Below are 111,978 nucleotides of genomic sequence, written 5' to 3'. Positions count from 1 at the left end.
CGATGCTGGGCCGGCAGGCCGCCGCGATCGCACTGCTGGTGCTGGCCGCGGCCCTGTGGCCCTGGCTGACCGCCGGCGTCGTACGGCACTGGAAGCGGCAGATGGCCGGCGGGGTGTTCCTGGTCTGCGTCGCTACCCAGGGGCTCGCGGTCCTGGCCGCCACCCTGGCGCTCGCCCTGCCCAGCGGCTGGCTCGCCCGGGCGGCGCTGGCCGCCTTCTGCCTCGGCCTGGTCTTCTACGGGGACGCGCTCGCCCGGTTCGACCTGCGCGAGGTGGTGCGCGGGGCGGGCGACCACTGGGTGGCGGGCGGCGCCCTGGCCATCTCGGCGCTCGCCGCGTCGAAGCTCACGGCGGTGCCCTGGACCGGCCCGCTGCGCACCGCGCTGCGCTGGGCCACGCTGGTCACCCTCGCCCTGGCCCTCGCCTGGTACGTGCTGCTGCTGGCCGCCGAGCTGCGCAGCTGGCGGCCGCACTACGACATCCGGCGCTGGGCGACCGTGTTCCCGCTGGGCATGACGGCCACCGCCTGCTTGTCGGCGGCCGGGCCGACGGGCCTCGGCGTACTGTTCGGGCTGGGCGAGGCGCTGCTGTGGATCGCCGTGGGCGCCTGGCTGCTGACCTTCGTCGCCTTCGCCTTCGCCTTCGCCGTCAGCCGCCGCCGCGCCCGGTGACCGGACCGCCGGCCGGCCGCGCCGCGGCCCGGCCCGCCGCCGCGATCCACGCGAGCAGACCGGCCGTCAGGGCCAGCGCGGCCCCATGGCCGTGGTGCAGCGTCAGCACGGCACCGGCCAGCGCCCCGCAGAACAGCGCCGCGACCGACACCAGCCGCCGCACCGCGGCCGGCCCCCGCCGGTCCGCGGCCAGCCCCGTCAGCGTCCGGGTGACGACGGTGGTCGTCAGGTCGGGTACCGCCAGCCGGTGCACGACGGCGTTCTGGATGCCCATGCTGAACGCGAGCAGCCCCACCGCGGGAAGCCGACCCGCGCCGGCCGCGGACACCGCGAGCGCACCCGCCACCAGCACGGCCTGCGCCGCCACCAGTGGCCCGAACAGCCGTCCGGCCGGGGGGTCGCGGCGGGTCCGGCCGGCCGCCGCCGCCCCGGCGGTGAAGGCGGCGAGTGCCAGCAGGGACGCGGCGGCCGAGAACTCCCGGTCGCCCGCCAGTGCGAAGCCGAGCAGGACCACGTTGCCGGTCATGTTCGCCACGAACACCTGGTCGAGGCCGATGAAGCTCACCGCGTCGACCAGCCCGCTCACGAACGTCAGCCCGATCAGCAGCGGCGGCAGCACCCCGTGCGCCCCGCCCCCGCCGCCCTCCCGCGGCGGGAACAGCCACCCGCCCAGCGCCCGCAGCATCCGTTCCACGCGTTGTCAGTGCCCCTCGGTAGGGTCGGATCCATGGCCTACACGTTCCAGGTGACCATCGACAGCGCCGACCCGCACTCCCTCGCGGACTGGTGGGCGGAATCCCTCGGCTGGCAAGTCGAGCCGACGGACGAGGAATTCATCCGCCGGACCGTCGCGGCGGGGCACGCTTCCGAGGACGACACCACCACCCACCGCGGCAGGCTCGTCTGGAAGGCGGGCACCGCCATCCGCCACCCCGAGGGCACCGACCGAGCGCCCCGGGTCCTCTTCCAGTACGTCCCCGAGCCCAAGACCGTGAAGAACCGCGTCCACCTCGACGTCCGCACCGGAAACGACGACCCCAAGGCGGTCGTCGAGCGCCTGATCGACCGCGGCGCCACCTTCCTGCACGACGCCCGCCAGGGCCCGTTCGCCTGGACCACCCTGGCCGACCCGGAGGGCAACGAACTCTGCGTGTCCGCATGACCCCGCCATGGCCGGGTCGGCCGCACCCCTGCGACCAGCGGTAATTCGGTACCGGGCACTCCCTCCCGCAGTCGAGAATGAGACATCTCGAAAACGGGAGGGACCCCATGGGCCACAGCCAGGCCTACCTGACTCTGGACGACCTGATGCCGCGGCAGGAGCTGGCGGCAGCCATCGACGCCGGACACGTCAGTCGCAAGCCGCACCCCGAACTGCCGCTGTCCATCTACACGTACACCAGGACGGCGCAGTACGAGCGGGTCTGGAACCAGGTGACCGTCCGCTGCCGCGGACTCGTCGCCGACGACACCACCGGTGCCGTCGTCGCCCTGCCGCTGCCGAAGTTCTTCAACGTCGGCGAGCACGAGTCCGGACAGCCCTACGCCCCGGCCCTGCCCGACGAGCCGTTCGAGGTGTACGAGAAGGTCGACGGCAGCCTCGCGGTGGTCTTCCACTACGCGGGCGCCTGGCGGGTCGCGTCCAAGGGGTCGTTCATCAGCACGCAGGCGGTCTGGGCGCAGCGCCGCCTCGACGGCCGGGACACCTCGGCCCTCGTGCCCGGCACGACCTACCTCGCCGAGATCCTGTACCCGCAGAACCGTATCGTCGTCGACTACGGCGACCGCCGCGACCTGGTGCTCCTCGCCGCCTTCGGCCCCGACGGCGCCGAGGTGCCGCTCGCCGAGGCAGCCGGCCACTGGGAGGGCATCGGATCGGTCGTCACCCTGTGGCCCGCCATGCCGATCGACGAGCTCGTCGCGCTGACCGGGGCGAGCACCCTGCCCGGGGGCCGCGCCGCCACCGGCACCGACGCCGAGGGGTTCGTGCTGCGCTTCGCCTCCGGCGTGCGCGCGAAGGCCAAGCTGGCCGAATACGTTCGCCTCCACAAGGTGCTGACCGGTGTCACGGAGCGGGACATCTGGCGCAGCCACGGCGTCCAGCGGTTCGCCGGGCTGCCCGCCAAGCAGGTCGCGCAGGGGCTGGGCTGCACCCTCGCCGAGGTGGACGCCCGGGGCGGCAAGCCGCTGGACGCGCTGCTGGAGCAGGTGCCGGACGAGTTCGACACGTGGGTGCGCGGGGTCATCGCCCGCCTGGAGGACGAGGCCGCGCGGCGCGAGCGGGCCATCGACGAGGCCTTCGCGCAGCTGGCGCACCTCGCCTCCGACCGGGGCGCGTTCGCGCGCGCCGCGAAGGCGCTGCCCGACAGCGGGATCCGCGCAGCGCTGTTCCTGCGTCTGGACAACCGTCCGACCGAGCTCGTCGTGTGGCGCCATGTGCGGCCGCAGGCGTCCGACCCGTTCACGACCGATGAGGAGAACTGACCAGTGTCCGCACGACCCGAAGAGCCCGTACGGCCCGTCGTCCACGTCATGACGGGGCTGCCGGCCTCGGGGAAGACCACCGCCGCGCGCGCCCTGCAGGCCGAGGCTGCCGGCCGGATGCGCCGCGTCAACCTCGACGACCTGCGCACCATGCTCGACGTGCCCGCACCCGAGCGGGGCCGCTCCTACCGGCACGAGCAGACCGTCCTTGCCGTCCAGGACGCGGCGGTCAGCGCCGCCGTCGAGGACGGCTTCGACGTCGTCGTCGACAACACGCACCTGACCTCGCACATCCCCAAGCGGCTCAAGGCCGCGGTCGCCGGCCGGGCCTCGTTCGTGGTGCACGACTTCACCCACGTCCCGGTGGAGGAGTGCCTGCGCCGGGACGCCGGGCGCGAGCGGCCGGTCGGCGAGGAGGTCATCCGGATCCTCGCCGACAAGCACGCCAAGGCGCGCAGGGGCGGGTGGCGGCTCACCGCGGACTGGCTGAACGACGAGCCGGTCGTGCAGCCGTACGTGGCCGACCCGGCGCTGCCCGCGGCGGTGATGTGCGACATCGACGGCACCCTCGCGCTGACCGGGGCCCGCAACCCGTACGACTTCTCGCGCTGCGGGATCGACGCGCTGAACGAGCCGGTCCGCCACGCGCTGCACGCCTTCCGGCACACCTCGGGAGACACCGTCGTGCTGCTGTCCGGGCGCGGTGAGGAGCACCGCCCGCAGACCGAGGAGTGGCTCGCCCGCCACGGGGTGCCGTACGACGAGCTGTGGATGCGCCCGGCCGGGGACACCCGCCGCGACGACATCGTGAAGGCCGAGCTGTTCGACGCGCACGTGCGGCACCGGTACGCGGTGCGGGTGTCGCTCGACGACCGGGACCGGGTGGTGGCGGTCTGGCGCCGGATGGGCCTGCCCACCTGGCAGGTCAACTACGGCGACTTCTAGAGCCGGGGCCGGCCACCCATACTGGGACCGTGAGCGTGCTGATCGTGGACGGGGCCAACGTCGTCGGATCCGTCCCGGACGGCTGGTGGCGGGACCGGCGCGGCGCGGCCGAGCGGCTGCGCGACCGGCTGGCGCGGCGGGACCGGGTGGCCGGTGAGGAGGTGGTCCTCGTCGTGGAGGGCGCCGCCCGGGGCGTCGAGTCCGTGCCCGGAGTACGGGTGGACCCGGCGCCGGGCAGCGGCGACGACCGGATCGTGGAGCTGGTGGCGTCCTTCGCGGACAGCGGGCGCGACTGCACCGTGGTCACGGCGGACCGGGAACTGCGGGCCCGGGTCCGGGCGTACGGAGCGCAGTGCGTGGGGCCGCGTGCCGTACGCCCGGAGCACTGACCGGGCGGTCCCGGGTCAGTCGCAGGAGCCGACGCGGTCCAGGTTCTTCACGTAGCGGGCGGAGACCCAGGCCTTCTTGCTGCTGTCCTTGCTGCTGCTCGCCCGCTTGGCGGACAGGCCGGCCTCTTCGTCGGAGTCCTCGGCGAGCTCGTCCTCGACGTCGCCCTCGGCCTCCTCGTCGGTCTGCTCGTCGGCGTCCTCGGCGGCGTCCTCCTCGCGCTGGTCCTGCTCCTCCTGCGCATCCTGCTCGTCGCGCTGGTCCTCGCGCTCTTCCTGCCGCTCCTCGTCCTCGCCGCCGTTCTCCTTCTCGTCCTCCTTCTTGTCGTCCTTCTCGTCCTTGTGGGAGTCCTCGTGCTCCTTCACCAGGAGGCGGTACCAGATGTCGTTGCCGTCGACCTTCTGGCCCTTCACCTTGCACAGGATCGCGACCCTCTGGCCCGACTTGACCTTGCCGACGGAGCGCGAGTCGGTCGTCGGCAGGCTCCTGACCGTCAGGGAGCCGCGGGAGACGACCTTGCCGACGGTGTAGTGCCGGCCCTCGTACTTCCCCGACGACCCGTGGTCCGGTTCGACGAAGAGGTCGCGGGACGACCCGTTCCCGCCGTCCGCTGCGGCGGCCGCGCCGCCCAGGCCGCCCAGGCCGAGCACCAGGCTTCCGGCGGCGAGAGCGAGGACGGCCCTGGTGGGCTTCAGCATGTGCAGGCTCCTCTGCGAAGGCATCCGCCCGGCCGCGATGCGCCGCGGTCCGGTGCGGCGACCGGGCGGTCGCCAGGGACGACTATGACGAGGGCGCATCGCGCCGCCCCGATGACGCACCGTCATCTCGCCCGAAATGCCCAACGGGTGTCGCTCAGGTGTACGTGGGGCCGTGCCCGCCCCCGTACGGGCACGGCCTCGCCGCGCGGCGCCGGAGACCGGGGCCGGTACCGGACAGCGCCACCACGGCGAATGTACGCGGACGGAGCCGTCCCGCTCACCCGTCCGCAGGGTGAATCCCGCCTACACCCGAGGGCGGCCCCCGCGTACAACCGGGGGCGTAGTCACGCGGGCGGGCTGCGGGACAGGCCGTACCGGCAGCCGCGTCTCGGTCACCGTTGCGGGACCGGCCGGCCGAGGGCGAACCAGTTCCTGATCGGGTCCGGGCCTGCCGCCCGGCTGACCTGGCCCCGCGCCGCCCCGGCCCGCCGCCCCGCCCGCCACCCGGCCCGCCCGATCCGCCACCCGACGGGCGGCGCTGCGGATGCGCGGCCGCGGGCCCGCCGCCACAGTGGGTGCCATGGGTATCGACGACTACACCGGCGGCCCCGAGGCCCAGCAGACCGGAGTCCTGGTCGTGACGACCAACGACGTCCCCGGGTACCGGGTGGAGCAGGTGGTCGGGGAGGTCTTCGGCCTCACCGTCCGCTCCCGCCACCTGGGCAGCCAGATCGGCGCCGGCCTGAAGTCGATGATCGGCGGCGAGCTGAAGGGCCTGACCAAGACCCTGGTGGAGACCCGCAACCAGGCCATGGAACGGCTCATCGAGGCAGCCAAGGCCCGCGGCGCGAACGCCGTGCTCATGATGCGCTTCGACGTGACCGAGGCCGCCGACGTGGGCACCGAGGTGTGTGCCTACGGCACCGCCGTCGTCCTCGTCCCCGCCGGCTCCTGACCCCTGCCCCGCCGCCGCGGCCCGGTCCCGGCTGCGGGAGCGGTGCCCCGCGAACCCTATGCTCAGGGCATGTACCACCAGTTCGTGCCCGACGTTTCCGTGATCATCGCCGTCTACAACGCGATGCCCTACCTGACCGAATGCCTCGAATCGGTCATGGCGCAGGGTTTCGGGCCCGACCGCCTGGAGGTCATCGCGGTCGACGACGGCTCGACGGACGGCAGCGGCGCCGAACTCGACCACTTCGCGGCACGCCACCCGCAGATCCGCGTGCTGCACCAGCCGAACTCCGGCGGCCCCGGCGCACCGCGCAACCGGGCCCTGGACCTGGCCCGCGGGCGGTACGTCTTCTTCGTCGACGCCGACGACATGCTGGGCCCCGAGGCCCTCCAGCGGCTGCTCGCCATGGCCGACGCCCAGGGCAGCGACGTCGTCCTCGCCAAGCAGGTCGGCCTCGGCCGGTCCGTCTCCGAGAAGGCCCACAAGCACGCCCCGGAGGCCGACCTCTACACCTCGGAGGTCTACCGCTCGCTGCACTCGGCCAAGCTGATGCGCCGTACGACCATCGAGGACGCACGGCTGCGCTACCCGGAGGACCTCTGGTACGGCGAGGACCAGATCTTCGTCACCTCCGTCTTCCTGGCCGCCGGGAAGATATCCGTGGTCGGCGACTACGACTGCTACTACCTGCGCCGCCGCGACGACGGCGGCAACCTCACCTCGCGCCCCCGCACCGCCCACGACACCGTCGCCCACATCGAACGCGTCATGGCGCTGGTCGCCGACCGCGTCCAGGACCCGGTGGGACGGCGCCGGATGCTCGGCCGCCACTTCCGCAGCCTGCTGCGCACGGCCCTGCGGCCGGCCGTCACCGCCCGCCACGGCGACCCCGCGTACACGGCCGAGGTCTACGGGCGGGCGCGGACGCTGGTCGAGACGTACTGGACCCCCGACATGGGCGGGGAGCTCGCCCGGATCGACTGGATCCGGTTGTACGCCTTCGCCTGCGGCCCCCTCACCGCCTTCGAGCAGTTGATGGAGTACGACCCGGCGAAGGAGCCGGCGCCCCGGGAGGTCGTCGAGAACGGTCGCGTGTACCGCTGCTACCCCCTCTTCCGTGATCCGGTCGCGGGCCTGCCCGACGTGCTCTTCGACGTGACCGGGCAGCTCAAGACGCAGCACCAGCTGGCCTCGATGACCTGGCAGGGCCGCCGGGTCCGGCTGACCGGGCACGGCTGGATCCAGAGCCTCGGCACGGACCGCATGGACAGCGAACTCGTCCTGCGCGAGCGGGACACGGGACACGAGTACGCGGTGCCCGCCGCCCCGTGTCCGGCCCCCGAACTCGCCGAGCGCGAGCCGGGGCTGGACATGGCGGGGTTCCTGGCGGAGTTCGACCTGGCGACGGTGGCCGGGGGAGCGCCGCTGCCGCCGGGCCTGTGGGACTGCTTCCTGAAGGTGCGCGCGGACGGGGTGGCGCGCACGGTCCGGCTGGGCCGCCGGCACGCGCCCGACCTGGACCGGACGGCCCGCCGGGCCAAGGTCCTGGCCCGCGAGGCGGGCGGGGCCACCGAACTCGCGGCCGCGCCCTTCTTCACCGCGTACGGAAACCTCAGCTTCGAGGTCGTCCGCCGGATGATCCCGCAGTCGGCGGGATGACGGCGGGCGCGTCCCGACCCCCCCGCGGCCACCCGACCCCGCGCGGCCAACCGGTCCGACGCAGCCAACCGGTCAGATATTCGCAGAAACTTTTCTGCGCACGGCGGCAACCTCCCCGGGGGTCGCGCGTCGTGCGGGGGTGAAGGGCGTCATCCCGCGTCCCCGACCCGACCGTGGAGAACCACCGTGACCAACCCCAAGCGCGTTCCCGTGCCCGCCCGCCCGTCGCTGCGCCGGGCGGCCGCCGCCGCCCTCGTGGCCGCCGGGGCGGCGGCCGCCCTCGCCGGGACGGCATCCACCGTGCACGCGGCATCGGCCACGCCGTCGCCCGCGCCCACCGCGACGCGGAGCGTGCCGCCGAGCGCCACGCCCAGTGCGGCCCCGAGCGCCGTGCCGAGCGCGCCGCCGACCACCACCCCGGGCGGCCGGCCGACCCCGTCGGTCAGCGTCCCCCCGACGGCCGTGCCCAGTGCCGCCCCGAGCGCAGCGCCGAGCCAGCCCGGCCGGACGCCGTCCGCGTCGCCCTCGCCCGCCGACGGCGAACTCGCGCAGACCGGATCCTCCTCGACCAACGTCGCCCTGGGAGCCGGGGCCGCCGTGCTCCTGGCCGCGGGCGGCGGGACCCTGTACGCCGTCCGGCGCCGCACCGACGGCTGAGGAACTCCGTGCTCCACCTCGCACCACCGGTCCCCCTCGCACGGCCCCTCGCGCCCGGCCTCGGCCGGGCGTGGCGGGGCCTGCGGGCGTGGGCGCTGCGCCGCGAGCGGCCCGCCCCGTCCGCTCCGGTCCCGGCCGTCCCGCCGCAGGCCGCCGCACGCCCCTACGGAGCCGGGCCCGCGGCCGGGGCCTCGTACGCGTACGGCGGGTCCGCGTACGACGGCATCCGCAGCGGCGACGGCGATCCGCCGCGGCCGACGGTCTCCGAGCTGTACCACGCCCACCGGCTGCCGATGGTCCGCCTGGCCGTCCTGCTCGTCGACGACCTGGCCACCGCCGAGGACGTGGTGCAGGACGCCTTCACGGCCCTTTACCGCCGCCACGGAGAGCGGATCGCCGAGGTCGACAACGCCCTGGGCTACCTGCGCACGGCCGTGGTCAACACCGCCCGGTCCGTCCTGCGCCGCCGGCGCACGGCCCGCGCCTGGACCCCGCCCGCGGCGCAGGACCTGCCGTCCGCGGAGGAGCACGTGGTCCTCGACGAGGCCCACCGCGAGGTCCTCGCCGCGCTCGCCCGGCTGACCCCGCGCCGCCGGCAGGTGCTGGTGCTGCGCTACTGGGCCGAACTGAGCGAGGCGGAGATCGCCGCCACCCTCGGGATCAGCCGGGGTGCGGTGAAGTCGAACGCGAGCCGCGCCCTGGACGCGCTGGAACGGATTCTGGAGGGACGCATATGACGTACGGCGAGCGCCCCGGCGGGGGCGCGGGCAGACCCCCGGGCAGGCACTCGGGCGCGCCCCCCGTCGAGCGCCCGGTCGAGCGCAGGCTGCGGGCCGCCCTCGACGCCCGGGCGACCTCGGTCACCGTCCGCGAGCTGCGCCCCGCCGCCCCGCCGGGGCCGCACTCCCGCCGGCCGGCCGCCGTGGTGTGGCTGCGGTCGCGGCGCTGGGCGGCGCCGCTGGCAGGACTGGCCGCGGCGGCCGCGGCCGTGGTCGGGTACGCCGTCCTGGCCCCCGATGCGCCGCCCGCCCGCCCGCTGCCGCCGGCCTCGCCGCCCGACCCGGGTTCCCCGGCCCCGGGGCCGGGCCCGTCGTCCGGAAGCCCCGGACCGTCGGCGGTGCCGTCGTCCCCGCCCACGGGGGCCGGGCCCCGGTCGACGCCGTCGCCCGGCATGTCGCCGGGCCCGACGGGGACGCGGTCGACGTCGCCGACCCCGAACCCGTCGCGGTCGGCGGGCGCGCCGCCCACGGGGACCCCGGTGCAGTCCTCGCCGCAGCGCAGCCCGTCCCCGAGCGCGAGCAGACCGCTCTAGTCGGCGGTTTCGGCCGGGCCGGAGGCGGTGGCGCAGGCGAGGTGCCCCCAGCGGGCGCCGACCTTGGCGATGGTCTCGCCGGAGGCGTAGGGCTTCCCGCAGGGGCAGCTGCCGGGGAACTTCGCCTTGACGGAGGCCCGGCTGCGGCCCGCGGCCGCCTTCTTCGCCGGGCTGCCGGAGGGCCGCCGGACGGGGGTGGCGCGGCCGGGGTCGGGCACGGGCAGGTCGGTGCTGCCGAGCGCGGTGCCGGCGGCCTCCTGGGAGACGGCGGCGTCGCTGGCGGCCTGGTCGGCGATGGCGTTCAGCCGGTCGCCGTCGGTGCGGTGCGCGGGGACGTAGCGGAACTGCACGTCCCGCTCCGCGAGGAGCTGGTCGATGCGTTCGACGAGCTCCCGGTTGGCCACCGGCTTGCCCGCAGCGGTCTTCCACCCGTTGCGCTTCCAGGCGGGGAGCCACTGGGTGACGGCCTTCATCGCGTACTGCGAGTCCATCCGCACCTCCACGGCCGTCCCCGGTTCGAGGGCCTCCAACAGCCTCTGCAGGGCGGTCAGCTCGCCCACGTTGTTGGTGGCCCGGCCCAGCGGGCCGGCCTCCCAGCGTTCCGGGCGGCCTTCGGCGTCGGCGATGACCCACGCCCATCCGGCCGGCCCGGGATTGCCCTTCGCCGCCCCGTCGCAGGCGGCAATGATCCGTTCAGACATCCCTCGATCATGCCCCAACCGCGGGGGTGCCCGTGCCGGGCCGGATGTTCTCCACGGCGTCGACCAGCGGGGCGAGCTCGGGCTTGAGCCTGGCCGCGGCCAGGGCCTCGCGCAGCGCGGCGTCGTTGGTCGGCCGGGCCGCGGCCAGCAGGGCCAGGCCGGCCCCGCTCACATCGGTGTAGATGCCGCGCCGGTCGGTGTCGCAGAGGTAGCGGTTCAGCAGCCCGCGGTCCTCCAGTCGGCTCACCAGCCGGGTGGTGGCGCTCTGGCTGAGGACCACCGCGTCGGCCACCTGGTTCATGCGCAGGTGGCCGCCCGGGCCGTTGTGCTGGCGGCTGAGGACGTCGAGCAGCGAGTACTCGCGGACGCTCAGCCCGTGCTGCGCCTGTAGGGCCCGCTCGATGTGCGCCTCGATCCGCCCGTGCAGCAGGGAGAGGGCGCACCAGCCCTGGGCGAGGGCGGTCAGCGCGCTGTCCGTGGCCGTCATGGGCTCCTCCTTGCAGGTCCCCGGGCCGGACCGTTCCCCGTCCCGAGTGCCTCCAGGATAGGCGACTGATGCAATAGCCCGCGTTTGCAAATATCCCGCGTCTGCAATTAATGTGGACGCAGGCAATCGGCGGTCGCATTGTTTCGGTGCTTCGTGCTTCGTGCTTCGTGCTTCGTGCTTCGTCTCGTGCCTTCCGTGATGCCACCGCGCCTGTCCACCCCCCACCCCTGAAGGGCACCTCCCTCATGCCTCTCGCCCTGCTCGCCCTGGCCATCGGTGCCTTCGGGATCGGCACCACCGAGTTCGTGATCATGGGCCTGCTCCCCGAGGTCGCCGCCGACTACGGCGTCTCCATCCCCACCGCGGGCTTCCTCGTCACCGGATACGCCCTCGGCGTCGTCCTCGGGGCCCCGCTGATGACCGTCCTGGGCACGCGCATCCCCCGCAAGCGCATGCTGATGCTGCTCATGGTCCTGTTCGTGGCCGGCAACGTGCTCTCCGCCCTCGCCCCGGTCTTCGGCGCCATGCTGGCCGGGCGCGTCGTCGCCTCCCTCGCCCACGGGGCCTTCTTCGGCATCGGCTCGGTCGTCGCCGCGGAGCTCGTCGCACCCGAGAAGAAGGCCGGCGCCATCGCCATGATGTTCACGGGCCTGACCGTGGCCAACGTCGTCGGCGTCCCCCTCGGCACCCTCGTCGGCCAGACCTTGGGCTGGCGGACCACTTTCCTGATCGTCGCCGCCCTCGGCGTGCTCGGCCTCCTCGGCATCGCCCGGCTCGTCCCGGAGCTGCCCCGGCCCGAGGGCGTCCGGATCCGGCACGAGCTGGCCGCCTTCCGGAACGTCCAGGTGCTGCTCGCGATGGCCATGACCGTCCTCGGCTTCGGCGGCGTCTTCGCCGCCATCACCTACATCACGCCGATGATGACCGAGGTCGCCGGCTTCGCCGACGCCTCCGTCACCTGGCTCCTCGTCCTCTTCGGCCTCGGCATGGTCGGCGGCAACCTCCTCGGCGGCCGGCTCGCCGACCGCGCCCTGATGCCGATGCTGTACGCCTCCCTGGGCGCCCTCGCCCTCGTGCTCGCCCTGTTCACGCTCACCGCCCACTCCAGGGCCGGCGCTGCCGTCACCGTCGTCCTCATCGGGGCCCTCGGCTTCGCCACCGTGCCGCCCCTGCAGAAGCGGGTCCTCGACCAGGCCGCCGGCGCGCCCACCCTGGCCTCCGCCGTCAACATCGGCGCCTTCAACCTCGGCAACGCGCTCGCCGCCTGGCTGGGCGGGCTCGTCATCGCCGCCGGGTTCGGCTGGACCGCCCCGAACTGGGTCGGCGCCGCGCTGGCCGGCTCCGCCCTGGTCCTCGCCCTCGTCTCCGGTGCGCTGGAGCGGCGTACGGCCCCCCGCCCGGGCCGCATCGCCGCGGCCTCCGCGGCCGGGCCGGCCGCGGAGCCGGCCGCGGCCGCAGCCCGCCGCTGATCCACGGGCCCACGGGCCCACGGGTCCACGGCGCCCCGGTCCACCGGTCCGCCGGTCCGCCGGTCCGCCGGGCCCCCGGGCCGGCGATCCACTGCCCCACTGCCCCACTGGCCCACCGGGCCCCGCTTCACCGATCCGCGGCACGCCGCCGCACCCCTCACCGTCACCCGACCACCGCACCACCCCGGGAGAACCCGCCATGTCCACCGCCACCCGCCCCCGCACCGCCGTCGCCCCGCTGACCACCGACGACGCCGAACTCCTCGTCGCGGCAGCCCGGGCCGCCGCCGAGGCCGCGGGCGCCGCCGTCAGCGTCACCGTCCTCGACGCGGGCGGCCACCTGCTCGCCTTCCGCCGCGACGACCGCGCCGTGCTGATCTCCGGCGAGACCAGCACCCGCAAGGCGTACACCGCCCTCCAACTGGACGCCCCCACCGCCGACCTGGTCGACGCCGTCCGCCCCGACGGGCCGTTCCACACCCTGCCCACCGCCCTCGACCGGCCGCTGCTGTTCATCGCCGGCGGGCTGCCCGTCCACCGCGCGGGCCGGATCATCGGCGCCGTCGGGGTGGGCGGCGCGGCCCCCGCGGAGGACCACGGCTTCGCCGTCGCCGCCCTCGCCGAGCTCGCCGCCCGCGACGAGGCCGGGGCACCGGACGCCTGAGCCCGGCCGACTCGCGCACCCGTGTCCCCCGTGCCACGTTGGTACGGGGGACACGGGTGCACCATGAGAAGAGCCATGCGACACAGGACAGCCCACGCCCTCGCGACGGCCACCGCCGCCGCGCTCGTCGCCCTTGCCGTCCCCGCCTGCACCGCCGCCCCCCGCGACGGCCGCAGCGCGGGAGCCCCCACCGGCCCGACCGGGCAGGCCCCCGGCACCGGCCCGGCGGCCGCCGCGACCGAACCCTCGCCGACGCCGTCCTACCCGCTGTCCTCGGCCCCGCGCACCGTCCCGGCCGTCCGCGAGCACACCCCCGCCCGCGGCCCCGGATGGAAGCCCGCCCCGGGCGCGCGGGTCGTCGTACCCGCCGCGAACCGCGCGGCCCTCGCCGACGAGGGCATGCTGCTCGCCGGTGAACTCCGGCTCGGCTTCACCGACTCGGCCGCCGCCCGCCCGGGAGACGTCGAACTCGCCCTCGCCGCCCCGGGATCCGGGCCCCCCGAGTCGTACACCCTCACCGTGAAGGACGGCCGCGCCCGCATCACCGGCCCCGACCAGGCCGGCGTCTTCTACGGCACCCGGACCCTCAAGCAGGCGGTCAGGGCGGCCGGTTCGGCCCCCGAGGGCACCGTGCGCGACGCCCCCGCCAAACCACAGCGCGGACTGAACCTCGACATCGCCCGCAAGAACTACACCGCGGACTGGATCGAGGCCCGGCTGCGCGAGATGGCCGACTTCAAACTCAACCAGCTCGGCCTGCACTTCTCCGACGACCAGGCCTTCCGGATCCAGTCCGACACCCACCCCGAGATCGTCTCCACCCCCCACCTGACCAAGGCCGAGGTGCGGAGGATCAACGAGCTCGCCGCCCGCCTGCACATCACCGTCGTCCCCGAGATCGACTCCCCGGGCCACCTCGGCGCCGTGCTGCGCGCCCACCCCGACCTGCAACTGCGCGACGTACAGGGCCGGGCCGTCAAGGGCGCCGTGGACATCTCCGATCCGGCCGCGGCCCGGCTCGTCGACGAACTGGTCCGCGAGTACCTCCCGCTGTTCCCGGGCGCCACCTGGCACCTGGGAGCGGACGAGTACCAGGCGCTGGTCTACCGCAACCCGGAGGCCTCCTTCCCGCAGCTCGCGCAGGCGGCACGACAGCGGTACGGGCCCTCGGCGAAGGTGCGCGACCTGGCCACCGGCTGGCTGAACGACCGGGCGGGCGTGGTGCGCCCTGCGGGCCGGCTCCCCAAGGCGTGGAACGACGGGATGTTCGCCGGCGGGGTGGTGCGGCCCGCGCAGGACATCCAGGTCGAGTACTGGACCGGCCGCGAGAACGGGGCCCGGCCGCCGGTCTCGTACCTCGCCGAGGGCCGCAGGCTCGTCAACCTCAACGACGAGTACCTCTACTACGTGCTGGGCCAGCCGAACCAGTTCACCTACCCCACCGGTCGGCGGATCTACGAGGAGTGGACCCCGCTGGTCCTGCGCGGGACCACCCCCGTGCCCGCCCGGTACGCACCGCAGATCCTGGGCGGCCGGCTCGCCGTCTGGAGCGACCTCGCCGGTGCGCAGACCCAGGCGCAGGTGGCGGAGGGCATCCGGCTGCCGCTGGCCGCGCTGTCCCAGAAGGTCTGGGACGCGCGGCCCCCGCAGCAGCCGTGGACGGGGTTCACGGCCCTCGTCGACCGGGTCCGCCCCGCCGGTTCCTAGTCCCGCTCGGGGGCGGCCGGTCGGCGAGGGCCCTGCTTCGGCGGCCCGCCGGCCCGGCTGGAGACCCGGACCGCCCCGACCGGACTGGGGCGGGGGAGCGTCGGCCCGCCCGGCGTCAGCCCGCCCGGCCCGTATGGTCGCGGACCTGCCAGCGGTGGCGCAGCCACTGCGCCAGCAGCGGCAGCGCCATCGCGACCGTCAGGGTCCAGGCGGCCGCGAAGCCCCAGATCAGCGGCAGGGACACGGTGACCGAGGCCGCGATCAGCAGCCCCACCGTCACCAGGCCTAGCGCGCCCGCCGCCATGGCGTGGTGGCGCAGCCGGCCGAAGCGCAGGATCCGGTCGAGCGAGCGGTCCTGCCGCAGCTCCGCCTCGGACGCGGAGAGGGCGCGCTGCTCGCGGCCGGAGAGTCCGGCATCGTCCATGACGACCTCCGTCGGCTGCCGCGCTGGGTGCGTACTGCAGCCGCTGACCTGCGGATACCCGGTCCGCGAGGGGGCAATCCTGGGTCACCAGATGGAGTCGACCCACTCCGGGTGGTCGATGAACGGGTTCCGGTTGTGCTGGTAGGTGTCGTAGATGACCTGGTTGCGGCGCTTCTCGAAGGCGTCCGGCGGGTCGATCCGGTTCCATTCCTTGAGCACGCTGATCCGGCCGATCGCCGGGGCGCTGCCGTTGCCCACGAGGTCGTTCACCTCCAGGTCCGGGAAGCCGTCGCCACCGTCGTAGCGGACCGCCATGTACAGCAGCATCCGCGCGACGTCGCCCTTGACCGCGTTGCGCGGTTCGAAGGAGTCGGCGTCGGTGTAGCTGCCCGGGGCCTCGGCGACCGGGCTGCCGCCGCGGTCGAAGTCCTTGTTGCCGCGGGTGCTGTTGACCGTGACGTCCTCGGGGCGCAGGTGGTGCAGGTCCGTGCCGGGGCCGGTGGCCGTGCCGAAGTCGCCGTGGCTCTTGGCCCAGACGTGCTCGCGGTTCCAGTCGTTGGCGCCGCCGCCGTTGGTGGACTTGGACTGGGAGCGGCCCGAGTAGACGAGGATGACGTTGTTCGGGTTCGCCGGGTCCTGGTCGGTGACCTTCAGGGCGTTCCACACGGCGTCGTAGCCGATCTTGGACTGGTTCTTGACGATGTCGTGCAGCGCGGTCTTCAGCGCCGCCCCGGTCTTGCCCTCGGCGGGCGCGTAGTACGCGTCCACGGCGGCGCCCGCCGCGGTCGCGGGCTGCGCGGTCGCGGCGGCCTGGGGAGCAGTACCCGCCGTGGCGGCGGCCGGTACGGCGACCAGGGTCGCGACGGCGAGGCCGACGGCCCAGCCGGTTCTCCGGGAGATGGTCATGACGTGGGGGTTCCTCTCCGACGCACCGTCCCCGCCGGTGCAGTCGGCGGGGTGTCGGGTGGCGGAGCGAGGGTTGCATTGTCATGTGCCGTACAGATGAAGCGCACGTGTCGGGAAACCGGACAGTCCTTGTGGACCGGGGCTCCCCCGATCGGGTGACGGCCCCTTGGCAGGGGGTCCGGGCGCGGGCAGGGTGGCCGGGGCCCGGTAGCGACCGGGCGCGAGCGAGACCACGACGGCGTGAACACCCTTACCGGGAGCAGCCCATGGCAGTGAAGATCCTCATCGTGACCGGCGACGCGGCGGAGTCGCTGGAAGTCCTCTACCCGTACCAGCGGCTGCGCGAGGAGGGGTACGAGGTCCACATCGCGGCCCCCGCCGTCAAGCGACTGCGCTTCGTGGTGCACGACTTCGAGGACGGCTTCGACACCTACACCGAGAAGCCCGGCTACACCTGGCCCGCTGACGTGGCCTTCGCCGACGTGGACCCCGGGCAGTACGCGGCCGTCGTCGTCCCGGGCGGCCGGGCGCCCGAGTACCTGCGCAACGACGAGGACGTGCAGCGGATCCTGGGCGCCTTCGCCGCCGCCGGCAAGCCGGTCGCGCAGATCTGCCACGGCCCGCTGATCACGGCGGCGACCGGCTCGCTGGCCGGGCGCCGGGTGACCGCGTACCCGGCGCTCCAGCTGGACATGAAGGCAGCCGGCGCCGACTTCGAGGACGCCGAGGCCGTCGTCGACGACAAGCTGGTCTCGGCGCGCGCCTGGCCCGACCACCCGGCGTGGATGCGCGAGTTCCTCAAGGTCCTCGCCGTCGAGGCCCCGGTGGCCTGATCCCTCCGGTGACGAAGGGGACGTTCCCCATTCCCTTGTGAAGGTCCCGGCCGGGGCCTGACGGGGCGGCGGTGGTGTGCTGAGGTGGAAGGGCCCGACCGAAGCCGCCTCCACCACCGCTGTCCGCACGGCGGTCGAAAGGACACACCGTGACTGGACCCCTGGCCCGGCGCAGGTTCATCGGCGCGGCCGCAGCACTGGCGGGCGCGGCCGTCGCGGGGCCGCTCGCCCCGTTGGCCGAGGCCCGCGGGAACGGACGGCCCACCGGCCCGCGCCCCGACGCCCTCGCCACCCCGGCGGGCTTCCAGCCCGAGGGCATCGCGGTCTCGTCCGGCGGGCTCCTCTACACCGGCTCCCTGATCGACGGCTCGATCTACCGGGCGGACCTCGCCACCGGGGCCGGCCGGATCATCACCCGGGGGCAGGGCCCCATGTCGGTGGGGATGAAGCTCGACGGGCGGGGCCGGCTGCTCGTGGCGGGCGGCTCCAGCGGGCAGATACGCGTGGTCCACGCCGGGGACGGCCGGGTCCTCGCCACCCACCAGGCCGCAGGCGGGACCGCCTTCGTCAACGACGTCGTGGTCGGCTGCGGCGGCGCCTGGTTCACCGACTCCTTCAACGACGTCCTGTACTTCCTGCCCGACGGCCGCGACCCGGCCGCCGCTCCGCGCCCCGTGGCGCTCGGCGGCGCATGGGTGCCCACCCCGCCCGACGGCACCCACTGGGGCGCCAACGGGATCGAGCGGACCCCGGACGGCCGGGCCCTGCTCGTCGTCAACGACACCGCGCAGGCGCTGTTCCGCGTCGACCCGCGGACCGGCGCCGCGGCCCCGGTCCCGCTCGACGGCGGGTCCGTGGGCAACGGCGACGGCCTCGCGGTCCGCGGGCGCACCCTGTACGTGGTCCGCAACTGGGACTACGCGGTCGACGTCTTCGTACTCGGCGCGGACGGTCGGCGGGCCCGATTCGTGAAGCGGATCACCGACCCGCGTTTCGACGAGCCGACGACGGCGGCGGTGCACGGCGGGCGCCTGTGGGTGGTCAACGCCGCCTTCGACTCCGACTGGTCGGACCCCGCCACCGCGTCGAGCGTCGTCAGCTGCCCGTTGTGATCTGCGGTGCGGGCTCGTTGCGGTAGTTGGCCGAACCGAAGTTCTTCTTCACGGCCGCGTCCCAGGCGCCGTCCGCGACCATCTTCTTCAGGGCGGCGTTGATCTTCTCGACGAGCTCCTTGTTGCCCTTCTTCACACCGATGCCGTAGCTCTCGTTGCTCAGGCTCAGGCCGAGGAGCTTGAACTTGCCCGTGTTGCCCTTCTGGGCGGCGTAACCGGCGAGGATGGAGTTGTCGGTGGTCATGGCGTCGGCCGAGCCCTCCTGGAGGGCGATGACGCACTCCGAGTTGCCGCCGAGCTCCAGCAGGCCCGCCTTGGGCGCCAGCTTCTCCTTGACGTTCGTCGCCGAGGTGGAGCCGGACACGGAGCAGAGCCTCTTGTTGTTGAGGTCCTCGGCCTTGGTGATGGAGTTGTCGTCGGCGCGGACGAGGATGTCCTGGTGGGCCGTGAAGTACGGGCCGGCGAAGTCGACCTTCGCCTTGCGCTTGTCGTTGATCGAGTAGCTCGCGGCGACGAACTTGACCTCGTTGTACTGCAGCAGCAGCTCGCGGTCGGAGCTGTCGACCTTCTTGAACTCGATCTGCTCGGGCTTGTAGCCGAGCTCCTTGGCGATGTAGGTGGCGACGTCCACGTCGAAGCCGGTGAAGGTACCACCGGGCTCGCGCAGGCCCACACCGGGCTCGTCGAACTTGATGCCGATCGACAGGGTCCCCTGGGGGCCTTCGTCGCCGCCGCATCCGGTGGCGGTCAGGGCGAGGCCGACCACCACGGCCATCGCACCAGCCTTGGGAACCCTCATGTTGTGCACTCTTTCCTAGGGGCGCGGACGCGGAGCGGGATCGCCGGATCGCGTGGAACCGCGGGAACTGAAAAACGTCAAGACGCGTGTACGAGGAAGCTAGGAATCCCATCGCCGTGGTGTCACTGCAATTGAGGGAAACTTGAGGTAACGATCCGGCTCGACCGGTGTTTTCTGCGGCGATTTCGGTTTCGAACGGGATGAAGGGGGAAGAGCGGACGTCCCCAGCGGGGTGAATCCGTTGAAATGCCCTACTTGGGGCGAAGGGGTGTATATCCGTCTATCCGGACATGACGCCTTCCGGAGTCGGGTGCGTGACCGCCCCTGCGGACACTCTCACCCGCATCCGGCCGGATCAAACCCCCTCCGGAAATGTGACGAGAGCACGGATTCAAACTGGTGATCGACTTTGGCTGAAAAGCCGCTATGATCTCCGCAGCAAGGCCGTAGCGCAGAGGTCGTCGCGCCCAAGCATCGAGCTGGAGGACGTCGGTTCGAATCCGACCGGTCTTGCGCCTTCTTTCATGCCGCAGTGGACGCCGGACACCGGCGAAGGAACCGGTGGAGTGGTGATGACACGGTCGATACCCGTACGGTGCCCCGCGATCGAGCACCCCGACCTGCCGCTCACCGACCCGGCCGGCCTCGACCCCCTGCTCGCGCGGCTCGCCGCGGCCGAGGAAGTCGCGGCCGACGAGACCTTCCCCCTCGGCACCCTGCGCGCCGACGGCCGCGTCGACCTGTGCAAGCAGGGCCTCGGCCCGGCCGGAGCGGCCCGCGTCGCAGCCGTCGCCGCCCGCTCCCCGCACGCCCGGCACCTCCTGCTCGGCACCAACTCCATCGGCGACGAGGGCGCCCGCACCCTCGCCGGCGCCCTCGGGGACGGCCACGGCCTGCACACCCTCTACCTCGGCTGCAACCGGATCGGCCCGGACGGCGTCGCCGCCCTCGCCGACGCCCTCGCCGACGACACCTCCGTCAGGGCCCTCTGGCTCAAGCGGAACCCGGTCCTCGCCGGCGGCGCCGCCACCCTCGCCGCCCTGCTCCGCCGCAACCGCACCCTGCGCACCCTCGACCTGGTCAACACCGGCATCGGCAGCGACGGCGTCCGCCTCCTCCTCGACGCCCTGCGCACCCGCGAGACCCCGCTCGAACGCCTCTTCCTCGGCGGCAACGGCCTCACCGCCGACGACGCCCCGCTCCTCGCCGCCCTCATCCGCGAAGCCGGCGTCCGCGAGCTCTACCTCCCCGCCAACCACCTCGGCGACGAGGGCACCGCCGTCCTGGCCGCCGCCGCGGCCGCCGACACCGGCCGCCCGGTCCGCCTCGGCCTCGGCGGCAACGGCATCGGCCCCGCCGGCGCCCGGGCCCTCGCCGACGCCCTCGGCGGCATCGAAGCGCTCGACCTCGGCCGGGCCCTGTCCGAGCGCAGCCTCGGCTCCACCGGCAACACCACCGGCGACGAGGGGGCGTACGCACTCGCCGCCGCCCTGCCCGGCAGCCCGCTGCGCCGCCTGGAGCTGCGCCACACCGGACTCACCGGACGCGGCGCCAAGAGCCTGCTGGCCGCCGTCCCCGACGCCTCGCCCCTGGAGTACGTGGGCCTCGGCCCCGGCCTGCCCCGCAAGGTCAAGCGCTCCTTCGCCGGCCGGCTGCGCCCCTCCCGGGGCGCCCACCCCGACCTCGGAGCCATCACGAGCGTGTACCGATGAACGCGCCCACCGACCGCCCCGGCACCGACCGGCTGCCCGGCGGCTTCCTCCCGGAGGACGGCCCGGCCTGGCGGCGGATCCGCCGCTACGCCGTGCCCGGCTGGATGATCGAGCGCGCGACCGGGCACCGGCTCGCCGGCGACTGGCGCGCCGCCTGCGCGGCCGCCGCCGTCGACATCACCTTCGACCTGCCCGGAATCGCCGCCGCCTACGGCCCGTCGGTCGCCGAAGCCGTCGAGGACGACCTGCGCCACCTCGCCCCGGACCTGGTGCGGTGGCACCTGCCGCGGGTCCTGGGCGGCCGCACCACGCTCCTGCCCGAGGTCCGCGTGATGCTCGCCCGCTACGGGTCCGGCGCCGGAGCCCCGGTGCTGTCCGCCACCACCGGCCCGATGATCGACGGCTCGCAGCGGCTGCGGCTGCACTGCGCCCCCGTCGAACCGGTGGAGGAGAACCACGTCCCGTACTCCGTCACCACCTTCACGCCCGAGAACTGGATCGCGGCCCGGCCGCTCTGGGACGCCCGGCACACCGCCGAACTGCGCGAGCGCCACACCGCGGGCGCGGGCCGGCTGCCGTTCTTCCGCGCCGACGCCACGCCGCTGGGCCCGGACGAGCTGCCGACCGCCGACCCGGGCCACGCCGACCCGGCCGCCCGCGCCGAGTGGATCGCCCTGCTCCAGGCCCGCGGCGACTTCGAGGGGGCCTACGCGGCCGCGGGCCTCGAACGGGACCTCACCGTGCCCGAGGACTCCCTGCCGTACGGCCGCCCACTGAACCCGCAGGCCCTGATGGACACCGACGGCGTCGACCTCACCCGCCTGGAGGCGGAGGTGCGCCGCCTGGCGGCCGCCGGCGAGGGCGGTCGGTTCCGCGTCCACGCGGACTGGCGCGGCACCCTGGTGCTGGAAGCGTCCGGGACCACCGGCCTGCGCGTGTCGGCCGCCCGCAGCAACCGCTCGGACACCCCCGCGGAGACCGTCCGGCTGCCCCGCCAGGCCTGGCAGCGGCTGCCCGACCTCGAACTCGTGCGCACCGGCCGGATCACCCCCCGGGAACTGCACCCGCTGGTGAGCGCCGCCCTCTTCCCGCAGGCGGGCCCCGCCGACGGCCCGCCCGCCCCGGACGCCCCCGGCACCGTACGCGTGCGCTGCCGCGGCGTCTGGCACGAGGTGCGCTCCCGGGGCGGCGCACTGGACCTGCTGGCGCACACCGCCGAAGAGCAGCAACGCGAGCGCGCGATGCGGGCGTTCGGCGGCGCCGTCGCAGGCTGCTTCGCCGTGCAGCACGACTGGACCACCGGCGAGGGACGGCTGCCGCGCGCCCTGCGGGACGAGCGGCGCGACCTGTTCCTGCGCGCCCAGCACGGCGACACCGCGGGTGTCCTCGCGCTGTTGGACGCCGGCACGGACCCCCGGGTCCGCGACCGCCGCGGCTACACGCTGCTGCACGTGCTCCACCTGCTGGACCACACGGAGCTGCTGCCGCGGCTGCGGGCGGCGGGCCTGGACCTGGAGGCCCAGTCCCGACAGGGCCTCACCCCGCTCCAGGTGGCCGTCCAGTTCGGCGGCTCGGCCGAGCTGGTACGGGCACTGCTCGAAGCGGGCGCCCGGATCGACGTCGTCGACGACATGGACCTGTCGCTGGCCCAGGTGGTCCGCCGCTACAGGCGCACCGACCTCGCCTTCCTGCGCAGCCGCGTGGAGGAGGAGTTCCCCGACATCGGCTCCGAGTGGTTCGACGAGTACATGGACGAGCGCGAGGCCGACGAGGACGAGGCCGACGACCACGAGGACGAGGACGCATGAGCACCCCGCCGCCCGGCCCCCTGGCGGCCGCCGACGCCCTCGGCGCCCGGCTGCGCGCCACTCGCACCGAGCCGGCCACCAACCCCCAACTGGAGGCGCTGGCCCTGGCCGTGACGGCCAACCAGCCGGTCCTGCTGTGGGGTGAGCCGGGCATCGGCAAGTCCGCCGGCATGCAGCAGCTCGCCGACGCCCTCGGCATCGGGCTGGAGACGGTCATCGCCAGCGTCCACGAGCCCTCCGACTTCGCGGGCCTGCCCGTCGTCGGGGACGACCCGGCCACCACCGGTGTGCCGATGGCCCCGCCGGACTGGGCGGTACGCCTCGCCCGCACCGGGCACGGCCTGCTCTTCTTCGACGAGCTGTCCTCCGCCCCGCCCGCCGTGCAGGCGGCCCTGCTGCGCGTGGTCCTCGAACGCCGTGTCGGCAGCCTCGTCCTGCCCGAGTCGGTGCGGATCGTGGCCGCGGCCAACCCGCCCTCCAGCGCCGCCGACGGCTGGCACCTCAGCCCGCCGCTGGCCAACCGGTTCGTCCACCTCGACTGGACCCACAGCCCGCGCACCGTCGCCCGCGGCATGGCCGGCACCTGGCCCGAGGTCGCCCTGCCGGCCGTGGACCCCGCCCGCGTCTCCGGCGCCGTCGCCCGGGCCCGCGGCGTGGTCTCCGGCTTCCTGACCGCCCGGCCGGGCCTCGTCCACCACATGCCGAACGAGGCCGAGGGCCGCGGCCGTGCCTGGCCCTCCCCGCGCACCTGGGAGATGGCGCTGCGGCTGCTGGCCACCGGGTACGCGGCCGGCGCCGGCCGGGAGGCCCTGGCCACCGCGCTCACCGGTGCCGTCGGGGAGGCCGCCGGCATCGAGCTGCTGTCGTACCTGGAGAACCTGGACCTGCCCGACCCGGACCGGGTGCTGGCCGATCCGGAGGCCTTCGCCCTGCCCGAACGCGGCGACCGGCAGCTGGCCTTCCTCATCGCCGTGGTCGCGGCCGTCCAGGGCGAGCTCACCCGCCCGCGCTGGGAGGCCGGTTGGACGGTGCTCGCCAAGGCGGTGGACGCGGGTGTGCCGGACGTGGCCGCACGGGCCGCCGCCGACCTCGCCGCGATGCGCGACCTGGACTGGCCGGTGCCCTCCGGCATCGACGCGTTCGTCGAACTGCTCCAGCTCTCCGGCGCGCTGCCCGGCGGCGGCTGACGGCCGTGGATCCGGCGCAGCCCCGCCTGGACCGGGCCAAGCTGCTCGCCGCCCGCTACCGGGCGGCGGAGCACCGGCCCTACCTGGCCTCGGCCCTGTACGCGCTGACGGTGGTGCCCTCGGCGGCCGTCCCGACCATGGGCGTGGACCGGCACTGGCGCTGCTACGTCTCGCCGGCCTTCGTGGACGCGACCCCCGTGGCGGAACTGGCCGGCGTGTGGATCCACGAGGTCGCCCACCTGCTCCGTGATCACCACGGCCGGGCCGAGCGGCTCCCGGCCGCCGACCAGGGCGACCAGGTGCGGATCAACATCGCCGAGGACTGCGAGATCAACGACGACCTCCTCGCCGACGGGCTGGCGCTGCCCGAGGGGCGGATGGAGCCCCGGCTGTTCGGACTGCCGACCGGCGGCATGTTCGAGGCCTACCTGCCGTCGATCCCGCCCACCCCGCGGCACCGCGTCGACTGCGGCTCGGGCGCCCACGGCGTACCGGGTCCCTGGGAGCTCGGCGAGGCCGCCGGCGCCGCCCGGATCAGCCCCGTCGAGGCGGAGGCGCTGCGCCGTCAGACCGCCCAGGCCATGCGCGCCCACCAGCGCAGCCGGGGCACGCTCCCGGCCGGCTGGGAGCGCTGGGCGACGCAGGTGTTGGAGCCCACCGTCGACTGGCGGCGCGCGCTGACCGGGGCGGTACGGGAGGCCGCCGCGTGGGCGGCCGGAGCCGTCGACTACACCTATCGGCGGCCCTCGCGCCGCACGCCCGCCCTCGGCGGCCGGGTGGTGCTGCCGAGCCTGCGCAGGCCGTTGCCGCGGGTCGCGATCGTCATCGACACCTCCGGCTCGATGGGGGAGGACGACCTGGCCGCCGCGCTCGCCGAGGTGACGGGCGTGCTGCGGGAGGTGGGCGTGCGCGGCAACCGGGTCTCGGTGCTGGCCTGCGACGCGGACGTGCAGGCCGTCGCCCGGGTCACCAGTGTCGACCAGGTGGCACTGGCCGGCGGCGGCGGGACCGACATGCGGGTCGGGATCGGAGCCGCGCTGGCGGTGCGGGACCGGCCGAACATCGTCGTCGTGCTGACCGACGGTTTCACGCCATGGCCCGACGAGCCCTCGGCCTGCCGGCTGATCGCCGCGCTGATCGGGGAAGGGGCCCCGCAGCCCCCGGACTGGGTGGAGACCGTGCGGGTCGTCCCCGGGACGTAGGGGAGGACCGCCGGTGCGGGGCCGGGCACCCCGGAGCCCGCATGGCCGGGAACGTGCGGTCGCCCGCGCCGGAGCCGCCCCCGCATGACAGCATGACCGGGCAACGCCCGAGAAGCGGAGGGGGAGTTCGGTGAGCGGTCCCGTGAGCGGAGTACGCAAGAGCCTGGCGAAGGTCGAGGTCGCGCTGCGGTGGGACCCGAGCCCCTCGGGCACGCCCCCGCACGACCTGGACATCGTGGCGGCGGTCTACGGGGCCGCCGACCCGTACGGGCAGCCCGTCCAGGTGGTGCACTTCGGCAGCCGTTCGCCCGACGGCACGATCAGCCTCAACCGCGACAGCCGCACCGGCCAGGGCTTCGGCTACGACGAGGTGATGGTGCTCGAACTGGACCGGATGCGGCCGGAGTCGGTGCGGGTCGTGGTGGGCGTGCTGATCCAGGACGCCGGGCCGCGCGACGGTCACCGCAAGACGTTCGCCGCCGTAGGGGGGACGGGCGTCCGGATCCGCGAGGGCCACACCGACCTCGCGGTGACCGACTTCGGCTCCGTCCCGCACGCCACCGCGGCCACGGTCGCCCGGTTCACCCGCGACGACGCGAGCGGCTGGCTGCTGGACACCGCCGTGCACGGCTTCGACGCCGACGCGGAGGAGTTCGTCCGGGCCATGGGCGCCGAACGGCCCTGATCGGACAGCGGCGAAAGCGCAGCGTCCTCTGACCCGGCAGGGGCGGAGGGTGCCGGCCGTGCGGACCGGGCGGCCGCCACCCCCTCGCGCGGGTGGCCGCCGCCCGGTCCGGTCGGCGCGCTGCCGCCGTCCCCACGAGGCAGCGCGGGGCGGGCCTCCGTCAGGTCATCGGTGACGGGGCCCACCGGTTCAGGGGGCCGGAGCCGGGCCCGGTACGGGCGCCCGCCGCGCGTCGGCGGCGCCGGGCGGCGCGTCGGCGGTCAGGCCGAGGGCGGGCAGCAGGGCCGCGTCGACGAACCGCACCAGGTAGTCGGCGTCCGCGTAACGCCCCTCCAGCACCGGCCGGATCCGCAGCACGCCCATGAGCTGCGCCGGCAGGAACTCCGCGGCCGGATGGTCCGGGACGATCTCCCCGCGCTCCACGGCCCGTGCCACCATCGCCGCGAACGCGGCCAGCTCCGGCTCGACCAGCGCCTCGCGCAGGGCCGTCTGCAGCTTCTCGTCGCTGAGCACCGCGTGCCCGAGGGCCTGGGTGAGCCGGGTGTCGCGCCCCGACGTGCCGGCGGCGATCCTCGCCGCCGCGCGCAGGTCGCCGGCGAGCGAGCCGGTGTCGACCTCGGCCAGCGTGCCCTGCCGGTGCGCGCGCAGGGCCGCCGCGACCAGTTGGGGCTTGGTCTTCCACTGCCGGTAGAGCGTCGACTTGCCGCAGCAGGCCCGGGCGGCGACGCCTTCCATGGTCAGGGCCTCGTAGCCGTGCTCGCGCAGCTCGTCCAGGACGGCGTCGTAGAACTCCTGCACCCGCTCGGGGGTGATCTTGGAGCGGCGCCCGGTGGGCTGCTGCGTCGACGTCATGGGGTGCGGCTCTCCTCGGGGGCCCGCGGCGGATGGTGTCCCTCCCCGAAGTGTAGAGGAACGCTCGCGTATCGCTACACCCCCGTATCGATACGCCCATGTATCGATACACTGGCGTCTCGACACCGGAGGCTGGTCCAGACCAGCTGGCCCTCCGGTTGCGGACCCAGCCGTCCTCGGGCGGCACCCGAGGACAGGAAGCGAGACCGGGGGATGACCTCCCACACCACACCCGCGGAGCCGGCGGGCACCGGCCCGGGAACCGCCGGCCGCCGCCTCCTGCGGGAGCTCCTCCTCGTCGCCGGCCTCTTCGCCGTCTACAAGGCGGGCCGCCTGCTCGCGACCGACCGCGCGGACGAGGCCCTCCGCAACGCCGCCCGGGTCTGGGACACGGAGCGGGCCCTGCACCTCCCGGGTGAGGGAACGATTCAGCGACTGCTCCTCCACTGCACCGAAGGCCCCGCCGCCGGCACCGGGGAGGCCCTGGTCCACGCCGCGAACACCTACTACGCGGCCGTCCACTTCCCGGCCACCGTGCTCTTCCTCGGCTGGCTGTACCAGCGCAGACCCGGCCACTACCGCTGGGCCCGGCGCGTCCTCACCGTGCTGACCGGCGCCGCCCTCGCCCTGCACCTGGCCTTCCCGCTGGCCCCGCCGCGGATGCTCGCCGCCGCCCAGCTCGTGGACACCGCGCAGGTGTACGGGCCCTCCGTCTACCGGGCCTCGCCCACCGCCGACACCCTCGCCAACCAGTTCGCCGCCATGCCCTCGCTGCACTTCGGGTGGGCGCTGATGCTCGCCCTCGGCATGATCGCCGCCGGCCGGACGCGCTCGCCATGGCGCCTGGTGTGGCTGCTGCACCCGCTGCTGACCCTGCTCGTCATCGTCGGCACGGCCAACCACTACTGGCTCGACGCGATCGTCGCGGGCGTGCTCCTCGGTGCCGCACTGCTGGTCGTACCGCGCCCGAAGGACTCCTCGCCCCCGTCACGGGAGGCGCCGGCCCGCCCGCGCACCGCCGTACCGCACCTGCCGCGGGCCCGGCGCGCGGCAGAGCCCGCCGGAGCCGGCCGATGAACGCCACCGCCCTCGCCGTGGGCCTCTGCCTCGCCTCCGCCGCGGCCTACGCGGCCGCCGCCGTCGCACAGGAGCGGCTGGCCCGGGCCGCCGTCGCCCGTACCGCCCGCGCCCTGCTCGGCAACGGCGCCTGGTGGTGGTCCGCCGGCCTCAACACCGCCGCCGCACTGCTGCACGCCGCCGCCCTGCGCTACGGGCCGCTCACCCTCGTCCAGCCGCTCGGGGCGCTCACCCTCGTGGCCGCCGTCCCCATGGGCGCCCGCGGAGCCGGCCGCCGGGTCGCCGCCACCGAGTGGCGGGGCACCGTGGCCACCGTCCTGGGGCTCGGCCTGCTGCTGCTCCCGGCCTCCGGGCCGGCCCCGGACGACACCCTCACGCTGGCCGAGGCGCTCGTGGTGTCGGGTGCCACCGCCGCCGCCATCGGCCTGCTGACCGCGCGCAGGGACGTGCGCTCGGGGCTGCGGCACGCGACCGCCTCCGGGCTGGCCTCCGCCGTCGCCTCCGCACTGACGCAGACGGTGGCCGTGGCCGGCGGCCGCGGCGGCTCCCTCCTCAGCGGGCGCGTCCTCGCCGTGGCGGGACTCGTCGCCGTCTTCGCGGTCGGCGGGATGCTCCTGTCCCAGCGGGCCTACCGGGGCGGTCTCGGCGCGCCCCTCGCCGTGGTCAACCTCGCCAATCCGCTCGCCGCGGCCGCCATCGGCATGGTCCTGCTCGGCGAACGCCTCCAGGGCGGCCCCGTCGGCCTGCTGCTCGCGGTCGCGGGCGCGCTGGCGGCGGCCCGCGGGGTGCTGCTGCTGACCCGAACGGCCCCCGGCGGCGGGCCTGCGGAGCCCGCCGGGAGCCCGCGGGCGGCCGGCCGTGTGGCAGCATGACCGCATGAGGCACATGACGGGCGCGGGTGCGGGCACGGCCGCTGACGGATCGTTCCTCTCCCTCTGGTCCAAGGACTCGGTGCTGTCGATCGGGTCGGTGGGCTCGGTGCTCTCCATCGGCTCCGTCGGCAGCGTCCTGTCGGTCGGCTCGATCGGCTCCGCACTGTCCGTCGGCTCCACGGGCTCCTGGTTGAGCTCCGGCTCCCTGTTCAGCGCCCTGTCCCACCGGTCGGTGCTGTCCTACGACGCGAACCGGTCGCTGCTCGCCGCCGGCTCGCACGGCACGGCCGCGCGCTGCCGCCGCACCGCCGGGGGACTCGCGGCGGCCGCGGCCGCCGCGGTGGTCGTCGCGGCGGTCGCCCGGGTGCGGACGCAGCGGGGCTGAGAACCGTTTCTGCACTCCGTGCGTCCTGCTTCACGAGAGCGACCACACACGCAGAGCGGAGTGAACACGGCATGGGGATCGTCAGCTGGATCGTCCTGGGGCTGCTCGCCGGCGCCATCGCCAAGCTCCTGCTGCCGGGCCGCGACCCCGGGGGCCTGATCGGCACCACGCTCATCGGCATCGTCGGCGCCTTCATCGGCGGCTGGCTCTCCGCGAAGTTCCTCGACAAGCCGATCGCCAACGAGTTCTACGACCCCGCCACCTGGGGCTCCGCGATCGCCGGCTCGCTGGTTCTGCTCATCGGCTACCGGATCCTCTTCGGCAACTCCCGCGACTGAGCGGGCGGCCCGACCGCCGCCACGGCCGGGCCGCCGCCGACGGCGCACGAGGGCGTCCAGGACCGGCCCCTGCACGTCCCCCTCGCCGACCTGCGCGCGTCCTTCGACGTGCGGCGCCACATCGAACGGACCGCCGCAGCCGGCGGCGCCGACACGCCGACCCGCCCTGCGGCGGGGGCGGCGGGATCCGGCCACGGCCCGGACGGCGGGCCTGGCGGCGGACGGCGCGGGCGGGCTTCACTGCGGGGCCATGACACGACACCGGATCACCGGCCTGCTCGGCGCGCTCGCGCTCGCCGCGGCCACCCTGGCCGCCGCGGGCCCCGCCCACGCCGCAGGACCCCCGCCCGCGCCGCCGGCCGCCGCCACCGCGGGCGAGCCGCCCGCCGAGTTCGGCACCGACTGGCACGACCCGCTCACCGCGGCCCCGCCGATCGGGCGCCCCACCACCCGGTCCTGCGAACTGACCCTCGCCGAGGCCCAGTTCCGCGACTTCACCCCGTACACCGGCACCTACGCCCCGCCCGCCGGCTGTGGCACCGGACCCTGGGCCAAGGTGGTCCTCCGCCTCGACGGCAAGGTGAAGGGCCGCCAGTACGACCGCCTCGGCCACCTCTCCGTCGGCGGCGTCGAGATCCTGCGCACCTCCACCCCCGAGCCCTCGCCCGACGGCATCACCTGGTCCGTCGAGAAGGACGTCACCCGCTACCGCGACACCCTCAGCCGGCCCCAGCCCGTCGAGATGCTGATCGGCAACGTCGTCAACGAGACCTACACCGGCGTCATCGACGTCAAGGCCACCCTCACCTTCCACACCGCCGACCGGCACGCCGCGGCCCCCGACACCCCCGACCGGGTCCTGCCGCTGACCAGCCCCGCCGTCACCACCCCGCGCAACACCGAGCGGATCCTCGCCGAGGTGTACGCGACCGGCTCCGGCGGCGGCTGCGAGGAGTACTGGTACATGACCACCCCGGACGCCGCCCCGTACTCCTGCAAGGCCTCCGGCGGCCCCTACCGCGAGGTCCGCATCTCCGTCGACGGCCGGCTCGCCGGCATCGCCGCACCCTTCCCGAACGTGTGGACCGGCGGCTGGTCCAACCCCTTCCTGTGGTATGTGGTCCCCGCGCCGCGCGCCTTCGACGTGCGGCCGGTCGTCTACGACCTGACCCCGTTCGCCGCGCTCCTCAACGACGGCCGCGAGCACCGCATCGAGGTGTCCGTCGCCGGCGTCCCGGCCGGGCAGACGGGCTGGAGCACCCCGGCGAACCTGCTGCTGTGGCAGGACGAGGGCCGGGCCGTCGTCACCGGCTCCCTGACCCGCCACGAGGAGGGCGAACCGGCCAACTCCAGCCGCTGGACCCCCGGTACGGCCGGCACCCCGCACCGCCTCGACACCGAGGGCGGGCACCGCCTGACCGTCTCCGGGCGGCTCGACACCTCCCACGGCCGGGTCACCACCACCGTCACCCGCACCGTCCGCAACACCTCCGCGCACCGCTGGACGGACGGCGAGGGACAGGACGCCCTGACGGGCACCTGGACCGACGAGGAGAGCGTCACCCGCGGCCCCGCCACCACCCGCACCGCACGCACGTACACGATGGACGGCGAGACCGCCCTCGGCGCCGGGGACCGTCTGCGCACCGTCATCACCCTCGGCGACCGGGCCGAGACCACGACCCTGCGCGGCGGCCGGACCGTGGACCGCACCCGCCTCGACGACACGTACACGGGCGATGCGAGCTACACCGCGAACGTGCCGCGCGAGCAGCGGCACGCGGTCGGCACCAGCACCGAGCGCTACCGGCTGTACGGGGCCGGAGCGCCGGGCGGATGTTACGACCGCACCGTCGCCACCGCGCAGGGCACGCTGACGGAGGACCGGCGACGCTGCTGACGGCGGGGCCGCCTACGATGTCCCGCCATGGACAGAAGTGAGGCCGGCAGACAGCTGGTCGATGGCCGATTCGAACTGGTGGCGCCGCTCGGCGCCGGTGGCATGGGCACGGTGTGGCGCGCCCGCGACATCGCCCTGCACCGCGATGTCGCCCTGAAGGAGGTGCGCCCGCCGGACCCGGCGGCGGCCGAGGCCACACCCGGCCTCACGGTCCAGTTGCGGGAGCGCGCGGTGCGCGAGGCCCGGGCCCTGGCCCGCCTCGCGCACCCGAACGTGGTGACCATCCACCACATCGTCGAGCCCCCGGCCGGCACGGACGGACACCCCTGGATCGTGATGGAGCTGGTCAAGGGCGGCTCCCTGCACGACCGGCTGGAGTCGGGGCCGATCCCGGTCGCCGACGCGATCCGGATCGGCCTCGACGTCCTGTCCGCCCTGCGCGCCGCGCACGCCGAGGGCGTGCTGCACCGTGACGTGAAGCCGGCCAACGTGCTGCTGCGAGCCGACGGCTCGGCCGTGCTCACCGACTTCGGCATCGCGGCCCTGCACGGCTCGACCGCCCTCACCTCCACCGGTGTGCTCATCGGCTCGCCGGAGTACATCGCGCCCGAGCGGGCGCGCGGCGAGGAGGGGCTCCCGGCCTCCGACCTGTGGTCGCTCGGCATGCTGCTGTACGTGGCGGCGGAGGGCACGCACCCGATGCGCCGCGCCACCAGCCTGGCCACGGTCGTCGCCGTGCTGGAGGACCCGGTGCCGGCCCCGGTGCGGTCCGGCCCGCTGGGCCCCGTACTGGAGCAGCTGCTGGTACGGGACCTGGCCGTGCGGCCCGACGCGGCCCGGCTGGAACGACTGCTCCGGGACGCGAGCGCCGCTCTCGGGGCTCCGTCCTCCCCGCAGACGCCCGCGGCGGGCGCCGGCCAGTACGGCCCTCCGAGCACCCAGCTCTCCGCACCGCAGCCCGCCACGGCCCCGGCGCCCGGCGGGCTGCCCGGCGGGCCCGGCGGCGGGACCGCCCCCGCCGGGCCGTACGCGCCCCCGCCGTTCACCCCCGGCGGCGGGAACCCGTACGCGGGCACCGCGCCCGTCCCGGTGCCCTCGCACGCCCCGCGGCGCCGCCCGGCCCTGATCGGCGGCCTCCTCGCGGTCGCCCTGGCCGGCGGAGCGATCGCCCTCGTCAACGGGCTCCCCGACGGCAAGGACGAGAACGCCGGCAAGGGTGGCAGCGGCTCCGGCGGCTCCAGCGCCTCCTCGCCCGCCACGCCGGCGACCGGCGGCGCCAAGTCGGCCGCGCCCAGCGCCAAGGGCGGCCCCGCCGCGCCGAAGGGGAGCCTGCTCACCCCGGCCAACGTCCGCACCGCGATCGAGGCGTTCAAGCAGAAGACGGGCACGACCACCTTCGTGGAGATGACGGTCTACGAGGAGTACGTCATCGCGTCGATCCCCACCGCCCCCGGTGCCAAGACCTACGACCGCTGGGACTACCGCGACGGCGAGGCCAAGCGCAGCGGCCCCGGCGGCACGGTCAAGCCGGACGAGCCCCCGATCGACATGAGCGGCGTCAACTGGGACGCGCTGCCCGGTCTGCTCGACACGGCCAAGCAGGAGTTGGGCGTCGCCAACCCGACCTCGCGCTACGTCATCATCGAGCCCTGGCTCTTCGACGCCAGCCCCTCCATGCGGCCCTACCTCAGCGACGAGTACGGGCAGGGCGGCTACATCCACGCCGACACCCAGGGCAAGGTGAAGAAGGTCTACCGCCTTTGAGATCGTGGACCCGTACGCATGTCGCACGTGCGTGCGTACGGTCCGACCGGTTCGAGGAGCACGACCACCATGCCCACCTGGCGCACGACCCTGACGGCGGCCGGCATACGCGACGCCCGGCTGCGCGACGACTTCACCCGCGTCGCCCGCCGGGTCCTGCGCCGGGAACCGGCCCCGTACCTGACGCTGCGCCTGCTCGCCGCGCCCGAGCTGGTGCCGTGGATGACGGCCGGGGTCGGCTTCACGAACCTCGTCGACGACGTGGCCGAGACCGGCACCCCGCAGCAGCGCCGCGACGGCCTGGCCGCACTGGCCGAGGGCGTCGACACGGCCCTGCGGACGACCGGCGGCAGCCCTGACCCGCTGCTGCGCGCCTACGCGCACGCGACGGCCACGCGCGGGCTGCCCGCGCACTGGATCACCCGGTTCCTGGACGGCGCGGCCACCGCCGAGGCCGGCTTCGACGGCTTCGACACCGAGGAGGACTTCCAGGCCTACCTCGACGCCTACGCCTGGCCGGGGCTGATGGCCTTCACCGGGCTGCAGTACGAGGGCGGGCCCGACGAGGAACAGGCGGCCGCCTGGCGACGGTTCGTGGACGCCGCCCAGCGCGTCGACTTCCTCGCCGACCTCGCCGGGGACCTCGCCGACGGCCGGCTCTGCCTGCCGCGGGCCCTTCTCGCCGAGCACTCCGTGACCCGGGCCGACCTGGAAGGGGCCCGGGACACCCCGGCCGTCCGCGCCCTCCTCGACGCGGCGACACGGCGTGCCCGGGCCGCCCTCGACGCGACCGACGGCATCCTCGGCCTGGTGGAGCCGGGGCTGCGCCCGGTGGTCGCCACGATGACCGAGCTGATGGGACACCAGCTGGCGGCGGTGGAGCGGGCCGGCGCGGCCGCCCTGCGCCGCGACGTCGGCTACGGCCTGGTGGCCCCCCTGCGCACCCTGGTCCGCGCCCGCGCGTCCCGGGCGGCGGCCGCCCGGACCGGTCCGGTCAGTACGCGCCGTTGACGTTGTCGATGGAGCCGTAGCGGGCGGCCGCGTAGTTGCAGGCGGCCGTGATGTTCGCGACCGGGTCGTACGAGTCCGTCGAGGTGCCGGGCACGTGGTAGGCCCGGAAGGTGGGGTCGATGACCTGGAGCAGGCCCTTGGAGGGAATGCCGGCCGCGGCGTTGGAATCCCAGTTGTTGATGGCCCGCGGGTTGCCCGAGGACTCGCGCATCACATTGCGGTGGATTCCGTTGTAGGTGCCGGGGATTCCGTGCTTGGCCATGATGGCCAGGGACTCCCGGATCCACCCGTCGAGGTTGTTCGGGTAGGAGACGGCCTTCGTCTTGACCGCGGCCTTCGCCTTGGCCGCGGCCGCCTTCGCCGCGGTGCCCAGGCTCAGCTTGAGGCCGGGGCGGATGACCGACGGGTTGCTGCCGATGACGCTGCGGTTGGCCTCGTACAGGGCGGGCCAGCCGCCGCTCACCGCGTGCTGGGCGGCGATCTGCGAGAGGGTGTCGCCCGCGGCCACGGAGTAGGTCGTGGGGGCGGCTGCGGGAGCCTTGGCGGGCGCCGCGGCAGGAGCCGCCGCGGGCAGGGCCGCCGCGGCGAGGGCGGGGGAGACGGCCGGCTGGGCGACGGCCGCACCGGCCGTGGTCGCGCCGATCAGCGGGAGGGCCAGGGCCGCGCCGCCGGTGCCCGCGAAGGCCAGCTTGCGGGTGATCGGACGCTGCTTGGGGCGGCGGTGCTTGCCGTGTCCGGGCATGGCGGAATTCCTCACGTGCGGATGCGGGGGGAGCCCTGGCGGCGGCCGGGTTCGGCAGCTGCCCGCCGGGAACGACGTGACCGTAAGCGAGTCCGCGGGAACGGAACAAGGCACGAAATCGCCCCGGTGATCGAATGGCCCGCGCGAGCCCGGGAAATGACCTTGGTGGATGCTTCGGGAAATGCCGGAATTCCTTTCCATAAAAGGGAACAGCGCCTTCCGAATAAATGATGTTGCAGCCGTGCGCGTGACCCATATCACGGGTTTCGGGCGCGAAGCGCAAAACGGACAAGTGGTCCCTCTGTGTACCTGATTCGGGCATCCGTGTCGTTCTTTTCCAACCGCTCATGACGGGCGCATTCCGGCGCGCCCGCCGCGGTCCAGGGCATTCCGTGGAGCGCCCGGGTCCGCGGCGGACGCGCCGACCTGTCTACCCGATCCGGCTGAAATCCGGACGTTCCAACTCGTCCAGTCGCTCCAGCGCCTCCGACACCGCCCCTGCACTCGCCGGCAACAGCGGCAGCCGCACGTCCGGGGTCGGGATCCGGCCCCGGGCGTGGAGCACGCCCTTGACCACCGCCGGATTGGGCTCGCGGAAGGCGGCGGCGGACAGTGCGGCCAGGGCGTGGCCCAGCGCCCGGGCCCGCGGCACATCGCCGGCCCGCCAGGCCGCCGCCAGCTCCGCGTACCGCCCCGTCGCCAGGTGCGCCGAGGCGGGGATCCCGCCCGCCGCGCCCAGCGCCAGCATCGGCGACAGGTACTGGTCGTCGCCCGCCAGCACCGCGAAGGAGTCCGGCAGGTCACCGAGCAGTGCGACGGTGTCCTGGTCGATGCCGCCGGCCGCGTACTTCACGCCGGCCACCCCCGGCAGCCGGCCGAGCCGCCGCAACGTCGCCGCGTCCAGCGGCTGCCCGGTCCGGTACGGGATGTGGTAGACGACCAGCGGTACGGGGCTGGCCTCCGCCAGCCGTGCGAAGTGGGCCACCACCCCCTCCACCCCGGGCCGTACGAACGGCGGTACGGTCACCAGCGCGGCCCGCACCTCCGGCCGGTGCGCGAGCCGGCGGAGCGCGGCCTCGGCGGCCCGGGTGCCGCTCGCCCCGGCGCCCACGGTCAGCACCGCCCCCCGCTCCCGGCAGACCCGGGCGCAGACGTCGGTGACGAGTTCGCGCTCGGCCCCGTCCAGCGCGGCGGTCTCGGCGGTGGTCCCGAGGGCGACGAGGCCGGTGGCCCCCTCGTCGAGCATCTGGTGGGCGAGTGCCTCCAGCGCTTCGGAGGCGACGTCCCCGGTCCGCGTGAACGGGGTGATCAGCGGTACGTGAATCCCGTGGAGGGAGATGTCCTGTGTCATGTCGACGATCCTCGAACGCCCCGACCGTCGAATCCAGTTCGCGTTTCTTACCCGTACCGTAAGCTGAGCCGATGCTCGACGTACGACGCCTGCGCCTGCTGCGCGAACTCGCCCGCCGCGGCACGATCGCCGCCGTGGCCGAGGCCCTCGCCTTCAGCCCTTCGGCGGTGTCCCAGCAACTCGCCGTCCTCGAACGCGAAGCCGGACTGGCGCTGCTCGAACGCACCGGCCGCAGCGTCCGCCTCACCCCGGCCGGCCAGAACCTGGTCCGGCACGCCGAGGCCGTGCTGGAGCGGCTGGAAGAGGCCGCGGCCGACCTCGCCGAGGCGCGCAGCGGCCTGGCCGGCGCCCTGCGCATCGGGGCCTTCCCCACCGCCACCAGGGCCATCGTCCCGGCCGCCCTGGTCGCCCTCGCCCGGCGCCATCCGGGACTGGAACCGATGGTGTCCGAGACCGACCCGGCGGCCGTGGCGCACGCCCTGCGCGCCGGCGACCTGGACGTGGCCCTGGTCCACGAGTACGACTTCGTCCCCGCGCCGCCGGAGCCCGGCCTCGCCGCCGAACCCCTCTACCGCGAGGCGATGTACCTGGCCACACCCGCGCCCGCAGCCCCGGCCGCACCCGTGCCCGCGCCCGCAGTCGCACCCGTATCCGCAGCCGAGCCCGCCGCGCCCGGCCCCGCCCCCGACCAGGGCTCCGTCCTGCGGGCCCACGCCGGTTCCCCCTGGATCACCGCCACCCCGGGCACGCTCTGCCACGCCATGACCGTACGGGCCTGCCAGGCCGCCGGGTTCACCCCGCGCGTACGCCACCAGGTGGACGAGTTCGCCACCGTGCTCGCCCTCGTCGCGGCGGGCCAGGGCGTCGCCGTCGTACCGCAGCTCGGCATCCCGGACCACGGCGCCCCGGCCGTGGTCCTCACCCGGCTGCTCATGGAGCGGCGCACCCGGGTGGCCTTCCGCAGCGGAGCCGCCGCCCACCCGGCCGTGGCCGCCTTCGGGGCGGCACTGCGCGCGGCCGTACCGCCGGAACTCGCCACCGCGGAAACGCCGGGCGGGACACAACTCCCGGACCCCGCCCCGTCCGTGTACGTTCGTTGATCCAAACAGATCCAAACAGATCCGAACAGAGCGGGGTATGACGTGACGCATCGCGTACGCGGGGTCATCGCACGGAGCAAGGGCGCACCGGTGGAGACGACGACGATCCTCGTGCCGGACCCCGGCCCGGGCGAGGCGCTGGTCCGGGTCCAGGCCTGCGGGGTCTGCCACACCGACCTGCACTACCGCGAGGGCGGCATCAACGACGAGTTCCCCTTCCTCCTCGGCCACGAGGCCGCCGGCATCGTGGAAGCGGTCGGACCGGACGTCACCTCGGTCGCGCCCGGCGACTTCGTCGTCCTCAACTGGCGTGCGGTGTGCGGCACCTGCCGGGCCTGCAAGCGCGGCCGCCCCTGGTACTGCTTCGCCACGCACAACGCCACCCAGCCCATGACGCTGGAGGACGGCACCCGGCTGTCCCCGGCGCTGGGCATCGGCGCGTTCGCCGAGAAGACCCTGGTCGCCGCCGGCCAGTGCACCAAGGTCGATCCGGCCGCCTCGCCGGCCGCGGCCGGCCTCCTCGGCTGCGGCGTCATGGCGGGCCTCGGCGCCGCCCTGAACACCGGCGGCGTCGGGCGGGGCGACTCCGTCGCCGTCATCGGCTGCGGGGGGGTGGGCAACGCGGCCGTGGCCGGTGCCCGGCTGGCCGGAGCGGCCCGCATCATCGCCGTCGACCTCGACGACCGGAAGCTGGAGTGGGCCCGCGGACTCGGCGCCACCCACACCGTGAACGGCCGCACCGAGGACGTGGTCAAGGCGATCCAGGAGCTCACCGGCGGGAACGGCGCGGACGTCGTCATCGACGCGGTCGGCCGCCCCGAGACCTACCGGCAGGCCTTCTACGCCCGGGACCTGGCGGGCACCGTGGTCCTGGTCGGCGTCCCCACCCCGGAGATGAAGCTCGAACTCCCGCTGCTGGACGTCTTCGGCCGCGGCGGCGCCCTGAAGTCCTCCTGGTACGGGGACTGCCTGCCCGAGCGGGACTTCCCGCTGCTGGTCGACCTCTACCTGCAGGGCCGCCTCGACCTCGACGCCTTCGTCTCCGAGACCATCCCGCTCGACGGGATCGAGGACGCCTTCGCCCGGATGGAGCGGGGCGAGGTGCTCCGCTCGGTCGTCATGCTGTAGCCCGCGTTCCGCCCGGCGCGGAGCCGCCCCGACGGCCGCCCCGGCGCGGCCCGGGGCGGCCCCGGCCCCCACTACACTCGGCCGCACCGCCACATCCGCACCCGGGGCCGCGATCCGGCCGGGGAGCCGTACACCCAGGGGCCGTCCGTGACCGTCGAGCACCGCTACCGCCAGCCCGGTGTCGTCCTGACCGACCACCGCTTCTCCGTGCCCCTCGACCACGACCGCCCCGACGGCGAGCACATCGAGCTGTACGCGCGCGAGGTCAGCGCCGGCGGCAAGGACCCCGAGGCCCTGCCCTGGCTGCTCTACCTCGAAGGCGGTCCCGGCTTCGGCGCCCGCCGCTTCACCGGCCGGCAGGCCTGGCTGGAGCGGGCCCTGACCGAGTACCGGGTGCTCCTCCTCGACCAGCGCGGCACCGGGCGCTCCACCCCGCTGAACCGGCAGACCCTGCCCCTGCGCGGCACCCCCGAACAGCAGGCCCGGCACCTGTCCCGCTTCCGCGCCGACTCCATCGTCCGCGACGCCGAGGCCATCCGCCCCGCCCTGACCGGCGGCGCCCCCTGGACCGTCCTCGGCCAGAGCTTCGGCGGCTTCTGCACCACCCGCTACCTGTCCACCGCCCCCGAGGGGCTGGCCGCCGCCCTCGTCGCCGGCGGCCTGCCCTCCCTCGACGCGACCGCCGACGAGGTGTACGAGGCCGCCTACCCCCGCATCGAACGCAAGAACCTGGCCCACTACGCCCGTTATCCGATGGACGTCGAGCGCGCCCGACGGATCGCCGCCCACCTCGCGGAGCGTCCCGCCGAGCTGCCCGGCGGACACGTGCTGACCGTCGAGGCCTTCCAGTCCCTCGGGATCCTGCTCGGGGCCGGGGACGGCAGCCACCGGCTGCACTACCTGCTGGAGGACGCCTTCGTCCCGTCCGCCGCCGGCCCGGTCCTCTCCGACGCCTTCCTGGAGGCCGTGCGCGGCCACCTCTCCTTCGCCGCCCACCCCCTGTACGCGCTGCTCCACGAGTCCATCTACGCCCAGGACCCGGCCGTGCCCACCGCCTGGGCCGCGGACCGGGTCCGCGCCGGCCGGGCCGCCGCCGGCTTCGACGCGGGGAAGGCCCTCGCGGGCGACGGCCCGGTGCTGTTCACCGGCGAGACCATCCACCCCTGGCACTTCACCGTCGACCCCGCCCTCGCGCCGCTGCGGGAGACCGCCGAGCTCCTGGCCGCCCGGACCGGCTGGGAACCCCTGTACGACCCGGCCCGGCTCGCCGCCAACGAGGTCCCCGCCGCAGCCGCGGTCTACCACGACGACATGTACGTCGACACCGCGCACTCCCTGTGCACCGCCCGGGCCGTACGGGGCCTGCGGACCTGGGTGACGGACGAGTACGAGCACGACGGAATCCGCGCGAGCGGCACCCGCGTCCTGGACCGGCTGCTGGCGCTCATCCGCGACGAGGCGTAGGCCCGGATCAGCAGCCCTGGACGGCCATGTCTCGCCTATTGTGCGAGACATGACCGAACATCAGGAACAGCCCGCGCAGCTCGAACCCATGCCCACCGACTGGCGGCGCGCCCTCGCGGTGGTCGCCCACCCCGACGACCTGGAGTACGGCGGCGCCGCGGCGATCGCCGACTGGACGGACGGCGGACGCGAGGTGGTCTACCTGCTGGCCACCCGCGGCGAGGCCGGCATCGACACCATCCCGCCGGAGGAGTGCGCCCCGCTGCGCGAGGCCGAGCAGCGGGCCAGCGCGGCCGTCGTCGGGGTCTCCACCGTGGAGTTCCTCGACCACGCCGACGGCGTCCTCGAGTACGGCCTCGACCTGCGCCGGGACATCGCGGCCGCGATCCGGCGGCACAAGCCCGAACTGCTCATCACCCTCAACCACCGCGACAGCTGGGGCACCCAGTACGGCGGGTTCTGGAACACCCCCGACCACAAGGCCGTCGGCCGGGCCGCGCTGGACGCGGCCGCCGACGCCGGCAACCGGTGGATCTTCCCCGAGCTGCTGACCGAGCAGGGCCTCGAACCGTGGAACGGCGTGCGATGGATCGCCGTCGCGGGTTCCCCGACCCCGACCCACGCGGCGGACGCCACCGCCGGACTGGAGCGCTCCATCCAGTCGCTGATGGAGCACAAGACGTACATAGAGGTCCTCACCGACCAGGACCCGCACGAGTACTGCCGGAACTTCCTGACCGGGTTCGCCGAGCGGGCCGCCGTCCGCTTCGGGGGCCGCCCGGCCGTGACGTTCGAACTGTTCTCGCGCTGAACCACCCTCCCGGGCCCCAGCCCCCGTCACCCCGTTCCCAAGACGGCAAGCGACCGCTTAGTATGCGCGCGGAGCGTGGTTCCCCGACGGCGGCTGGAGGCCCCGGATGCAGGCATGGCGAGTTCACACCACCGGCGAACCCCGCGAGGCCATGCGCCTCGAAGAGGTTCCGGAACCCGTGCCCGGTGAGGGAGAGGTGCGGTTGCGGGTCCTCGCCGCGAACGTCAACTTCCCCGACGCGCTCCTCGTCCGCGGCCAGTACCAGATCCGTCCGCCGCTGCCCTTCACCCCCGGCGTCGAGGTCTGCGGCGAGACCGAGGACGGCCGCCGCGTCATCGCCAACCCCAGCCTGCCGCACGGCGGCTTCGCCGAGTACGTCACCGCCCCCGCCCGGGCCCTGCTGCCCGCCCCCGAGAGCCTCGACGACGCCGAGGCCGCCGCCCTGCACATCGGCTACCAGACCGGCTGGTTCGGCCTGCACCGCCGGGCCCGCCTCCAGCCGGGCGAGACCCTGCTGGTGCACGCCGCCGCCGGCGGGGTCGGCAGCGCCGCCGTGCAGCTCGGCAAGGCCGCCGGAGCCACCGTCATCGGCGTCGTCGGCGGTGGGGCCAAGGCCCGCACCGCCGAGCGGCTCGGCTGCGACCTCGTCGTCGACCGCAGCGCCGAGGACGTGGTCGCCCGGGTGAAGGAGTTCACCGGCGGCCGCGGCGCCGACGTCGTCTACGACCCCGTCGGCGGCGACGCCTACGCGGCCTCCGCCAAGTGCGTGGCTTTCGAGGGCCGGATCGTCGTCGTCGGCTTCGCCGGCGGCACCGTCCCCGCCCCCGCCCTGAACCACGCGCTGGTCAAGAACTACTCCATCCTCGGACTGCACTGGGGGCTGTACGCCGCCAAGGACCCGGCCGCGGTCCTCGCCTGCCACACCGAACTCACCCGGCTCGCCACCGAGGGCGCCGTCACCCCGCTGATCAGCGAACGGGTCCCGCTCGCCGGGGCCGCAGACGCCGTACAGCGCCTCGCCGACGGCACCACCACCGGCCGGCTGGTCGTCGTACCGGGCACGGACGGGGGTGCCCGCCGGTGACCACCGCCGAAGAACTGGCCGGGCGGGTCCGGGAGCTACTCGTTGCGCACCCGCCCGCCACCACCGACCGCACCGCCTTCCTGCGGGCCCGCTTCGACGCCGGCCTCGCCTGGGTCCACTACCCCGTGGGGCTCGGCGGGCTCGGCGCGCCCCGTGCCCTCCAGGCCGCCGTGGACGCCGCGCTCGACGCGGCCGGAGCCCCCGACAACGACCCCCGCCGCATCGGCATCGGCCTCGGCATGGCCGCCCCGACGATCCTGGCGTACGGCACCGAGGAGCAGAAGCAGCGCTTCCTGCGGCCGCTGTGGGCCGGCGAGGAGGTCTGGTGCCAGCTCTTCAGCGAGCCCGGCGCCGGCTCCGACCTCGCCGCCCTCGGCACCCGGGCCGTCCTCGACGAGGCCGCGGGGGAGTGGGTCGTGGACGGCCAGAAGGTGTGGACCTCCAGCGCCCACACCGCCCGCTGGGCCATCCTGATCGCCCGCACCGACCCGGCCCTGCCCAAGCACCGGGGCACCACCTACTTCCTGTGCGACATGCACGCCCCCGGCGTCGAGGTCCGCCCGCTGCGCCAGATCACCGGCGAAGCCGAGTTCAACGAGGTGTTCCTCACCGGCGTCCGCATCCCCGACTCCCACCGGCTCGGCGCCGTCGGCCAGGGCTGGGAGGTCGCCCGCACCACCCTGATGAACGAGCGGGTCTCCATCGGCGGGATGCGCATCCCCCGCGAGGGCGGCATGATCGCCCCCGTCGCCGCTGCCTGGCGGGAACGGCCCGGCCTGCGCACCCACGCCCTGCACCAGCGCCTGCTCCAGCTGTGGGTCGAGGCGGAGGTCGCCCGGCTCACCGCCGAGCGGCTGCGCCAGCAGCTGGCCGCCGGGCAGCCCGGCCCCGAGGGCTCCGGCATGAAGCACACCTTCGCCCGGCTCAACCAGGAGATCAGCGGCCTGGAGGTGGAACTCCTCGGCGAGGACGGCCTGGTGTACGAGGACTGGACGATGCGCCGGCCCGAGACCGTCGACTTCACCGGCCGCGACGCCGGCTACCGCTACCTGCGCGCCAAGGGCAACAGCATCGAGGGCGGCACCAGCGAGATCCTGCTGAACATCATCGCCGAACGCGTCCTCGGGCTGCCCGCCGAGCCGCGCGACGACAAGGACACCCCCTGGAAGGACCTCTCCCGATGACGACCTTCCCCCCGACGGCCCCCGCGGCCGAGCTCGACCTGCTCTACTCCGACACCGAGGACGCCCTGCGCGCCGCCGTACGGGCCCTGCTCGCCGACCGCTGCGCCCCCGCCGACCTGCTCGCCCGCATCGAGACCGGCCGGCCCCACGACCCCGCCCTGTGGCACACCCTCGCCGCGGAGATCGGCACGGCCGGACTGCTCGTCCCCGAGAAGCTCGGCGGCCAGGGCGCGGGCCACCGCGAGGCCGCCGTCGTCCTGGAGGAACTCGGCCGCGCCGTGGCCCCGGCCCCGTACCTGAGCAGCGCGGTGCTCGCGACCGAGATCCTGCTCGGCTGCGATCCGGACGATGCGCTGCCGCTGCTGCGGGATCTGGCCGCCGGCCGGCGGATCTGCGTACCTGCGCTGCCGCTGACCCTGGCCCCGGGGGCGCCGCTGCCGGCGCCCGTGCACGACACCGGGGGCGGGCTGCTGACCGGGCGGGCCACGACGGTGGCGGACGCGGCCGCCGCCGACGTGCTGCTGGTCCTCGCGGACACCGGGCTGTACGCGGTCGAGGCGGCCGCCGTCTCGCTCGCGCCGCTGGTCCCGCTGGACCTGACCCGGCCGCCGGCCCACGTCGTCCTGGACCGGGCGGCCGGGACCCGGCTCGCCGACCCGGGGACGGCCCGCGCGGCCGTGGCCGGAGCCCTGCTGTCGGGGGCGGGCCTGCTCGCCTCGGAGCAGGTCGGGATCGCCGAATGGTGCCTGGCGCAGACCGTGGCCCATCTGCGGACCCGCCACCAGTTCAACCGGCCCCTCGGCTCCTTCCAGGCCCTCAAGCACCGACTGGCCCGCCTCTGGCTGGACGTCGCCTCGGCGCGCGCCGCGGCCCGGGCGGCCGCCGACGCCCTCGCCACCGCCTCCCCGGACGCGCCGCTCACGGTGGCCGTCGCCCAGGCCCACTGCTCCGGCGTCGCGGTACGGGCGGCCGAGGAGTGCGTACAGCTGCACGGCGGCATCGGCATGACCTGGGAGCACCCGGCCCACCTCTACCTCAAGCGGGCCAAGGCCGACGCGCTGGCCCTCGGTACGTCCGGCCACCACCACGGCCTGGTCGCGGACTTCACCGAACTGCCCGCGCCCTGAGACCGCCGGTCATCCGGGCCGCCAGGTGACCTCGCCCGCCGCGCCGCGTTAGACCCCGTAGCGCGAACCACCGAGCGAGGGAGAGAACGTATGCACGCCGCATCCGCCTGGGCACGACCGACCCGCCGCGCTGTCCTGCGCACGGCCTTCACCGCGGCGGTGCTCGCCGGCACCGCCGCGACCCTGGCCCCCGTCCTGCGTGCCCGCCGGCCCCGGCAGACCCTCACCCCGGCCCCGCTGGCCGAGGAGACGGAGACGTACCGCGGCCGGCACATCGCGGTGACCGAGGCCGGTGTCAGCATCGACGGCCGGCCGCTGCACGTGATGCGGCGCGCCGACGGCAGCTACCTCAGCGGGGTCAACCACTTCGAGTCCTTCGCGACCCCGCTGGAGCTCGCCCGCGCGGCCGTGGACGAGCTCGGCACCACGCAGCTGGCGCTCGCCGCCCCGCAGCACGGCTGACGCACGGATCGCAAGGAGCTCCGCGGTGTACACCCGGCACAACCAGCGTGACCTGACCAGCGCCCAGAAGAGGCGGTTCACGGCGGCCGTCCTGCAGCTGAAACGCACCGGCGCCTACGACGACCTGGTGCGCACGCACGACCGGTACTTCGTGGCCGACCGGGACACCAAGCTGCGGGTGGGCCACATGTCCCCGTCGTTCTTCCCCTGGCACCGGCGCTACCTGCTGGAATTCGAGAGGCTGCTCCGGGAGGTCGACCCGGGGGTGACCATCCCGTACTGGGACTGGACCAGCGACAGCAGCCCGGCCTCCTCCCTGTGGGCCGAGGACTTCCTCGGCGGCACCGGCCGGGACGGCGACCGCCAGGTGCTGACCGGCCCGTTCGCCCACCGACAGGGCAACTGGGAGATCACGGTCGGCACCTCCGAGGCCCGCTTCCTCACCCGCAACCTGGGCCGGCCGCAGAACCCCGTCACGCTGCCCACCCGGGCCGAGCTCCAGTGGGCGCTCGACGACCCGGTGTACGACACCCCACCGTGGAACTCCACGGCGCGCGACGGCGGGTTCCGCAACAAGCTGGAGGGCTGGGCCGCCCCGAAGAGCGAGCGCTGGCGCAACCACAACAAGGTCCACCAGTGGATCGGCGGCCACATGACCGGCGGGACGGCTCCCAACGACCCGGCGTTCTGGCTGCACCACGCCTTCGTCGACCTGCTCTGGGACCGCTGGCAGCAGCAGCACCCCGACTCCGGCTACCTGCCCGCCGCCCCCCTGGAGCTCGGCGACCTCCAGCGCGGCCGGGTGATCTCCCTGGACGAGCCGATGCCGCCGTGGAACGTCACCCCGCGCGAGATGCTCGGCCACCGGGGCCTGTACCGCTACGAGTGAGCCCGCTCGCCGGCCCCGGCGGCCCCCGGCCCGGGACGCGCACGGCGTACGGAAAGGCCCCCGCCGTGAGGCGGGGGCCCTCTTCGTCAACGGCCGCGGCCGAGCGGGGACGGCGGTCAGTCGCCGTAGCTGCCCTCGGTGTGGTGCTCGCCGCCCGAGGCGTTGATGCAGGTGTTGCCGAACGCGGGGTTCAGCAGGCCGGCCGCGTTCACGGAGTTGCCGCAGACGTTGACCGGGACGTGCACCGGGACCTGGACGACGTTGCCCGACAGGACACCGGGCGAACCGATCGCCGCACCGTGCGCTCCGGCGTCGGCGACGGCCAGACCCGCACCGGCGGCCAGGGCGCTACCGGCGGCAGCGGTGACGGCGACTGCCTTCGCAATACGCGACATCGAGAATCTCCTCCTGAGGTGGGCGCCGCAAGGAACTGCGGCATGTGACATGGCGTACAACGCGGCGGGGGCCCGGGGGGTCACGGCCGCTGGGCCGTCGTGGTGATCTCGAACCGGACGGACGCGAACCGCGGGGTGATCTGGCCGCCCGCACCGGGCCGGAGCACCGCGACCGCCCGGCCCGTGCAGCGCGGCCCCGACCAGAGCGTCGCGGTGGCGGGCGTGTCGTTGACCACCCCGCGGGCGCCGCCGCCCCGGGCCTCCTGGCAGCCCTCCGGCGTGTTCACCCGGTCGATCTGGTCGCGCTCGTTCACGTACTGGAAGTCGCCGGAGCCCGCCCGGGCGGTCCCGACGGCCGCGAGCAGGAGCAGGGGCACCGCGCCGGCGAGGGCGAGCGGGCGGATCCGGCGGAGACGGACGGTACGGGGGATGTGCAGGGATGACATGCCGGTCCAACCCGGGCCGGCCCGGGCGGGGCACGCCCCGTCACCCGTGGGGCGCCTGTGCGAACGTGCGCGGCCTTTTGACGGCACACTGGGAGACCGCGCCGGACGTGCCGGACGCAACGGTTCCTCGGAGGACGCGATGAGCGCAGCGGGCGTCGACGGCAGGCCCCGGGCCACGACCCGGTACGGCGTGGTCGAGGGGCGGACCGGCCCCGGCGGGATCGCCGTCTTCCGCGGCGTGCCGTACGCCGCCCCGCCCGTCGGGCCCCTGCAGTTCGCCGCCCCCGAGCCCCCGACCGGCTGGGACGGCGTCCGCGACGCCGGGGCGTACGGGCCCACCGCCCCCAAGGTGCCCTACCCGCCGCGGTTCGCCGCCCTGCTCACCGACCCCGACATCCCCGGCGACGACTGCCTCAACCTCAACGTGTGGACCCCGGCCCCGGACCCCGCCGCCCGACTGCCCGTCATGGTCTGGCTCCACGGCGGCGCGCTCACCCGCGGCTCCTCGGCCGTCCCCGTCTACGACGGCTCCGCCTTCGCCCGTGACGGGGTCGTCCTCGTCTCGGCCAACTACCGGCTGGGCGTCCTCGGGTACGGGCTGTTCCCCGACGCCCCCGCCAACCGGGGCCTGCTCGACCAGATCGCCGCCCTCGTCTGGGTGCAGGAGAACATCGAGGCCTTCGGCGGGGACCCCGCCCGCGTCACGGTGTTCGGCGAGTCCGCCGGCGCGATCAGCGTCGGCGCGCTGCTCGCCGCCCCGCGGGCCGCCGGGCTGTTCACGCAGGCCGCCCTGCAGAGCGGCGCTCCCGAGGCGCTGCCGCGCGAGCGGGTACGGGCCATGGTCCGGCGGATGGCCGCCCTGCTGAAGGTGCCCGCCACGGCCGAGGCCTTCGGCGCGCTCCCGCCGGCGGACCTGCTCGCCGCCCAGAGCGCCGCCTCGCGCCGCTCCGGCCCGCTGGCCGCCGGGCCCGCCTTCGGACTGGTCACCGACCCGGCGACGCTGCCCGGCGACCCCCTGCGGGAGGCCGCTGTCCGGGCCGCCGGCGTACCGCTGCTGCTCGGCTGGACCAGCGAGGAGTACCGGCTCTGGCTCGCCCCCACTGGGGCCATGCGCCTGCTGGACCGGCTCGGCCCGCTCGCCGTCGCACTGGCCCGGGCCCGCAGCGGCAAGGACCGCGCCGCGGTCCAGGCCCTGCGGGAGACGCTGCCCGGGGCGAGCCCGGCCGAGATCGTCGGCCAGCTGCTCACGGACCGGCTGCTGCGGGACCCGCTGCGCCGGCTCGCCGGCGCGCGGGCCGCGGACCCGGCGGCGGCGCCGAGCTTCCTGTACGAGTTCGCCTGGCCCTCCGGCATCCCGGGGCTGGGCGCCTGCCACGCCCTGGAGCTGGGCTTCGTCTTCGACACCCTCGGGCTGCCCGAAGGGGAGCGCCTGGCCGGGCCGGGCGCCCCGCAGGAGCTGGCCGACCGGATGCACGCGGCGTGGGTGCGCTTCGCCGCGTCCGGCGACCCGGGCTGGGCCCCCTGGAACGGCGACGGCCCGCCGATGGTGTTCGACGGGCCGGAGCGTACGCGGGCGGAGGAGCCCGTAGCGGCGGTTACTCCACCGGGCCTTCCATGACCTTGCTGATGAACTGGATCGGGCCCTCGCCCATGCTGGGCACGTAGGTCTTGGCGTTGTGCTGGCCGCCCGGGATGACGCGCATGCTGGTGTGGACGGGTCCCTTGCCGTAGGTCGCGATCCACTTCTGCGCGTCGGGCAGCGTCTTCTTGTTGTTCTCGTTGTCGCCGACCTGGAAGGCGAGGTAGACCTCCGGACCCTTCTTGTCGATCAGGGCCTTCGCCAGCGTCCCCGGGTCGTTCTCGGCCTTCTCCTTCTCGTGGCCCTTCCACAGCGGGGAGTCCGGTACGACGTCGGGGCCGGAGCAGATGGCGGCCTTGAACTTGTCCGGGTGCTTGAGCACGGCCTTCAGGCTCGCGAAGCCGCCGGTGGAGGAGCCCATGAAGGCCCAGCCGTCACGCGACTTGATGGTGCGGAAGTTCGCCTTCATCAGGTCCGGCACGTCCTCCGTGAGCCAGGTGCCCATCTTGGGCTGGCCGGGGATGTCGGAGCCGTCCCAGTAGATGCCCTTCTCGTCGCCGGACGGGTTGAGCACGGGCATGGCCAGCAGGAACGGCTTGCTCTTGCCCTCGGCGTACCACTTGCTGATGCTGGTCTGGAGGCCCAGGTCGGTGCCCATCCAGTAGTTGCTGGGGTAGCCGGCGCCGCCCGGCAGGGCGATCAGGACCGGGAAGCCGCTCTTGGCGAACTTCGGGTCGTTGTACTCCTTGGGCGCCCACACCCAGACCTTGCCCTTGAAGCCGGACTTCTTGCCGTCCAGCGTGGTGACGGCGACGTGGGTGCCGTCGTTCAGGGTCATCGAGTTCTTGAACTCGGCCGCCGGGCCGGTCGGCATCAGCGCCTTGGCGTTCGGGTTCTGCTTCGGCTCGGCCCCGCCCTTGGCGCCCGCGGCCGGCTTTCCGAAGGAGACCTCCTTGCCCTTGTCGGTGAAGGGGGGTATCTCGAAGTGCCACATCACGCCGGCGGCTATACCGGCGAGGGCGAGGAAGGACACGACCGCGATCAGCCAGCGGCGTCCGCGCCGCGGACGCCGTACGTCCTCGGGCTCCTGCTCCTCGTAGTGCGGCTGCGGGGGCCCGTACGGGGGCTGGTGCTGCTGCTGGGGTTCGTACGGCTGTGCGTACGAGGTGCCGTAGGGCTGCTGACGGTACTGCCCTTCCGACCGGTACGGCTGGTGCTGTCCGTCGGGTGAGTACGACATGTGCGGTTGCTCTCCGGCTGGTGCTGCCCCGTCGGGGGGTCGGTCTCTTCTGTTCGAAGGATGAGCCTACGTGTTCCCCGGTTCCGCTTTTTTCCAGCTCTTGGGTTGCTCTGGGGTCGCACGTTGCCGAACACCTGACGGACCGACGGAGCTCCGCGCCCGCCCCGGCCGGGGCCCCCGCGGAGGCCGCACGACCCCCGACAAGTGATGCCCTCGGTTCCGCTTCTGTCGCGGGACGCCGACGGCCCCCGCCCCGGACCCCGCCCGGCAGATGCCGGGCGGACGTCGGGACGGGGGCCGCAGGACCGTGTGCGGGACCGGGCGCAGGGCCCGGTGCAGGACCGTTACGCCGGGACGAGCGTCTTGCGCCGGCGCTTGCGCGGAGCCCGGGCCGACATCTTCAGCTCGATGATCGACCGCACGGTCGGCCACTCCTCGTCGAGGATCGAGTAGAAGGCGGTGCTGCGCACGACCCCGTCCAGCCCTCGCGAATGGGCCCGGCGCACCCCCTCGGGGGTGAACCCGAGGCGCTCCATCGCGGCCCGCGAGCGGACGTTGCGGGCGTCGGCGCGCAGCGAGATCCGCCGCACCCCCCAGGTCTCGAAGGCGTGGCGCAGCATGAGCAGCTTCGCCTCCGTGTTGATCCCGGTGCCCTGGGCGCTCGGGGAGAGCCACGTGTTCCCGATCTCGGCGGCGTCGGGGATCGCCGTCAGCGGATCACCGAAGGGGACCCCGGGGACGGCGGGCCACACCAGCGGCCCCTGCCAGTAGTCCAGCTCCAGGAACCGGGTGGAACCGACAACCAGGCCGTCCGCGGCTCTCACCACGGCGAACGGGAGCGACCGGCCCGCCGCCTGATCGGCGAGGGCGCGTTCGATGTACTCGTGGGACGCCTGGACCCCGTGGGGGACGGGGGTGAAGGCGTAGGTCGTACGATCCTCGGCCCCGGCCATGGCCAAGGCCTCGGCGTGGTGCGGGGCGAGGGGCTCCAGCCGCACGGTGCGGCCGGCGAGGAGTACGGGTACGGGCACGGAGCCTTCGGTCCTTCTGGGCGGTGGGGTGGTTGTACAGTCTGCGCTCCTGACGTCACCCCCCGCGCAAAACGTGGGTGAAAGGCAACGCGATGTCAGGTGAACGCGAGTGGCTCAATGTAGCCCGATAACGGGCTCGCATGAACCCCCAAAATGGCAACGGCGCGGCCATGTTTTTCGACGGCCCCCCGGACGGCCGCCCCGGAGATCGCCGAACACCGTTTTTATCACCTCTGACCTGCGAAGATGTCCGCGGGCTGGGTTGCCGCCGAACACCCGCCCGGCGCGCCCCCGCGGGCGGCCGTCAACCGGATGTTGCCGGACATCCCGCCGGGGGTGGCGGCAGCGGTCCGGCGGACCCCCGCCGGCACCGAAGTGGCCCGCCGGAAGGGGGGTCGATTGGACCACTCCCACGGGCCACTCCACTGATGGAATGAGCGGGTGACGACACGGATACTCCCCGCGCCCGGCCCCCCTCGCCGGCTCGCCGCCGCCCAGCTGGCCAACTCGATCGGCGACGGCGCCTACTACGTCTGTTCGGCCCTCTACTTCACCCGCGTGGTCGGCCTCTCGCCCGCCCAGATCGGCCTCGGCCTCACCCTCGCCTGGGCCGTCGGCTCGGTCGCCGGCGTCCCGCTCGGGGCCCTCGCCGACCGGCGCGGCCCCCGCGGCACCTCCGTGCTGCTCGCGCTGGCCACCGCCGCCTGCGTCGCCTCGTTCCTGGTCGTCCGCTCGTACGGGGCCTTCCTGGCCGCCGTCACCTGCTACGCCACCGCCCAGTGCGGGCTCGCCGCGGCCCGCCAGGCCCTGCTCGCCGGAGTCGTCCCCGCCGAGCAGCGGACGGGCGTCCTGGCCCACCTTCAGGCCGTGCTCAACGCCGGCCTGGCACTGGGCGCCGCCCTGGGCGGCCTCGCCCTCGGCGCCGGCACCGAGCGGGCCTTCCTGGCGGCGCTCGCCCTCGACGCCGTGGCCTTCCTCGTCTGCGCCGGCTTCCTGCTCCGCCTGCCCCGGGTGGAGCCCGCGCCGGGGCCGGCGGCGGGGGAACCGCGCCTGGAGGTGCTCCGGGACCGGCCCTACGCCCTGGTGACCCTGCTGAACGCGGTGCTGCTGCTGCGGATGCCGCTGCTCAGCCTGGCGATCCCGCTGTGGATCGTGGAGCGCACCAGCGCCCCCGGCTGGCTCGTCTCGGCGCTGTTCGTGCTCAACACGGTGGCCGTGACGCTGTTCCAGGTCCGGATGGCCCGGCCGGTGACCGACCTGGCCGCGGCGCGCCGGGCGGTGCGGGTGTCCGGCCTGGTCATGGCCGCCTCCTGCGCGGTGTTCGCCCTCTCGGCGCTGCCCGGGGCCGGCTGGGCGGCCGCGGCGCTGCTCGTCGCGGGCGCGGTGCTCCAGGCGGACGGGGAGATGCGGCAGTCCGCCGGATCCTGGCAGATCGGCTTCTCGCTGGCCCCCGCCGAGCGGATCGGCCAGTACCAGGGGTTCTTCGGGACCGGCGTGCCGATCGCCCGGACCGTCGGCCCCACCGTGCTCACCTCCCTGCTCGTGCTGTGGGGGATCCCCGGCTGGCTGCTGCTCGGCGCGGTGCTGCTGGCCGCCTCGTACGCCATGGGCCCGGCCGTCCGCCGGGCACAGGCCGGCCGGCCGGGGGCCGGACCCGCCCGCGGCGGCGTCCCGGCAGGGGAGCCGACGCGGCAGGGGGCCGGGTCGGGCGCCGTCGGCGACCCGTCCGCCGCCTGAGATCATCTCCGCCATGGACATGGACGACGTACTGCGCCGCCTGGCGGCCGTGGGGCCGTTCTTCGCCGTCCCGTACGGACCCGAGCCGCCCGGCGCCGGCTTCCGCCCCCTGACCGCGCTGTACGGGGACCACCTCGGGCCGTACGTGGCCGAGGTGGGCCGGCGGATCGGCAGCGGCCCCGGCCGGGTGGCGGCCTCGACCGCGCAGTTCGGGATCGCCTCGCGGCTGTGGTCCCTGGGCCTGGGCTGCGCAGCGCTGGGCGGGCGGGTGCCGGACCTGGCGCCCGACCGGGTGTGGTGGCGTCTGCCCACCGCCGGGGCGCTGGAGCTGTGGCTGCCCGCGCCCGGCGAAGGGGACCGGCCGGCGGCGGAGCTCGGGGCGACCGTCCTCGGCAACCTGGAACCCCTCGGGGCGGGACTACGGGAGCGGTACGGGGTGTCGCCGCAGGTGCTGCGCGGCAACGCCGCCGCCGGGCTGGTGGGCGCGCTGCGGGTGCTCCTCGACCGGGTGCCGGGCGGCCCGGCGGTCGGCCTCGCGGCCGGCCTGCTGGCCGAGGACGGGCCGCTCGGCGGGACCGGCACCTTCCTCCACGAGGAAGGGCTCGGGGTGGCCTTCGTACGGCGCAGCTGCTGCCTCTACTACAAGGTGCCCGGTGGCGGTCTGTGCGGGGACTGCGTGCTGCGGACCCGGACCCGGTCGCGGTAGGCGCGGGGCGGGAACGGCGCAGGCCACCGGGGCGGATCGCCGCTCCCGATGGCCTGCGTACGTGCGTTCGTGCAGTCACGCGCGGGGTCACGCGCGGGTCGACTGCCTCAGAAGGTGAGGTTCCAGGCGTCGATCCGGCCGGTGTCGCCGCCCGCGTTGTCGTTCACCCGGAGCTTCCACGTGCCGTTCGCCACCTCGGAGGAGGCGTTGACGGTGTAGACCTGGTTGATGTTGTCGGTGCCGCCACCGGAGCGGTTGTGCAGTGTGTACACGCTGCCGTCCGGGGCGACGAGGTCCACCTTCAGGTCGCCGATGTAGGTGTGCACGATCTTCACGCCCACCTTGAGGGTGGCCGGTGCGTTGCCGGTGACGCCGCTGACGGTGATCGGGCTCTCCACGGTGGTGTTGTCGCCGATGGCGAAGTCACCGGGGTTCTCGAAGTACTTGCCGGGCGGCGGCGTGCTGCCGACGGCCTTCAGGGCGTCGACCTGGCCCTCGCCGAAGAACCCGTTGTTGGCGGTGGTGCCGGTGCAGCGGCCGTCCGCCGGGCAGGCGATGTCGTTGGCCTGGGTGGCCAGCTTCTCGCGGATCTGCGCCGGGGTGATGCCCGGGTTGGTGCTGGCGATCAGCGCGGCGACGCCCGTCACGTGCGGGGACGCCATCGAGGTGCCGCTCATGGTGCTGTACTTGCCGCCGGGGACGGTGGAGTAGACGTTGCTGCCCGGGGCGGAGACGTCGATGATGCCGCGGCCGAAGTTGGAGAAGGAGGCCTTCGTGACGCCGTCGCCGTTGGCCGCGACCGTCACCACGCCCGGCAGCTCGGTCGGGATGTCCATGCAGGCGTTGGTGATGGTGCGGGTGACCGGCGTCGAGTCGTTCGGGCTGGCGCTGTCCGTCGTCTTGTTGGCGAGGTCGTAGTTCTCGTTGCCCGCCGCGGCGACCTGGAGCGAACCCTTGCCCTCGGCGTACTCCTGGGCTCGCCGGACGCCCTCGATGATGGCGGCCTGGTCGGCGTTGTCCGGGCAGTTGAACTGCCACGGGTCCGTGTAGTAGCTGTTGTTGGTGACCTTGAAGCCGTGGTCGCCGGCCCACACGAAGCCGCAGATGGTGTTCTCGGCGAAGAAGAGCGAGGTGTTCGGCTCGGCGATGCGGACCGAGGAGATCTTCACGCCCGGGGCGACGCCGACGACGCCCTTGCCGTTCTTGGCGGCCGCCACCGTACCGGCGACGTGCGTGCCGTGTTCGCCGACGTCCCGCCACGCGCCGGCACGGGTGTCGGGCTTGCCGTAGGCGCAGGAGACCGAGTCGGCGGCGTTGAAGTTCGGGGCCAGGTCCTGGTGCTGGTCGTCCACGCCGGTGTCGAGAATGCCGACCTTGACCGCGGACGAGCCGGTGGTCACGGCCCAGGCCTGGTCGGCCTTGATCTGGCTCATGTCGGCGCGGACGGGCTCGCCGGCCGGGGTCGTCGACTGCGCGGGGTTGGCGGGCAGCGCCGGGTTGTAGGCGTCGGCCGGGACGTCCGAGGTGCGGGTCGCGCCCACCTGCTGCACGCCGCTGACGCCGCGCAGGGCGGTCGCGAAGTTGGCGGAGGAGGAGTGGGCGACGATCACGCCGATGGCGTCGAACGTCGAGAAGACGGTGCCGCCGTTGGCGGTGATGGCCGAACGCACGGCCGAGTTGTCACCGGGGGCGGTGATCACGAGGTAGGCGCGGGTGCCGGCGGCCCAGGTCGCACTCTGGGAAGTCGACGCCGCAGCCGGCGCCTTGGCCGGCGCCTTGGCGGGGGCGGACGGGGCGGACGGCACCACGGGGGTGCCGGCGAAGGCCGCCGGGGCCCCGAAGGCGAGGGCCGCGCCGAGCGACGCGGCCAGAACGAGGGTACGTCGGGGTCGGCTGGATATGTGGGGTATCAATGCGTCCTCCGATGACCCGGTGCGCCGATGGCAGTTACCGGGCCGTACGAAACGAGTGGTGGACGCAAGATGTCAGACGCGTGGCCCTCGGGGGAAGTACCTTTTAGCGCAGCCGAATTGAAGTTCGACTGGCTGAAAACGATCGGTGGAATCGGTGGAACTGCTGGCCGGCCGGGCCGGGTGCCGCGGGGGCGGTCCCTGCCCGGCCGGCACTGTGGCCGGGACCGGCTACGCCGGCACCCCGTCCCTGGCGGCGGCCGACTGACCGGGTACGGAGGGGGGTTCCGCACCGTGTGCGTCGTCGACCAGCGTGGTCTCGTCGAACTCCAGCCGTCCCGCCAGGACTTCGGCGGCCCGCTCGCGGTCGAACTCCTTGGTCCAGCTGCCGATGAGCACCGTGGCCACCGCGTTGCCCGCGAAGTTCGTCAGGGCGCGGGCCTCGCTCATGAACCGGTCGATGCCCACGATCAGCCCGACGCCCTCGACCAGCTCGGGCCGGTGCGTCTGCAGCCCGCCGGCCAGGGTGGCCAGTCCCGCACCGGTCACCCCGGCGGCGCCCTTCGACGCGATGATCATGAACAGCAGCAGCGACACCTGCTCGCCCAGGGCGAGCGGCTTGCCCATCGCCTCCGCGACGAACAGCGAGGACATCGTCAGGTAGATCGCGGTCCCGTCCAGGTTGAAGGAGTAGCCCGTCGGCACGGTGATGCCGACCACCGGCTTGGAGACGCCCAGGTGCTCCATCTTCGCGATCAACCGCGGAAGGGCCGATTCCGACGAGGAGGTGGACAGGATCAGCAGGAACTCCCGGCCCAGGTACCGCAGCAGCGCGAGGACGCTGATCCCGGTGCACAGCCGCAGCAGGGCGCCGAGCACGACGAACACGAACAGCAGACAGGTCGTGTAGAAGCCGATCATGATGACGGCCAGCGACTTCAGTGCGTCGATCCCCGTCGCCCCGACCACCGCGGCGATCGCACCGAACGCGCCCACCGGCGCCGCCCACATGATCATCGCGAGCACCCGGAACACCAGCTTCTGCACGTGCCCGATCCCGCGCAGCACCGGCTCGCCCGCCGGCCCCATGGCCTGCAGCGCGAACCCGCACAGCAGCGCCACCAGCAGGGTCTGCAGCACCTGGCCGCCGGTGAATGCGGACACCAGGGTGGTCGGGATGATCCCGAGCAGGAACTCCGGCGTGCTCTGCGCCCCGCCCGCCTTGGCCTGGACCTCTCCCGCGTGCTTCGCCGCCTCCGTCAGATGCAGGCCGCTGCCCGGCTCCAGCAGGTTCCCGACCAGCAGGCCGATGGCCAGCGCCACCGTGGACATGATCATGAAGTAGCCGAGGGCGAGACCGCCCACGGCGCCCACCTTCGCCGCCTTGCGGACCGACCCGATGCCCAGCACGATCGTGCAGAAGATCACCGGCGAGATCATCATCTTGATCAGGTTCACGAAGCCGGTACCGAGCGGTTTGAGCTCCACGGCCACGCCGGGAGCGGCGAAGCCGACGATGATGCCGAGCAGCACCGCGGCGATCACCGCGATGTACAGGTAGTGGGTCTTGTCGCGTCTGGCGGCCACGTTCGCCTCCTGGTGGTGAAAATCGTCCCGCCAGACCATCGCCCAGTACTGTGACCCCGGTCACCGTTGCGTTCATTGAGTTCTCGGCGCGGTGCACACTGAGCGCCATGCTCCGCCTCCCCCGTCCGCCGCGCAGCCTCGCCGGCCAGCTCTTCGCCATGCAGGTGCTGGTCGTCGCCGTGGTCGTCGCCGGCTGCGCCGTCTTCGCGTACGCCACCGCCCGCGGCCAGGCCGAGGACGCCGCCCGGCGCCAGGCCAGGGCCGTGGCCCGCGCCGTCGCCGACTCGCCCGCCGTCCTCGACGCCGCGCGCGGGGCCGCGCACGGCGACGACCCGACGGCCCGCCTCCAGCCCTACGCCGAGCGCGTCCGCGTCGACTCGGAGGTGGACTTCGTGACGATCATGGCCCCGGACGGGCGGCGCTGGACCCACCCCGACCCGCGCCGCATCGGCGAGCCCTTCCTCGGCACCACCGCGCCCGCCCTGCGCGGCGAGACCTTCAGCGAGACCTACACCGGCACCCTCGGCCCGTCCATGCGCGTGGTCACCCCGATCCTGGACGGGGGCCGGGTCGTCGGCATGGTCAGCGCCGGCATCACGGTCCGCGTGATCAGCGCCCGGCTCGCGGCCCAGCTCTCCGCCGTCGTCTGGGTCGCGGCCGGGGCCCTCGCCCTCGGCGCGGTGGGCACCTATGTCGTCAACGCCCGGCTGCGCCGCCATACCCACGGCATGAACGCCACCGAGCTGAGCCGCGTCTACGACTACCACCAGGCGGCCCTGCGCGCCGTCCGCGAGGGGCTGCTGATGCTCGACGGGCAGCGCCGGATCACCCTGATCAACGACGCCGGCCGCGAACTGCTGGGCCTGCACGGGGACGTGCGCGGCAGCTCGATCGTCGACCTCGGCCTGCCGCCGCCGCTGACCGGGGCGCTGCTCGCCGACCGGCCCCGAGTGGACGAGGTGCACCTGACCGCGGAGCGGGTGCTGGTCCTCAACAGCGCGCCCGTCGCGGGCGGCGGCCGCCGCGGCACCGTGGTCACCCTGCGCGACCACACCGAACTGCAGTCCCTCACCGGAGAGCTGGACCACGAGCGCGGGTTCACCCAGGCGCTGCGGTCGCAGGCCCACGAGGCGGCCAACCGGCTGCACACCGTGGTCTCGCTGATCGAACTGGGCCGCGCGGACGAGGCGGTGGAGTTCGCCACCGCCGAACTCCAGCTGGCCCAGGCCCTCACCGACGAGGTGGTCACCGCCGTCGGCGAGCCCGTACTGGTGGCGCTGCTGCTGGGCAAGGCCGCCCAGGCGCACGAGCGCGGGGTCGAGCTGGTCGTGACCCGGGACAGCCGTGCGGCCGGATCGGGCCGCGGCGCCCCGGGGGTCCAGGCGCTCCCGGCCCGCGACCTGGTCACCGTGCTCGGCAACCTCCTCGACAACGCCGTGGACGCGCTGACGGGCGTCCCCGGGGCCCGGATCGAGGTCACGGTGCGCCACGAGGAGGACGGCCTGCTGATCCGCGTGGCCGACAACGGCCCCGGGCTGCCCGAGGGGGCCGCGGCCGAGGTGTTCCGGCGGGGCTGGTCGGGAAAGGGGGAGGGGCGTGGGCTCGGCCTCGCGCTCGTCCGGCAGGTGGCCCTGCGGCACGGCGGCAGTGCGGAGGCCGCCGGAGTCCCTGGTGGGGGAGCCGAGTTCACCGTACGACTGCCCATCGGGAAAGGGGTGCCGGCATGACCGGGACGGGTGCGGGCCGGGGGCCCGCGGTGCGCGTGCTGGTGGTCGAGGACGATCCCGTCGCGGCCGACGCGCACGCGTTGTACGTGGGCCGGGTGCCCGGCTTCAGCGTGGTCGGCGCCGTCCACTCGCTGGCGGAGGCCACCCGGGTGCTGGAACGCACCGGGGTCGACCTGCTGCTGCTCGACCTGGGCCTGCCCGACGGCCACGGGCTGCGCTTCGCGCGCGGGCTGCGGGCCGCCGGGCATCCGGTCGACGTGATCGTGGTGACCTCGGCGCGGGACCTGGCCGTGGTCCGCGAGAGCGTCTCGCTCGGGGTGGTCCAGTACGTACTGAAGCCCTTCGCCTTCCCGACGCTGCGCGAACGGCTGCTGCGCTACGCCGAGTTCCGCGCCACGGCGGGGGAGGCGGCGGGACAGGACGACGTGGACCGGGCGCTGGCGGCTCTGCGCACCCCGCTCCCCGCCGAGCTCCCGAAGGGGCTCAGCGCGCCGACCCTGGACCGGGTCGCCGCGCTGCTGCGGTCCTCACCCGGGGGGCTGACCGCGGCCGGAGCGGCGGAGGCGGCCGGGATCTCGCGGATCACCGCCCGCCGCTACCTGGAGCACCTGGTGGACACCGGGCGTGCGGACCGCACCCCCCGGTACGGCCAGGTGGGCCGCCCCGAGCTGCACTACCGCTGGCTGGCGGCGGCCGCGGCCGGCTCGGTGTCGAAGGTGTAGAACTTGCGGTGGTCGAGCATGTCGGCCGGGGTGACGTCGTTCCACGGCCGCATGGTGTCGTTCAGGTCCACCACGTTCGCCGTGCCGGCAGCGGGCAGGTAGGGCGACTGCGGGTGGCGGGCCTGCCACTCGGCCCACAGCTTGTCGACGTAGGCGTGGTGCATCCAGAACACCGGGTCGTTGGGGGAGACGCCGGTGGCCATCTGCCCGCCGACCCACACGTGCACCCGGTTGTGCAGGTTGGCGCCGCGCCAGCCCTCCAGGTTGTTGCGGAAGCCGTTCGAGGAGCTGTTCCACGGGGCCATGTCGTAGACCGGCATGTTCAGGACCGCGTCGACCTCGGCCTTGGTCGGCAGTTCGGCCACGCCGGAGCCGAGCGAGCGCCGCAGGTACGCGCGCCCGTCCACCCGTACGTTGATCGGGAACTTCCCGGCCGCGTACGCGAACGGGCCGTCCATGACCTGGCCGTCACGGGCCCGGCCGGTGCCGCCCATGAAGTCGGCGGCCCAGATCGAGGCGCGGGAGGTGCGGTCCGTGGTCCAGTCCCAGTACGGCAGGGCGACCTTCGGGTCCACCTTCTGCAGTTCGGTCTCGAACTCGATCAGGAAGCGGCGGTGCCACGGCAGGAAGGAAGGGGAGCGGTGGCCGACCCGGTCGCCCGAGTCGGTGTCGCTCATGATGAAGCCGTTGTGCGTGGTGACGAACCGGTCGTAGGCGCCGGTGCGCTTGAGCTCGATCAGCGCGGTGGTGAAGGCGCGCCTCTCCTCGGCGGTGAGGGAGGCCTGGTTCTTGCGGACGATCATGCCGGGCCTCCCATGGGCGCGAACGGGGCGAGGACGGCGCCCTGCAGCTCGCGCACGGCGGCGCGGGCGAGCGTGCGGGGATCCGTGAAGGTCTCGTAGTGGTTGACCACGCTGATCCAGGTGCCGTCGGCGTTGCGCATCACGTGGAGCTCGCGGCCGTCTATGAGGACCGTGGGCAGCCCGGCGGAGTGGCCGCCGCCGTGGCCGCCGTGGCCGCCGTGGTGGCCGCCTCCGGCGGGGGTGATCTGGATGCGGCGGCCCTGGTACACCTCGTCGACCGCGCCCACGGGTTGCGTGGCGCGGGAGTCGGTGGCGGCTGCGTGCGCGGTGGCGCCGGCTATGCCGAGAGCGGTGAGTGCGCCGGCGGTGGTGCCCAAGGCCTGCCGGCGGGTGATCTTGTTCATGGCCGAAGAGTTAGCAGGCGGTCACGGAGAGTTGACCGTTATTCGGACATGAGTGGATAAGTTGCCAATAGAACAAGTTGGTCGATCTTCCCGTTCCAGCCGGTTTGAACGCCCGGAACGGGAAGATCATCGGAAATCATCTTACTGGACAGTAATTTCTTCTGCTGCGGCCGACCGGGTATGCGCGGGGTCACATCGCGGAGACGGCTGGAACTCGAGGCGGGGATATGGGGGTTATGTCACCTATAGTCCGAACATGGCTCTTCACAAGACGAAGGACGCCGGCGACGCCGACACCGAAACGGATGTGTTCACGTCCGTCCTGAGCGGCCAGGTCCTCCCCAAGTACCGGATGCCCGAAGACCATTCGCCCACCGAGGTGGTCTACCAACTCCTCCACAACGAACTGCTCCTCGACGGCAACGCCGCCCAGAACTTCGCGACCTTCTGCACCACCTGGTCCGACGACGGCGTGCACAAGCTGATGAACGAGTGCCTCGACAAGAACATGATCGACAAGGACGAGTACCCGCAGACCGCGGAGATCGAGGCCCGCTGCGTCAACATCCTGGCCGACCTGTGGCACGCCCCGGCGGGGGCGGGCCCCGGCACCGGCTGCTCAACCACCGGCTCCAGCGAGGCCGCCATGCTCGGCGGACTCGCCCTCAAATGGCGTTGGCGCGCCCGCCGGAAGGCCGAGGGCAAGTCCACCGACCGGCCCAACCTGGTGTGCGGGCCCGTGCAGGTCTGCTGGGAGAAGTTCGCCCGCTACTTCGACGTCGAGCTGCGCCAGGTCCCGGTGGAGGAGGGCGCGACCGGCCTGCGGGCGCACCAGCTCGCCGCGTACGTGGACGAGAACACCATCGGCGTGGTCGCCATCCTCGGCGTCACCTACACCTGCACCTACGAGCCCGTCGCCGAGATGGCCGCCGAACTCGACCGCATCCAGCGCGAGTCAGGCTGGGACGTGCCGATCCACGTGGACGGGGCAAGCGGCGGATTCGTCGCCCCGTTCCTCCACCCCGACGTGGTCTGGGACTTCCGGCTGCCGCGCGTCGCCTCCATCAACACGTCCGGCCACAAGTACGGGCTGGCGCCGCTCGGCGTCGGCTGGATCGTGTGGCGCACCGCGGACCTGCTGCCGCCCGAGCTCGTCTTCGACGTGGACTACCTGGGCGGCGACATGCCGACCTTCGCCCTCAACTTCTCCCGCCCCGGCGGCGAGGTCATCGCCCAGTACTACCTGTTCCTGCGGCTCGGCCGCGGCGGCTACCGGCGGGTCCACCAGGTGTGCGCCGACACCGCCGCCTACCTCGCGGGCGAGATCGAGGCGATGGGCCCCTTCACCCTGCTCTACGACGGCCAGGGCGCCCTGCCCGCCGTGTCCTACCGGCTCACCGACCCCGCCTCGGCGGGCTTCACCCTCTACGACCTGTCCGACCGGCTGCGGATGCGGGGCTGGCAGGTGCCCTCGTACCCGCTGCCCGCGAACCGCGACGACACCGTCATCCAACGCGTCCTGATCCGCCACGGCGTGACCCGGGACCAGGTCGCGCTGCTCGTCGAGGACCTGCGCCGCGCCGTCGAGCACCTCAAGGCCGCACCCCCGCCCCCGGCGCCGGTCCAGCCCCGCTCGGGCTTCCACCACTGAGCGGCCGGCCGGCGGCCGGGCCGGGCGTCAGCGTGCCGCGCCGCTCCGGGGCCGGGCCCCGCCCCGGCTCCGGTCCCGGAGGATCCCGGGGGTCCCGCGGGCGGCGGTGCGGCGGGCGACGAAGCCGGTCACGCCGGCCGGCGTCGCCCGGGTCGACCACCCGGCCGTCGCCGAGGTCCTCCAGCGGGTCGTCCGTACCCGGCTGGGCCACCGCACCACCCTCTTCGCCGACCTCGGGCTGCCGCCCCGCAGCGCCCGGCAGCGCGCGGTGGCCGTGTGCGCCCCACCTCGGCCGGATCGAGCTCCGCCGGGCCGTGCCCCCCACGGCCCCGGCGACGGCGGCCGACGGGGAGGGCCGCGGCGGCGGCCCTGGAGCACCCGGTCGGGATGTCACGGCGGGCATCCACGGGGTTGAGGTCCCCGCCGGTCCGCCGGTCCGCCGGTCCGCCGGCTTGCGGGGCTCCCAGGGCCGTGGGCCCTGGGAGCCCAGTGGGCCAGCGGGCCCGTGGGTCAGCGGGGCCGTGGGTCAGCGGGCCCGTGGGTCAGCCGGCGGCCGACCAGCGCATGCCCAGCGCGTCCAGGGCGGCGACGCGCTCCGGGGCGAGGGCGGCCGCGCGGGAGCGCTGGTTGGCGATCCAGGAGCCCAGACGCACATCCCGCCCGCCGACCCGCTCCACGTGCGCGCGGGGGACCCGCAGGTGCTGCTCCCGGGCGTGGAACTGCCGGGCCGCGTCGAGGTGGTCCGCCCACTTCTCGGCCTGGCTGCGCCGCGGCCGGGGTCGCTCGGCGGCGTCCGCCGCGGTCACGCCCAGCGTGTGCTCCAGCAGCCAGCGCTGGGCCCAGCCCAGCCCTTCCCACCCGAGCCGCTGGGCGCGGACCCACCGGCCCAGGTCCTCGCCCTGGACGAGCACCTCGCCGGGGCGGAGCGGCAGGCGGCCGCCCGCGTCCAGATGGACCCGGGTCAGGTGGAACGCCCGCTGCCAGGACACCTCCCAGGCCGGGCACCACGACGCGTCCACGGCCTCCAGGGCCTCCCGGCGCTCCTCCGACAGCGAGCCCGGGCCCTGGCGGCGCGCCGCGGCCCGCTGGTTCTTCACCCAGATCCCGACGGGCGCGCCCCGCCAGGTGGCGTCCGCGGGCGGCAGCAGGTGGCCGTGCTCCGCCGCCCAGCCGCGGGCGGCGGCGAGCCCCTCCTCGAACGCCACGTCGAAGTGGCTCCACACCATGCCGAGCTCGTCGAGCTGTGCGGCCCGCTCCCGGCCGAGGGTGCCGCGGCGGTGGTTGCGGCGCGCGTCCGCGATCCACTGGCCGAGCGGGAAACGGGCCAGTCCGGGCGGCCAGGCCCCGGCGCCCGGCTGGGGCTGCTCGGGCACCCGGAAGGCGAACGGCACCTTGAGGTCCCCGGTCTCCGCGGCGTAGATCCGGGCGGCCTCCACCCCGCGCCGCCAGTGCTCGTGCTCCGGGCGCAGCACCCGCAGCCGGATGAACGCCGCCAGCAGCGCCGGATCCCGGGGCGTGGAGAAGCTCAGCAGTGCCTGCGCGCCGACGCGCAGCCCGGAGCCCGGTACGGACTCCATCGCCGCGGGGCCCGGCCGGCTCGGCACCTGCTGTTGGGCCAGGGCCTCCACGAGCCGAGTGTCGTGGGCCCGCAGCGCCTCCAGCAGCCGTGCGAGGTCCCCGTATGCCCGTGAGGTCAGCATCGACTCGGGAGTCTCGCCCGGCCCCAGCAGCACCGGCACCACCAGGGACGCCACCTTGCCCTCGCCGGGCCGGATGCGCAGGGCCCGCCCGACCGCCTGGACCAGGTCGGGCATGGAACCGCGTACGTCCGCCCAGAAGACGGAGTCGCACTCCTTGGTGTCCACGCCCTCGCCGAGCACCCGGACACTGCCGAGGAAGGCCTTGTCGGCGACCCCGTGGGAGGCGAACTCGGCGAGGACGCGCCGCCGGTGCACGGCCGGGTGCTGGCCGCACAGCCAGTCCGCCCAGACCGTGCGCGGGTACGCGGACCCGGTGTCCGCCCGGTTCCCACCGCCGGCCGCTGCCGCCGTGCGCATCCGCTCCGCGACCGCCGGCAGCCCGGCCGCGAACGCCTCGGCCTCGCGCGTGAGGTGGTGGAAGACGAGGGTCCGCCGGAAGCCCTGGTCGGCGGCGGCCTTCAGCAGGGCCGCCTGGAGGGCCGCGAGGCGGACCCCGCGCACCTCGTCCGAGCGGCCGTCGGCGCCCAGCAGCACCGCCGCCTGGAACGCGGGATCGCTGACGTCGACGCACACCACCCGGTACGGGGCGCAGATCCCCCGGTCGATGGCGTCGGCCAGGGTGAGGGTGTGGCAGCGTGCGCCGAAGGGGCCGTCCGGGTCGTCCTCCATCGATGCGACGAGTGCGCCGCGGCCCCGGGAGCCGGCCCCGTCGGCGGAGCCCTCCGGTCCGGACGCCCCAGGCTCCTCGCCGTCCTGCCAGACCCGGGGCGTGGCCGTCATGTAGAGCCGTCGCAGGGCCGGGATGCGGGTGTTGTCGTGGACGACGGCCCACGGCTTGCCGATCCGGCCGGACGTGCGGTGCGCCTCGTCGACCACCACCAGGTCCCAGCCGGGCAGCCCGGCCGCGTGCGCGCTCTCGATCGTGCCGAGGCCCAGCGAGGCGTACGTGGCGAACACCGTCACCCGGTCCACCCGGTCGGCCGGGCCGCGGCCCCAGCGGGCCAGTTCGGCCGGATCAGTGGTGGCGGGCACGCCCGCCTCCTCGGCGCGCAGGGAGCACACCGCGAAGGCCCGGCCGGTGCGGCCGCCCGCCCGCCAGGAGGCGACCGTCTGCACGAGGAGGTCGAGGGAGGGGACGAGCACCAGCACCCGCCCGGCCCCCAACTCCTCGGCCGCGCGCACGGCGACCAGGGACTTGCCGGAGCCGGTCGCCATGACGACCTGGGTGCGCAGCCCGGCCCCGGGCACCCTCCCCCCGGGGGGCAGCGCCAGCGCCCGCACGACGGCGTCGACCGCCTCGCGCTGGTGTGGACGCAGCTCCTGCCGCGCGGTACGTGCCACCACGCCTCCCCGTGTTCCTGCGAGCCGCTCGTCGAGAGCCCGCTGATCTGCTCGTTGCGCTCCAGGTTCTATCCTGCCGCGAAACTGAAGCAGCCGGGGGGAATGCGGCGCGGGCGGCGCGGCGTCACCGGGCGCCGAAGTTCTGCGTCCACCACGGGCCGCCGGAGCCCTGGTGGATTCCCACCCCTATGTCCTTGAACGAGCAGTTCAGTATGTTCGCCCGGTGGCCGGCGCTGTTCATCCAGGAGTCCATCACCGACTCGGGCGTCTGCTGGCCCTTGGCTATGTTCTCCCCGTACGTGGACCAGCGGTACCCGGCAGCCGTCGTCCGGTCGCCCGGATCGCTGCCGTCGGGGCTGGTGTGCGCGAAGAAGTTCCGGCCCGCCATGTCGTCGGAGTGCGCCTGGGCGGCCGACCTCAGCTGCGCGTCGTCCCTGAGCGGGCCGCAGCCGGCCTTCGCCCGCTCGGCGTTGACCAGGGCCACCACCTGGCCCACGGGCCCCTGCGGCGCGGGCCCCGGGTCCGGGTCCGACGTGCGGGGCGCGGTCTTGGACGGGGTCGGCTTCGGGCTCGGGCTCGCGCCGTCGGCGGAGGGGCTCGGCGGGGCGGACGCCGACGGGGAAGGGGACGCGGAGGCCGAGGCGGAAGCGGACGGCGAGGCCGCCCCCGAGGCCGTGGCGGCCGCCGACTCAGGGGCCGAGAGCGCGTTCACGGGGGCGGCGGTGTCCCGGCCGTCCTCGCCGCCCGAGCCGGGGAAGCCGCCGAGGTAGGCGAGCCCGCCGCCCGCGACGCACGCGGCGAGCACCGCACCGCCGACCGCCCGGCGGCGGCTGCGGCGGCGCTTGCGCAGCAGACTGCGGCCGCCCGTCACGGCCGCTTCCGGGTCCCCTTCCGCGTACGGAAGGCCGCCCTGCGCGGAAACGGTGGGAACCCACTGCGTGGCCGCGTCGGCCAGCTCCGTACCGGCGAATTCCGCGCCGCCGGAACCCGTACCGCCGGAGCCCGGGTGGCCGAGGCCGGAGCCACCGAGCCCGGAACCGCCGTCGCCGCCCGCGTGGACGGCGTCCCCCGGATGGCCGGAGCCGCCCGGGTGCGCGCCGGGGTGGGCGGAGCCGCCCGGGTGGGCCGGGTAGGCCGCGCCCGCGGGGGCGAAGCCGCCCGTCGCGGCGGCCGCCGACCGTACGCCGTCCAGCAGGGCCAGCGAGACCGGCACCAGCGCCAGCCCCGCCAGCAGGCCCTCCGCCGGGAGCAGCCCGCCCCACAGCCCCGCGCACCGCATGCACTCCCGCGCGTGCCGGGCTATTCGCTTGCGCCACAGCGTGGACGGGTGCCCGTCCCAGCCGGCCGTCACCGCCTGGAGCATCTCGCACGGGGGCTGCGCGTCCAGCGCCCGCTCCACCACCCGCGCCGACTCCAGCTGGGCCTTCATCCGCTGCACCCGCACCGCCGTGTGCTGCGGGGACAGCTCCAGCGCCGTGGCCACCTCGGCCCGGGTCAGCTCGCCCGCACACTCCAGCCACCACAACGACAGCAGCGCCCGGTCGTCGGGCTCCAGCCAGCGGGTGGCCCGCGCCGTCTCGCGCCGCTGCCCCTCCAGCTGCAGCCGTACGACGGTCAGGTCCACGAAGTCGGCACCGGGGTCGGCGAGTTCCCAGGCGGCCTCCAGGCCGCTCTCCCCGGGCGCGGTGCGCCGGGCCTGCCAGTACGCCCGTACCCGGTTCATCGCGATGGCCACCAGCCAGGACCGGAAGCTGTCGTCCGCGCGGAGGGTGCCCAGACCGTCGAGCGCGCGCAGCATCGTGTCCTGCACGACGTCGTCCACGTCGACTGACCCGTTCAGGGCACGCCCGACGACGTTGTAGACGAGCGGCAGGTAGGCGCCGACCAGCTCGTCCTGCGCGCGGGGATCGCCCGCGCGGGCGGCCGCGACCAGCTCTGCCGTGTGCTGTGTAGTCATATGAGGTTCCCTGTCCGTACCGGCGGTCGATGATGCCCGATACCTGGGAGACCGTCGAGCAGCGGCCGGATAACAGTTATTCGGAGGAAGTTCTCGAAAACCGGTTTCGGACGGGCGGGCGGGTCGAGGCGCTGGGCGGCCCCGTCGGGACCCCGGCTTCTGCAGAACCGGCGACAGGCCAGGGCGGGCCCGATAGGGTCTGCGCAAGGAGTTCCGTCGCGTGGAACGACCGGGGGGTCGCCTCGTGTCCTGCCATCCTTACGCAGCCCTCGCCGCCCAGCGACTGCTACCGGTGCTGCGCACTCCGGGGGCGGACGACGCCGTCCGCCGGACCGCAGCCCTGCTGGCCGCCGGCTGCCGCGTGGTCGAACTGACCACCACGACCCCCGGTTGGGCGCGGGCCGTCGCCCGGCTCGCGCCGCTCGCCGACGCGCACGGCCGCCCCGCGATGATCGGGGTCGGCACGGTCACCGCAGCCGCGCAGGCGGAGGCCGCCCTGGACGCCGGCGCCGCCTTCCTGGTCTCCCCGTACCCGGCCCCCGAAGTCCGGGACACCGCCGCCCGACGCGGGGCGGTGTTCGTCGAGGGCGGCTTCACCCCCGGCGAGATCGCCGCCGCGGTGCGGTACGCGGGCGCCGCCAAGGTGTTCCCGGCGCACCTCGGCGGCCCCGGCTTCATCCGCTCCCTGGCTGCGGTGCTCCCCGCGGCCCTCCTGCTCCCGACCGGCGGCATCCGGCCCGCCGAGGTCCGGGACTGGCTCGACGCCGGGGCCGCGGCCGTCGGCATCGGCAGCGGCCTGCCGGACGATCCCGCGGAACTGGCCGCCGTCTTCGCGGAGCTGGCGGGCCCGTGCTGCGCCGCCTGCCGGGGGACGGGCCGCTGAGATGCCGGGCGGGTACGCGGACGGTGGCGCGGGGGGTACGGGCGGCGGCCCGGACGACGGAGTGGCCGGCGCCCCTGTCGGCGCGGGGATCGGAGCCGCGGACGAAGGGGCCGTGGCCGGCCCCCGGTACGACGTGGTGGTCCTCGGCGAGGTCCTGGTCGAGATCCACGCCGACACCGCCCTGAGGGCGGTCGCCGACGGCACCCCGGCCCGCATCTCCTACTCCGGCGACGCCCTGAACGCCGCCGCGGCGGCCGCGGCGGCGGGCGCCCGGACCGCCCTCCTCGCCGTCGTCGGGGACGACGAGCTCAGCGTTCCGCTGCTGCGCCGGGTCGCCGAACTCGGCGTGGACACCGCCCACGTCCACCGGGCCCCGCGGCCCAACGGGGCCTACCTGCTGGCCGCCGGCACCGCAGGCGCCCGCGAGTTCGTCTACTGGCGTACGCACAGCGCCGGATCCACCCTCTCGCCCGGGCACGTGGAAGCCTGGCGGAGCGTGCTCACCGGAGCCGGGGCCCTCATCACCAGCGGGATCACCGGGGCCCTGTCGGCCGGCAGCGGCGAGGCGGTGGTGGCCGCCGCCGAGACCGTGCACCGGGCCGGCGGGCACGTCTCGTACGACCCCAACTTCCGGCCCCGGCTGACCGGCCGGGCCGCCGCCCGGCAACTGCTGGCGCGGGTCGCCCCGCTGACCGGCCTGCTGAAGACCTCCTGCCCCGACGACGCGCTCGCCCTCGTGGGCACCGCCGACCCCGGCGCCGCCGCGGCCCGTTACCGCGCGCTGGGCGCCCGTACGGTCGCGGTCACCGCGGGGGCGGACCGGCTGCTCCTGGACGACGGGACGCTGGCCGAGTACCACTGCGTGCCCGTCAACCCGGCCCCGGTCGACGCCACCGGGGCCGGGGACTGCTTCACCGGCACCGTCACCGCCCGGCTCGCCCTCGGCGACAGCCTCGCCGACGCCGTGGCCCACGGCATCGCCGCCGCGTCCCTGTCGGTCTCCGGGCGGGGCGGCACCGGCCGCGTCCCGACGTTCGCCCAGACCGCGGCCCTGGCCGCCACCCACCGCCGGCGCCGCGCCCCGGGGGACACGCACCCTTAATCGAGTGGATCTTCTCGCCGCGGCATGGCATGGTTGTCCCCATCGAAGGGGTGTAGCTCAGCTGGTCAGAGCGTCGGTCTCCAAAACCGAATGTCGCAGGTTCGAATCCTGTCGCCCCTGCCACGGTGAACCGGTGGTTCACGTGTGAAGGCCCAGGTCCGGGTTGGCGGAGCTGGGCCTTCGTCATGTCACCGCGCGGTCCGCGGCGTCTGGCAGACTGGTGTGGACCAACTCGGCGGTGCAGGACAGGAAACCGGTGCGAATCCGGTGCGGTCCCGCCACTGTGACCGGCCCGCCTCCCGCGGGCCGGAAGCCAGATACTGACGCGCCGCCTCTTCACGTCGACCAGGGGACGAGGATCCCCCGGAGAGGCTTCGCCATGCCGCGTTCCCGCGCCCTGCTGCGCGCACTCGCCCCGATCACCCTGCTGGTACCGCTCGCCGCCTGTGGCGGGTCGAGCGGGGCCGGACAGGGCGCCGCCCCGGGGACGGCCGCCGCGCCCGGGTTCCCGTACACCACCGCCAACTGCGGTGTCACCAGCACCTACCAGGCGCCGCCGCAGCGGGCCGTCACCATGAACCAGCACGCCACCGAGCTGCTGCTCGCGCTCGGCCTGCAGGACCGGATGGCCGGGACCGCCTACCTGGACGACGCGGTGCTTCCCGCGTACAAGCCCGCCTACGACCGGATCAAGGTGCTGGCGAAGGAGTACCCGTCCAAGGAGGTGCTCCTCGGCGCCAACCCGGACTTCGTGTACGGCGGTTACTCCAGCGCCTTCGACAAGGCGCAGGGCCGCGACCGCGAGGCGCTCGCCGGGGCGGGCATCAACACCCGGCTCAGCGTGGAGTACTGCACCGACGGCCCGGTGGGCCTGGAGCAGCTGAAGACCGAGATCACCGAGGTCGCCCGCACCTTCGGGGTGCCCGAGCGGGGCGAACGGCTCATCGCGGAGCAGCAGCGCCGCATCGACGCCGTCACCGCCCGGGTCAAGGACAGGGGCCGGCCCTCCGTCTTCGTCTACGACTCCGGTCAGGACAGCGCCTTCACCTCGGGCGGCCACGGCATCGGCAACGAGATCGTCTCCCTGGCCGGCGGGACGAACACCTTCGCCGACCTGGGGGACACCTTCGGCGACGTGTCGTGGGAGAAGGTCATCGAGCGCAAGCCCGAGGTCGTCCTCATCTACGACTACGGGGGCACCACCGTCGAGGCGAAGAAGCAGCGCCTGTTGAACGATCCGGCGCTCGCGGAGGTTCCAGCGGTCAAGAACCGGCGGTTCGCCGTGCTGCCGCTGTCCTCGGCCGTCCTCGGCGTGCGCGTCGCCGACGCCGTCGAGGCCCTGGGCCGCCAGCTCCACCCCGACGCCCCGTGACCCGCCCCCGTACGGGCCCTGCCCGGCGTCCGCCCGTCGCCGTGGTCCTGCTCGTCCTGGCCGCCGCGCTCCTCGCGTCGGCCGTGGCGGGGCTGGCCCTGGGGCCGGTCCGGATCGCCCCCGGGCAGGTGCTCGACCTGGTGCTCCGCGGACCCGGGCCGGGCGGCGGGGCGTTCGGCTCCATCGTGTGGGACGTGCGGATGCCGCGGGTGCTCCTCGGCGCCGTCGTCGGGGCCGGGCTCGCGGTGGCCGGCACCGTCCTGCAGGCCCTCGTCCGCAACCAGCTCGCCGACCCGTTCCTGCTCGGCGCCTCCTCGGGTGCCTCGGCCGGCGCGGTCCTCGTCATCGTCCTCGGGGCGGGAGCCGGCACCGCCGGGACGGCGGGCGCGGGCGCCCTCGCAGGTCTCGCCGGTATCGCGGGCGGGGCCGGGGTGCCGGCGGCCGCGTTCGCCGGGTCGATGTGCGCGCTCGTCGCCGTGTACGCGATGGCCCGGCGCGGCGGGAGCATGACGACCGGGCGGCTGGTCCTCGCCGGCGTCGCCGTCCAGTACGTCCTGTCCGCGCTCACCAGCCTGGTGCTCGTCCTCGCCGCGCGCCCCGACCAGGTGCGGTCCGTCCTCTTCTGGACCCTGGGCGGCCTCGGCGGCGCCCGCCCGGACGAACTGGCCCTGCCCGCGGCGGTGCTGGCCGCCGGCACCGCCCTGCTGACCGCCCTCGCCCGGCCGTTGGACCTGCTGCTGGCGGGGGAGGAGGGTGCGCACACCCTGGGGCTGGACGCGGGCCGCTTCCGCGCCGCCGTCTTCGTCCTCGTCTCCCTCGTCGTCGGGGTGCTCGTGGCGTACAGCGGGGCGATCGGCTTCGTCGGGCTGATGGTGCCGCACGCCGCCCGGATGGTCGTCGGGGCCGCGCACCGGTCCCTGCTGCCGGTCGCCGCCCTCGGCGGGGCGGTGTTCCTGCTCCTGGCCGACCTGATCGCGCGCACGGCCGCGGCGCCCGAGGAGATACCGGTCGGCGTGGTCACCGCGCTGGTCGGCGGACCGTTCTTCCTGTGGATGCTGAGGCGTTCCACGCGCACCGAGGGGCTGCCGGCATGACCGCGGACGGGCGGGCGCACCCGCTGGACCTCACCGTCGACGGCGTGGGCTACACCACCGGCGGACACACCCTGCTCCACGGAGTGGACCTCACCGCCCGGCCCGGCGAGACGGTCGGCGTGGTCGGCCCCAACGGCAGCGGCAAGACCACGCTGCTGCGCTGCGTGTACGGCACCCTGCGGCCCACCACCGGCCGTGTCCTGCTGGACGGCGCGGACGCGGCGGCGCTCGGCGTCAAACACCGGGCCCGGCGCACCGCGGTCGTCCCCCAGGACGCGACCGGCCTGCTCGGACTGACCGTCCGCGAGGTCGTCGCCATGGGGCGCAGCCCGCACAAGCGGTTCTGGGAGCAGGACGGCCCGGACGACGCCCGGCGGGTCGCCGAGGCACTGGAGACCGTGGGCGTCGCCGCGTTCGCGGACCGCCGCTTCGACGAACTGTCCGGCGGCGAACGCCAGCGCGCCCTCGTGGCCCGCGCCCTGGCCCAGGACCCCGGCCTGCTCGCCCTGGACGAGCCGACGAACCACCTCGACGTCCGCTACCAGCTGGAGCTCCTGGCCCTGGTGCGCGCCCTGCCCGCCACCGCCGTCCTCGTCCTCCACGACCTGAACCTGGCCGCCGCCTTCTGCGACCGCCTGTACGTCCTGTCGGCCGGCCGCGTGGCCGCCTCGGGCCCTCCGCCCGAGGTCCTGACGGAGGACCTGCTGGCCGAGGTGTACGGGGTACGGACCCGGATCGGCGTCCACCCGGCCACGGGCGTCCCGAACGTCGTCTACCTTCCCCTGGACGCGCAGCCGGCGGCCCGCTGACCGGGACCGTACCGGAACCGGCAGGACGCGGCCGTGCTCCGCCCGGCGGGGAGCACGGCCGGCGCAGCGCCTACCCGGCCGAGGCCTCCTGATGGCCGTAGGGGCGGGTGATCAGTTCCAGGGCGTGGCCGGACGGGTCCAGGAAGTAGATGCCGCGGCCGCCGTCGTTGTGGTTGATCTCGCCCGGGTGCTTCTGCCGGGGGTCGGCCCAGTACTCGATCCCGGCCGCCCGGATCTTCTCGTACGAGGCGTCGAACTCCGCCTCGGAGACCAGGAAGGCGTAGTGCTGGACGGTGATGGACCCCGCCGGGACGGTCGCGAAGTCCAGGGTGACGCCGTTGGCGGTTTCGACGGGGACGAACGGTCCCCACTCCTCGCCGACCTCAAGGCCGAGGAGGTCGGCGAGGAACGCGGCCGACTCCCGGTTGTCCCGGGAATGGACGATCGTGTGGTTCAGCATGACTGACATGTGTGAATGCCTCCGCAAGGCACATCACGGGCACCTCCATGCCTCACCCGGTCGGTGACCGACACGCGATGCCGTGATCACGATCCTAGACGTCCGCTCCGGGGGGAGTCCACCGAGCGGGCGGGAGCGCCCACACCCCCTACCCGTACACCTCCTTCACGTTGTCCCGGGCCGGGTGCGTGCGGCCAGCGGGGCCCGCCGCGAAGGCGCGGAGCAGGTTCTCCGTCACGCGGGTGGTCAGGGCGCCCGCCCTCGCGTCCAGGCCGTGGACGGCGCCGCTGCTCCCGTCGCCGGTCGCGTCCAGCGCCTCCACCCAGCGCATGGTCCCGGTGGCGAAGACGCCCGCGCCGCTCGGCACCGTGTAGTACGCGGTGTCCTGGTGGCTGGACCGGCCCTCGCACACCACCGGGGAGTGCGCCAGGATCTCGATCGGCCGGGGCGTCGGGAAGCCGGTGTCGACCTTGTCGTACTCCACACCCACCAGGTGCGCGAAGCGGTCGCCCGCCTTCACGCCGGTGCCCTCGAAGAGCCAGTGCCCCGGGTGCGTCACCACGTACGGGGCGTCCACGGGGTAGCCGTCGTAGATCACGCCGAGCAGCGAGCTCTCGGGGTCGGCGCCCGGCGCCGAACGGAAGTCGGTGGTCGCCGGGTGGCCCCGCTCGTGTCCGGGGTCCCGGTCGTAGGAGGACTTGTAGCAGACGACGGTGCGCTCGGGCCCCAACTCGGAGGGCTCCAGCCGGATCCGCCGGAAGCAGCAGTTCGCGCCCAGGAAGGCGAGGTTGGTGCCGGCGTCGCGGGCGGCGGTGAAGTGGGCGCGCTGCTCAGGCGACCAGTACTCGTCGTGCCCGAGGGACAGCACCGCCGCCGCCCCGTTCAGCAGCCGCTTCTCGCGCGCCACGTCACTGGTCGTCGCGTAGGCCAGGGGTATGCCGAGCCGCTCGGCCAGGGCGAGCAGCGGGGCCTCGTACACGAGGAACAGGCCGGCGCCGTCGTCGTAGTCGTACGGCCGGTCGAAGGTCACGGCCAGGGAGCGGGAGGCGAACCCGCCGCTCGGGCCGTCGTAGCTGCTGTAGCCGCCCCACCGGTTGTACGCCTGCCAGGTCGCCACCGCGTTGACGACGACCGTACGCCCGGCGGTGGCCGCCGACCGCACCGTGACCGGCACGAAGCGCTGGCCCTCACCGCCCTGTGCGTCGAGCCGCAGCAGGTAGCAGCCCTCGGGCCAGCCCCTGGTGTCGACGGTGGCCGTGCGGGGCCACCGGGCGCGGACCGTCCGGGTCGCCGGATCCACGGTGTGCTCCGGCTGCCGCACCCCGGGCAGGGCCTCGGAGCGCCACACCAGGCGGGCCCGGGCGCCGCCGTACCAGCCCATCCGGTAGGCGGAGACGGTGAACCGGGGCGCGGTGGTCGACACGTGCAGGCCGAACGGCTCGCCGGGCAGCACGCTCACCTTGTCGGCGAAGCCCTCGATGGCGCGGGCCGGCCCGGCCTTGGTCACGTGCCAGTCGGCGTTGCCGGGCCTGGTGTTCTCGGCCTTGACGTCCAAGCCGCCGCCCGGTGCGGCCGCCGTCGCACCGCCCGGCACCGCCGGTCCGTCCGCGGCCGGTCCGCCGCCGGCTCCGGGTGCCTTCGCCCCGTCGGCGTCGCCGGTCCCGCAGCCGGCCACGGCCCCGAGGCCGGCCGCGGTGGCCGCTCCCGTCGCGAGGGTGAGGAACCGCCGCCGGGCGGCCCCCTCGCCGTGTCCGGTCATATGATCCTGATGCATGCGGGGCACGCTATGCCACCGCCCGCGGCCCTGCGCCACCGACGTGCACTCCAGGGTGCCGAACGGACCCCACCAGCGTCCGACCGCGCGCCCCCGCCTTCCCCCTGCCGCCCGTCCTCCCGCGCCTACACTGGCCGTTCGCCCAACGATCATGAACGACAAGGGTGGAGGAACCCTCATGCGCTACCTGCCCCTGGGCAGTTCAGGACTCCTGGTCTCCGCCGTCGGCCTCGGCTGCAACAACTTCGGCGGCCGGCTCGACGCCCGGGCCACCCGGTCCGTCGTGGACGCGGCCCTCGACGCCGGGATCACCCTCCTCGACACCGCCGACATCTACGGCGACCGCGGGGGCTCCGAGTCCCACCTCGGCGAGGCCCTCAAGGGCCGCCGCGACCAGGTCGTCCTCGCCACCAAGTTCGGCTACGACGGCGTGGACATGGGCTACGGGCCCGCCGCCGGCTCCCGCGGCGGCCGCGCCTACATCCGGCGCGCCGTCGAGGAGTCCCTGCGCCGCCTGGGCACCGACCACATCGACCTGTACCAGCTGCACAGCCCCGACCCGGCCACCCCCGTCGCCGAGACCCTGGCCGCGCTCACCGAGCTCGTCACCGAGGGCAAGATCCGCTACATCGGGCACTCCAACCTCAGCGGCTGGCAGCTCGCCGAAGCCGCCCACGTCGCACGCGAAACGGGCGCGGTGCCGTTCGTATCGGCACAGAACGAATGGTCGCTGCTGCAGCGCTCGGCCGAGGCGGAACTCGTTCCGGCCGCCCGGCACTACGGCCTCGGCGTCCTCCCGTACTTCCCCCTCGCCAACGGCCTGCTCACCGGCAAGATCCGGCGGGGCGCGCCCGTACCCGCCGGGTCCCGGCTGGCGGGGCGCGACGCCTACCTGACCGAGGCGCGGCTCGACACCGTCGAGGCGCTGGCCGCCATCGCCGACCGGCACGGCCGCAGCATCCTCGAACTCGCCGTCGGCTGGCTGTCCGCCCAGCCCGGCTGCGCCTCCGTCATCGCGGGCGCCACCTCGGCCGAGCAGGTCCGCGCCAACGCCGCCGTCGCCGACCGCCCGCTGGAGCCGGAACTCCTCACCGAGATCGACGCGGTCGCCGGAACCCCCGGGCGCGCGGTGTGAGACGCCGCCGGCCCGGGACCCCGTACGGGTCCCGGGCCGGCCACGGCTCGCGCTGGCGGACGGTTCAGGACACGATGTCCTTGCGGGCGAAGCCCCGGAACGCGAGCGCGACCAGGACGATCGCGCAGGACACCGAGACGGCCGTCCCCTTCACCATGCCCGCCCACTCCAGGTGCGGCTGGAGGGCGTCCGCCCAGGCGAACTGCCAGTGCGCGGGCAGGAACTCGCGCCAGGACCCCAACGCCGTCACCGCGTCCAGCACGTTGCCGACGATCGTCAGGCCGACCGCCCCGCCCACCGCGCCCAGCGGCGCGTCCGTCCGCGTCGACAGCCAGAACGCCAGACCGGCCGTGACCAGCTGGGACACGAAGACGTACGCCACCACCAGCGCGAGCCGCGGCAGCGCGTCCCCGGCCTCCAGCACCCCGCCCGCCGGCAGCTTCAGCGGTCCCCAGCCGTACGCGACCGTACCCGCCGCCAGCGCCACCGCCGGCAGCAGCACGATCGCCGCCAGGCTGAAGCCCAGCGCCACCACCAGCTTGCTCCACAGCAGCCGCGCCCGGGGTACCGGCGAGGCCAGCAGATAGCGCAGCGACGACCAGTTCGCCTCCGACGCCACCGTGTCCCCGCAGAACAGGGCCACCGGCACCACCAGCAGGAACCCGGCCGACACGAACAGGCAGGTGGCCGCGAAGTTGGCGCCCGACGCCGTCGCCGTGTCGATGAACGTGATCCGGCCGTCCCGGCCACCGGCGTCCCGCCCGCCGCCCACCGCGAACGCGACGATCATCACGAAGGGCAGCGCGGCGAGCACCCCGCCCATGACCAGCGTCCGGCGCCGGCGCCACTGCCGCAGGGCCTCCACGCGCAGCGGCAGGGTGCGGCCCGGTCGGTAGCCGGGAGCCCCTTCCGCCACGGCGGGCCCCGCGCTCTTCACACCGCTCAGACCGCTCGCGCCGCTCACGGCGTTCCTCCGATCAGGGTCAGGAAAGCGTCCTCCAGCCGCCGGTGCGGGCCCACGCCGCTCACCGGCACCTCCAGCCGCACCAGTTCGGCGACCAGTTCCGCGGCCGTCGCACCGCCGAGCCGCACGAGCAGCCCCTCCCCGTACGGCGCGGCGGACTCCACGCCCTCCAGGGCCGCCACCTTCGCGACGGTCCCCTCCTCCACCGGCCCGTCGACCGCCACCAGCAGGGTGTCCCCGCCACCGGTGATCTCGGCGACCTCGCCCGCCTGCACCAGCCGCCCGCGGTCCATGACCACCAGGTGCGTGCAGGACTGCTCCACCTCCGACAGCAGATGGCTGGAGACGATCACCGTGCGGCCGGCCGCGGCGTACCGGACCATCACGTCGCGCATCTCCCGGATCTGCGGCGGGTCCAGGCCGTTCGTCGGCTCGTCGAGGATCAGCAGGTCCGGCAGCCCGAGCATGGCCTGGGCGATGGCGAGCCGCTGCCGCATGCCCTGCGAGTACGTGCGCACCGCGCGTTCCAGCGCGTCGCCGAGGCCGGCGATCTCCAGGGCCTCCGCCATGTGCGCGTCCCCGGCCGGCCGCCCGGTGGCCCGCCAGTACAGCTCCAGATTGGCCCGCCCCGACAGGTGCGGCAGGAACCCGGCCCCCTCGACGAAGGCCCCGACCCGCGACAGCACCGGGGCGCCGGGCCGCACCGGGCGCCCGAACACCCGGATCTCCCCGGCGTCCGGGGTGATCAGCCCCATCAGCATCCGCAGCGTGGTGGTCTTCCCGGCGCCGTTCGGCCCGAGCAGGCCCAGCACCTGCCCCCGCTCCACCCGGAACGACAGGTCCCGCACCGCATACCGGTCCTGCCCCTTCGCGTACCGCTTCGTCAGGCCCGTGATGTCCAGGGGGACGTCGTCGCCCGGCCCGGGAGCGGGGAGCGCCGCGGCCGCCGGGCCGCCGGGCCGCGACCGGTCCTGCGGACCTCCCGCCGCCCCGGCCCGGCCGGGGCGGCGGATCCCCAGCAGTGCCGCCGCCAGCAGCACCGCGCCCAGCGGCAGGCCCCAGGTCCAGGCGGGCAGCCCCGCCGCGGCCGTGCGCACCCCCTCGGCGACGGGCACCGCCAGCGGGCCCTGCACCGCGACCGTGTACGAGGCCGGGGCCGTCGGCGAGGCGTAGCCGAGGTCGGTGGCCGCCACGACGAGCCGCAGCCGGTGCCCGGCCTGCACGGCGTGGTCGACGGCGGGCAGCCGCAGCTCCACGGTCCGGCCCTGCTGCGCGTCCTCCACCCGCAGCGGGGCGACCAGCTGGTGCGGCAGCACCTGCTGGCGCCCGTCCGGCCCCACGTCGTACACCTTGCCGAACAGGACGGCCGATCCGTCGGCGGCCGTCGACCGCACGGTCAGGGCGACCGTCGGTGTGCCGGTGATCCGCACCTCCTCGGAGAGCGGCTCCGAGTCGAACCGGGCGTGCTGCCCCGGGAAATCCAGGGACAGCCCGGCCAGCCCGGCCCCGAAGGCGGCCAGCTGCCCGCCGATCCCCGGGACGGAGGACATCGCGGTCGGCGTGCCGCCCGCCGGGTTGGCGAAGGTCTGCTCCCGGCCACCCCCGCTCCCGCCGCCGCCCGGCAGGGCGAACTCCCGGCGGCCCGCGGTCAGCCCGGGATAGGTCTCGCCGCTCGCGCCGCGCAACCGCACCGTGCCGTCGGTGGAGTCGATGCCCCCGGAGCGCGAGACGCGGAACGCCGGTCCGGTCTCCGTGCCCGCCCCGCCCTTGAGATGGCGGTCGAACCAGGCCGTCACCCGGGCCTCGACGCGGCCCGCCTCGCGCGTCCCGCCGTCGTGCCCGCCGGCCGCCCAGTCGACGGCCACGGGCGCGCCGTTCGCGGCGATGGCCCGGGCCATGGCGTCGGCCTGGTCCAGCGGGAAGAGGGAGTCGTCCTGGCCCTGCACGATCAGCGCCGGAACCCTGATCCGGTCCGCGACCGCCGAGGGGCTGCGCCGCTCCAGCAGTGCGCGGGCCTCGGCGTCGGGCTTCCCGGACGCCGCGACCCGCTCGTACATGGCGCACAGCTCGGGCTGGAACCGCCCGCACGCCGTGGCTCCGCCCGTGGCTCCGGCCGCGGCTCCGGTTGCGGCGGCGGCCGCGGACGGCTCCGCCGGCCGGCCCGGCTGCACGCCGCCCGCCGAACCGGTGGTGAAGAACAGCCCCGCCCACAGCTTCTTGAACACGCCCTGCGGGAAGAGGGAGTCCGCGAGGTTCCAGTACGTGATCTGCGGGGCGATCGCGTCCACCCGCTGGTCGTACCCGGCGGCGAGCAGCGCGACCGCCCCGCCGTACGAGGCCCCGGCGACGCCGACCCGCGGGTCCCCGGCGGCGTCGAGCTGCACCTCGGGCCGCGCCGCGAGCCAGTCGAGCAGTCGGGAGACGTCCTTGACCTCGTACTCGGGGTCGTTCAGGCCGATCTGCCCGCCCGAACGGCCGAAGCCGCGGGCCGACCAGGTGAGCACCGCGTACCCGTCCCGGGCCAGCCGTTCCGCCTGCGCGCGGACGTCGTCCTTGCTGCCGCCGAAGCCGTGGCCCAGCAGCACGGCGGGACGCTTCTGCCGGCCCGGGGCGGTGAAGTACGACGTGTCGATGCCGGTGCCCGCCGACTGGAGCACCCGGTCCTCGCGGCGAACGGGCGGCTCCCCGCCCGGAGCGGCGGCGGTCCAGGTCCCGGCGCCCGCGACGACGGCGAGCGCGGCCGCCCCCGCGAGCAGGCGGTTCCGGCCGCGCCGGGGCAGCGGGAGCTTCGGTGGTCGGAGCGTCATACGGGCACCCTAGACGGCGTACCGGCGCCGGCTGAGCGCCCCCAGGCGGAGCCGCCGACCTCCTTGAGGACTACCCGGGCGGCTGCGGGCGTACCGCGGCTGCGGTACGCCCGCGGGTTCGGCCCGGCGTCCGCCGCCGGTTCGGCTGGCAGGTGCGCCGCGTGCTCCGGCTGCGGGGTGCGCCCCGCTGGCTGTCTTCCCCCGCCCCGCCCCGCCCCTTCCCGAAACCGGGGATCGCGACCCCGGCCGCCGCTGCCCGAGCTTCCGGGGCTCCGCCCCGGACCCCGCTCCTCGAACGCCGGAGCGGCTGGATGTCCCCCGGGCTGGATGTCCCCCGAGCCGGATTTCCCCGGGGCGAGGACTTCCCTCGGAGGGGCTGGATCTTCCGCCGCCCGGCCTGCGGTGTGGGCCGGGGGGCGGGAGGATGGCCGCATGTTGCTCGCCGAGGTCGCGCGGGTGTCCCGGGAGGTCGCCGGGACCTCCGCCCGGTCCCGTAAGACCGCCCTGCTCGCGGAGGTGTTCGCGGCCGTCCCCGCGGACGAGGCCGCCCTGGTCATCTCTTACCTCGCCGGGCGGCTCCCGCAGGGCCGGCCCGGCCTGGGCTGGCGCACCCTCGGCCGGCCCGTCGCACCCGCCGACCGGCCCACCCTCGGCGTCGCCGCGGTCGACGCGGCGGTGACCGAGCTCGCCGCCCTGGCCGGCCCCGGTTCCCAGGCCGCGCGCAACCGGCTCGTCGACGCCCTGTTCGCCGCCGCCACCGAGCCCGAGCAGCGGTTCCTGCGCAGCCTGCTGTCCGGCGAGGTCCGCCAGGGCGCTCTGGACGCGGTGGCGCTGGAGGGCGTGGCCGCGGCCGCCGGGGTGCCGGCCGCCGAGCTGCGCCGGGCCGTGATGCTGGACGGCTCCCTGCCCCGGGTGGGCGCGGCGGTCCTCGCCGGGGGTCCGGCGGTGCTCCGCGAGGTCACCCTCCGGGTAGGGCAGCCCGTGCAGCCGATGCTGGCGAACACCGCCGGGTCGGTGGCCGAGGCGCTGGCCGCGCTGGGGCCCTGCGCGCTGGAGGAGAAGCTCGACGGGATCCGGGTGCAGGTGCACCGCGACGGCGACGCCGTCCGCGTCTACACGCGCTCCCTCGACGAGATCACCGACCGGCTGCCGGAGGTGGTGCGGGCGGCGCGGGACTGCGCGGGGGAGCGGTTCATCCTGGACGGCGAGGTGATCGGTCTGGGCCCGGACGGGCGCCCGGTGCCCTTCCAGGACATCGCGAGCCGCGTCGGGTCCCGGATCGACGTCGAGACGGCCCGCAGGACCCTGCCCGTCGCCCCGTACTTCTTCGACGTGCTCGCCGCCGGCGACGACGTCCTCCTCGACCTTCCCGTCCGCGAGCGGTACGCCGTCCTCGCCGGGCTCGTGCCGGAGGACGCCCGGGTCCGTCGGCTCGTCGTCGAGGACCCGGCGGCCCAGGCGGAGGAGGCGGAGGAGTTCTGGGCCGAGACCCTGCGCCGCGGCCACGAGGGGGTCATGGCCAAGTCCCTCGACTCCGCGTACGCCGCCGGTCGGCGCGGCAGGCACTGGCTCAAGGTCAAGCCCGTGCACACGCTGGACCTCGTCGTGCTCGCCGCCGAATGGGGCCACGGCCGGCGCACGGGCACCCTGTCGAACCTGCACCTGGGCGCGCGGGCCGGCGACGGCTCGTACGCCATGCTCGGCAAGACCTTCAAGGGGCTGACCGACGAGATGCTGCGCTGGCAGACCGGCCGCCTACAGGAACTGGCGGTGGAGGACGACGGGTACACGGTGCGGGTCCGGCCGGAGCTGGTCGTCGAGATCGCCTACGACGGCCTGCAGCGCTCCCCGCGCTATCCGGCCGGGGTGGCGCTGCGCTTCGCCCGGGTGCTGCGGCACCGGCCGGACAAGAGCGCCGACGAGGCGGACACCGTGGAGACGGTGCTCGGCCGGCCGCCGACCGGTTCGTAACCCGGCCCGTGAGCGGGATTTGCCTCAGAGGTAAGGCGGATTGCCACTCAGGCAAGCTTCTGGCTCAATCGAGGCATGACACCTGGTCCCCCCGGTCCGGCCGGTCCCGACGCCGACGCCGACGCCGACGCCAACCCCGGCACCGAAGCCGACGAGCTGCCCGCCGTGGCCCCGCAGCTGCGCGAGCTGCGCCGCCGCGCCGGACTGACCCTGGAGGCCGCCGCCGCGCGGGCCCGGCTCTCGCCCGCCCACCTCTCCCGCCTGGAGACGGGGCGGCGCCAGCCCTCGCTGCCGCTGCTGCTCGGGCTCGCCCGCACCTACGGTACGACGGTCTCCGAGCTGCTCGGCGAGACCCCCGCCGCGGCCGATCCCGTCGTACGCGCGGGCGGTCCGGGGGCCCGCGAGGCCGACGGCTGGACGTACTGGCAGGCCGGCGGCTCGGGCCGCGGCATGCAGGCGCTGCGGGTGCACGTCCCGTACGGCGAGCGCAGCCCGGGTGAGTTGGTCCGCGTCCATCCCGGCGAGGAGTGGCTGTACGTCCTCAAGGGACGGCTGCGGCTCCACCTGGGCGAGACCGAGTACCTGCTGGAACCCGGCGACAGCGCCCACTTCGACTCGCTCACCCCGCACCGGATCGCCGCGGCCACCGGCGCGGGAGCCGACCTGCTGTTCGTCCACACGCTGGTGCAGAGCAGCCTCGCCGGCCTGTGCCTCGGAGGCAGCAGCACCGTCCGCGGCGCCGGCCCGGCCGCCGGCAGCGGCGGCCGCCCGACCACCCACCCCTGACATCCAAGGAGCAACCCCCATGAGCATGCAGATGAAGTTCCCGCGCGGACTGCTGATCCGGCTGGTCGCCTACCTGTTCGTCGGCCACCTCTTCGCCTTCTTCGTCTACCTCCTCTTCCTCCTCGGCGGCCAGAACCAGTAGCGGCGGCCCGCGGAGATTTCCCCGCGCGGCTCTGGGAACCTCGGGATCCTGTCGCTACCCTCCGCGCATGATTCCCACGGTTGTCTGGGGCACCGGCAACGTCGGCCGTCTGGCCATCCGTGCCGTGGAAGCCCATCCGGCGCTGCACCTGGCCGCCGTCATCGTCCACCGTCCCGACAAGGTCGGCCGCGACGCGGGCCGGCTCGCCGGCCTCGACCACGACACCGGGGTGATCGCCACCGACGACGCCGAGGCCGTGCTCGCGACCCGGCCCCGGGCCGTCGTCTACGCGGCGACGGGCGACGTCCGCCCCGACGGCGCCCTCGCCGACGTCACCCGGGCGATCCGGGCCGGGGCGGTCGTCGTCAGCCCCGCCCTCTACCCGCTCTACGACCACCGCAGCGCCCCGCCCGAGTTCCGTGAGCCGGTGGCGGCGGCCGTCGCGGCGGGCGGCGGCTCGCTGTTCGCCTCCGGCGTCGACCCGGGCTGGGGCAACGACGTGCTCCCGCTCCTGGTCAGCGGTCTGGGAACCGCCATCGACGGCATCCGCTGCCAGGAGGTCTTCGACTACTCCACCTACGACCAGCCCGACTCCGTACGCGACCTCGTCGGCATGGGCCGGCCCATGGACCACCAACCGATGATGCTCCTGCCGTCCGTCCCGACCATGGTGTGGGGCGGCCAGATCCGCATGATGGCCCGCGCCCTCGGCGTCGAACTCGACGAGATCCGCGAGACGGTGGACCGCCGCCCCCTCGAAACCACCGTCACCACCCGGACCATGGGCGTCTTCGAGGCCGGCACCCAGGGCGCGATCCGCTTCGAGGTGCAGGGCATCGTCGACGGCGAACCGCGCCTCGTCATCGAACACGTCACCCGCATCCACCCCTCCTGCGCCCCCGACTGGCCGGTGCCGCCCGACGGCGGGGACGGCGCCCACCGCGTGGTGATCGAGGGCCGCCCCCGCATCGAGGTCACCGTCGAGGCCACCGACGAGGGCGAGAACCGCTCGGCCGGCGGCAACGCGACCGCCGTCGGCCGCCTGGTCGGCGCCATCGACTGGCTGGTGGACGCCGAACCGGGCCTCTACGACGCCCTGGACATCCCGCTGCGCCCCGCCGTCGGCAGACTCGGAAGGAAACGGCCATGACCGCCATGAGGATCGACGTCCCCGAAGGGCAGCACCCGATCGAGTACGTGTGGGGCGACATGGTCCCCGGGATCGGGCCGGCCGCCGCGAACTTCTCGCTGTCGGTGTACGCCCACACCACCCTGGGGCTGCGCGAGTTCGAGGCCGCGCGGCTGCGCGTCGCACAGATCAACGGGTGCGCCTTCTGCCTGGACTGGCGCACCGAGCGCGACGGGGAGAAGGTCGAGGAGGAGTTCGCCGACGCGGTCACCGAGTGGCGCACCACGGACCGCTTCGACGAGCGGACCCGGCTCGCGGCGGAGTACGCCGAGCGGTACACCCTGGACCACCACCACCTCGACGAGGCGTTCTGGGAGCGGATGACCGCGCACTACAGTCAGCTGGAGATCGTGGAGCTGACCATGAGCATCGGGTCCTGGCTGGCCTTCGGCCGGCTCAACCACGTCCTCGGCCTCGACGGCGTGTGCGTCCTGCCGGGCCACTGAGGGGCGCGGGCGCACCAGGCTCCGGGGCCGGCCGGCGCATCGGGCGGCCCCGGTCCTGTCCGCGCGGTCGGGTGCACCTCCCTCTGATACTGCGAGCGAACCTTGTCAGAGGTCGGTGGCGATGATCTTCTCGATGTTGCGTTCGGCGAGGGCCGTGATGGTGACGAACGGGTTCACGCTGGTGTTGCCGGGGATCAGCGCGCCGTCGATCACGTACAGGCCCGGGTGGCCGTGCAGGCGGCCGTGGTTGTCGGTGGCCTTGTCCAGGACGGCGCCGCCGAGCGGGTGGTAGGTGAGGTGGTCGCCCCAGACCTTGTTCAGGCCGAACAGGTCGCTGCGGTAGATCGTCCCCTCCCGTGCGTTGATCCGGTCGAAGATGGTGCGGGCCATGTCGATGGACGGCTGCTTCCAGGCGGTCTGCCAGTTCAGTCCGACCCGGCCCGAGGCCGCGTCGTACGTGAACTCGGCGCGGTGCGGGTTGCGGGTGATCGACAGGTAGAAGGAGGCGTACGTCTCGATTCCCGTCGGCAGCGGTGCGATCTCCGCGAAGGCGCCGCCGGCGTCCCAGTTGTCGATGCCGCCGCAGGGGATGGAGGCCTGGACCTTGCCGGTGGGGTCCCAGAGGTGGTTGGCGCGCCCGCACATGACGTTGCCGTTGTCACCCCAGCCCTTGCCGATCTCGCCGTTCAGGCCGGGCAGTGCGCCGGTGGCCTTCAGCCTGACGAGCAGTTTGCTGGTGCCGACGCTGCCGGCCGCGAAGAAGACCCGGTCCGCCGTCACGGTCTTGGTGGCGGTGGTGGTGCCCGCGGTGTCGATCTGCTCGATGGTGACGGTGTAGCCGCCGCCGGACGCCGGGGCGACCGAGGCGACCTTGTGGAGGGCGGAGACGGTGACCCGCCCGGTGGCCCGGGCGCGGGCCAGGTAGGTCTGCTGGAGGGACTTCTTGCCGTGGTTGTTGCCGTAGAGGATCTCGCCGGCCACCGCCGACTTCGGGACCGTCCCGGCGGCCTCCTGCTTCATGTAGTCCCAGTCGTAGACGTCCGGGACGAACACGAAGGGGAACCCGGAGCGCTGGGCGTGTTTGCGGCCGACGCGGGCGAACTGGTAGCAGTCCACGGTGTCGAACCAGGCCGGGTCGACGAGGCCGACACCGAGCCCGGCGTTGGCGCGCGGGTAGTAGGTGGCGTACATCTCGTCGGCGTCGACGGACGGCAGGATGGCGGGGAAGTTCGCCCGTCGCGGGGTGACGGCCATGCCCCCGTTGACCAGTGAGCCGCCGCCGACCCCGCGGCCCTGGTAGACGGTGATGCCGCCCATCTCCTCGGCGTCCAGGATCCCGGTGTAGCGGGGCACGTCCTTGTCGAGGGGGAATCCGAGGAAGTTGCTCAGCGGCTGCTTCGTCCGCGTCCGCAGCCAGTACGCGCGGTGGTCGGGGCTGGTGGTGTTGCAGAACACCTTGCCGTCCGGCCCGGGGGTGTCCCAGGCCATGCCCATCTCGACCATGTGGACGTCGACGCCCGCCTCGGCGAGACGCAGGGCGGCGACGGAGCCCCCGTACCCCGTGCCGACGACCAGGACCGGTACGCGGGCCCCGGACTCGATGGGTCCGGCGGCCGCGGCCGGGGCGGCGGACCGGGTGCGGGCCTGGGCCGGCCGGGTGTGCCCGGCGAGGGCGGCGGCCCCGAGAATGGAACCTGTTCCTGCGATGAATCCGCGGCGCGATATACCTTGGGGAGCTCCTCCGGGCCAGGTTCTGTCGCTCATGTGACGTTCCTCACTCTTGACGGAATGGGAACGAGTTCTACTGCCGCTGGGTTGTGAAGTCACTACCCGTGAAGGGGAAACTTTCGGCCGCTCACGCCGTCCGCGGCGGCGACTCCCGGCGCCGCACCCACCCCAGGACGAGCAGGGAGGCGATCGCGGCGAAGGTGCACCAGGTGGAGGCGAATTCCAGCCTCCACAGCGCTGAGCAGGCCAGGGCTCCGGCCGCCAGCACCCCGCCGAGGAGCCGCAGCCGGCGGTCCGCGGCGAGCAGGAGGGCACCGAGCGCGGCGAAGAGGTAGCCCGCGAGGACGAGCGGTGTCCACGGAACATTCACGCCGTACGCAAGGGTGTGACCGTGGACCGAGGCGTCGGCGGGTGGCTCGTGAGGCGGTACGAGACCACTGCGGCGGTGGCGAGCCCGGCCGCCGCCGGCCAGAACAGGCGGCGGGGGGCCGCGGGCGTGGCCGAGAGCAGGACGCCGAACGGCACCCACACCGCGAGCAGGGGCATCGCGATCACCGCCCAGGCGGTGGTGGCGGCCCCGGGCCCGCCGCCCGCGCGCCAGACGGCGGCCTCGACCAGCTGGTGGGCGCCGAGGAGCAGCGGCAGCGCGGCGACGGGCAGGTCGCGGGCCCGGCGGACGCGTGCCAGGCACACGACGCCGACGGCGGCGATGGCCGTACCGGCCGTCAGGTCGGCCGTGGCGCTCCAGCACAAAGCTTCCGCTCCGGTTGCTGCTCCGGCTGGGTCATGCGCTCCGTCTCCGGGGGCGAGCGGCGCCCCGATCGCAGTTCCGGTCAGGGCGCGGGGCTACTGGCCGGGATTTCAGTCAGGTGAGCGGTGGGGCTGCTCCGGCGTCTCCAGTGGGGGAGAGGTCAGCGCGCAGTGGGTGTGGCACTGCGGGTGGCACGCCCCAGGCCGGGGCGTGCGTACGGTCGCCCAGGCCAGGGCCGAGCCGACGGCCAGTGCCCCGGCGCACCACACCATGGCCCGACCGAAGGCGCTGTCGAAGAGGGCCGCGGAGAGGTACGCGTCCGGCCCCATCCCGGCCAGCAGCGGCAGCGCCGCCACGGCCAGCAGGCCGGCCACCCGCGCCGCGGCGTTGTTGATGCCGCTGGCGAGGCCCGCCCGGCCCGGGTCCACCGAAGCCAGCACGGTCGCGGTCAGCGGTGCCACCAGCGTCACCATGCCCATGCCCAGCACGACCATCCCGGGCAGCACGTCCTGCACGTACGAGGCCCCCGGCCCCACCCGCAGCATCAGCAGCATTCCGGCCGCGCACAGCAGCGGCCCCACCGTCAGCGGGATCCGCGGCCCGATCCGCTCACCGAGCGCCCCCGCCCGGGACGACAGCGCCAGCATCAGCGCGGTCGTCGGCAGCAGCGCGGCGCCGGCGGCCAGCGCCGAGTAGCCGGAGACCACCTGGAGCTGGAGCACGATCAGGAAGAAGAAGCCGCCGAAGGCGGCGTACACGCACAGCGTGACCAGATTGACCGCGGTGAACTGCCGGGACGCGAAGATGTCCGGCGGCATCATCGGCTCGGCCCGCCGCCGCTCGACGTACACGAACGCGACGGCCAGCAGCACGCCGACGACCGCCGACGCGATCACCGCGGGCGACCCGGAGCGCGCCTCGATCAGCGCGTACGTCACCAGGCCGAGGCCCACGGCGCCCAGTACCGCGCCGAGCACGTCGAACCGTCCGCGCGTCGTCGGGTCCCGGGATTCGGGAACGTGCCGCAGGGCCACCGGTACGCACACCGCGGCCACGGGCACGTTCAGCAGGAAGACCCAGCGCCAGCCGGGCCCGTCGACCAGCCAGCCGCCCAGGAACGGGCCCACGGCCGCGCCCACGCCGCCGAAGCCCGACCACAGGCCGACGGCCCGGGCCCGGTCCGCGCTCGCGATCGAACCCTGGATCAGGGCCAGGGATCCCGGGGTCAGCAGGGCCCCGCCCACACCCTGCAGGGCGCGCGCCGCGATCAGGACCCCTTCGTCGGGGGCGATGCCGCACAGCAGGGACGCGGTGGCGAACCACGCCACGCCGAGTACGAAGATCCGGCGCCGCCCGAAGCGGTCGCCGAGGGCCCCGCCGACCAGGATCAGCCCGGCCAGGGTCAGCAGGTATGCGTTCACGATCCACTGGAGGACGGCCAGGTCGGCGCCGAAGTCCCGGCCGATGCTGGGCAGGGCGACGTTGACGACGGTGGAGTCGAGCATGGCCATCGTCGAGCCGAGCACCGTGACCAGCACGATCCACCGCCCCCGAGCGGTGCCGAGCGCCACTGCGGGCCCGCCCGCGCCTTCGGGCCCCCTCCCCGTCCCGGTACCGGGCGTCGCGTCGGGGCGGCCGGCGGGCGCCTTCCGCCCGCCGTCCGGCGCCGGCTCACGAGCTGCTGGTCCGGTCATGCCCTCAGCCTCGCTCTCCCACCGCAGAAGGGCCACCCGGACGCCGTACCCCGATCCCCGCCCCGGGACGCGCGTCCGCCCCGGGGGCCCGGCCGGGGGCTGCGGCTCGTTAGGCGGTCTTGTAGTGAGCATGACCGGTCCTTCACCATTGCCGCGCATGTCACGCACGTCCTATCCGCACGACCTGCACACGGCGTACGAGGAGACACACGTGGCCCAACGCGACACACGACGACCCCGTCGATCCCGAAACCCCTTGCGCGCGGCGCTCGCCGCCCTCACCGCAGCCCTGCTGCTGCCCCTCGGCGCGGGCGCCGCAGCCGCCGCACCCGAGCCCGGCCCCACCCCGAGCGCGGCCGAGCGCAAGATCGAACCCAGGCTCCGCGCCCAGCTCGACGACTCCGGCAAAGCCGCCTTCTGGGTGTACCTCGACAGCGCCGCCGACCTGAGCGCCGCGCAGCGGCAGACCACCCGGGCGGCCAAGGCGGAGACGGTCCTCAAGACCAAGCGCGAGCACGCCGCGCGCTCCCAGGCCGGGCTGATCAAGGCCCTGGACGGTGCCCAGGCCGAGTACACCTCGTACTGGATCGTCAACGCGGTCCGCGTCGTCGGCACCCAGAAGCTCGCCGGAACCCTCGCCCAGCGCTCCGAGGTCTCCCGCATCGACGCCGACGACAAGGTCACCCTGCCCGCCCCCGCCGACGGCAAGCGGGAGAAGACGGCGGCCGACGCCGTCGAGTGGAACATCGACCGGATCAAGGCCCCGCAGGTGTGGGACCAGTTCGGCGTGCGCGGCGAGGGCATCGTCGTCGCCAACATCGACAGCGGTGTCGACCACACCCACCCGGCCGTGGCCGCCCAGTACCGCGGCCGGAACGCCGACGGGACCTACGACCACAACCACAACTGGTTCGACCCCGCCGGCGTCTGCCCCACGGCAGCCCCCTGCGACAACAACGACCACGGCACCCACACCATGGGCACCATGGTCGGCGACGACGGCGCCAACCGGATCGGCGTGGCCCCCGGCGCCCGCTGGATCGCCGCGAAGGGCTGCGAGACCAACTCCTGCTCCGAGGCCTCCCTCCTCGCCGCCGGCCAGTGGATCGTCGCCCCGACCGACCTGAACGGGCAGAACCCGCGCCCCGACCTCGCCCCGCACGTCGTCAACAACTCCTGGGGCAGCGCCGCGCACGACGACTGGTACCGCCAGATCGTCGACGCCTGGCGGGCCGCCGGCATCTTCCCCGCCTTCTCCAACGGCAACGCCGGCCCCAACTGCTCCACGAGCGGGTCCCCCGGCGACTACGCCAGCTCCTACAGCTCCGGTGCCTTCGACATCAACGGCACCATCGCCGCGTTCTCCTCGCGCGGAGCCGGCCCCGGCGGCATCGTCAAGCCGAACATCGCCGCGCCCGGCGTGAACGTGCGCTCCTCGGTCCCCGGCGGCGGCTACGAGGCGTTCTCCGGCACCTCGATGGCCTCCCCGCACACCGCGGCCACCGTCGCCCTGCTCTGGTCCGCCGCCCCCGCCCTGGAGGGCGACATCGCGCAGACCGAGGCGCTCCTCGGCGCCACCGCCCAGGACACCGACAACGGCCAGTGCGGCGGCACCGCCGCCAACAACAACGTCTTCGGCGAGGGCAAGCTGGACGCGCTCGCCGCCGTCACCAACGCCCCGCGCGGGGCGACCGGCGCGCTGAGCGGCACCGTCCGCTCCGGCGGCACCCCGCTCGCCGGCGTCAAGGTCACCGCCACCGGCCCGATCGCCCGTACGGCGACCACCGGCGCCGACGGCAGCTACTCCTTCCGCTCCCTGTCGGTGGGCTCGTACACCCTGACGGCGGCCAAGTTCGGCTACGGCCAGGAGACCGCCACCGCGACGGTCACCGAGAACACCACCGCCACCGGCGACTTCGCCCTCACCCAGGCCCCCTCCGGCAAGGTCACCGGCACCGTCACCGCGCCCACCGGGCCCGCCGCGGGCGCCACCGTCACGGTCGCCGACACCCCCGTCACCGCGACCGCCGACGACCAGGGCCGCTTCGAGGTCACCCTGCCGCACGGCACCTACGAGATCCGGGCCTCCCACGCCTCCCGCTGCGTCACCGGCGGCAGCGCGCAGGCGGTCGTCGCGGGCGACACCACCGTCGCCGTCGCCCTGCCCGAGCGCACCGACGGCTACGGGTACGCCTGCTCCACCCCGGGCGGCCGCCCCTACCAGGCCGGCACCCGGCAGCTCGCCCTGACCGGCGACAACACCACCGAGCGCGTCGACCTGCCGTTCCCGCTCCCGCTGTACGGCAAGACGTACGGCCAGGCGTGGATCGGCACCAACGGCACGGTCAGCTTCGGCGGCGCCCACACCGGCGACATCAACGGCGACCTCCCGAGCACGGCCACGCCCAATGCCGCGCTCTACCCCTTCTGGGACGACCTCGTCGTCGGCCCGGCCGGCAGCGGCTCGGGCGTCTTCACCGCCGTCACCGGCACCGCCCCGCACCGGCAGTACGTGATCGAGTGGCGGGACGTGGCCCACTGGTCCGCGCAGGCCGACAAGTTCTCGTTCGCGGCGGCGGTCGGCGAGGACGGCAGCGTCACCTACACCTACAAGGGGACCGGCGGCTCCGGCATCAAGGGCGGCTCCACCGCCACCGTCGGCGTGGAGAACGCGACCGGCACGGACGCCTTCAAGTACTCCTTCAACACCCCCGTCATCAGCGACGGCATGACCGTCTCCTTCCGCACCACCAAGACCGGCGTCGTCGCGGGCCGGGTGCTCGACGGCAACGACGGCGGCGGTGTCGCGGGCGCGACCGTCACCGTCGGCACCGGCAGCGACGCCGTCGCGGCGACCACCGCGGCCGACGGCAGCTACGCCCTCCAGGCCCGGGCCGGCCGGAGCACCGTCACCGTCCTCGCCGAGTCGTACCGCGGCCTCACCGAGGCGCTGAACGTCCAGCCGGGCGACGTCACCCCGCTGAGCCCGTCCCTGGCCACGGGCCGGGTCACCGCCTCCCAGCCGTCGGTGGAGGTCGTCCTCACCGCAGACCGCAAGCGCACCCGCACCCTCGGCCTCACCAACACCGGCGGCATCGACACGGCCGTCACCGTGGCCGAGGACGCACCCTGGCTGACGGCCACCGCCGACACGGCGAACCTGCCGGTCGGGGGCAAGGCCACCGTCACCCTGGCCGTCGACACCACCGGCCTGGCCGCCGGCTCGGTCCTCACCGCCGACCTGCGGATCGGCTCGGTGAGCGGCCGCAGCCCGGTGCTCACCGTCCCGGTCAAGGTGGTCGTGCCGCGCTACCAGGTCGCCCTGGACGCCGGATCCGACCGCGCGGTGACGGACACCCTGGGCGACAGCTGGTCCCCGGACCGCAGGTACGGCCCCGGCTCGTACGGCTACCAGGGCAGCAGCTCGGTGCGGTCCACCGGCCGCGGCATCGCCGGGACGGACGAGCAGCAGCTCTTCCGCAGCGCCCGCGAGGGCATGTACGAGTACCGCTTCGACAACGTCCCGAACGGCACGTACACCGTGGAACTCGGCTTCGCGGAGCTGTCGTCCACCAAGCCGCACAAGCGGGTCTTCGACGTCCTCGCCGAGGGCACGCAGGTCCTGCCGTCCCTGGACGTCGCCCTGGAGGCGGGCAGCTACACGGCCCTGACCCGCACCTACACGGTCACGGTCACGGACGGGGTCCTCAACCTCCGCTTCGTCACGCACACCGGATTCGGCAAGCCGCTGCTGAACACCCTGCGGGTGACGGACCGGCCCGACCGGAACCAGCCGGTCAGCCGGCCGGGCAACCCGCCGGCCAGGTAGGGAGCCCGACCCGTAGGCCGACGGGGGCGGGGCGCCGCGGGCGCCCCGCCCCTCCCGCCGCCGCGGCGCATTCGGGTGGCCGGCGGCGGCCCCGCTGCGGCGCGGCCGGGCGGGCGCCCCGCCGGTCGCTAGCGTGGGGCACCATGACGCTCCTCAGCGACGACCGAACCGGGTGCGGCGACGCGGCGGACCGGATCCGGCGGGTGCTGGAGGCCGCCGACCCGGAAGCCGTCTGGGCGGTCGGCGGACCGGACGGGATCCTGGCCCGCTCGGACGCCCCCGGGACGGGCCCCGGCCACGGCGGAACCGGGTACGACGCCCCCGGGCACGACGTCGGCGCACTCACCGCCGTCCTCGCCCTGTGGCCGGTGATCGGCAGCCTCGTCGCCGAAGAGGCCCTGCACCTGCACACCCCGCTGACCGCCTACGGGGCCGCGGCCGCCGCCGGCGCCCCCGCCGGCACCACCACCCACCACCTCCTCACCCGCGCGGGCGGCCGGGCCGGCCCCGCCGCGGCCGCCGCGCTCACCCGACTCGCCGAGCACCTCGGCGGCAGCCCGCTCCCCGAACTCGCCGCGGCCCGCATCTGGCACCCCCTCGGCATGGCCGGCACCCGCTTCGCCGACGACACCCTGTACGCCCCCCTGCCCGACCTCGCCCGCTTCCTCGGCCACCTCCTGTCCCCGGCGGACCACCCCGTCCCGCGCGCCTGGACGGCCGAGTCCCTGCGCATCCGGACCGGGGAGCTCACGCCTCCCCGCGGCCTCCTGTGGCACCCCGCCGCCCACCACACCTGGACCCACGGCGGCACCGCCGCCGTCTGGGTCCGGCCCCGCGACCACCGCTGGGCCGTCCTGCTGCCGGCCGCCCCCCGAGGGCCCCTGCGCCGGCCGTTCCGCGAGGCGGTGTTCGCGCCCCCGCCCGGCCCCTGAGCGCCCGTCGCCGTCGTCCCGGCTGCCGTACACCGCCGCCGCAGCCCCGGCTGCCGTGACGCCGCCCGTCACACCGCCGTCGCAGCCGCGTCGCCCGGACGGCTGTGCCCGCCGGAGCGCGGCCGCCCGCCGCCCCGGCCCCGGCCCGCCCGTACGGACGCGCCCGGTCGGCTGCGGCCCGGCCGTGCTCGGAGCGCGGCCCCTCCAAGATCGACGTACGGTGAGCTCGATGTCACCGACCGCTGGTTCCCGGCTGTGCGGAGGTACCGGATGCGCATGCTCCACTACGCCGCCCCCGGCGGGCCGACCCGGGCGGCCGTCACGCGGGGCAGGCGCGCGCCGGCGGAACGGGCCGGGCGTGCCGACTCCGTACGGTTCGCCGCCACCCGGGCGATCCCCTTCTTCGTCCGCGGCGTTCCCGGCGCCCGCCCGGCGTTCTCCGCGCAGACCCTGCGGCAGCTACGGGCCCGCCACGGCGGGGCGCCCGTCCCCGTACGCGGTGTGTCCGGCACCGTGCTCGTCCTGCTGGACCCCCGCGAACTGCGCCAGTTCTACGCCGAACCGGTCGGCGGCGCGGGCGCTCCGGCCGGCGCGGGCCGCACCCGCGCGGAACCCGCGCTGCTCACGGGCGAGGCGCTGCACGCCGTGATCACCGAGGAGGCCCGGCAGCTGACCGCGGCCAGCAGCCTCGAACTGGTCCGCGTCCGACAGGCCGTGGCCCGCGCCGCCCGGCGGATCGCGCTCGCCGACCGCGTCCCCGTCCCCGTCCCCGTCCCCGGGCTGGGGGAACGCGGCTCCGCGGGCCTGCTCGGCCTGCTGCGCCGCCGGGGCCGGGCGGCGCGCGGCGTCCCGGCCGACGGACACGCCCCGGCCGACCGCACCGCCCCGCACGCCGACCCCACGGGCTCCCTGCACTCCTGGCTGCGGGCCGTCGACACCGTCCCCGCGACCGTCCTGCGCACCCTGCTCCTGCTCGGCGCGCATCCCGCCGAGCAGGAGGCGGCGGCCGCGGAAGCCGCCGCGTGCCCCCTGCCCGAGGGCCTCACCCGGCTCGACGCCTGCGTCCGGGAGTCCCTACGGCTGTACCCGGCGGTGCCCGACCTGGTCCGGGTCACCCGGACCGAGACCGAATGGCGCGGGGTGCGGCATCCGGCCGGCACCCGCGTGCTGCTGCCCGTCCACTTCCTCCAGCGCGATCCCGCACACGTGCCCGCCGCGCACGTCTTCGTCCCGGGACGCTGGAAGACGCCCGGCGCGGACGAGGACGTCCGGATGTCCCCGTTCGGCCACGGCCCGGGCCGCTGCCCGGGCAGCCGGCTGGGACTGCTGGTGACCACCGCACTGTGCGCCGAGGTGCTGCGCCACTGCCGGATCACGGGCGTCCGACCGGTACTGGACCCGCCGGGCCCGCTGCCCGCCGTCCTCGACCCGCGCACCATCCGGCTGCACCTCACCCGCCGCTGACGCGCCGTCGCCGACGGCGCACCGCCGCTCCACCCTCCCCCGACACCTCATCCCGCGAGGATCCCCATGTCCGACGCCGCGACCTCCTCCGTGTCCACCGACCCGGACGCCGATCTGCTGGGCGCCGTGTCCCGCGAACTCGCCGAGGCGGCCGACGCCGTCGCGGAGGCCGCCCGCTACGCCTCCGAACTGGCCCTCGGCCCCCGCTTCCCGGCCGCAGCCCCCGGCAGCACCCCCGGCCATCCCGGCCACCGCAGCCGCGGCGGCCGGAGCCGGCTCGCCCGCCGCGCCCTGCTGCGCACCCTCACCGACCCGGCGGGCCTGGGCTGGGCCCCGCGCGGCCGGGGCATGGCGCGGGCCGGCTGGCTCGCCGGGATCCTCACCGGCCGCGAGAGCCTCGCCGTCAGCCTCGCCGTCTGCGGGCTGAAGGCCCGGCTCCGGGCGACCGGCCTGGACCGCCCCGAACTGCTGGCCGATCCGGACGGGGCGGCGCTGCTCCAGGCCGTGGACGAGGACCGGCAGGCCGCCGCCGCCCGCGTGTTCCGCCGCGCGGTGCGCGAGCAGGGCCCCGAACACGCCTTCACCGTGCTGGCCCCGGCCTTCGCCGACGTGTTCGCCTGGCGTGCCCTGACCGACGCGAACCCGTTCAACGACCACGCCGGCTGGCAGGTGGCCACCGGCCGGGCCGCCACCGCCGAACCGCTCCTCGGCCTCGGCGCCGCCGTCCGGGCCTTCCTGCACCGCGACGGCGCCCGCGGACGCGCCCAGGGCCGCGGATCCGGGCACAGGGCGGCGGGCCCGGACCCGGAGTCCGCCCCCGTCCCACCGCGACCCGCCGGACACCGCGGCTGCATCCACACCATGGGACTCCTCGGTACCGGCGGCCTCCTGCTCGTCCAGCCCTGGCGGGCCCGGTGAAGGCGGCCCCCCGGCTGCGGACGACCCGGCCGGACCCGGTCGAGGGACTGCGCGCCCACTGCGCGGCCCTGCGCGCCCACGCCGACCGGCTGGCCGCGGCCGCCGGGGAACTCGAACGGCAGGACAGCCCGCACGCCGACGCCTTCCGGGCCGAGGTCGCGGCGCTGGCCCAGCGCTGCGCGACCGCCGCGAGCGGTCTCGCCCTCGCCGTGGCCCGGCTCCAGGGCCGGTGAGGAACCGCGCCTCAGGGGTGGTGCGGGGCGGGCAGCGCGGCCAGGGCCGCGAGGGCCCGCCCGGCGGTCTCCTCCGGGCTGCCGGAGACGTCGACGGCGACGCCCGTCTCGTCCGCCTGGAGCGGCTCCAGCACGGCGAACTGCGAATCCAGCAGGAGGGCGGGCATGAAGTGCCCCGTCCGCGCCGCCACCCGCCGCCCGATCAGCGTGCGGTCGCCGGTGAGGTGGACGAACACCGCGTCGGGCGCGGCGGCACGCAGCCGGTCGCGGTAGGCCCGCTTGAGCGCCGAGCAGGACACCACCGCGCCCCGGTCGGCGGGGAGCCGGCGGAGCACGTCGCCTATGGCGTCCAGCCAGGGCCGGCGGTCCTCGTCGTCGAGCGGGACGCCCGCGGACATCTTGGCGACGTTGGCCGGCGGGTGGAGGTCGTCGCCCTCCGTGTACGGGACGCCGAGGGCGCCCGCGAGCAGCCGGCCCACGGTCGTCTTGCCCGTGCCGGTCACGCCCATGACCACCAGCACCACGCGCCGGCCTTCGCCGTCCTGGCCTGCCACCGCCCGCCACCTCGCCGTCCCTCGTCGCCAACGGCCCCGTACACCGCCGCCTGACGCCGATTAAGCCATACGGGGGCCCCGGCCGCTCACCGGCCGGGGGCCGCCGTGCGCGGGGTGGTCTGCTGCACGGCCCAGCCGTTGCCGTCGGGGTCGCAGAAGCGGACGAACGAGCCCCAGGGCAGGTCCTCGATCTCACTCACCTCCACGCCCCGGCCCCTGAGGTCCGCGTACGCCTCCTCGATGTCCTTGACGACCACCTGGAGGTTGTCCAGCGATCCCGGGGCCATCCCGGTGAGTCCCCTGCCCAGGGCGATCGAGCAGGCCGACCCGGGAGGCGTCAGCTGCACGAAGCGGATCGCCTCGCTGACGGTGACGTCGTGGTCGGCGTGGAAGCCGACCCGCTCGTAGAAGGCCTTGGCCCGGTCGACGTCGCTGACGGGGACGGTGACCAGCTCCAGCTTGATGTCCATCTGCTGCTCCACGATGCCTGCTCGGTACCTGCTCGGTGCTCTTCGGTTGTTCCGGGCGCGGGGCCTTCCCGCATCATGCGCCCGCAGGCCGGCCCCCGCCGCCCGGCGCGCGCGGAGGGCCTGGGCGGGCCCCCGCTTCAGGCGCCGGCCGGAGCCGTCCCGGCCGGCGCATCCCCCGCCGGCGCGAACTGGGTCCGGTACAGCTCCTCGTACCGGCCGCCTGCGGCCAGCAGCCCGGTGTGCGTACCGCGTTCCACGATCCGGCCGTCCTCGACCACCAGGATCTCGTCCGCCGCCTGCACGGTCGACAGCCGGTGCGCGATCACCACCGCGGTCCGGCCCGCCAGGGCCTCGCCCAGCGCCTCCTGCACGGCCGCCTCGGAGGTGGAGTCCAGGTGTGCCGTGGCCTCGTCCAGGATCACCACCCGCTGCCGGGCCAGCAGCAGCCGGGCGATGGTCAACCGCTGCCGCTCCCCGCCCGACAGGCGGTACCCGCGCTCGCCGACCACCGTGTCCAGCCCGTCCGGGAGCGCGGCGACGAGCCCGTCCAGCCGCGCGCGGCGCAGCGCCTCCCACAGCTCCTCCTCGGTCGCCCCCGGCCGGGCCAGCAGCAGGTTGGCCCGTACCGACTCGTGGAAGAGGTGCCCGTCCTGGGTGACCATGCCGAGGGTCTCGCGGATCGACTCGGCGCTGAGGTCCCGTACGTCGATCCCGCCGAGGCGCACGGAGCCCGCGTCCGCGTCGTACAGGCGGGGCAGCAGCTGGGCGATGGTGGACTTCCCGGCGCCGGAGGAGCCCACGAGGGCGATCATCCGGCCGGGTTCGGCCCGGAACGACACCTCGTGCAGCACCTGCGTGCCGCCGCGGGCGTCGAGGGTCGCGACCTCCTCCAGGGAGGCGAGCGAGACCTTGTCGGGGGAGGGGTAGCCGAAGGAGACCCGGTCGAACTCGACGGAGACCGGCCCGTCCGGGACCCGCCGGGCGTCCGGCTTCTGCGCGACGAGCGGCTCCAGGTCGAGGACCTCGAAGACCCGCTCGAAGCTCACGAGGGCGCTCATCACCTCGACGCGGGCGCCGGCCAGGGCCGTCAGCGGGGCGTACAGCCGGGTGAGCAGCAGGGCCAGGGCGACGACGCTCCCGGCGTCGAGGGTGCCGCGCAGCGCGTAGTACCCGCCGAGCCCGTAGACCAGCGCGAGGGCGAGGGCCGAGACCAGGGTGAGCGCGGTGATGAACGCCGACTGCGCCATCGCCGTACGGATGCCGATGTCGCGCACCCGGCCCGCCCGGGCCGCGAACTCCGCGGACTCGTCGGCCGGCCGCCCGAACAGCTTGACCAGGGTGGCGCCGGGCGCGGAGAACCGCTCGGTCATCTGGGTGCCCATGGCGGCGTTGAGGGCGGACGCCTCCCGCTGGAGCGCGGCCATGCGCACCCCCATCCGGCGGGCCGGGACCACGAAGACGGGCAGGAGCACCAGCGCGAGCAGGGTGATCTGCCAGGAGATGCCCAGCATGACCGCCAGGGTCAGCAGCAGGGTCACGGTGTTGGCGACCACTCCGGACAGGGTGTTGCTGAACGCCCGCTGGGCGCCGATGACATCGTTGTTGAGCCGGCTGACCAGGGCGCCGGTCCGGGTCCGCGTGAAGAAGGCGACCGGCATCCGCTGGACGTGGTCGAAGACCGCCGTCCGCAGGTCCAGGATCAGCCCCTCGCCGAGGGTGGCCGACAGTTTGCGGGTCAGCAGCCCGAGACCGGCCTCCGCGACCGCGATCACTGCGATGAGCAGGGCGAGCCGGACGACGGTGGAGGACTCCCGGCCGTCGACGATCGAGGTGACGACCCGGCTGGCGAGGACCGGCGTGGCGACCGCGAGCAGCGCCGTCACGACGCTGAGGAGGAGGAACAGGGTCAGCCCGCGGCGGTGCGGGCGGGCGAAGGCGGCGATCCGGCGCAGGCTCGCCCGGGAGACGGGGCGGCGGTCCTGGCGGGCCTCGACGGCGCTGCGCAGCGAGGTCCAGGCGGTGACTTCCATGTCCATGAGGAGCACGCTAGAACCTCGACCATTGTCGAGGTCAACAGCCGGGTCCCGTCGGGAACCCCACGGCCCGCGCCGGGTCTTTACCCGTTCCTGACCTACCCATGGTCCGGGGTCGGTCGGTGCGATAGATTCGGCCACTCCCGGGCCCTCCCACCGGTTCCGTTCCACCCCCGCGAAGACAGGCTTCACAATGAGCGACATCATCAACGGACTTGGCCGTACCAGCGCCTACGGCGCCCTGGGCCTGGTCCTGCTGATCCTCGGGATCGTCCTGGTGGACGTGCTGACCCCCGGGAAGCTCCCGAAGCAGATATGGGAGGAGCGCAACCGCAACGCGGCCATCACGCTCAGCTCGGCCCTCCTCGGCATCGGCGGGATCGTGTTCACCTCGATCTGGACCACCTACGACGACTTCGGCAAGGGCCTGCTGTCCACGGCGGCCTTCGGCATCCTCGGCCTGGTCCTGATGGCAGTGGCCTTCCTCGTGCTGGACTGGGTGACCCCGGGCAAGCTCGGCGCCATCGTGGTCGACCCGGAGCCGCACCCGGCGGTGTGGGTGACGGCCTGCTGCAACCTGTCCGTAGCCGCCATCGTCGCGGCCTCCATCGCCTGACCGGCCCTCCGCAGCCGACACGAGAGCGCCGCCCCCGGAAGGGAGCGGCGCTCTCGTCGTACCCGTGGGCCCGGGTTCAGGCCAGGCCCAGCGCGAACACCGCGTACCCCGCCGCCAGCAGCCCGGCGGCCGCCCGCCACGCCGCGGTCGCCCCCGCCCACGGCTCCTCGAACCGCCGCGCGTAGCGGGCGATCCCCACCAGCAGCACCGCGAACACCGGCAGCCACGCCAGGCGCGCCACGACCCAGGCCTGGCCGTCCGGAGCCGTCGTCAGACCCGCCACCCCGCCCACGAACGAACCGGGCACCGCCGCCGCCAGCATCGCCGTCTGGTGCCAGCACAGGATCGTCATCGCACACAGGTTGACGACCACCACCGGCGCCCACAGCGCCGGCCGCGCCAGCAGCCGCGCCAGCCGGTCCCGCAGCAGCATCGCCGCCCCCGACTGCGCCGCGGCCAACGCCAGCACCAGCAGCGACGGCGGGTGCGAGTTGGTCCGCGCCGCACCCGGTACGCCGACCATCGACGCCGGGTAGTGGAACACCACGAGCAGCACCGCGAACAGCAGGCCCCCGCCCACCAACAGCAGCCCGGCCCCGCGCCGCCCGATCCGCCGCTCGCCCCACGCCACCCCCAGCTGGTAGGCGAACAGCCAGCCCGGCAGGACGTTCAGCACCGCCACCCAGCCCGGCACGGATCCGGCGAACGGCCCGTACCGCAGGAAGTCCACCACCGCGACCGAGACGAGCAGCGGGGCCGCCGCCCACCCGCCGAGCCGTCGGGCGGCCCGCACGCAGTACGGGGTCAGCGCGGTCACCACCAGGTACACCCCGACGAACCACAGCGGCTGGACCACCAGCGTCGCCGCCGTCCGCAGCGTCACCTCCGGCACCCCGGCCGCGTACAGCGGCGGCGCGGCCAGCGCCCACACCGCCGTCACGCCGAGCACCGGCCTCCCCAGCCGGGCGAACCGGCCCCGCAGCCAGGCCCCGGTGGACCCCTCACGCCGGTGGTACGACAGCACCGAGGCGTAGCCGCCGACCAGGAAGAAGATGCCGAGCATCTGCAGCACCCAGCTGGCCGGCGCCAGCGCCGGGAGCGCGGAGAGCGGGCTCGCGTTGTGCAGGCCGCCGTCGGAGTCCAGGGTGAACCCGCCGAGCAGCCAGTGCCCGGTCGGCACGGCCAGCAGCGCGAGGGCCCGCAGCCCGTCGACCGCCCGGTCCCGGTGGGCGGGCGTGCGCCGTTCGATGCGGCCGGCCGCCCGCCGCAGCGCCGCCCCGGCGCTCACTGCGCCTCACCCTTCGCGATCGCGGCGAACGCCGCCAACGACCGGGTGCCGAGTACGAAGTACCCGGTGTGGCCCTGCACGTCGGAGGGCGGCACGCTACGGGCGCCGAAGGCGCGCGAGGTCGGGTCGGCGCCGTGGCCCCGCCCGGCGAACGCCACGTTCGGCACGTCGGCGATCCGGACCGCGTCGAGCCCCGCGGTGAACCGCGCCAGCCGGACCGCCCCCGCCTCCGCGAGCCGGCCGGTGGCGGCGTCCAGGCCCACCCCGACGGGCGTCGTGCAGCCGGTCCACGCCACCACGGCGGTCTCCCCGCCGGCCGCGGCGTGCAGCGAACGGGCCATGCCCGCCGGGCCGGTGTGCGGGGCGCGGCCGGCGCCGTACGAGGCGGCGTCGTCGTCCGACCCCGGTACCACCACGGCGACGTGCGCGGCCCGCTCCAGGTCCCCGAACACCTCGGCGACCTGCCCCCGCCCGCGCGGGTCGAAGGCGAGGACCTGCCGCCCGGGCGCGGCGAGCGAGGCGAAGCGGGCCCGCCCCGAGGCCGCTACCGCCAGCCGGTTCGCCTCGTACCGCAGGGCGACCGGGGCGCCGTCCAGGTTGCCGACCACCAGCGGGTCGCGCCGGACCGGTTCGCGCCGCCCGGCCTCGTCCAGCCCGGCGAGGAAGCGGGCCACCTCGTACGCGGACGCCGTCGCCGGCTCGGGCAGCGGCCGCCCGGACGCACTGTCGGCCCGCCACGCGGACGCGCCCGGCGGCGGGCCGGTGACCGCCGCCTGCACACTGTCCCCGGCGGCCCAACCGGCGGTCCCCGCGACCACGGCCACCGCCAGCGCGGCGGTGGCCAGGGTCCTTCCGAAGCGGCGCATTCCCCTTCTCCTCTCCTCGTGACGCCGAGGAAGGTAGGAAGGAGGTGTCCACCGGCACGTCGGACCGGGGAGCCAAGCCGGATCTCATACCCCGGTAGGGGGTGGAGGAGACCAGGGCAGGGGAGAGGGGAGAAAGAGGGAGTCAGCCGCCGTCGCCGGGCCGCACCACTCCCGCCTCGTACGCGAAGATCACGGCCTGTGCCCGGTCGCGGAGGTCCAGCTTGGCCAGCACCCGCCCGATGTGCGTCTTCACCGTCTGCTCGGCCACCACCAGGTGCCCGGCGATCTCCTGGTTCGACAAACCCCGCGCGATCAGCTCCAGCACCTCGCTCTCCCGCGGGGTCAGCCCGTTCAGCCGGAGCGCCGGGTCCCGGCGCGGGGCCGGCCGCCGCTGCACGAAGTCCGCGATCAGCCGCCGCGTCACCGAGGGCGCCAGCAGCGCCTCGCCCGACGCGACGACCCGGACCGCCGAGATCAGGTCGGCCGGCGGCGCGTCCTTCAGCAGGAACCCGGACGCACCGGCGCGCAGCGCCTCGTACACGTAGTCGTCGACGTCGAACGTGGTCAGCATCAGCACCTTCGGCCGGTGCACCACCCCGGGCGGCGGGTCGAGGACCTCCCGGGCCGCGCTCAGCCCGTCCAGCTCCGGCATCCGCACGTCCATCAGGACCACGTCGGGGTGCACCGACCGGGCCAGGGCCACCCCCTGCCGCCCGTCGGGGGCTTCGCCCACCACATCGATGTCGGCCTGCGCCGACAGCAGCGCGGCGAACCCGGCGCGCACCATGGCCTGGTCATCGACGACGATCACTCGGATGGTCAACTGGCTTCCTCGCTCGGTCCGTTCAGGGGCAGACGGGCGGCGACCCGGAAGCCGCCGTCGGGCAGCGGACCGGTGTCCAGCGTCCCGCCCGTCAACCGTACGCGCTCGCGCATCCCCACCAGACCGTGCCCGGTGCCCGCCGTCTCCAGTACCGTCGCGCCGTCCGGGCCGGGCCCGTTGACGACGAGGACGAGGACCTCCTGCGCGTCGTACGTCACCGAGACGCGGGCCCGCGCCCCGGGCGCGTGCCGCACCACGTTGGCGAGGGCCTCCTGCACGATCCGGTACGCCGACAGGTCCACGGCCGGCGGCGCCGCCCCGTCCGCCCCGGCGGCCAGCGACAACTCCACCGGCTGCCCGGCCCGTACGGTCGCCTCGACCAGCTGCTGGATGCGGCCGATCCCGGGCTGCGGGGCCCGTTCGGCTCCGCTGCCGCCGCCCGGGCCGCCGTAGGTTCCGGGCGCTCCGCCCGCCCCGTCCGCCCGGTCGCTGCGCAGCACGGTCAGCAGCCGCCGCATCTCGCCCAGCGACTCCCGCGCGCTCGCCGCGATCGCCGCGAACTCCTCGCGCACCGGCTCCGCCATGCCCGGCAGCCGGTACGGCGCGGAATCCGCCTGGACCGTGATCACCGACATGTGGTGGGCCACGACGTCGTGCAACTCCCGCGCGATCCGGGCCCGTTCCTCCAGCAGGGTGCGCCGGGCCCGCTCCGCCTCGCTGATGCTCTCCTGCTCGGCGACCCGCTGCTGGGCGTCGCCGAGTCCGCGCAGGGATCCCGTCACCGCGAGCAGGGCCCCGCTCAGGACGAACAGGAGGGCGATGGTGTTCGTCGTCACCGCCGGGTGGAAGAACCCCAGCACCACCCCGACCGCCCCCGTCGCCAGCCACACCCCGATCAGCGTCCTGACCGGCTCGCGCAGCCCCAGGCACACCATCACCAGCAGGTAGCCGACGATGCCCATCGGGGTCCACGGCCAGGCGAGTCCCGCCAGGCCCTCGGACCCCAGCACCAGCAGCGCCCCCACCGTGTCCGCGGCCAGGACGACCGCCCAGGCGCGCACCGGCCGGGTCACGGCCAGCAGCAACGGCAGGGTCTGGGCCACGCCCAGCGCTCCCGCCCAGCCGCCGCCGGCCCCGTAGGCGTCGGTCAGCACCACGACCGTGACCGGCAGGAGGGACGCCACGAACACCGCGGCCACGGCGAAGGGCAGCAGCCGCTGCCAGGCCTTCGGTGCCTGCGCGAACAGGGGTTCCCCGGGCCGGGCGGGGGAGCGCAGCAGCCGGCCGAGCCGCGCCGCCCGCGCGCCCCGCGCGGCGCCGGCCGGGGCGGGTGCCGGGGTCCTTTCCGCGGCGCGCCCGGTCGCGCCGTCCCCGGACGGGGCGGCGGCGCGGGCGGCCGCCGCGGGCTCGGAGGTACGGGGGCGCCGGCGGAACCGGGAACGGCTGCGGGGCTCATCGCGATCGCTCATGGTCCGCCCAGCGTATGCGCCGGGGCGGTGCACCGACCCGGCCGGGAGGCGGGCCCGGTGCCGGCCCGGCGCGCCACCGGGCCTCCGGAGAAGGGGAGTTCGGCCGAATACCGCTCCTGCCGCGGCCGCCGATCTTGCAGACTGTGGCCCATGAGCGCACCCGGAACCACCGTCACCCCCATGGCACCGGCCACCGGTCCGGCCACCCTCCCGGCCGGTGTCACCGCCGCCGCCACGCTGGGCCTGCTGGCCGCCTGGGCCGTGCACGACACGGAGGAGATCGCGACCATGGGGCGCTGGTCCCGCGACCGGGTCCCCGTCCTGCGGGCGCGCCACCCCCGGGTGCCCGACCGGGTGTGGGACCGCCTCGGGTCCGTGGACAATCGGGAGTTCGCCACCGCGGTCGCCGTCGCGGCCGTCGTGGTCGGCGCGGCCGCCGCCGACGGGTACCGCACCGGTGGGCGCTCCGCCTTCTACCAGGCCTCCCTCAACGCCTTCGGCCTGCACGGCCTGGTCCACGTCGCCCAGGCCGCCGCCACCCGCGGCTACACCCCCGGCGTGGTCACCTCGCCGCTGCTCGTGGTCCCGTTCACCGTCTGGGCCCGCGGCCGGCTGCGGCGCGCCGGGGTGCTGCGGCCGACCCGGCCCCGTGATGCGGCGCTCGGTCTGGCGCTGGCCGCCGCCGTCGCGGGCGGTGCGCAGGCCGCCGCCCGCCGGATGCGGGGCCGTACCCGGTCGGCCGCCTGACCCGGGCCCGTCCGGGCGGCCGGCTCGTTCCCCGCGGGCGTCCCGCTCGTTGACCCGGCATGGAGCAGTTGCCGACCATCGCGGCCCCGGGCGTCGGCGAGCGGGCCGACGCCGCGGCCGACGCCGCCTGTCACCTCTACGACGCCGTCGCCCCCTGGAGCGGCGTCCGGCCCGGCGGGTGGAGCCGTACGGCGGCCGAGGACGCCGCCGACACCATCGAGACCACCGCGCACGCGTTGGCGCACCTCCACCCGAGGGCCGAGGTCATCCTGGCACCGGTCCACGCCGCCCTCGCCGACCTGCGCCGCCAGTTCGCCCTCGCGCCCGCCGACCGGTCGACCGCCGAGGAGCTACCGGCGACGCCCCGCAGCGTGGGCAATCCGCGGCGGACCCGCCGGGTGCGGGTGGTCAGCCCACCGCTGCCTCGGCGACCGCCTTCTGGTAGAGCTTCCTGACGTCCGCTCCGAAGTAGGAGCTGTACGAGGTGTCGGCGGTGTCGCCGCCGGTCTTCCAGCCGCCGATGACCCCGACCACGTCCCCCGTCTCGGACACCTCGTCGTAGTGGGTCAGGAAGGGGCCGCCGCTGGTGCCGCCCGGGTAGCCGGTGCAGTCGATGCGCAGGAACGAGCCGGGGATGCCCGGATCGGTGCTGGTGAACTTGGTCGTGCGGTTCACGCACAGCCGCGGCCGCGCCGCGGACGCCGGGTAGCCGATCAGCGTCACCTGCGGGTGGGCGTAGCCGGCGTCGGTGGCCAGCCGGTTCCCGCCGACCACCTCCTCGACCGGGTACCCGTCGGCGTCCGGGCCGACCTGTGCGAACGCCACGTCGAGGGTGGCCGCCCTGTCCGCCCCGAGGCTCTTGTAGCGGGGGTCGATCCACACCTTCGACCGCCCCTGCGCGTCCCGCAGCACCGGGAACATGCCGTACGGCTGCGGGTTCTCCGCCGTGTACAGCGGGACGAACGCCACCTGCCGGGCGTCGGTGCCCAGCAGGCAGTGCGCCGCGCTGAGCACCAGGTTGCGGCCGGGGGAGGAGACCACGCTGGCGGTGCAGAAGTAGGCGCCGCCGTCCTTCATGACGAACATGCGGCCCACGACCGGGATCCCGTCGAAGTCCGTGCCGGTGCCCGGGTCGGCGGCCGCGGCCGACCCGTCGGGGCCGCCCGCGTTGACGGGGGCGGCGGACGCCATCCGGTCGGCGGTCCAGAAGGCCTCCGCCTCCCGGGCGGACCACCGGCCGGTCACCGGCGGTGGGCCGCTGCCCGCCTCGGCCACGGGCAGCGGCCCGCTCGGCAGCAGCAGGGCGGCCGCCATCGCCGCCACCGTCAACAGTCGTCGCATGTCGGGCTCCTCGGGCTCCGCTAGACGGCCTGGGGGAAACGGAACAGCCGCCCCGGGTCGTGGGCGCGCCGCACCTCTTCGAGGCGGGCGAGGTTCGGCCCGTAGTAGGCCGTGCGCCAGTCGGGCAGCTTCGGATCGGTGTAGTTCTGGTACGCGCGCCCGCCCGCCCACGGGCGCAGGTCCTGCCAGAGCCCGTCGAGCCAGGCCAGGTGCCGGGCGGTATCGGCGGGCGCGGCGGTGGCCGGCCAGTAGGCCAGGTACTGGGTGAGGAAGGCGCTGTCGCGGTGCACGAACGCGGTGTCGGCGGGCGCCGGCCGGTTCACGGCTCCTCCGCAGTCCCCGGTGAACTGCACGACGCCCAGCCCGCCGGCGGGCACGTCCTGCGCGTACCGGCGCACCCGGGCCAGGACCGCGGCCACGGCGCCGTCCGGGAGGCCGGCGGCGGGCCAGAAGTCCGAGCGGGCGCCGTACGAGTCGCGGTCGACCCCGCCCTCGGGGCCGCGGCCGGGCAGGGTGCCGGGCAGTCGGCACTGGGCGGCGGTGCGCTCCAGGCAGCCGGACATGGCGCTCAGGGTCTCCCCGTAGCCGCGGACGACGGCCCAGGAGCCCCGGGGCGGGCTGCCGACCAGGTCGGCCAGCCGGGTCAGCTGCCGGTCCAGCTCGGTGCGCCCGTCGAGGCAGAGCACGCGGACGGCGGGCGGGGGCGGGGGACCGGCCGGGAGGAGGAACTCCACCTGGCTCCAGAACGGTTCGGGCAGGTCGGCCAGCCAGCGCTGCCAGCCGCGGAGCACGGCCGCGCAGTCGGCGTCCGTGGCGGACCAGTGGAGTTCGGCGTAGGCGCAGTCGGAGGCCGGGTGGGTGGCGAAGCGGAGTTCGGTGACCACGGCGAAGTTGCCGCCCCCGCCGCCGCGCAGGGCCCAGAAGAGGTCCGGGTCCCGGGTGGCGTCGACCTCCCGGACGACCCCGTCCGGGGTGACCGCGGTGGCGCCGGTGAGGCGGTCGCAGGTGGCTCCGTACGCCCGGGAGGCCAGGCCCAGCCCGCCGCCGAGGGTGAGGCCGGCGATGCCCACGGTGGGGCACAGGCCGGTCGGGATGCCGCGGCCGTGTGCGGCCAGGGTCCGGTTGACCTCGCCGAGGCGGGCGCCCGCGCCGATCCGCACCGCCGTCCCGGACACGGCCACCGCGTCCATGGCGCTGACGTCGACGACGAGCCCGTCGGCGCGGGTCGACCAGCCGGCGTAGCTGTGGCCGCCGGAGCGCGGCACGACGGGCACCGCCGAGCGGCGGGCGAAGTCCAGGCAGGCGGCGACGTCCCCGGCGTGCGCCGGATAGGCCACGGCGGCCGGGGCGGCGGTGTCGTAGCGCGGCTGGAACAGCTGCCGGGCCTGCGGGTAGTCGGGGTCGGCCGGCAGGACGAGCCGCCCGTCGAGGCCGCGGGCGAGCGCCCCGTAGTCGGGCCCCCGGGCGGGCGCCCGCCTCCCCGCGGCCGGCCCGGCGGCGGACCCGGTGCCCGGCCGGGCGGCAGGGCCGGCGGCGGCCTCGACGGCGGCGAGGACGGCCAGGGGTGCGCCGGCCAGGAGCTGGCGTCGGTGGAGGGTCATTCCTCCTTCCTGCCATCGCCCGCGCCGATCGCCGTGCAGGCGGGCCCGCCGCCGCCGTGCTGCCCCCCGAACGGCCGACGGCCGTCCGGCGGGCCGTCAGTGCCCCGCAGCGGCCCCCTGCCGGGCGATCGCGGGTCCCGCCTCCAGGGCCGACGGCTGCTCGCCGCCGGCCCGGCGGGCCAGCAGGAAGCCCTGTGGGCCCGACTCGCCGGGGCCGGGCTGCCGGACCAGGCGGGCCACCTCGGCGAGCCCGGCGTCGGCGAGCCGTCCGGCGACCAGGTCGGGCGGGGTCCAGTACACGTCCAGGTCGACCCGGTGCCCGTACGCCTGCTCCAGGCGGATCCGCCGGTCGCCCGCCCTGAACGCGATCAGCAGGTGGCCGCCCGGCGCCAGAACCCGGGCGAACTCCGCGAAGAGCGGCGGCAGCCCGGCCGGTGGGGTGTGCACGGTCGAGTACCAGGCCAGGACCCCGCCGAGCACCCCGTCCGCGATGTCCAGCGCGCCCATCGAGCCCACCTCGAACCGCAGGCCCGGATAGGTCCGCCGGGCCACCGCCACCATCGCGGGCGACAGGTCCACACCGAAGGCCCGCAGGCCGAGCGCGTCCAGGCGGGCCGTTATCCGGCCCGGACCACAGCCCAGGTCGGCGACCGCCCGGCCGCCCGCCCCGCCGCCCCCCTCGCCCCGCACGCACTCGGCGAAGGCCGTCAGCATGGCCCGGTCGAGCGGTCTGCCGTCCAGCTCCGACCCGAGCAGCCGGGCGTAGTCGACGGCGACGGCGTCGTAGGACGCCCGTACGGAGCTCAGGTACGAGGTCTCGCTCATGCCCCCGGAGACTAGTGCGGCGACGGGAAAGGTTCACCACCCCGCGACGCCCCGCGCACCCCCGACCAGCGGGTTGACGAGGCCGGTCCACTGGTCGCCCGGGATCCCCGGGCTCAGCCGCATCAGCGTCAGCGCCTTGGTCGGCAGCGGGGCGCCCAGCAGTGCGTCCGTGTCGGCGGTGGGCGCCAGCCCGTCCACCGCCCGCCCGAGGACCTCCGCGAAGACCTCCGCGGAGCCCGCCGTGGCGCCGAGGGCACCGGCCAGCAGGGAGCCGAACAGCTTGCGCCGCAGGGCGGTCACGTCGTCGGTGACGAGCCGGCCCGACACCGGCGGTACCGGCAGGCCGTGCCGGGCGAGGCGGGCCGGGCTGATCCGGACGTCGGCGAGGTCCCGGTAGACCAGCCGCAGCGGGGTGCCGTCGGCGGAGAGGACCACGAGGAGGTTCTGCCCGTGGGCCTCCAGCGCCACCCCGAGGTCCAGCACCCGCAGGCACACGGAGAGCGCCAGCCGGGCGAACGCGGCCTGCCAGGCCGTCGAGCGGGCGAACGGCGCCCCGGCCAGCGCCGCCACCGGCAGCACCCGCTCGCCCGCCGCCGGGTCCGCGTATGCCTCCGGCGGCTCGCGCAGCACCGCGGCCAGGTCCGGGCTGTGCGCCGATGCGGCCCCCAGGGTGCGGGTGAAGTGCAGCCGCCCGTCCAGCCGCTCGGCCAGTGCCTGCGCGAAGGCGGACACCACGGCCGTCGTTTCGACCGAATAGCCCGAGATGTCCCGCACGGAGGAGGTCAGGCGGGTGCTCAGCGCCGTCTTGACGTGCGCACCGCCGGCCGCCGGGCTGAGCGTGCGCAGCGCCATCAGCGGGTGCGCCGCCGCGCCCGGACGCAGGGCGTCGGGACCGAGGCCCGTCTGCCTCAGGCCCCCCTGGTTCAGGACATGTTCGGCCTGCCAGGGGTGCACGGGCAGCAGGATCCGGCCCTCCTCCCGCAGTTCCGCCGGCCAGGCGCCCGTGACCAGGCATTCCTCCGCCCGTACGGCCACCAGCCCGAGCCGGACCACCGGCCGGTGCTCGGGTGCGTACGCCAGTTGCTCGGCCACCGAGAACCCGGGGCGGGAGCGGCAGTTCGGGTGGTACGGGTGCCCGTCGACCACCCGTTGCTCCCACTCCCAGGCGGTCTCCGGGTCCGGCTCGCCGGCCGGGGGCTGCCCCGCCCGCGACAGGGCCAGCGAGGCGGTGCTGCCGTCGAGCTCTGCGGCGAACGTGTCCCCGTGCGGCACCCGCAGGGCCGCCATCAGCCGCCCGGCCTGCCGGAACGGGGTGCCGTCGAGGAGCAGCTCGGTCACGTGCCCGCCGGTGGCGTACGGGTCCGGCGGCGGGCCCTGAAGCCGCCTGCCGTCGGACAGCAGGACGGCCAGGCCGCCGGAGCCCCGCTCGCGGCGCACCACCCACGGCAGCGGCTCGTACGCCAGCGCCCGCCACAGCCGGGTCAGCACCGCGGCCCGCGCGCCGCCGAGCGCGGACTCGTACGGGGCGCCGAGGGCAGGGCGCACGTCGGCCAGTTCGGCGGATACGGCCTCTTCGGCCGGGGAGTCGGGGAGGTTCATGCTGGGGTGCAGGGCCCTGTTCCTCTCGCTGACGCGGATGGTTGTGGTGATCGCGTCATCATCGCGGATACTGATGATCACGGCCGGTGGCCCGCCCAGCGGACCCCCGGCGCATGGGATGGACCGAATGGAATCCGTGGACCTCAACGCCGCCGCCGACGCACGCGCCGCCGCTCCCCTGCTCAACTGCCTGCTGCGGGAAGCGGCCGACCCCGAAGGCGGAGGCGTCCACCGGCTGCGCGGCAGCGGACGCCTGCTGCGGGTGCGCCCCGGCCGACGGCCCGCACACCCGGAACTGGGCACGGCCGACGGCTGGCGCCCGCTCAGCCACACCGAACTGGTGAAGCTGGTCGCCGACGAGCTGCACCGGTACACGGGCGCCCCGAACGACGAACTGCCGGTCGAGATGGCCGACAGTCGCGAGGCCCTCGCCGTCCTGCTCGCCGCCCGGGCCGTCGCCGTACCGCCCGAGGACCCGTACGTCCTGTCCGAGCAGTCCCTCGTCACGGGCCACCCGTACCACCCCGCCCCCAAGGCCCGGGGCGGGGCCCCCGCCGCCAGCTGGCTGCCGTACGCGCCGGAGGCCCACGCCCGCTTCCCGCTGGTCTTCCTCGGACTGCGCGAGGACCAGGTGGTGGAGGAGGGCGGGCCGGGCGCAGCCGAGGCGATCGACGCCCTGGCCGACCTGCAGGACGGGCCCCGCCCGCCCGCCGGGTACCGGCTGCTGCCCGCCCACCCGTGGCAGCTGGAGCTGCTCGAAGGCTCCACCGCGGTGCGTGCGGCCTTCGCCGACGGGCGGTTGCTGCACCTGGGCCGCGGCCGGCGGCCGGCCTGGCCGACCGCCTCGGTCCGGACCCTGTACGTGCCCGCCGGCGAGCCCGTGGGCGACCGCGCGGGGGACCCTGCGGGCGGGCCCGTGGGCGCATCCGCGGGCGACCTCTTCGTGAAGTTCAGCCTCGACGTCCGGATCACCAACGACGTGCGCCGGCTGTGGCGGCACGACCTGCTGAAGCTGCGCCGCACGGACGCCGCCGTCGAAGCCGGCTTCGCCGCGCTGCGGGAGGACGGCGGATCGACCGCGGCCTGGCTCGCCGACCGCGGCTACCGCACCGCGGCCTTCGCCTTCGAGGAGCTCGCGGTGCTGGTCCGCGACGGGCTGCGCGCCCACGTGGTGCCCCGGGCCGTGCCGGTGCTCGCCGCCGCGCTCGCCGAGGGGTACGCGGACAGCCCGCTCGCCCGCACCGACGACCCGGCCGGGTGGTGGCGGGCGTACCTGCGCCAGGTCGTGCCGCCCGCGCTGGAACTGTTCGCCCGGCACGGGGCCGTGCTGGAGGCCCACCTGCAGAACACCCTGGTCGCGTTCGACGGCCGGGGGATGCCGGTGCAGGCCCTCTTCCGCGACGCGGAGGGCGTGAAACTGCTGCCGGAGCCCGACCGGGCCGCCGCCTGGCAGCGGCTGGTCTACTGCCTGGTCGTCAACCACCTCGCGGAGGTGGCCGGCGCCCTCGCCGAGGCCCACCCGGGGGTGGCGGCCCTGGTGTGGCCGGCGGCGCGGGAGGAGTTCCTGCGTTACGACGCCGAACGGGGCCTGCCCGAGATCGCGGAGCTGCTCGCGGCCCCCGCCCTGCCGGCCAAGACGAACCTGCTGCTGCGCTGGACCCGCGCGGACGGCGCGGACGCCCGCTACATCCCGCTGCCGAACCCGCTGCGGTAGGGGGTCGGGGCGGTGGCGGCGGGTTCCGGCCAAGGTGCTCCGCGGACCTGCCACCATCCCCACAAGAGGTATAGACCAATGCTACGTTGGGTGGGCAGTCCGCCATTCCTTGACCATCCGTCAGAGGAGAAGCCATGCCCTCCCCTTCGCGGGACGGCGGCCCGGCCGCCGTCCCCAAGTACCAGCGGATCGCCGCAGCGCTGCGGCAGGAGCTCGAAGCCGCCGTGCACGGCCCCGACGGCAGACTCCCCTCGGAACGCACCCTGGCCGCGCGCTACCGAGTCAACCGCCAGACGGTCCGCGCCGCGCTGCAGCACCTGCGGGAGGACGGCCTCATCGTCACGGAGCGCCGCGGCACCCGATCGGCACTCCCCGCGCCGCCCCCTGTGGGACGCACGGCGGACGCGGCGGCCGCGCCGGCGCCCCGGCCCGGGAGTGCGGGCGGTTCGGTCACCGCCGGGCCGGAGGCCGGGCCCGGCGGCCTGACGGAGGCCCGGCCCGCTCCCGTGCCCGCGGCCGGCCCCGCTGCGGTGGCGGCGCCGGCGGCGGTGATCGCCCAGGACTGGCTCGCCCGGGTGAGCGTGCCGCCCCCTCTCGCCGCCCTCCTCGGCATGCGGGACGGCGAGCGCACCCTGGTGCACCACCGCCGCGAGCGCCGCCCGGCGGGGCAGACCCTCCAGCACGCCGTGACCTACCTCTGCCCGCGCGCCCTGGCGCGGACCCCCGAACTGGCCGCCTACCGCGACCCCGCGACGGTCCGCGACGAGGACCTCGGCCCCCTGCACCGCTGGCTGGACCGGGCCGCCGAGCACGGCCGCGTCGCCGAGACCCTCACCATGACCCGCAGCAGCCACCCCGGGCCCGCCGCCCCGGCCTGCGGCCTGACCGTCCGCCGCACGCTGCACGACGACTCCGGCCGGCTGCTCGCCGTCACCGACCTCGCCTTCCCCACCTGGGACCGGCTGACCTTCCACCGGGACCGCGCCGCCGGCGCGTTCCGCGTCGGCTGACGACGGGGGGCGCGGACCGCGGGCCCGCCCGCAGCCCCCAGCCCGCGCCCCCGCCCCCGCCCTCCCGGATCCCGGCGCGGGGCCGCCCGTGCGCCCGCGGCCGGTCCGTGGCACAGTGCCAGGACCACGACCGCCGCCCCCGGGAGCCGCCATGCGCGATCCGCATCCCCTGCCGCGCTGCCCCGTGTGCGTGCAGGTGCCGGAACGCATCTTCTGGCGCCAACGCCCCGGCCGGCCCGTGGTCCTGCACTTCGCCCCGTGCGGCCACCGCCATGCCACCGCGACCCCTCCGACCCTGGCGGTCACCCCGCCCCGGCCGTCCGGCGGCCGCCCCGCCTGAGGAGCGCGCATCCCCGCGGGTGCGCGGACGCGGACACCGGTGGCGACGGCATCTCGGCCGAAGGCGTGCTCGAAGCTGCTTGGTTATCGGACAGTTCGAGCAGCTTCCTCCAAGTGATCTCCGCGGATCGCTATGTTGCCAGGCGCATGCCACATCGGTGTGTCCGTGACACGGACCGCACGAGGAGCTGCCCCATGACACTTTTCGGCATCCGCACGAGCGCGCGCAGGCGGCGGCGCGCCCTTCTGGCCGGGTTGG

General features: G+C 75.1%; 102 protein-coding genes, 2 tRNA genes, 1 pseudogene and 1 riboswitch (2 of these 106 cut by a window edge). Of the genes and pseudogenes, 67 read left to right on the top strand and 38 right to left on the bottom strand.

The window, feature by feature from the left end; translation table 11 throughout:
• Positions 1–671: the 3' portion of a tellurite resistance/C4-dicarboxylate transporter family protein gene (locus ACSHWO_RS04465; RefSeq protein WP_438310125.1), read on the top strand. It extends 292 nt beyond the left edge of the window; the window shows 671 of its 963 coding nt (coding positions 293–963); its start codon lies off the left edge, out of view; its stop codon occupies positions 669–671.
• Here ACSHWO_RS04465 and ACSHWO_RS04460 read toward each other — a convergent pair.
• On the bottom strand, positions 649–1,356 hold the full coding sequence (locus tag ACSHWO_RS04460) for a YoaK family protein (protein ID WP_438318918.1): 708 nt from the start codon (positions 1,354–1,356) through the stop codon (positions 649–651). The two genes, ACSHWO_RS04465 and ACSHWO_RS04460, sit on opposite strands and share 23 nt — an antisense overlap.
• Before the next feature lie 42 nt (positions 1,357–1,398).
• On the opposite strand from ACSHWO_RS04460, the gene ACSHWO_RS04455 reads away from it, so the two are divergent.
• The 4 genes from ACSHWO_RS04455 to ACSHWO_RS04440 all read left to right on the top strand — a co-directional run bounded on the left by ACSHWO_RS04455 (position 1,399) and on the right by ACSHWO_RS04440 (position 4,489).
• On the top strand, positions 1,399–1,833 hold the full coding sequence (locus ACSHWO_RS04455) for a VOC family protein (RefSeq protein WP_361085731.1): 435 nt from the start codon (positions 1,399–1,401) through the stop codon (positions 1,831–1,833).
• A gap of 107 nt (positions 1,834–1,940) precedes the next feature.
• Positions 1,941–3,155, top strand: coding sequence for an RNA ligase (locus ACSHWO_RS04450; RefSeq protein WP_438310124.1), 1,215 nt, complete (start codon positions 1,941–1,943; stop codon positions 3,153–3,155).
• Positions 3,156–3,158: 3 nt separating this feature from the next.
• Positions 3,159–4,100 carry an AAA family ATPase gene (locus ACSHWO_RS04445; RefSeq protein ID WP_438310123.1) on the top strand — a complete coding sequence of 314 codons (942 nt, stop codon included), beginning with the start codon at positions 3,159–3,161 and terminating at the stop codon, positions 4,098–4,100.
• A 29-nt stretch (positions 4,101–4,129) separates the two neighbouring features.
• Positions 4,130–4,489, top strand: coding sequence for an NYN domain-containing protein (locus ACSHWO_RS04440; RefSeq protein WP_385804478.1), 360 nt, complete (start codon positions 4,130–4,132; stop codon positions 4,487–4,489).
• A gap of 15 nt (positions 4,490–4,504) precedes the next feature.
• On the opposite strand, the gene ACSHWO_RS04435 is transcribed toward ACSHWO_RS04440, so the two are convergent.
• Positions 4,505–5,185, bottom strand: coding sequence for an SH3 domain-containing protein (locus tag ACSHWO_RS04435; protein WP_385804476.1), 681 nt, complete (start codon positions 5,183–5,185; stop codon positions 4,505–4,507).
• A 580-nt stretch (positions 5,186–5,765) separates the two neighbouring features.
• Between ACSHWO_RS04435 and ACSHWO_RS04430 the strand changes: the two genes are divergently transcribed.
• The 5 genes from ACSHWO_RS04430 to ACSHWO_RS04410 all read left to right on the top strand — a co-directional run bounded on the left by ACSHWO_RS04430 (position 5,766) and on the right by ACSHWO_RS04410 (position 9,768).
• Positions 5,766–6,140 carry a YbjQ family protein gene (locus ACSHWO_RS04430; RefSeq protein WP_438310122.1) on the top strand — a complete coding sequence of 125 codons (375 nt, stop codon included), beginning with the start codon at positions 5,766–5,768 and terminating at the stop codon, positions 6,138–6,140.
• A gap of 69 nt (positions 6,141–6,209) precedes the next feature.
• On the top strand, positions 6,210–7,799 hold the full coding sequence (locus tag ACSHWO_RS04425) for a glycosyltransferase family 2 protein (protein ID WP_438310121.1): 1,590 nt from the start codon (positions 6,210–6,212) through the stop codon (positions 7,797–7,799).
• A 186-nt stretch (positions 7,800–7,985) separates the two neighbouring features.
• Positions 7,986–8,456: an LAETG motif-containing sortase-dependent surface protein gene (locus ACSHWO_RS04420; protein WP_361085712.1), complete on the top strand. Its 471-nt coding sequence runs from the start codon at positions 7,986–7,988 to the stop codon at positions 8,454–8,456.
• Between the two features lie 8 nt (positions 8,457–8,464).
• On the top strand, positions 8,465–9,193 hold the full coding sequence (locus ACSHWO_RS04415) for an RNA polymerase sigma factor (RefSeq protein ID WP_438310120.1): 729 nt from the start codon (positions 8,465–8,467) through the stop codon (positions 9,191–9,193).
• Positions 9,190–9,768 (top strand): hypothetical protein, encoded by a 579-nt coding sequence (locus ACSHWO_RS04410; protein ID WP_438310119.1) that lies wholly within the window; start codon positions 9,190–9,192, stop codon positions 9,766–9,768. Before ACSHWO_RS04415 ends, ACSHWO_RS04410 begins: the two co-directional genes overlap by 4 nt.
• Here ACSHWO_RS04410 and ACSHWO_RS04405 read toward each other — a convergent pair.
• Entirely contained in the window at positions 9,765–10,469 is a 705-nt protein-coding gene (locus ACSHWO_RS04405) for a ribonuclease H family protein (RefSeq protein WP_361085703.1), read from the bottom strand. The two genes, ACSHWO_RS04410 and ACSHWO_RS04405, sit on opposite strands and share 4 nt — an antisense overlap.
• 7 nt (positions 10,470–10,476) lie before the next feature.
• The gene (locus ACSHWO_RS04400; protein WP_438310118.1) at positions 10,477–10,956 is read right to left on the bottom strand and encodes a MarR family winged helix-turn-helix transcriptional regulator; all 480 of its coding nucleotides are present in this window, start codon (positions 10,954–10,956) and stop codon (positions 10,477–10,479) included.
• 245 nt (positions 10,957–11,201) lie between these two features.
• On the opposite strand from ACSHWO_RS04400, the gene ACSHWO_RS04395 reads away from it, so the two are divergent.
• The 3 genes from ACSHWO_RS04395 to ACSHWO_RS04385 all read left to right on the top strand — a co-directional run bounded on the left by ACSHWO_RS04395 (position 11,202) and on the right by ACSHWO_RS04385 (position 14,796).
• Positions 11,202–12,425: an MFS transporter gene (locus tag ACSHWO_RS04395; RefSeq protein WP_438310117.1), complete on the top strand. Its 1,224-nt coding sequence runs from the start codon at positions 11,202–11,204 to the stop codon at positions 12,423–12,425.
• Between the two features lie 199 nt (positions 12,426–12,624).
• On the top strand, positions 12,625–13,089 hold the full coding sequence (locus ACSHWO_RS04390) for a GlcG/HbpS family heme-binding protein (protein WP_361085694.1): 465 nt from the start codon (positions 12,625–12,627) through the stop codon (positions 13,087–13,089).
• 75 nt (positions 13,090–13,164) lie between these two features.
• Positions 13,165–14,796 (top strand): beta-N-acetylhexosaminidase, encoded by a 1,632-nt coding sequence (locus tag ACSHWO_RS04385; protein ID WP_438310116.1) that lies wholly within the window; start codon positions 13,165–13,167, stop codon positions 14,794–14,796.
• 115 nt (positions 14,797–14,911) lie between these two features.
• Here the strand turns inward: ACSHWO_RS04385 and ACSHWO_RS04380 are convergent, their stop codons facing one another.
• Together ACSHWO_RS04380 and ACSHWO_RS04375 are read right to left on the bottom strand one after the other, a co-directional pair.
• Positions 14,912–15,220: a hypothetical protein gene (locus ACSHWO_RS04380; RefSeq protein WP_361085688.1), complete on the bottom strand. Its 309-nt coding sequence runs from the start codon at positions 15,218–15,220 to the stop codon at positions 14,912–14,914.
• Between the two features lie 84 nt (positions 15,221–15,304).
• Positions 15,305–16,126 carry an endonuclease I family protein gene (locus tag ACSHWO_RS04375; protein WP_438310115.1) on the bottom strand — a complete coding sequence of 274 codons (822 nt, stop codon included), beginning with the start codon at positions 16,124–16,126 and terminating at the stop codon, positions 15,305–15,307.
• 266 nt (positions 16,127–16,392) lie between these two features.
• Between ACSHWO_RS04375 and ACSHWO_RS04370 the strand changes: the two genes are divergently transcribed.
• Positions 16,393–16,959, top strand: coding sequence for a DJ-1/PfpI family protein (locus ACSHWO_RS04370; protein ID WP_361085683.1), 567 nt, complete (start codon positions 16,393–16,395; stop codon positions 16,957–16,959).
• Positions 16,960–17,108: 149 nt separating this feature from the next.
• Entirely contained in the window at positions 17,109–18,071 is a 963-nt protein-coding gene (locus ACSHWO_RS04365; protein ID WP_438310114.1) for an SMP-30/gluconolactonase/LRE family protein, read from the top strand.
• Here ACSHWO_RS04365 and ACSHWO_RS04360 read toward each other — a convergent pair.
• Positions 18,055–18,870: a glutamate ABC transporter substrate-binding protein gene (locus ACSHWO_RS04360; RefSeq protein ID WP_438310113.1), complete on the bottom strand. Its 816-nt coding sequence runs from the start codon at positions 18,868–18,870 to the stop codon at positions 18,055–18,057. The two genes, ACSHWO_RS04365 and ACSHWO_RS04360, sit on opposite strands and share 17 nt — an antisense overlap.
• 440 nt (positions 18,871–19,310) lie before the next feature.
• Here ACSHWO_RS04360 and ACSHWO_RS04355 point away from each other — a divergent pair.
• The 6 genes from ACSHWO_RS04355 (at position 19,311) to ACSHWO_RS04330 (ending at position 25,464) form a co-directional block, all read left to right on the top strand.
• Positions 19,311–19,383 (top strand) — tRNA-Arg (locus ACSHWO_RS04355).
• Between the two features lie 59 nt (positions 19,384–19,442).
• Positions 19,443–20,582 carry a gala protein gene (locus tag ACSHWO_RS04350; RefSeq protein ID WP_438318915.1) on the top strand — a complete coding sequence of 380 codons (1,140 nt, stop codon included), beginning with the start codon at positions 19,443–19,445 and terminating at the stop codon, positions 20,580–20,582.
• Positions 20,579–22,390, top strand: a complete 1,812-nt coding sequence (locus tag ACSHWO_RS04345; protein WP_438310112.1) for an ankyrin repeat domain-containing protein — start codon at positions 20,579–20,581, stop codon at positions 22,388–22,390. The genes ACSHWO_RS04350 and ACSHWO_RS04345 overlap by 4 nt, the downstream gene beginning before the upstream one ends.
• Complete coding sequence (locus ACSHWO_RS04340; protein ID WP_361085668.1) at positions 22,387–23,577, top strand: AAA family ATPase; 1,191 nt, start codon at positions 22,387–22,389, stop codon at positions 23,575–23,577. The genes ACSHWO_RS04345 and ACSHWO_RS04340 overlap by 4 nt, the downstream gene beginning before the upstream one ends.
• Before the next feature lie 5 nt (positions 23,578–23,582).
• Positions 23,583–24,779, top strand: coding sequence for a vWA domain-containing protein (locus ACSHWO_RS04335; RefSeq protein WP_438310111.1), 1,197 nt, complete (start codon positions 23,583–23,585; stop codon positions 24,777–24,779).
• Between the two features lie 142 nt (positions 24,780–24,921).
• Positions 24,922–25,464: a TerD family protein gene (locus ACSHWO_RS04330; RefSeq protein ID WP_438310110.1), complete on the top strand. Its 543-nt coding sequence runs from the start codon at positions 24,922–24,924 to the stop codon at positions 25,462–25,464.
• A gap of 189 nt (positions 25,465–25,653) precedes the next feature.
• Here ACSHWO_RS04330 and ACSHWO_RS04325 read toward each other — a convergent pair whose 3' ends face one another.
• Entirely contained in the window at positions 25,654–26,316 is a 663-nt protein-coding gene (locus ACSHWO_RS04325; RefSeq protein WP_385804448.1) for a TetR/AcrR family transcriptional regulator, read from the bottom strand.
• A 213-nt stretch (positions 26,317–26,529) separates the two neighbouring features.
• Between ACSHWO_RS04325 and ACSHWO_RS04320 the strand changes: the two genes are divergently transcribed.
• The 7 genes from ACSHWO_RS04320 to ACSHWO_RS04290 all read left to right on the top strand — a co-directional run bounded on the left by ACSHWO_RS04320 (position 26,530) and on the right by ACSHWO_RS04290 (position 33,663).
• Positions 26,530–27,393 carry a phosphatase PAP2 family protein gene (locus tag ACSHWO_RS04320; RefSeq protein WP_438310109.1) on the top strand — a complete coding sequence of 288 codons (864 nt, stop codon included), beginning with the start codon at positions 26,530–26,532 and terminating at the stop codon, positions 27,391–27,393.
• The gene (locus ACSHWO_RS04315) at positions 27,390–28,265 is read left to right on the top strand and encodes a hypothetical protein (RefSeq protein WP_385804443.1); all 876 of its coding nucleotides are present in this window, start codon (positions 27,390–27,392) and stop codon (positions 28,263–28,265) included. Before ACSHWO_RS04320 ends, ACSHWO_RS04315 begins: the two co-directional genes overlap by 4 nt.
• A 13-nt stretch (positions 28,266–28,278) precedes the next feature.
• Complete coding sequence (locus tag ACSHWO_RS04310) at positions 28,279–28,650, top strand: hypothetical protein (RefSeq protein WP_385804710.1); 372 nt, start codon at positions 28,279–28,281, stop codon at positions 28,648–28,650.
• Between the two features lie 71 nt (positions 28,651–28,721).
• Positions 28,722–28,988, top strand: coding sequence for a GlsB/YeaQ/YmgE family stress response membrane protein (locus tag ACSHWO_RS04305; RefSeq protein ID WP_385804441.1), 267 nt, complete (start codon positions 28,722–28,724; stop codon positions 28,986–28,988).
• A gap of 250 nt (positions 28,989–29,238) precedes the next feature.
• Entirely contained in the window at positions 29,239–30,888 is a 1,650-nt protein-coding gene (locus ACSHWO_RS04300) for a peptide-N4-asparagine amidase (RefSeq protein WP_438310108.1), read from the top strand.
• Between the two features lie 27 nt (positions 30,889–30,915).
• Positions 30,916–32,652 carry a serine/threonine-protein kinase gene (locus ACSHWO_RS04295; RefSeq protein WP_438310107.1) on the top strand — a complete coding sequence of 579 codons (1,737 nt, stop codon included), beginning with the start codon at positions 30,916–30,918 and terminating at the stop codon, positions 32,650–32,652.
• 69 nt (positions 32,653–32,721) lie between these two features.
• Positions 32,722–33,663 (top strand): squalene/phytoene synthase family protein, encoded by a 942-nt coding sequence (locus tag ACSHWO_RS04290; protein ID WP_438310106.1) that lies wholly within the window; start codon positions 32,722–32,724, stop codon positions 33,661–33,663.
• Here ACSHWO_RS04290 and ACSHWO_RS04285 read toward each other — a convergent pair.
• Together ACSHWO_RS04285 and ACSHWO_RS04280 are read right to left on the bottom strand one after the other, a co-directional pair.
• Positions 33,647–34,405 carry a transglycosylase SLT domain-containing protein gene (locus tag ACSHWO_RS04285; protein WP_385804431.1) on the bottom strand — a complete coding sequence of 253 codons (759 nt, stop codon included), beginning with the start codon at positions 34,403–34,405 and terminating at the stop codon, positions 33,647–33,649. The genes ACSHWO_RS04290 and ACSHWO_RS04285 overlap by 17 nt on opposite strands.
• A gap of 430 nt (positions 34,406–34,835) precedes the next feature.
• The gene (locus tag ACSHWO_RS04280; protein WP_438310105.1) at positions 34,836–35,756 is read right to left on the bottom strand and encodes a dihydrodipicolinate synthase family protein; all 921 of its coding nucleotides are present in this window, start codon (positions 35,754–35,756) and stop codon (positions 34,836–34,838) included.
• A 71-nt stretch (positions 35,757–35,827) separates the two neighbouring features.
• Here ACSHWO_RS04280 and ACSHWO_RS04275 point away from each other — a divergent pair, with 71 nt between their 5' ends.
• The 9 genes from ACSHWO_RS04275 to ACSHWO_RS04235 all read left to right on the top strand — a co-directional run bounded on the left by ACSHWO_RS04275 (position 35,828) and on the right by ACSHWO_RS04235 (position 45,005).
• Positions 35,828–36,856 (top strand): LysR substrate-binding domain-containing protein, encoded by a 1,029-nt coding sequence (locus ACSHWO_RS04275; RefSeq protein WP_438310104.1) that lies wholly within the window; start codon positions 35,828–35,830, stop codon positions 36,854–36,856.
• Between the two features lie 42 nt (positions 36,857–36,898).
• Complete coding sequence (locus ACSHWO_RS04270) at positions 36,899–37,984, top strand: S-(hydroxymethyl)mycothiol dehydrogenase (protein WP_361085627.1); 1,086 nt, start codon at positions 36,899–36,901, stop codon at positions 37,982–37,984.
• A 147-nt stretch (positions 37,985–38,131) separates the two neighbouring features.
• Entirely contained in the window at positions 38,132–39,448 is a 1,317-nt protein-coding gene (locus ACSHWO_RS04265) for an alpha/beta fold hydrolase (RefSeq protein ID WP_438310103.1), read from the top strand.
• 49 nt (positions 39,449–39,497) lie between these two features.
• Positions 39,498–40,259 carry a PIG-L deacetylase family protein gene (locus tag ACSHWO_RS04260; RefSeq protein ID WP_385804418.1) on the top strand — a complete coding sequence of 254 codons (762 nt, stop codon included), beginning with the start codon at positions 39,498–39,500 and terminating at the stop codon, positions 40,257–40,259.
• Between the two features lie 106 nt (positions 40,260–40,365).
• Entirely contained in the window at positions 40,366–41,343 is a 978-nt protein-coding gene (locus tag ACSHWO_RS04255; RefSeq protein ID WP_404239152.1) for an NADPH:quinone oxidoreductase family protein, read from the top strand.
• Positions 41,340–42,527, top strand: coding sequence for an acyl-CoA dehydrogenase family protein (locus ACSHWO_RS04250; RefSeq protein WP_361085615.1), 1,188 nt, complete (start codon positions 41,340–41,342; stop codon positions 42,525–42,527). Before ACSHWO_RS04255 ends, ACSHWO_RS04250 begins: the two co-directional genes overlap by 4 nt.
• Positions 42,524–43,654 (top strand): acyl-CoA dehydrogenase family protein, encoded by a 1,131-nt coding sequence (locus ACSHWO_RS04245; protein WP_438310102.1) that lies wholly within the window; start codon positions 42,524–42,526, stop codon positions 43,652–43,654. Before ACSHWO_RS04250 ends, ACSHWO_RS04245 begins: the two co-directional genes overlap by 4 nt.
• A 90-nt stretch (positions 43,655–43,744) precedes the next feature.
• Positions 43,745–44,116: a tyrosinase family oxidase copper chaperone gene (locus ACSHWO_RS04240; protein WP_361085610.1), complete on the top strand. Its 372-nt coding sequence runs from the start codon at positions 43,745–43,747 to the stop codon at positions 44,114–44,116.
• Positions 44,117–44,141: 25 nt separating this feature from the next.
• Positions 44,142–45,005 carry a tyrosinase family protein gene (locus ACSHWO_RS04235; RefSeq protein WP_438310101.1) on the top strand — a complete coding sequence of 288 codons (864 nt, stop codon included), beginning with the start codon at positions 44,142–44,144 and terminating at the stop codon, positions 45,003–45,005.
• A 116-nt stretch (positions 45,006–45,121) separates the two neighbouring features.
• On the opposite strand, the gene ACSHWO_RS04230 is transcribed toward ACSHWO_RS04235, so the two are convergent.
• Positions 45,122–45,400, bottom strand: a complete 279-nt coding sequence (locus ACSHWO_RS04230; RefSeq protein WP_361085604.1) for a chaplin — start codon at positions 45,398–45,400, stop codon at positions 45,122–45,124.
• Positions 45,401–45,480: 80 nt separating this feature from the next.
• Complete coding sequence (locus tag ACSHWO_RS04225) at positions 45,481–45,846, bottom strand: hypothetical protein (protein WP_361085602.1); 366 nt, start codon at positions 45,844–45,846, stop codon at positions 45,481–45,483.
• A gap of 139 nt (positions 45,847–45,985) precedes the next feature.
• Here ACSHWO_RS04225 and ACSHWO_RS04220 point away from each other — a divergent pair, with 139 nt between their 5' ends.
• Entirely contained in the window at positions 45,986–47,464 is a 1,479-nt protein-coding gene (locus ACSHWO_RS04220) for a carboxylesterase/lipase family protein (RefSeq protein ID WP_438310100.1), read from the top strand.
• On the opposite strand, the gene ACSHWO_RS04215 is transcribed toward ACSHWO_RS04220, so the two are convergent.
• Both ACSHWO_RS04215 and ACSHWO_RS04210 read right to left on the bottom strand, forming a co-directional pair.
• A complete protein-coding gene (locus tag ACSHWO_RS04215; protein WP_361085596.1) occupies positions 47,442–48,665 on the bottom strand; it encodes an alpha/beta hydrolase in 1,224 nt (407 codons plus the stop codon). The genes ACSHWO_RS04220 and ACSHWO_RS04215 overlap by 23 nt on opposite strands.
• A gap of 344 nt (positions 48,666–49,009) precedes the next feature.
• Positions 49,010–49,696 carry a GNAT family N-acetyltransferase gene (locus ACSHWO_RS04210; protein ID WP_361085594.1) on the bottom strand — a complete coding sequence of 229 codons (687 nt, stop codon included), beginning with the start codon at positions 49,694–49,696 and terminating at the stop codon, positions 49,010–49,012.
• A gap of 441 nt (positions 49,697–50,137) precedes the next feature.
• Here ACSHWO_RS04210 and ACSHWO_RS04205 point away from each other — a divergent pair, with 441 nt between their 5' ends.
• On the top strand, positions 50,138–51,433 hold the full coding sequence (locus ACSHWO_RS04205) for an MFS transporter (protein WP_385804402.1): 1,296 nt from the start codon (positions 50,138–50,140) through the stop codon (positions 51,431–51,433).
• A 13-nt stretch (positions 51,434–51,446) separates the two neighbouring features.
• Positions 51,447–52,139: a (2Fe-2S)-binding protein gene (locus ACSHWO_RS04200; protein ID WP_438310099.1), complete on the top strand. Its 693-nt coding sequence runs from the start codon at positions 51,447–51,449 to the stop codon at positions 52,137–52,139.
• A 107-nt stretch (positions 52,140–52,246) separates the two neighbouring features.
• On the opposite strand, the gene ACSHWO_RS04195 is transcribed toward ACSHWO_RS04200, so the two are convergent.
• On the bottom strand, positions 52,247–54,052 hold the full coding sequence (locus ACSHWO_RS04195; protein WP_438310098.1) for a S8 family peptidase: 1,806 nt from the start codon (positions 54,050–54,052) through the stop codon (positions 52,247–52,249).
• Positions 54,053–54,280: 228 nt separating this feature from the next.
• Positions 54,281–55,675: a cation:dicarboxylate symporter family transporter gene (locus ACSHWO_RS04190; RefSeq protein ID WP_361085581.1), complete on the bottom strand. Its 1,395-nt coding sequence runs from the start codon at positions 55,673–55,675 to the stop codon at positions 54,281–54,283.
• A gap of 68 nt (positions 55,676–55,743) precedes the next feature.
• Here ACSHWO_RS04190 and ACSHWO_RS04185 point away from each other — a divergent pair, with 68 nt between their 5' ends.
• The gene (locus tag ACSHWO_RS04185) at positions 55,744–57,363 is read left to right on the top strand and encodes a sensor histidine kinase (RefSeq protein ID WP_438310097.1); all 1,620 of its coding nucleotides are present in this window, start codon (positions 55,744–55,746) and stop codon (positions 57,361–57,363) included.
• Entirely contained in the window at positions 57,360–58,085 is a 726-nt protein-coding gene (locus ACSHWO_RS04180) for a response regulator (RefSeq protein ID WP_361085575.1), read from the top strand. Before ACSHWO_RS04185 ends, ACSHWO_RS04180 begins: the two co-directional genes overlap by 4 nt.
• Here the strand turns inward: ACSHWO_RS04180 and melC2 are convergent.
• Positions 58,037–58,888, bottom strand: a complete 852-nt coding sequence (melC2, locus tag ACSHWO_RS04175) for a tyrosinase MelC2 (protein ID WP_438310096.1) — start codon at positions 58,886–58,888, stop codon at positions 58,037–58,039. The genes ACSHWO_RS04180 and melC2 overlap by 49 nt on opposite strands.
• Positions 58,885–59,292, bottom strand: a complete 408-nt coding sequence (gene melC1, locus ACSHWO_RS04170) for an apotyrosinase chaperone MelC1 (RefSeq protein WP_361085569.1) — start codon at positions 59,290–59,292, stop codon at positions 58,885–58,887. The genes melC2 and melC1 overlap by 4 nt, the downstream gene beginning before the upstream one ends.
• A 256-nt stretch (positions 59,293–59,548) precedes the next feature.
• On the opposite strand from melC1, the gene ACSHWO_RS04165 reads away from it, so the two are divergent.
• On the top strand, positions 59,549–60,943 hold the full coding sequence (locus ACSHWO_RS04165) for a glutamate decarboxylase (protein WP_438310095.1): 1,395 nt from the start codon (positions 59,549–59,551) through the stop codon (positions 60,941–60,943).
• Positions 60,944–61,485: 542 nt separating this feature from the next.
• Here the strand turns inward: ACSHWO_RS04165 and ACSHWO_RS04160 are convergent.
• Entirely contained in the window at positions 61,486–63,984 is a 2,499-nt protein-coding gene (locus tag ACSHWO_RS04160; protein ID WP_438310094.1) for a Helicase associated domain protein, read from the bottom strand.
• Positions 63,985–64,108: 124 nt separating this feature from the next.
• The gene (locus ACSHWO_RS04155; protein WP_438310093.1) at positions 64,109–65,941 is read right to left on the bottom strand and encodes a sigma-70 family RNA polymerase sigma factor; all 1,833 of its coding nucleotides are present in this window, start codon (positions 65,939–65,941) and stop codon (positions 64,109–64,111) included.
• A gap of 220 nt (positions 65,942–66,161) precedes the next feature.
• Between ACSHWO_RS04155 and ACSHWO_RS04150 the strand changes: the two genes are divergently transcribed.
• From ACSHWO_RS04150 to ACSHWO_RS04125, 6 genes are all read left to right on the top strand, one after another.
• Positions 66,162–66,824, top strand: a complete 663-nt coding sequence (locus ACSHWO_RS04150) for a bifunctional 4-hydroxy-2-oxoglutarate aldolase/2-dehydro-3-deoxy-phosphogluconate aldolase (protein WP_438310092.1) — start codon at positions 66,162–66,164, stop codon at positions 66,822–66,824.
• Positions 66,825–66,936: 112 nt separating this feature from the next.
• Positions 66,937–67,926: a PfkB family carbohydrate kinase gene (locus tag ACSHWO_RS04145; RefSeq protein ID WP_438310091.1), complete on the top strand. Its 990-nt coding sequence runs from the start codon at positions 66,937–66,939 to the stop codon at positions 67,924–67,926.
• A 46-nt stretch (positions 67,927–67,972) separates the two neighbouring features.
• A tRNA-Trp gene (locus tag ACSHWO_RS04140) sits at positions 67,973–68,049 on the top strand.
• Between the two features lie 83 nt (positions 68,050–68,132).
• Positions 68,133–68,269: riboswitch (cobalamin riboswitch) on the top strand.
• A 36-nt stretch (positions 68,270–68,305) separates the two neighbouring features.
• On the top strand, positions 68,306–69,298 hold the full coding sequence (locus tag ACSHWO_RS04135; protein WP_438310090.1) for an ABC transporter substrate-binding protein: 993 nt from the start codon (positions 68,306–68,308) through the stop codon (positions 69,296–69,298).
• Positions 69,295–70,392: a FecCD family ABC transporter permease gene (locus tag ACSHWO_RS04130; protein WP_438310089.1), complete on the top strand. Its 1,098-nt coding sequence runs from the start codon at positions 69,295–69,297 to the stop codon at positions 70,390–70,392. The genes ACSHWO_RS04135 and ACSHWO_RS04130 overlap by 4 nt, the downstream gene beginning before the upstream one ends.
• Entirely contained in the window at positions 70,389–71,201 is an 813-nt protein-coding gene (locus ACSHWO_RS04125) for an ABC transporter ATP-binding protein (RefSeq protein ID WP_361085545.1), read from the top strand. Before ACSHWO_RS04130 ends, ACSHWO_RS04125 begins: the two co-directional genes overlap by 4 nt.
• 70 nt (positions 71,202–71,271) lie before the next feature.
• Here the strand turns inward: ACSHWO_RS04125 and ACSHWO_RS04120 are convergent, their stop codons facing one another.
• Positions 71,272–71,670, bottom strand: coding sequence for a VOC family protein (locus ACSHWO_RS04120; RefSeq protein ID WP_438310088.1), 399 nt, complete (start codon positions 71,668–71,670; stop codon positions 71,272–71,274).
• 139 nt (positions 71,671–71,809) lie between these two features.
• Positions 71,810–73,435: a N,N-dimethylformamidase beta subunit family domain-containing protein gene (locus ACSHWO_RS04115; protein WP_385804376.1), complete on the bottom strand. Its 1,626-nt coding sequence runs from the start codon at positions 73,433–73,435 to the stop codon at positions 71,810–71,812.
• A 178-nt stretch (positions 73,436–73,613) separates the two neighbouring features.
• On the opposite strand from ACSHWO_RS04115, the gene ACSHWO_RS04110 reads away from it, so the two are divergent.
• Complete coding sequence (locus ACSHWO_RS04110) at positions 73,614–74,570, top strand: aldo/keto reductase (protein WP_385804374.1); 957 nt, start codon at positions 73,614–73,616, stop codon at positions 74,568–74,570.
• A 64-nt stretch (positions 74,571–74,634) separates the two neighbouring features.
• On the opposite strand, the gene ACSHWO_RS04105 is transcribed toward ACSHWO_RS04110, so the two are convergent.
• Both ACSHWO_RS04105 and ACSHWO_RS04100 read right to left on the bottom strand, forming a co-directional pair.
• Positions 74,635–75,534 (bottom strand): ABC transporter permease, encoded by a 900-nt coding sequence (locus ACSHWO_RS04105; protein WP_438310087.1) that lies wholly within the window; start codon positions 75,532–75,534, stop codon positions 74,635–74,637.
• Positions 75,531–78,341 carry a CocE/NonD family hydrolase gene (locus ACSHWO_RS04100; RefSeq protein ID WP_438310086.1) on the bottom strand — a complete coding sequence of 937 codons (2,811 nt, stop codon included), beginning with the start codon at positions 78,339–78,341 and terminating at the stop codon, positions 75,531–75,533. The genes ACSHWO_RS04105 and ACSHWO_RS04100 overlap by 4 nt, the downstream gene beginning before the upstream one ends.
• Positions 78,342–78,773: 432 nt before the next feature.
• On the opposite strand from ACSHWO_RS04100, the gene ACSHWO_RS04095 reads away from it, so the two are divergent.
• The 5 genes from ACSHWO_RS04095 to ACSHWO_RS04075 all read left to right on the top strand — a co-directional run bounded on the left by ACSHWO_RS04095 (position 78,774) and on the right by ACSHWO_RS04075 (position 82,875).
• Positions 78,774–80,312: an ATP-dependent DNA ligase gene (locus ACSHWO_RS04095; protein WP_438310085.1), complete on the top strand. Its 1,539-nt coding sequence runs from the start codon at positions 78,774–78,776 to the stop codon at positions 80,310–80,312.
• Between the two features lie 75 nt (positions 80,313–80,387).
• The gene (locus ACSHWO_RS04090; protein WP_438310084.1) at positions 80,388–81,098 is read left to right on the top strand and encodes a helix-turn-helix domain-containing protein; all 711 of its coding nucleotides are present in this window, start codon (positions 80,388–80,390) and stop codon (positions 81,096–81,098) included.
• Between the two features lie 19 nt (positions 81,099–81,117).
• Positions 81,118–81,240 carry a DUF6126 family protein gene (locus tag ACSHWO_RS04085; RefSeq protein ID WP_361085521.1) on the top strand — a complete coding sequence of 41 codons (123 nt, stop codon included), beginning with the start codon at positions 81,118–81,120 and terminating at the stop codon, positions 81,238–81,240.
• Positions 81,241–81,307: 67 nt separating this feature from the next.
• Positions 81,308–82,390, top strand: coding sequence for an NAD(P)H-dependent amine dehydrogenase family protein (locus ACSHWO_RS04080; RefSeq protein WP_438310083.1), 1,083 nt, complete (start codon positions 81,308–81,310; stop codon positions 82,388–82,390).
• Between the two features lie 5 nt (positions 82,391–82,395).
• A complete protein-coding gene (locus tag ACSHWO_RS04075) occupies positions 82,396–82,875 on the top strand; it encodes a carboxymuconolactone decarboxylase family protein (protein ID WP_361086156.1) in 480 nt (159 codons plus the stop codon).
• Positions 82,876–82,980: 105 nt separating this feature from the next.
• On the opposite strand, the gene ACSHWO_RS04070 is transcribed toward ACSHWO_RS04075, so the two are convergent.
• The 3 genes and pseudogenes from ACSHWO_RS04070 to ACSHWO_RS04060 all read right to left on the bottom strand — a co-directional run bounded on the left by ACSHWO_RS04070 (position 82,981) and on the right by ACSHWO_RS04060 (position 87,048).
• Positions 82,981–84,639 carry a GMC oxidoreductase gene (locus tag ACSHWO_RS04070; protein WP_438310082.1) on the bottom strand — a complete coding sequence of 553 codons (1,659 nt, stop codon included), beginning with the start codon at positions 84,637–84,639 and terminating at the stop codon, positions 82,981–82,983.
• Positions 84,640–84,730: 91 nt separating this feature from the next.
• Positions 84,731–85,296 (bottom strand): annotated as a pseudogene (locus ACSHWO_RS04065) (DUF6629 family protein).
• Between the two features lie 168 nt (positions 85,297–85,464).
• Positions 85,465–87,048 carry an MFS transporter gene (locus ACSHWO_RS04060; protein WP_438310081.1) on the bottom strand — a complete coding sequence of 528 codons (1,584 nt, stop codon included), beginning with the start codon at positions 87,046–87,048 and terminating at the stop codon, positions 85,465–85,467.
• A gap of 157 nt (positions 87,049–87,205) precedes the next feature.
• Here ACSHWO_RS04060 and ACSHWO_RS04055 point away from each other — a divergent pair, with 157 nt between their 5' ends.
• The 5 genes from ACSHWO_RS04055 (at position 87,206) to ACSHWO_RS04035 (ending at position 94,424) form a co-directional block, all read left to right on the top strand.
• Entirely contained in the window at positions 87,206–90,877 is a 3,672-nt protein-coding gene (locus ACSHWO_RS04055) for a S8 family serine peptidase (RefSeq protein ID WP_438310080.1), read from the top strand.
• A gap of 143 nt (positions 90,878–91,020) precedes the next feature.
• Complete coding sequence (locus ACSHWO_RS04050; protein WP_438310079.1) at positions 91,021–91,809, top strand: hypothetical protein; 789 nt, start codon at positions 91,021–91,023, stop codon at positions 91,807–91,809.
• Positions 91,810–92,079: 270 nt separating this feature from the next.
• Positions 92,080–93,273 carry a cytochrome P450 gene (locus ACSHWO_RS04045; protein ID WP_438310078.1) on the top strand — a complete coding sequence of 398 codons (1,194 nt, stop codon included), beginning with the start codon at positions 92,080–92,082 and terminating at the stop codon, positions 93,271–93,273.
• 66 nt (positions 93,274–93,339) lie between these two features.
• A complete protein-coding gene (locus tag ACSHWO_RS04040) occupies positions 93,340–94,191 on the top strand; it encodes a hypothetical protein (RefSeq protein WP_438310077.1) in 852 nt (283 codons plus the stop codon).
• Entirely contained in the window at positions 94,188–94,424 is a 237-nt protein-coding gene (locus ACSHWO_RS04035) for a hypothetical protein (protein WP_438310076.1), read from the top strand. Before ACSHWO_RS04040 ends, ACSHWO_RS04035 begins: the two co-directional genes overlap by 4 nt.
• A gap of 11 nt (positions 94,425–94,435) precedes the next feature.
• Here the strand turns inward: ACSHWO_RS04035 and ACSHWO_RS04030 are convergent, their stop codons facing one another.
• From ACSHWO_RS04030 to ACSHWO_RS04020, 3 genes are all read right to left on the bottom strand, one after another.
• A complete protein-coding gene (locus ACSHWO_RS04030) occupies positions 94,436–94,933 on the bottom strand; it encodes a gluconokinase (RefSeq protein WP_385804708.1) in 498 nt (165 codons plus the stop codon).
• A 131-nt stretch (positions 94,934–95,064) separates the two neighbouring features.
• Entirely contained in the window at positions 95,065–95,448 is a 384-nt protein-coding gene (locus tag ACSHWO_RS04025) for a VOC family protein (RefSeq protein WP_438318910.1), read from the bottom strand.
• Positions 95,449–95,585: 137 nt separating this feature from the next.
• Positions 95,586–97,484: an ABC transporter ATP-binding protein gene (locus ACSHWO_RS04020; RefSeq protein WP_438310075.1), complete on the bottom strand. Its 1,899-nt coding sequence runs from the start codon at positions 97,482–97,484 to the stop codon at positions 95,586–95,588.
• Positions 97,485–97,674: 190 nt separating this feature from the next.
• Between ACSHWO_RS04020 and ACSHWO_RS04015 the strand changes: the two genes are divergently transcribed.
• Positions 97,675–98,097, top strand: a complete 423-nt coding sequence (locus ACSHWO_RS04015) for a DUF350 domain-containing protein (protein ID WP_361085491.1) — start codon at positions 97,675–97,677, stop codon at positions 98,095–98,097.
• 76 nt (positions 98,098–98,173) lie between these two features.
• Here ACSHWO_RS04015 and ACSHWO_RS04010 read toward each other — a convergent pair whose 3' ends face one another.
• From ACSHWO_RS04010 to ACSHWO_RS03995, 4 genes are all read right to left on the bottom strand, one after another.
• A complete protein-coding gene (locus ACSHWO_RS04010) occupies positions 98,174–99,385 on the bottom strand; it encodes an acyltransferase family protein (protein ID WP_438310074.1) in 1,212 nt (403 codons plus the stop codon).
• A complete protein-coding gene (locus ACSHWO_RS04005; RefSeq protein ID WP_438310073.1) occupies positions 99,382–100,251 on the bottom strand; it encodes an alpha/beta hydrolase in 870 nt (289 codons plus the stop codon). Before ACSHWO_RS04005 ends, ACSHWO_RS04010 begins: the two co-directional genes overlap by 4 nt.
• Before the next feature lie 142 nt (positions 100,252–100,393).
• Positions 100,394–101,074, bottom strand: a complete 681-nt coding sequence (locus ACSHWO_RS04000) for a response regulator (RefSeq protein WP_385804336.1) — start codon at positions 101,072–101,074, stop codon at positions 100,394–100,396.
• Positions 101,071–102,543: a sensor histidine kinase gene (locus ACSHWO_RS03995; RefSeq protein ID WP_438310072.1), complete on the bottom strand. Its 1,473-nt coding sequence runs from the start codon at positions 102,541–102,543 to the stop codon at positions 101,071–101,073. The genes ACSHWO_RS04000 and ACSHWO_RS03995 overlap by 4 nt, the downstream gene beginning before the upstream one ends.
• Positions 102,544–102,723: 180 nt before the next feature.
• Between ACSHWO_RS03995 and ACSHWO_RS03990 the strand changes: the two genes are divergently transcribed.
• On the top strand, positions 102,724–103,290 hold the full coding sequence (locus ACSHWO_RS03990) for an HXXEE domain-containing protein (RefSeq protein WP_438318908.1): 567 nt from the start codon (positions 102,724–102,726) through the stop codon (positions 103,288–103,290).
• A 59-nt stretch (positions 103,291–103,349) separates the two neighbouring features.
• Positions 103,350–103,745 carry a hypothetical protein gene (locus ACSHWO_RS03985; protein WP_438310071.1) on the top strand — a complete coding sequence of 132 codons (396 nt, stop codon included), beginning with the start codon at positions 103,350–103,352 and terminating at the stop codon, positions 103,743–103,745.
• Here the strand turns inward: ACSHWO_RS03985 and ACSHWO_RS03980 are convergent.
• From ACSHWO_RS03980 to ACSHWO_RS03965, 4 genes are all read right to left on the bottom strand, one after another.
• Entirely contained in the window at positions 103,699–104,631 is a 933-nt protein-coding gene (locus ACSHWO_RS03980) for a trypsin-like peptidase domain-containing protein (protein WP_438310070.1), read from the bottom strand. The two genes, ACSHWO_RS03985 and ACSHWO_RS03980, sit on opposite strands and share 47 nt — an antisense overlap.
• 20 nt (positions 104,632–104,651) lie before the next feature.
• Entirely contained in the window at positions 104,652–106,232 is a 1,581-nt protein-coding gene (locus tag ACSHWO_RS03975) for an FAD-binding oxidoreductase (protein ID WP_438310069.1), read from the bottom strand.
• A 96-nt stretch (positions 106,233–106,328) separates the two neighbouring features.
• Positions 106,329–107,057: a class I SAM-dependent methyltransferase gene (locus ACSHWO_RS03970; protein WP_361085470.1), complete on the bottom strand. Its 729-nt coding sequence runs from the start codon at positions 107,055–107,057 to the stop codon at positions 106,329–106,331.
• A gap of 33 nt (positions 107,058–107,090) precedes the next feature.
• Complete coding sequence (locus ACSHWO_RS03965) at positions 107,091–108,656, bottom strand: IucA/IucC family protein (protein WP_438310068.1); 1,566 nt, start codon at positions 108,654–108,656, stop codon at positions 107,091–107,093.
• A gap of 118 nt (positions 108,657–108,774) precedes the next feature.
• On the opposite strand from ACSHWO_RS03965, the gene ACSHWO_RS03960 reads away from it, so the two are divergent.
• The 4 genes from ACSHWO_RS03960 to ACSHWO_RS03945 form a co-directional block, all read left to right on the top strand.
• Positions 108,775–110,370 (top strand): IucA/IucC family protein, encoded by a 1,596-nt coding sequence (locus tag ACSHWO_RS03960; RefSeq protein WP_438310067.1) that lies wholly within the window; start codon positions 108,775–108,777, stop codon positions 110,368–110,370.
• A 134-nt stretch (positions 110,371–110,504) separates the two neighbouring features.
• Entirely contained in the window at positions 110,505–111,380 is an 876-nt protein-coding gene (locus ACSHWO_RS03955) for a GntR family transcriptional regulator (RefSeq protein WP_438310066.1), read from the top strand.
• Positions 111,381–111,531: 151 nt separating this feature from the next.
• Complete coding sequence (locus tag ACSHWO_RS03950) at positions 111,532–111,720, top strand: hypothetical protein (RefSeq protein ID WP_438310065.1); 189 nt, start codon at positions 111,532–111,534, stop codon at positions 111,718–111,720.
• A 194-nt stretch (positions 111,721–111,914) separates the two neighbouring features.
• Positions 111,915–111,978 carry the beginning of a glycoside hydrolase family 31 protein gene (locus tag ACSHWO_RS03945; RefSeq protein ID WP_438310064.1) on the top strand. 2,351 nt of this gene lie beyond the right edge of the window, so only the first 64 of its 2,415 coding nucleotides appear in the window; it begins with the start codon at positions 111,915–111,917; its stop codon lies beyond the right edge, outside the window.

The organism is Streptomyces pallidus (ex Mingjun et al. 2026) (assembly GCF_051550185.1).
GTDB lineage: Bacteria > Actinomycetota > Actinomycetes > Streptomycetales > Streptomycetaceae > Streptomyces.
The sequence above is the reverse complement of the archived record's forward strand: the minus strand, read 5'-3'. Positions and strand labels throughout refer to the sequence as shown.

Coding starts and splice junctions, on each gene's coding strand:
- ACSHWO_RS04460 (WP_438318918.1), bottom strand. CDS start 1,356: ATGCTGCGGGCGCTGGGCGGGTGGCTGTTCCCGCCGCGGGAGGGCGGC.
- ACSHWO_RS04455 (WP_361085731.1), top strand. CDS start 1,399: ATGGCCTACACGTTCCAGGTGACCATCGACAGCGCCGACCCGCACTCC.
- ACSHWO_RS04450 (WP_438310124.1), top strand. CDS start 1,941: ATGGGCCACAGCCAGGCCTACCTGACTCTGGACGACCTGATGCCGCGG.
- ACSHWO_RS04435 (WP_385804476.1), bottom strand. CDS start 5,185: ATGCTGAAGCCCACCAGGGCCGTCCTCGCTCTCGCCGCCGGAAGCCTG.
- ACSHWO_RS04430 (WP_438310122.1), top strand. CDS start 5,766: ATGGGTATCGACGACTACACCGGCGGCCCCGAGGCCCAGCAGACCGGA.
- ACSHWO_RS04425 (WP_438310121.1), top strand. CDS start 6,210: ATGTACCACCAGTTCGTGCCCGACGTTTCCGTGATCATCGCCGTCTAC.
- ACSHWO_RS04410 (WP_438310119.1), top strand. CDS start 9,190: ATGACGTACGGCGAGCGCCCCGGCGGGGGCGCGGGCAGACCCCCGGGC.
- ACSHWO_RS04405 (WP_361085703.1), bottom strand. CDS start 10,469: ATGTCTGAACGGATCATTGCCGCCTGCGACGGGGCGGCGAAGGGCAAT.
- ACSHWO_RS04400 (WP_438310118.1), bottom strand. CDS start 10,956: ATGACGGCCACGGACAGCGCGCTGACCGCCCTCGCCCAGGGCTGGTGC.
- ACSHWO_RS04395 (WP_438310117.1), top strand. CDS start 11,202: ATGCCTCTCGCCCTGCTCGCCCTGGCCATCGGTGCCTTCGGGATCGGC.
- ACSHWO_RS04390 (WP_361085694.1), top strand. CDS start 12,625: ATGTCCACCGCCACCCGCCCCCGCACCGCCGTCGCCCCGCTGACCACC.
- ACSHWO_RS04385 (WP_438310116.1), top strand. CDS start 13,165: ATGCGACACAGGACAGCCCACGCCCTCGCGACGGCCACCGCCGCCGCG.
- ACSHWO_RS04380 (WP_361085688.1), bottom strand. CDS start 15,220: ATGGACGATGCCGGACTCTCCGGCCGCGAGCAGCGCGCCCTCTCCGCG.
- ACSHWO_RS04375 (WP_438310115.1), bottom strand. CDS start 16,126: ATGACCATCTCCCGGAGAACCGGCTGGGCCGTCGGCCTCGCCGTCGCG.
- ACSHWO_RS04370 (WP_361085683.1), top strand. CDS start 16,393: ATGGCAGTGAAGATCCTCATCGTGACCGGCGACGCGGCGGAGTCGCTG.
- ACSHWO_RS04360 (WP_438310113.1), bottom strand. CDS start 18,870: ATGAGGGTTCCCAAGGCTGGTGCGATGGCCGTGGTGGTCGGCCTCGCC.
- ACSHWO_RS04350 (WP_438318915.1), top strand. CDS start 19,443: ATGACACGGTCGATACCCGTACGGTGCCCCGCGATCGAGCACCCCGAC.
- ACSHWO_RS04345 (WP_438310112.1), top strand. CDS start 20,579: ATGAACGCGCCCACCGACCGCCCCGGCACCGACCGGCTGCCCGGCGGC.
- ACSHWO_RS04340 (WP_361085668.1), top strand. CDS start 22,387: ATGAGCACCCCGCCGCCCGGCCCCCTGGCGGCCGCCGACGCCCTCGGC.
- ACSHWO_RS04325 (WP_385804448.1), bottom strand. CDS start 26,316: ATGACGTCGACGCAGCAGCCCACCGGGCGCCGCTCCAAGATCACCCCC.
- ACSHWO_RS04320 (WP_438310109.1), top strand. CDS start 26,530: ATGACCTCCCACACCACACCCGCGGAGCCGGCGGGCACCGGCCCGGGA.
- ACSHWO_RS04315 (WP_385804443.1), top strand. CDS start 27,390: ATGAACGCCACCGCCCTCGCCGTGGGCCTCTGCCTCGCCTCCGCCGCG.
- ACSHWO_RS04310 (WP_385804710.1), top strand. CDS start 28,279: ATGACGGGCGCGGGTGCGGGCACGGCCGCTGACGGATCGTTCCTCTCC.
- ACSHWO_RS04305 (WP_385804441.1), top strand. CDS start 28,722: ATGGGGATCGTCAGCTGGATCGTCCTGGGGCTGCTCGCCGGCGCCATC.
- ACSHWO_RS04300 (WP_438310108.1), top strand. CDS start 29,239: ATGACACGACACCGGATCACCGGCCTGCTCGGCGCGCTCGCGCTCGCC.
- ACSHWO_RS04295 (WP_438310107.1), top strand. CDS start 30,916: ATGGACAGAAGTGAGGCCGGCAGACAGCTGGTCGATGGCCGATTCGAA.
- ACSHWO_RS04290 (WP_438310106.1), top strand. CDS start 32,722: ATGCCCACCTGGCGCACGACCCTGACGGCGGCCGGCATACGCGACGCC.
- ACSHWO_RS04285 (WP_385804431.1), bottom strand. CDS start 34,405: ATGCCCGGACACGGCAAGCACCGCCGCCCCAAGCAGCGTCCGATCACC.
- ACSHWO_RS04280 (WP_438310105.1), bottom strand. CDS start 35,756: ATGACACAGGACATCTCCCTCCACGGGATTCACGTACCGCTGATCACC.
- ACSHWO_RS04275 (WP_438310104.1), top strand. CDS start 35,828: ATGCTCGACGTACGACGCCTGCGCCTGCTGCGCGAACTCGCCCGCCGC.
- ACSHWO_RS04260 (WP_385804418.1), top strand. CDS start 39,498: ATGACCGAACATCAGGAACAGCCCGCGCAGCTCGAACCCATGCCCACC.
- ACSHWO_RS04255 (WP_404239152.1), top strand. CDS start 40,366: ATGCAGGCATGGCGAGTTCACACCACCGGCGAACCCCGCGAGGCCATG.
- ACSHWO_RS04245 (WP_438310102.1), top strand. CDS start 42,524: ATGACGACCTTCCCCCCGACGGCCCCCGCGGCCGAGCTCGACCTGCTC.
- ACSHWO_RS04240 (WP_361085610.1), top strand. CDS start 43,745: ATGCACGCCGCATCCGCCTGGGCACGACCGACCCGCCGCGCTGTCCTG.
- ACSHWO_RS04230 (WP_361085604.1), bottom strand. CDS start 45,400: ATGTCGCGTATTGCGAAGGCAGTCGCCGTCACCGCTGCCGCCGGTAGC.
- ACSHWO_RS04225 (WP_361085602.1), bottom strand. CDS start 45,846: ATGTCATCCCTGCACATCCCCCGTACCGTCCGTCTCCGCCGGATCCGC.
- ACSHWO_RS04220 (WP_438310100.1), top strand. CDS start 45,986: ATGAGCGCAGCGGGCGTCGACGGCAGGCCCCGGGCCACGACCCGGTAC.
- ACSHWO_RS04215 (WP_361085596.1), bottom strand. CDS start 48,665: ATGTCGTACTCACCCGACGGACAGCACCAGCCGTACCGGTCGGAAGGG.
- ACSHWO_RS04200 (WP_438310099.1), top strand. CDS start 51,447: ATGGACATGGACGACGTACTGCGCCGCCTGGCGGCCGTGGGGCCGTTC.
- ACSHWO_RS04190 (WP_361085581.1), bottom strand. CDS start 55,675: ATGGTCTGGCGGGACGATTTTCACCACCAGGAGGCGAACGTGGCCGCC.
- ACSHWO_RS04185 (WP_438310097.1), top strand. CDS start 55,744: ATGCTCCGCCTCCCCCGTCCGCCGCGCAGCCTCGCCGGCCAGCTCTTC.
- ACSHWO_RS04180 (WP_361085575.1), top strand. CDS start 57,360: ATGACCGGGACGGGTGCGGGCCGGGGGCCCGCGGTGCGCGTGCTGGTG.
- melC2 (WP_438310096.1), bottom strand. CDS start 58,888: ATGATCGTCCGCAAGAACCAGGCCTCCCTCACCGCCGAGGAGAGGCGC.
- melC1 (WP_361085569.1), bottom strand. CDS start 59,292: ATGAACAAGATCACCCGCCGGCAGGCCTTGGGCACCACCGCCGGCGCA.
- ACSHWO_RS04165 (WP_438310095.1), top strand. CDS start 59,549: ATGGCTCTTCACAAGACGAAGGACGCCGGCGACGCCGACACCGAAACG.
- ACSHWO_RS04155 (WP_438310093.1), bottom strand. CDS start 65,941: ATGACTACACAGCACACGGCAGAGCTGGTCGCGGCCGCCCGCGCGGGC.
- ACSHWO_RS04135 (WP_438310090.1), top strand. CDS start 68,306: ATGCCGCGTTCCCGCGCCCTGCTGCGCGCACTCGCCCCGATCACCCTG.
- ACSHWO_RS04125 (WP_361085545.1), top strand. CDS start 70,389: ATGACCGCGGACGGGCGGGCGCACCCGCTGGACCTCACCGTCGACGGC.
- ACSHWO_RS04120 (WP_438310088.1), bottom strand. CDS start 71,670: ATGTCAGTCATGCTGAACCACACGATCGTCCATTCCCGGGACAACCGG.
- ACSHWO_RS04115 (WP_385804376.1), bottom strand. CDS start 73,435: ATGCATCAGGATCATATGACCGGACACGGCGAGGGGGCCGCCCGGCGG.
- ACSHWO_RS04110 (WP_385804374.1), top strand. CDS start 73,614: ATGCGCTACCTGCCCCTGGGCAGTTCAGGACTCCTGGTCTCCGCCGTC.
- ACSHWO_RS04100 (WP_438310086.1), bottom strand. CDS start 78,341: ATGACGCTCCGACCACCGAAGCTCCCGCTGCCCCGGCGCGGCCGGAAC.
- ACSHWO_RS04095 (WP_438310085.1), top strand. CDS start 78,774: ATGTTGCTCGCCGAGGTCGCGCGGGTGTCCCGGGAGGTCGCCGGGACC.
- ACSHWO_RS04090 (WP_438310084.1), top strand. CDS start 80,388: ATGACACCTGGTCCCCCCGGTCCGGCCGGTCCCGACGCCGACGCCGAC.
- ACSHWO_RS04085 (WP_361085521.1), top strand. CDS start 81,118: ATGAGCATGCAGATGAAGTTCCCGCGCGGACTGCTGATCCGGCTGGTC.
- ACSHWO_RS04080 (WP_438310083.1), top strand. CDS start 81,308: ATGATTCCCACGGTTGTCTGGGGCACCGGCAACGTCGGCCGTCTGGCC.
- ACSHWO_RS04075 (WP_361086156.1), top strand. CDS start 82,396: ATGAGGATCGACGTCCCCGAAGGGCAGCACCCGATCGAGTACGTGTGG.
- ACSHWO_RS04070 (WP_438310082.1), bottom strand. CDS start 84,639: ATGAGCGACAGAACCTGGCCCGGAGGAGCTCCCCAAGGTATATCGCGC.
- ACSHWO_RS04060 (WP_438310081.1), bottom strand. CDS start 87,048: ATGACCGGACCAGCAGCTCGTGAGCCGGCGCCGGACGGCGGGCGGAAG.
- ACSHWO_RS04055 (WP_438310080.1), top strand. CDS start 87,206: ATGTCACGCACGTCCTATCCGCACGACCTGCACACGGCGTACGAGGAG.
- ACSHWO_RS04050 (WP_438310079.1), top strand. CDS start 91,021: ATGACGCTCCTCAGCGACGACCGAACCGGGTGCGGCGACGCGGCGGAC.
- ACSHWO_RS04045 (WP_438310078.1), top strand. CDS start 92,080: ATGCGCATGCTCCACTACGCCGCCCCCGGCGGGCCGACCCGGGCGGCC.
- ACSHWO_RS04040 (WP_438310077.1), top strand. CDS start 93,340: ATGTCCGACGCCGCGACCTCCTCCGTGTCCACCGACCCGGACGCCGAT.
- ACSHWO_RS04030 (WP_385804708.1), bottom strand. CDS start 94,933: ATGGGCGTGACCGGCACGGGCAAGACGACCGTGGGCCGGCTGCTCGCG.
- ACSHWO_RS04025 (WP_438318910.1), bottom strand. CDS start 95,448: ATGGACATCAAGCTGGAGCTGGTCACCGTCCCCGTCAGCGACGTCGAC.
- ACSHWO_RS04020 (WP_438310075.1), bottom strand. CDS start 97,484: ATGGACATGGAAGTCACCGCCTGGACCTCGCTGCGCAGCGCCGTCGAG.
- ACSHWO_RS04015 (WP_361085491.1), top strand. CDS start 97,675: ATGAGCGACATCATCAACGGACTTGGCCGTACCAGCGCCTACGGCGCC.
- ACSHWO_RS04005 (WP_438310073.1), bottom strand. CDS start 100,251: ATGCGCCGCTTCGGAAGGACCCTGGCCACCGCCGCGCTGGCGGTGGCC.
- ACSHWO_RS03995 (WP_438310072.1), bottom strand. CDS start 102,543: ATGAGCGATCGCGATGAGCCCCGCAGCCGTTCCCGGTTCCGCCGGCGC.
- ACSHWO_RS03990 (WP_438318908.1), top strand. CDS start 102,724: ATGGCACCGGCCACCGGTCCGGCCACCCTCCCGGCCGGTGTCACCGCC.
- ACSHWO_RS03985 (WP_438310071.1), top strand. CDS start 103,350: ATGGAGCAGTTGCCGACCATCGCGGCCCCGGGCGTCGGCGAGCGGGCC.
- ACSHWO_RS03980 (WP_438310070.1), bottom strand. CDS start 104,631: ATGCGACGACTGTTGACGGTGGCGGCGATGGCGGCCGCCCTGCTGCTG.
- ACSHWO_RS03975 (WP_438310069.1), bottom strand. CDS start 106,232: ATGACCCTCCACCGACGCCAGCTCCTGGCCGGCGCACCCCTGGCCGTC.
- ACSHWO_RS03970 (WP_361085470.1), bottom strand. CDS start 107,057: ATGAGCGAGACCTCGTACCTGAGCTCCGTACGGGCGTCCTACGACGCC.
- ACSHWO_RS03965 (WP_438310068.1), bottom strand. CDS start 108,656: ATGAACCTCCCCGACTCCCCGGCCGAAGAGGCCGTATCCGCCGAACTG.
- ACSHWO_RS03960 (WP_438310067.1), top strand. CDS start 108,775: ATGGACCGAATGGAATCCGTGGACCTCAACGCCGCCGCCGACGCACGC.
- ACSHWO_RS03955 (WP_438310066.1), top strand. CDS start 110,505: ATGCCCTCCCCTTCGCGGGACGGCGGCCCGGCCGCCGTCCCCAAGTAC.
- ACSHWO_RS03950 (WP_438310065.1), top strand. CDS start 111,532: ATGCGCGATCCGCATCCCCTGCCGCGCTGCCCCGTGTGCGTGCAGGTG.